The sequence below is a fragment of the Mesorhizobium sp. M0491 genome (genome assembly GCF_040321265.1).
Lineage (GTDB): Bacteria > Pseudomonadota > Alphaproteobacteria > Rhizobiales > Rhizobiaceae > Mesorhizobium.
In genome coordinates, this window is sequence record NZ_JAMYRE010000004.1 from 173,015 (window position 1) to 288,357 (window position 115,343).

Consider the following 115,343-nt stretch of genomic DNA (forward strand, 5'->3'; position numbering starts at 1 on the left):
CCCGACGGCACGTCGCACTGCAACTAGCCGATCCTCCCATGCGTCGCCGGTGAGCTTCTTTGCCCTCGCTGCCAAGAGTTGCGGACGAAGGATGTCGCGCAGTGCATCGGTCAGCGGCGGACCGGCCAGGCGGCTCCAGTCAGTCTGCATCAGGATCGACCACCTTTCTTCATCTATCTCGCCTGAGGCCTCCGGATCTATCCAATCCAATTGTCCCTCACATGGGCCATTGATACCCCAGCGGAGACCAGGTCCGCCCTTAATGATGTTGTCGATCTCTTCCATCGTAGCCTCGCCGGCCGCGATCATGTGGAACCCCTCGCGCCACATCGCGGCCTGCAGGCGATTGCCAATAAAACCCGCAATAGCACGAGACATCAGAACTGGTTGTTTTCCGATGCTGCGGTAGAATTCGACCGCAGCTTCAAGTCTTTCAGTCGGCATTTCAGGTGTGCCGACGATCTCCATGGCCGGGATCAGGTGCGGGGGGGAAAAAGGATGTGCTACGAGGAGGCGACCCGGATTGGGAATGCCTCTAGCGATATCGGCTGGCAAAAGTCCTGATGTGGAGGAGGCGATAATCGAATCGAGCGGCGCTAGACAGGCAATTTCCCGCACCAGCGCTCGTTTGAGATCTATCTGTTCCGGGGCATTTTCCTGAATGAGCTCTGCCTCGGCCACCGCCTCACTCAAACTGGCGCAAAGTCGAAGGCGTGTACGTACAGTCGGTATATTTAGCTCTCGCAATTGCGGCTCATAGCGGTCGAGGGCTGCCAATAGACGATCTTGCCAACCCGGTGCCGGATCCCATGCGGTCACCTCATGCGTGCCAGTGATGAACAACGCCACCCAGCTCGCGCCTACGGTCCCTGTGCCAATGCATGCGATGCGCATAGATTGCCTCATATCAACGAATCTTGAGAAAACCTGAACAACTTGAAGCGCCGATAAGGTTAGGCGCCAACGGACTCAAGCGTCATCCGACATATAGTTGTGATGTCGTAGATAGGGAGCCCTGTCATCCGACGGATCGCCGGCGTTATCGGCGGGAATCCAGTGCAAGTGAACAGTAGCGCAGCGATTCCCGGATGTGCTGCGCGGAGCCGGGCGACGCAAGCAGCCACATCGTTCTCGATATCGACGATATCGGTCGGTTGTGGCGGACGCATATACTCGTTTTCTAACATCTTACCGCCTTCGATGCCGCCTATGACTATCTGCGCCCGCTCCTCCGGATCACTAAGTCCAAGTAAATCATCTCGAAACACTCGAGAATCTGCCGTCACTACAGCGAGTTTCGTTGCCGGCGGCAATTGGCGGAGCAGCGCCGGCACCAAGAGCAGGCTGGACATTACTACCGGGACAGTTACCGCCGCAGCCACGGCTGCCTGATATCGGACAGCAGAGCCGCAGCTCGATGTGATTACGACTGCGCCTCGCTCTACGAGCCTCCGCGCTGCCGCAACAAAGGCAGACTCGAGCTCAGGATCGCCGTGCATCACAACATCGGCCCAAGCTCCTTCGACGGTTTCCGATATTACGGGGAAGTCGAAAGTAGCTGAACTACACAGCGCGCCGGACGGCGGCGCCGGCGGTGTCATGCCGGCCGGCAAACCAGGTTCCAAGCCCAGAATTCCAAGACAGCTTTCGGTATGCGACTCCATTGCGGCCTCCTAGGGCATGTAATTGAATTTGAAGTGCGTGGTATGTGCGCCTCCCCCTGTTCGTCAAATATCGATTGTCGCTGCCGATCATCTGGGTGCAAGATGGCTGTGTTCGGTCGCAGGTCGGAGATCTAGTGGTTGACGCCCAACAGAAGAGTCCGATTGGGGGTTCCCCTTGGGCAGTGCGCATGCGAGTCTGGCGCATGCGCACAGGAATATCCCTTACCATTTCGTCGATTGATTGCCAGCGCGTGAGTGCGCTGATCCGGGACCGCAATGCACCACAGAAGCACCTTCTGGCGCGCCCAGATCATTCTGTTGAGCAGCGACGGCGTGGGGAGCGTCCAGATCATGCGGCAAACCGGGCATCTGGCCGCTGTATAGATCTTGCGAGTGCTCGTGATAACGAAACCGTTCGAGCATGTGACACGAGCCAGTTCGTGCAGTCCGTCGGGTCGAGCATGCCCCGAGCGTGTAAGGCCACACACTGTAATGTCGTAGCGCGCACTGGGGTAATTGGATGGCGGCCCTTTGATGTCACCACCGCCTTTAAGATTGCTGCTGCGCGGTCTTTGCTGTCTGCGCGGCTGCAGGCAGATGGGTGTGAAAAGGATTTAATAGGCGCACGAGCGTCCGCGGCTGAAAGTACAACCTGTACCTCGCCGCTAGGTGGGCTATGACGATCGAATAGGTGAAGGCACTCAAGGTCCATGCTATTTGCCCCGTCATTGACGATCATGACGCATCCGAGTTCCTCGCGCTCCTCGAAGATCGGGTGGCCTACGTGGCAGCGCCAGACAAAGCCTCCAGTGAGATGGCTGGAGGTGGCCCAGCGCTCTATCCCGCAGAGACGTATGTCCATCTCTCGACTTGATCCGTACGACCGGGATCAACAAGGATTCGTCTCAGACCCGCGTCCCGCTTTAAATTCTCGGCAAATAAACCGGAGACGCTCCGCGTTACATGGTTGCCATTTCGGTCTAACTTGCCGGAAGATAAGATAATAGCGATTCGTAAATGTGGGAAGTCAGAGTGTGTTAAGCTTCAGTTTATATTTTTTGAACTTAGTTACAGTAAAATTAAATCAGATTTGACTTGAAGGTCGGAGGACATCTTAAGCGATGCTCGAATTGCCGTTGACCCTAGGCGTTTAGACGCTTACAGCGTACGCATCCGAGCAAGCCCGAGCAAGTCCGCCTTGTAGGCCTCGTGGGGTTTGGCAGCCAGCTGGGTCCATGCGAGCCGGCCCTTTTATACGATGGCCGACGTCGAGGCGAATGCGCGCCGAAGAGCGCCAGGGCAAGAAGCCGGTCGTCTTGTCGCCGATCGCGTTGGAAACGATGCAACGGATCGATGCCCTGTTCGACATCGAGCGCGAAATTAATGGTCAAAGCGCGGAGGTCCGAAAGGCGGTTCGTCAGGATCGCCACTGGTCCTGGATCTGGAAGCGTGGATGAAGGGTGAGCGCGCCAAGCTGTCGGGCAACGATGATCTCGCCAAGGCCTTCGACTACCTGCTGAAACGCTGGTCTGCCTTCACCCTCTTCCTAGAGGATGGGCGTGTCTGTCTCTCGAACAATGCCGCCGAACGCGCACTGCGTGGTTTGCCAGCTCGGGTTCATTCTGCCCATGCAATACTGGTTCTGGGCGAGGAAGGCGGCCATGCGCTTCTCGCCCAGGCGGCTGGCGCTTTCGGGCGTCGAGTAGCGTTGGATGAAGGCCAGCGCAATCGGGCTGGCGATGTCGGCGAACACGCCGGCGGCGCCAGGCCAGAAACTTTCGAGCAGGGCACGCAACTGGTTGGTGAGGACGAGTCTTGTTGCGACGAGATCGTCACGGCCACGCACCAGCGCGCGCAGTGCCTTGATAGCGTCGGACTGCGGCTTGAGTGGCGCCAGCCGGTCCATCAGTGCGCAGGATGTCGGCGAGAATGTAGGCATCCCCGGGATCGCTCTTGGCGGCAACGGCGCGATAACGAGGCCGGCACGCCTTGACGACATTGGGATGGATTGGCGTGACGACGAAGCCGGCTTCGACCAGCACGTCGACAAGAAGCCCGCTGGGCCGCTCGATGGCAACCGGCGTCTCGCCGGGTGGCCCATGCCGGCGCAAGCGGGCAACGAGATCGGCAAGGCCGTCCCGATCATGGGCGACGCTGAAGTGGTCAAGGATCTTGCCGGCAGTGTCGACGATACAAACGGCATGGCTCGATCCGCCCCAATCGAGGCCGACGAAAATGGTATGGATGCACCTCACAGAACTGGAGTATGGTGCCCGGTGCCGGGAGCCCTCACGGGATGCTCATCAATCGGCGCTCTGGACCCATCTTGGCCGAAGTGTCCGTGGCGCATCTTCCTGTAGCCCGTCTGCGGCTTCCGGCCACCGCAACGCCGCAGGTCTCATGCGGGCCCTCGAAGGGCGAGCACCACAAAATCGTTACGGTGGCGCGGGACCAACGCCCAATCAGCTCTTAAACTGATTCAACGCAATCGTGAGGTTGCCTGATTGCAGCAGGGCGAACTGGCCGCGCTTGTGGAGAAGGGCCCGGATCGTGCCGTCGATGGCGTCGTTCGCCGGCGGCGGATCGACCTGAAGAAAAGGACCGCTTCGGCGTTGATTATGACGCGCGCTATGTCGGGAAGCTGCTGCACAAGCTCGGCTTCTCCCACATGAGTGTGCGACCGCGTCATCCGGCGCAGGATGCCCATATCATCAAGGAATTCAAAAAAAGCTGGCCTCGCACGCTGAAGGCGCATCTTTGCGACTTGCCGCCGCGCACGAAGGTGGAGGCCTGGTTCCAGGACGAAGCAAGGATCGGCCAGAAGAACGGGATTGTACGGCAGTGGGCCAGACGCGGCACGCGGCCGCGACAGCCGGCCGACCAGCGCTACAAGAGCGCCTACCTGTTCGGCGCCATCTGCCCAGCACGTGGTACCGGGGCGGCTCTCGCACTGCCGTTTGCCGGTACCGAGGCCATGCAACTCCATATCAACGAGATCAGCCGCCATGTCGAGAAGGGCGCGCCCATGCCGTACTCGTCATGGATCGCGCCGGATGGCACACCACCGCAAACCTCAGCATACCGGACAACATCACCCCGATCTTCCTGCCGTCGCGCGCGAGAACGTCTGGCAGTATATGCGCCAGAACTGGCTCTCCAACCGTGTCTTCGACAGCTATGAAGATATCATCGCTGTGGCCTGCGACGCCTGGCAGAAACTCCTCGCAGCTTCCGAGACCATCACATCAATCGGGATGCGCCAATGGGCCCATGTCGGTCAAACCCCATGACTCTTGGTATTACGGCCGCGAGTTGGTCCCGCCGCTCACTCTGTTCAGCACTCGCACTCGCCGACTAAAGCCCTTCACCCCATCCGCTCGGAAGCATGTGCGCCGGGCGATGGCGGGAAAACTACGGTCCGGTCGCCGTTGAGGAAGGTGCGGTGCTGGATATGCGCATGCATGCTGCGGGCCAGTACCTGCGCTTCCACGTCACGTCCGATCGACACATAATCGGCTGAGCTCTGCGCATGGGTAATGCGGGCCACATCCTGCTCGATGATCGGACCTTCATCCAAGTCAGCCGTCACATAGTGCGCGGTGGCGCCGATCAGCTTTACCCCGCGCTTGAAGGCCTGCTTGTAGGGGTTGGCCCCTTTGAACGAAGGCAGAAACGAGTGGTGGATGTTGATGATGCGACCCGACATCTTCTGGCACATCGCATCCGATAAGACCTGCATGTAGCGCGCGAGCACGATGAGGTCGGCGCGCGTCTCCTCTACAATCTCCATGATTCGGGCTTCGGCCTGCGGCTTGTTGGCTTTAGTGACGGGCACATGGTGGAAAGGCAGGTCGTGGTTGACGACCACCTTCTGGTAGTCGAGGTGGTTGGAGATGACGGCAACGATGTCGATGGGCAGGGCGCCGATGCGCCAGCGGTAGAGCAGGTCATTCAGGCAGTGACCGAAGCGCGACACCATCAGGACGACCTTCATCTTCGCTTGGGCGTCGTGAATGTCGAAGTTCATGTCGAAGTCATTTGCCACCTCGGCAAGGCCTTCTCGCAGTTCTTCCAGGCCACGCCCCTCCTCGCTGATGAAACTCATCCGCATGAAGAAGCGATCGGTTTCGGGATCGTCGTACTGTGCGCTGTCATTGATGTTGCAGCCGTTCTTAGCGAGAAAGCCCGCCAAGGCGGCGACGATGCCGCGTCGGCTGGTGCATGTCACGGTCATAATATACTTGCTCATGGCGCCATCCAGAAAGAAATAGGTCCGGCCATCGCGGACAAGAGAGATGCGAGAGCACTCATGAAAGGACACGCCGTGTCGATCATCCTTCGGGGTCTTCCAGCCCGTGATGCGGCAGCAGGCGGTCAGGGTGTTCGCAAGAAGACAAGCGATCGTCATCGGTCCGACGCCACCCGGCACGGGCGTCAGGACGCCGGCGATCCCGCAGGCGCTGTCGCGCCGCACATCGCCCACGAGCCGCACCCGGTCTTCCCGCTCGATCTGGTTGATACCGACATCGATCACCACCGCACCCGGCTTGATGAAATCGCCGGTGATCATCTCTCCGCCCCACTGCGGCAACCAGAATGTCGGCCTGACGGCAGATCGCGGCAAGGTTTTCAGTCCGGCTATGGGCGATCGTCACGGTGCAGCTTTCGCGCGGCAGAGGCTGGGCCATCGGCTTGCCGACGATATTGGAGCGCCCGACCACCACGGCGTTACGGCCGGCCAGATTGCCGAAATGCTCACGCAGAAGCATCAGGCAGCCGAGCGGCGTGCAAGGGCTCATCGAGCGCTGGCCGGTTGCCAGGAGGCCGACATTGGTGACGTGGAAGCCGTCGATATCCTTGGCGGGATGGATCGCGTTGATGACCGCATCGGCATCGATATGCGGGGCAGCGGCAGCTGCACCAGAATGACGTGAACCGCCGGGTCGGCATTCAGCTGCGCGATCAGCGCCAGCAGCTCCACTTCGGCCGCTTCAGCGGGCAGCTTGTGCTCGAAACTCGCCATGCCGGCTGCAACGGTCTGAACGCCCTTGTTGCGGACGTAAACGGCGCTGGCCAGATCGTTTCCCACCAGCACCACCGCCAGTCCCGGCACGATGCCCTGTTCCGCCTTCAGTATGGCAACGGAAGCGGCAACCTTCTCGCGCAGGCGGGCGGCAAAGGCCTTTCCGTCGATCAGATGCGCGCTCATGATTTTCTGTCTTCGAGGCGCAGGATGTGCCTTTCAAGCGCATGCCAGATCGAGCCGGCCGCCGAACGCAAGCCCAGGATCGCGATGTGTTGGGCGGTGCGCCGGATCACGAACACGCTCATATGTTCCAGGCCGGTGCGCGTCGCCGAGCCGGACAGGAAACGGGTCGGGTCGATGTTCACGAGCTTCGCCATCAGCTGAAGGATCGGCGCCTCACCTGAGGGCGAGCGGAGCTCGAAAGCGACGAAGCCGTCGGTCTGTTCCGTAACGGAGCAATCTGGACAAAAGTTCATCACTTCCGCGGTGAAGTCCCTGTCCGCTCGGTCCAGCCCTTCGATCATCCACTGGTCGGGGCCGGTCCAGAAGGCTGCGACCCCGCCCGATGGTGTCCAGGCCCCGGGTCCGGGCAGGTCCAGGCCGAAAGGCGCGGGTTTGGGCCTACCACGGCGCAGGGCTACCGCGGCAAGCGCCAGTCCGCTATTTTCTTCGAGGTCGAGTGCGCCGTGGCGGAGACGGCCTGGCTTGTCGCCGCCAAGCGCGGTGATGGGCTTGAGGTCAGGCACGCAGACGCTCTCCTTCCGGATCGACGAAGTGGGCGGAAACGACGCGCAGGCGGACGCTCTGATTCTGAATCGGATTGGCCGCGACGATCACCTCGCCCTGGCGCGCCGCGCCCTCCTCGAGGAAGCCCAGGCCGATGCTCGAGCCGACATGCGGGGAGAAGCAGGCCGAGGTGATCCAGCCCTGATCGGTTGCTGATTCTTGCGTCGCCCCTTCCGCGAAGAGGTGCGATCCGGCCACGACGGGCTCGGACGGGTCTACCGGCTGGAGTCCTATCAATACGCGCGTGTCGGCAAGCAAGCCTTCGCGCCGCGACATCAGCGCGCCGACGGAATCCTTCTTGGCCGAGACCATGCGGCCCATGCCCAGCATCTGCGCCGTGGTCTGGCCGTTCAGCTCGTTGCCGGCGGCGTGGCCCTTTTCGATGCGAAGCACGCCGAGCGCCTCAGTGCCGTAAGGGGTCGCGCCCAGATCCTGTCCCAGTTCCACGAGACGGGCCATCAAGGCGTTTCCGTAGCGCGCGGGCACCGCGATCTCGTAAGCCAGTTCGCCGGAGAACGAGATGCGGAAAAGCCGCGCGCGCAAACCCCCGCAAACCGACAGGTTCGCGCAGGCCATGAATGGGAAGGCCTCGTTCGAGAGATCGAACCCATCCACCATGCGTTCGAGCAGCTTGCGCGCATTGGGTCCGGCCACCGAAAACTGCGCCCAGGCATCGGTGGTGGAGATCAGCTGCACGTCGAGTTCCGGCCATAGGCATTGCCGTGCGAACTCCATGTGACGGAAGACAGTGCCGGCATTGGCAGTGGTGGTCGTCACCACATAATGGGTCTCGCCTAGGCGCGCGCAGGTGCCGTCGTCCCAGGCCTGCCCGTCTTCGCGCAGCATGAGGCCATAGCGGACCATGCCGGGCCTCAGGCTCTCCATGGCGTTGCAATAGAGACGGTCGAGGAATTCGGCCGCGTCCGCGCCCTGCAAATCGACTTTGCCGAGCGTGGTCACGTCACAAATGCCGACGCCCTTGCGCGTCGCCAGCACCTCGCGGTCGACCGACTGCCGCCAGTGGGTCTCGCCAAGCCGCACGAAATATTGCGCGCGCATCCACTGACCAACTTCCACAAAGACGGCACCCTGGGACGTTGCCCATTGATGGCTGGGCGTCAGACGGCGCGGGCGGAAATGCGCTCCCGTGTCGCCGCCGCCGAGAACCGAGATCGAGACCGGCGTGTAAGGCGGGCGGAAGATGGTGGTGCCGGTTTCGGCGATCCCCTTGCCGGTCATTTCGGCCATCACGGCTAGGGCGGTGACATTGGCCGTCTTGCCTTGGTCGGTCGCCATGCCGAGCGTGGTCCAGCGCTTGAGATGCTCGACCGAGCGCATGTTCTCCTGGTGCGAAAGCTTGACGTCCTTGACCGTCACATCGTTCTGGAAGTCGATCCAGGCCCGGTGCTTGCCCGGTACATGCCAGAGCGGGCGCAGGTTTGCAGGCGCGTCTTCCGCAGCGGGCAGTTCGGGCAGCGTGGCGGCGATGGCAATTTCGTTCAGGGTACGGACAGCAGCTTCCGCGCCTGACAAAAGTGCCGCATGAGTCGTGCCCCGGCCCGCTGCCGCACCGGCAACGATCATGCCTCCGGGCAGCTCGGTAGGCGGCAGAAAGGTCTGCTGCGACTCGTTCCAGACCGGACGGCCGCGCTGATGCGAGGCGAGATGCACGTTCGGGTTCCAGCCGCCTGACACGCCCAGCGCTCCGCACGCGATCCATTCCGTGTTGCCGCCACGTGTGACTTCGATTGATTGCAGGCCCAGCCGCCCCTTAGAGCCGCTGACCACCGCGTCGCTGATCACGCGATACTGACCTTTCGCCTGCGCGTCGGCGCGCGCATCCACCACCGCCGCGATCTCGACACCGCGGGCGAGAAGGTCGAGCGCTGTCTGGTGGCCGTCATCATTGTTGGTGAAGATCGCAACGCGCCGGGCGGGGCTGACCGCCCAGCGATTGGCATAGGCGCGCAACGCGCCACCCAGCATTATGCCGGGCCGGTCATTGTCCATGAACGGGATATGCCGCTCGGTGGCGCCTGCCGCGAGCACCGTGTGCTTCGCCGTGATGCGCCAAAGCGTCTGGCGGGGCTGGATACCGGGATCGGCGCGGTGATCCGAAACGCGCTCGACCGCGCCGTAAATGCCATGATCGAACGAGCCGAACACTGTGGTGCGGCGAAGAATGCGCAGGTTGGGGAGGCACGCGAACTCGGCTTCGAGTGTCGCGATCCATTCCGTGGCGGGCCGGTCGTCCAGCGAATGGCTCTCGGCCAGCAGCCGCCCCCCGAGGTGATAGTCCTCATCGGCAAGGATGACTTGGGCCCCGGCCCGCGCGGCGGTCAGCGCTGCGGCAAGGCCTGCCGCGCCTGCGCCTACCACGAGCAGGTCGCAGTGCAGGAAGCCCTTGTCGTAAGGGTCGGGATCGGCTTCCATCGACAAGCTGCCCAAACCCGCCGCGCGGCGGATCGCCGGCTCGTAGAGCTTTTCCCAGAAGGCGCGTGGCCACATGAAGGTCTTGTAGTAGAAGCCTGCCGTGAGGAAATTGGCGAAAAGGTCGTTAACCGCCATGCCGTCGAAGCGCAGCGAAGGCCAGCGGTTCTGGCTCTGCGCTTCAAGCCCGTCGAACAGCTCGGCCATCGTGGCGCGTGTGTTGGGCTCGCGCCGCGCGCCGCTGCGCAACTCCACCAGCGCGTTGGGCTCCTCGGAGCCCGCTGCGATTAGCCCGCGCGGACGGTGATATTTGAACGAGCGGCCCATCAGCCGCACATCGTTGGCCAGCAAGGCCGAAGCGAGCGTGTCGCCGGGGTGGCCGGCATAGCTCTTGCCGTCGAAGGTGAAACGCAGCATGCGGCTGCGGTCGATCAGGCCGCCGGATAGTCTCATGCTGCGTCTCCCCCACCGCGCGGGGTCCGGTTGCGAAGCGCGACGTCACGGGCGAGTTCCGCGCCCAAGATCTCGTGCGTCACCGTATTGCGCGTCACCACGAGCCAGGACCGGTCGCCCTGTTCATGGAACCACAATTCGCGGTGCACGCCCGCCGGGTTGTCGCGCAGGTAGACGTAAGGAAAGAACGCGTCCGCTGCGTTCTCCGCCATGCCGTCAGGGCGGTCGAGCAGCGAAACATCGCCGAGATAGGAAAACTCATGCGCATCGCGCAGGTTGAGCAAAGGATGGGGGATCAGCATAAGGCTGGCCTCAATGCAAGTTCGGCTGGGCGCCCGCGCCCTTTTCGTCGATCACATAGCCCCGCGCGAACCGGTCCAGCCGGTAGGCGGCAGCGGTTTCGTGGGGGCGGTCGGTGGCAAGCAGATGGGCGAAGGCGTAGCCCGAAGCGGGTGTCGCCTTGAAGCCGCCATAGCACCAACCGGCATTGAGATAGAGCCCGTCGATCGGCGTGCGGTCGATGATCGGCGAGCCGTCCATCGACATGTCCATGATTCCGCCCCACATGCGTAGGAGCCGCGCGCGCCCGATCAGCGGCATCACTGCCATGCCGCCTTCGGCGACATCCTCGATTGTCGGCAGATTGCCGCGTTGCGCATAGGAATTGTAGCCGTCAATGTCGCCGCCGAAGACGAGGCCGCCTTTGTCGGACTGGCTAATATAGAAGTGCCCTGCGCCAAAGGTGATGACGCCCGGAATGGTCGGCTTCAGTCCCTCGGACACGAAAGCCTGCAGCACATGGCTCTCGATCGGCAACTGCCCCATCCCCGCCTGCGCCATCACGCGGCTGGTGGAACCTGCGACGGCAACGCCGACCTTCTTCGCGCCGATAGTGCCACGCGAGGTCTCGACGCCCTTTACCTGGCCGTTCTCGATGCGGAAGCCCGTGACCTCGCAGTTCTGGATCAGATCGACGCCCTCCCGGTCGGCACCTCGCGCATATCCCCAGGCGACGCCGTCATGGCGCGCGGTGCCGCCGCGGCGCTGCAGGAGGCCGCCTTTCACCGGAAAGCGCGCATTGTCGAAGTTCAGGAACGGGATCATCGCGTGCAGCGCGTCGCGCTCCAGAAGCTCGGCATCCGCACCCGCCAGAATCGCCGCATTGCCGCGCCGGCGATAGGCGTCGCGCTGGCCGTCGGTATGGAACAGGTTGACCACGCCGCGCTGGCTGACCATCGCGTTGAAGTTGAATTCCTGCTCCAGATTTTCCCAGAGCTTCATCGAGAATTCGTAGAAGGCCTCGTTGCCGGGAAGCAGGTAGTTCGAGCGGATGATGGTGGTGTTGCGCCCGATATTGCCGGAGCCGAGCCAGCCCTTTTCGAGCACGGCGATGCGCGACTGCTTGAACGTGTTCGCAAGGTAGTAGGCCGTCGCCAGACCGTGCCCGCCGCCGCCGACGATCACGTAATCATAGACGGATTGCGGCTCGGGATTGCGCCAGAGCGGACGCCAGCCCTTATGGCCGGTGAGGGTTTCGCTGATAACACGAAGCGCTGAGAAACGCATAAGAACACTTTCGGCAACATCATTGCGTTCGCCTTAATCGCATGATCGTTCAAATCGTGCCTATCTAAACTAGACACATAGTGTACTTTTCGGGACATGCGATCGTCCCACCACCCCCGTCACTTCGGCTTCTTTCTGTGCGACGGCTATGCGTTAATGTCGGCTGCCGCCGCCGTCGAACCCCTGCGCGCGGCCAACCTGCTGACCGGGCGAACGCTATACGAGTTGCTTCTGTTTTCCGATCGTGGTGGCAAGGCTCGGTCTTCGGTCGGCAGCTGGTTTGATACCGCGCCGATCGGTGAACCCGCGCCGGAGCTCGATATCATGTTTGTGGTCGCGGGAGGCGATCCGCTCAGCGTCGATGCCGAACGACTGTCAGGCTTTCTGCGGAGACTCTCCGCGCAGGGCGTGGCACTCGGCGGAATTTCGGGTGGGGCCGCCATCCTGCACAAAGCAGGCCTCTTAGAGAGGCGCCGTTTCACCATCCACTGGAAGCATTATGATGCGCTTCGCGCCCGCGCGCCCGATGCGTTGATGGAGCGGCGGCTGTTCGTGATTGACCGCGACCGTTTCACCTGCGCGGGCGGCTCGGCACCCTTAGACATGATGCACGCTTTGATTGCCGCCCATCACGGTGCAAACCTGGCGCGCGAAGTGAGCGACTGGTTCATCCATACCAGCCTGCGCCCGGCGGAAAATCCTCAGCGCCTGGATGCAACGTCCAAATATGGCGTGCACCATCCAGCACTCATCGCCATGATCGCCTTGATGGAAGATCACATCGCCGATCCCATGAGTCTGCCCCAGCTCGCCACACTATCCGGTATCGGCGAGCGGCAGCTGGAACGGCTGTGCAAGACGCAGCTCGATCAGTCGGTCATGCAATTCTACCGGAAATTGCGACTGTCCAAAGCGGTCGATCTTCTTCGCCAGACCGCGCTTCCAGTCACTGAGGTGGCGTTGGCGACCGGCTTCTCCAACAATGCGCATTTCGCCCGCGCTTACCGGCAGCATTATGGGATTTCGCCAACGCAGGAGAGGCGTCCGGCTATGAGACGTCGGGAGTACGAGCTCTGATCAAGATCGATGACGAGCTACGATGCCGTTAGCCAGTATGTCACAAATTGCTCGCCAATCTGCGAAGAGCGGAGTTCGCCGGTTTTGCATTGTCAGAAATAAGCCCGAACGCTCATGCCGCAGCGTCATAATGAACAGTTGGGAGGCCGTATCGACACGAATGAAGCCGGCATACGCCCATGCTTCACGTCTTCGATAATCCGCGCACCTGCTCGTTCGCGACGAGAGTCGTCGTACCCCCGTAAACCTGCCATCGGCGAGCTCCGCCGCACTTAGGCCACATCGCCTCATTCCGAGCCATCCTTTCACTATGCTAAGGAAATCGATGCAGCGCATCATCTGCCGACCAAGTGCAATCTAGATGCTATATTTTCCTAGCCTGTTGGCTGCTGCGGATGAAGAAATTCATAACGATTCTGCAAGAAGTCGCATTTGCACGTGCTCATAAGTAACATTCAATTCGCGATTGCCAAGACACCCGCTTGACGTTGCCTCCAAGCTGTCGTGAGCCCGTCGGCTTCATTCATCGTGTGCTTGGTGCCTACTTGACGCGGCCGCCATCCTTTTCGAAGCGCGCTGCATCGCGCTGACGTTCACCCGACGGTGAATGCCCGAAGTGTTCCCTATAGCAGGCGGAGAAGTAGGAGCTGGTACAGAAGCCCGTCGCGATCGCGATGTCTATATTGGCCAGGCTGGTATGGAGAAGCAGATCCCTCGCTTGTTCCAGACGCAGGGTCTTGTAGTACCGTGCGGGAGTCTGGCCCGTATAGCGCCGAAACATCCTTTCGAGATTCCGTACGCTCAACCCGACCTTTCGCGCGATCTCAGTGTTGCTGAGCGGGTCTTCGAAGTTCTGTATCATCAGGCCCGCGGCTTGGCCGAGCTGCGGCGGCAATGTGTCCAGGCGCACCGAGCTACCCGAGCGCTGTTCGACACTTCCGGTTCGGATCCGATCAACTTGAAACTGATTGGCAATGGAGCGGGCGAGAAGATCGCCATGGTCCTGGGCGATGATGTGAAGCATCAAATCGAGCCCCGCCGTTCCGCCTGCGCAGGTGTAACGGTTCTTGTCGATGACGTAGAGTTCGTTGCTGAGCTGAATGTAGGGAAACTCCTCGCGGAAGGCCGGCTGCCCCTCCCAATGGAGCGTGCACCGTGCATCGTTTAGCAAATTGGCTCGAGCAAGAAAGACGGCCCCCATGGACAGCGCCCCCATCCGGCATCCTTCGCGTGAGCGCCGGTTCAGAATGACGTTGAGGCGCGTCTGATCTTTTGCGACAAGCGACATGCCGGCGCAGACAAAAAGATAGGCGGGCTGCTTCGATAGGCCCAAGCGCTCATCGACATTGACAGAAATGCCATTCGATGCATTTGCCGCCGCGCCGTCTTCCGACGAGAAACTCCAGCGATAGGCCTCAAAGCCAAGCAACCGGTTCGCGGCCCGTAGCGGCTCGATGGCGCTGGTCACGGACATCATAGAGAAGCCGTCGAGCAACATGAACTCGACGCGCTGAGGATATTCTTCCATGCCGTCATCGGTGATCGGCATCGTCTCCCCGATCAACGAAGGAGAAAAGTACTCGGCTTAGACTGAGTATGGGTCAGCTCCAAGGATACGGACTGTTCGAGACAGGGTGAAGTTCCCCCACCGCGTAGCGGCCCAGACGGAACGGCTTGAGCAGCGAGGATTTGTTCCCGATCACCTCTTCCGCGACCAACGCGCCGACTCCGATCATCTTGTAGCCGTGGTTGGAGTCTGCGATCATGTAGACGTTCTCACGAAACGCTTCGAAGACCGGGAAGCTGTCAGGCGTGAAGCAACCGATGCCTCCCGAGGGCTCCTTGTGATATTGAGGCATTGTGCCTTCAAAGCGCTTGTGGCAGTGCGCCAGCGCCGACACCCACATATGCGCGAATTCAGGGCTTGAAACAAATTCTGGCGAGGCTGGGCCATAAGGATCGATCTGGACCTGATCGACTGGTGTGCCGACCTTGTAGGGCATCGCACCGCCCTGGATGCCGCCGAAATTGAAATCGGGTTTGTAATAGATGCCCCACATGCTCTCGGTGATGATACTGCAATCGACGGCGGAATATAGTGGAGCGTCAGTATCGACATGCATCACCGGCGGCATCTTGCCGTCATTGGTTTTGAATGCGTCCGGTTCGACACCAAGCACGCCTTCCTCGAGCTGCCAGAAGCGCCACATCGGAATTCCGTCATGCAGCTCGCCGTCCTTGCTCTTGATTGTAACAGTATCGGGCAATTCGGCCATCTTCCAGAAATCGCGAACCCAGGGGCCCGCGCCGACCACGAGATAGTCGCAGGCGATAGGTCCGCGATCGGTGTCGACGCCGGTCACAGCCGAACTGGCTCCATTGGCGAAGGTCATGCCCTTGACGGTGACGCCGCTGAGGATCCGCACGCCTTCGTTCTCGGCCTTCTTTGCCAGCGCATAGATGGCGGCAGCGTTGTGAGCGTAGCCACCCTTCTTCTCGTGCAGCACCGAGGTGATATTCTTCGCCTGCCAGTCGGAGAACAAGTCCTTCATATAGGCGTCGGACTCTTTGGCGCCTTCCACGAAGACGGATTCATAGCCGATTGCCTTCTGCTGCTCGTAGATAGAACGAACGTCATCGCGCATCGATTCCGAGCTGATCTGCATGTAGCCGACGGCGTTGTACTGGTAAGCCTCCGCGTCGCTTTCCCAGACACTAACAGAATGGGCCATCAGCTCGCGCATGGCGGGCTGGAAGTAGTTGTTGCGAACGACGCCGCAGGCAATACCCGATGCACCCGCGGCGATTCCGCTCTTGTCGATGACAAGGATGTCGCTTCCGCTTCCTTTCCGGCTGCGCTTGAGCGTCAGTGCAAGGTGGTAGGCCGTCGAAAGGCCGTGAATGCCAGCGCCGATAACGAGGTACGGGGCCGCCGTAGGGAACGCCATGGTTGATCATCTCCGGTTTGTCAGCCAGCTGCTCTTCGCCTGTGTATGTTTGGCATGATCATCCAGCTATGACACGCTGAATGTCGGATAAACGTCAGTCCGCGCGAGAAAACCGGCAGCGGCGGATCGGCGGCATGACGATAGTCCTGAGGATATCCGCGTCGTGGAATTCTTCCCCGCACGCTGTGTCTTGCCCCAGACAGGCCGACCATTTGTGGGTGAACAACTAGGCAAACTCCACGCATCTGTAGGTGGCAGCGTCATCGTTGGCGGCAGATTTGACGTTTCGGACGACCGCCAGCACCCGTATATGCCATGAACGCCAACCACCTCGAGCCATTCAGTCCTACGCGAAGTTGCGATCGGCTGACGTTTTTCCAACACCGCTTCGTTTCGAAATTGGCAACTGGAAGGGACGTCTTTCCGTTGCGAGGTACTCCGATGAGCAGCCCACAGGCAGCCGGCCATGAACAGAAGACCCGCGAAGCGCTAGCGCGCTGTGCTGACGGCTATTCGTTGCCGCAGGAGTTCTATAGCGATCCGGATATCCACCGGGCGGACGTCGAGGCGGTTTTCTTCAAGGAGTGGCTGTTCGTCGCGCCCGAATGCGAGCTCCCCGATCCGGGAGATTTCGTCACCGTGCAGATCGACACCACACCCGTCGTCATCCTCAGGGCTCAAGAGGGCGAGTTGCGTGCCTTCCACAATTCCTGCCGTCATCGCGGCTCACGCCTGTGCAGCGAGCATCGCGGCAACAAGGCGCGCCTGGTTTGCCCCTATCACCAGTGGACTTACGATCTGGACGGCACGCTGCTTGCGACACGCTATATGAGCGAGGACTTCGATCCGTCCAAATTTCCCCTCAAGTCGGTCCACGTCCAGACACTGGAAGGGCTAGTCTATATCTGCTTGGCCGACGAGGCGCCGGACTTCGAATCCTTCAGGAAAGTCGTCTCGCCATACATCTCGCCGCATGAGCCGCGCCGCACCAAGATCGCCCACGAGTCGGTGATCGTCGAGGAAGCGAACTGGAAGCTCGTGATCGAAAATAACCGCGAATGCTATCATTGCGGTGGTGCGCATCCCGAACTCCTGGCTTCCTTAGTCGAAATGGCATTGCCGGAAGACGCGCGCTTCGGTGAAGAGTTCGAGATCATGCAGCAGAAGGCGCGCGACTGGGATGCGCTCGGCCTGCCACATGCGCCGGTTGATGGCGGCCTCGAGTTTCGCTGCATCCGGCTGCCTTTTCGTAAGGGCGCCGTTTCTATGACGATGGACGGTCAACTTGGCTGCCGCAAGCTGCTAGGCGAACTGACAGATCCCGACCTTGGATCGGTGCGTATGTTCCATGTGCCGAACAACTGGAACCATTTCCTGTCCGATCACGTCATTGTTTTCCGCGTTCTACCGCTCGGGCCCGATCGTACCGAGGTGCGGACGCTATGGCTGGTCCACGAAGACGCGGTCGAAGGGTGGGACTACGAGCCCGAGCAGCTTTCAGAAGTATGGCGGGTCACCAACGACCAGGATCGCGTGCTCGCCGAGGAGAATCACAAGGGCATCAAGGCCGCTGGTTACGAGCCCGGTCGCTACTCCGAAGTGGCCGAGTTCATGGTGCTGAACTTCATCAAGTGGTACCGCCAACAGCTATCTAACCAGTTCGACGGACCGCGGCACTGTCTGATGGCGGCGGAGTAAACCACCTATGGCGCAACACGCGAGCCTTGCACCGCGGGCCTTTCCCAAGCCCGGCGTGCCCGTTTTCGAACCGGACGATCTGCGTCTTGGGCTTGTTGATCGGCGCGCGGAGACGGCGAACGTCACAACCTACGTCTTTGATACCATCCGCCAAGATAGGGAGATATTCCGACATCATCCGGGCCAGTCGCTGACACTTACTTTGCTTTCAGGAAGCAATCTATTCCAGCGCAGCTTCACAATCGCGTCTGGCGGCACGGGCGGCAACCGCATCGAACTGACCATCAAGACTGGTGGGCAGGCGCAAGCGACGCTCTGGATGCACAAATATCTGCGTATCGGCGATACGCTCGCCGCACGTGGCCCATTTGGACGCTTCAGTCTTGTGCATGCGCCAAAGGCTCCTCTGTTGCTGGTGGGCGCAGGTAGCGGTATGACGCCGATAATCTCGATGCTGCGCTGGCTTCGGGTGCGTGCAGACACGCTGGATATAGCATTGGTCCAGCTGGCGCGCTCACGCGCCGATGAGCTTTTCGGCGACGAGATCAATGCCATGGCAGATGCCATGCCCAACCTCTCTGTTCATCTCTGCTTGTCTCGGCCGGACGAAAAATGGACGGGTTTGTCGGGACGAATCAGCCGGCCGATGCTGCGCGGAATCGTGCCTGACATGGCGCGGCGCGTCGCGTTCTGCTGCGGCCCCGAGCCTGTGATGAAGGCGACGCGCGCGATCTATCTTGCAGAAGGCGGGGTCGAAGACGCGTTCGTAACTGAGACTTTTGGCGGCGCAGAGCACGTCTCGGGTCGACGACAGATTGCCATGCCCGCTGTTCGTCCTGTGGGAAGGCTCTCCCAAGTCAATCTGTCTGTTCCCACGCCTGTCGAAAGGGCATGGTGCCCGGCACCGCTCATGCACGAGAGTTCAGAACTTGCATCAGCGCCGGTTCCTTCCGGCAAAGATTTGATGATCGGTTTTAGGGGAAAGAATTTCCCCGCCAAGCCAGGGCAGTCGATCGTTGCCGCCGCAGCCGCGAGTGGGCTGCGTATTCCGACCGGCTGTGGTGAAGGTTCTTGCGGCGCCTGCCGAGTCCGTCTAATGAGCGGCCAAGTGGACATGCACGACCAAGGTGGCATCAGCCGGCGCGACAAGGCGGCTGGCTATATCCTCCCTTGTTGCTCCTATCCATTGAGTGACCTTGAACTCGTGAACGACCTCGCGGGTGTGGATCAGGCCGTTGTCGTGTCTCCGCCGATAGCGTCCTCAATATAGCCGGGGTCGAGAGAGAAGGGTGCTGTCGACGACCGCAGGAGACAATGCAGATCGAATAGTGCCGCGAACCCCCCTGGCCTTCCTGCCGCAGTTCACCGCGCCACTCATACCAGCGGCGGCGATCACCACCTTGTCCAGAAGGTGCGCGTCGCCTGGTCACATCGGACACTGCAAGGTCAGTGCCTGCTGTTTCCTCGGACATAGGCGGTGATCGTGATGAACAGTGGGGAGCGAGCGCCGATTTCCCACCGGGTTCGAGACGTTCGCCGGTCGGACATATGCTTCCGTCTGCTTCAATCGCCTGGTCACAGGCGGCTACAATTGGAGGCCAGGGGCGGATGGGACCCGGATCGGCGGAAACGGCGTGGATCCGCAACAGGCAAACGGCGTCACGGCGCGCCTAAGTGCAGTCCGTGCTATGACCCGCAGTTCAACCACAGCCGAGGCCTCGACAAGGACCTCAAGGCCACCATCACCGGCACTTCGCGCGAGGCCAGGGTCACCGACACCAGTGACTGGCAATTGGACGTCTTGCCATGGGCCTTCGGCTCTTCCTGCCCGACACCTGGACGAATGATCCCGAGCGGATGATGCGGGCGCGCATCCCGAAGGATCGACAGGTCGCTCTGACAAAGCCGGAGATCGCCATCGAAGAGATCGATCGTGTCATCGCCTCCGGCGTGCGTTTCGGCTGCGTGCTTGCCGACGCGGGCTAGGGGTCGAGCAGCTCTTTTCGTCAGGCTTTGAGTGAGCGCGGTCTGCGATGGGCGGTAGGACTATCGCGGCGCCAAAACGTCTATCCGGCCGATGTTGATCTGATCTTCCCGGTCGCGACCACCGGCAGGCGCCGCCAATATCACATCCCGGACCAGCCGCCCGTCTCCGCCGAGATGATGCTGTCTGGTGAGAGATGGCACAAGATAAGCTGGCGGCGCGGCACTAAAGGTCGGCTGACATGTTTGTTCGCGGCTCGCCGTGTCCGCGTTGCGGATGGTCATAAGCACCGGATGCTCGACAATCGCATGCAATGCATGCCAGGCGACGAAGTCTGGCTCGTCGGCGAACGCCGCTCGAGCGGCGAGCAAAAATACTATGTGTCGAACTTACCAGCCGATGCCAGCCTCAAGATGCTCGCCGCCACGATCAAGGCGAGGTGGATCTGTGAGCAGGCACATCAGCAATTGAAGGAGGAACTCGGCCTCGACCACTTCGAAGGCCGATCCTGGAGTGGATTACATCGACACGCCTTGATGACCATGATCGCCTACGCCTTTCTCCAAGCCCGCCGCCTCAAGGCAGCGGGACGGAAAAAAAAGAGTCGGCGGACCACCGCCACAACCGAGCATGCCAGCTGTTAGACAAGCCATTCTCGACCTCTTCACGCGCTCGCCACCCCGCAGATGTCCTCACTGTCAGAAGCTGCTCGCACACGCCCTCAAACCTAATCTGCCAAAGTAGTGTTAGCCGCTGAAATACTTTTCGGCGTTTTTAGTAATATATTCCACGAAGTCCAGACAGATGAGCGATGGAAGGCGAACCTTTGGAAGTACAAGGGCGATGTCCCAGTGGATTGCGGGATCAACTGGGATGAATTTGACACTTTCGCAGCCCTCGCCCACAGCAACACAAGGATCCACTAAGGCGATGCCAGCTCCCGCCCCGACAAGGGTAAGAATTCCGTGTTGGGTACGGGCTTCCAATCGAACGTCCACTTCAATCCCGGCATTCTTGAAGGCACGATCAACGAACACTCGGAAGGGTGTAGTGGCAACAGCGGCAATAAAACGTTCGCCGGCAAACTCTTCTATCTTGATCACGGACTTTTCGGAAAGCATGTGGTCGAGGGGCACAGCACATAACGCGCTCTGACGCCGAAGAAATCGCACTGATATCTCTGTTTGCGGAACAGGCAGTACCACTAATCCCAAGTCATACCATGTTTCCGCAATCCAACCGGGAATGTGCGATGACGGTCCGGTATCCAGCTCCATACGAACTTCTTTGTGTTTTAGATGATAAGCGGCGGCCAAATGCGGCACAAAACCTTCCGAATAGACCGTTTCTGAGGCGATCCGTATCCGCCCCCGCTTAAGCTCTCTCAGCGATGTTGCAGCTTCTCTAAGTCGCGCAAGACCCGAGAAGGCCGTGTTCGATTCCTGGAATAGAAGATGGGCTTCCGAAGTGGGTCTAAGACGTCCATGTTTTCGTTCAAAAAGACGAAGCCCCAAAGTTGCTTCAAGATCCGAGATGAGCCTGCTGACGGCTGGTTGCGAGATCCGCATGGCCTCAGCCGCTCGCGTCACAGAGCCATACGACATTACGGCACGAAAGGACTCCAGTTGGCGAAAATTCAAGGCAAGCCCCATAATGTTTGGTTATGGATTTAGAAGAAAATTCGAATATCAATCAAGCACGAAATGGATATCGTAGGCATCAGCAGTAAACGACGCGGGTTCGCGGATGTTTTTATCAGAATGACAGTCATGACAATTGGTTTTGGGTGAGTGACGCTCTCCCGTATTAGCGGAAAAGGATACGATGGTCCGGGTAGACAATTGACGGCACAGCGTCGGACAGCAGGGATCGCCAAGCTTCAGTCACCTTGGCATGCGAGAGCGCCTTTCGATCCTGTACGCTGCTTAGAACGGGATATCGCGCCGTGATCTGGCGATTCTGGCGGACCAACCCCAAATCGACGCCCCATGCGGACGTTCGCGACGAGAGGTAGCGCTGCCCCGCGCCACTAAAACGAGGAGAACCACCATGAATGTCAGTCCCAATCTGCCTCTCGAGTTAATTGAGCATCGGCCCGATATTTTAGGAGAAGCGCATGGCTTCGGGGGATTCCTATTCGACACGTCTGGCAAGCCGGTTAGTAAGGACGGACTGGGCTGGCTTTATACGACGACGGTGGCCAATGAGAAGTGGGAAAGCTGGGTGAGGCCTTTCAGCTTCCGGACGTTCCAGGCTGGCTCTCCCACTCGGGTTCTTTTGCCGAGACCCGGAGACGATCGGGCAGTCCTGCACCATGTTGTGGCCATTGCGGAGCAGTTGTTTGTGGGGCTGTATTGTGATGGATTGGGGGTAGGGGCCGCCATCGCGTCGGCGCCTGACAGGCAGTTCTCTCGCGACGACGCTTTTGTCTTTACACCGGAAGTGGGCTGGGAAACGCGCGGCGGCCCTGCGGACGGTTGGTCGTTAGAATCGAACGGCGCGTACCTGCTGTTCAGTGACACTGCCCAGGAGACAATTTTCTGGCAGGGGTATGACAGCTACAGCTATCGCAAAGATGGTAGCCTGGGCGATCTGGGATGGGCCAAAATTCGCGTCGACAAGGGGAGCGGCCGCGTTTCCTTGTTGAACCGGCACCCGCGCAACCCCTTGGCCTTCCGAAAGCCGGACTGGCGATGCGCCAGGTGCGGCGGAAATCTAGCGATCGACGTGACCATCGCTGGAAAGAAGCCCTTTTTCTACTACATCACGCCGGAAACTGGTCCCATCGTCATTGGCATGGCTCTCAGTAACGACCCTCTTTTTCTGAATGATACTGAGCATTTCGTACTGGATATCATGCTCGGAGACGAAGAGGTCGCCGAGAAATTTGAAGCGTTGCAGGTCGATAATGAATTGATCCTATTTTATGAAAGTCGGATGAGCTCGGCCGCGCGAGCAGCCGGGCCGAGCTTCAATGACAACTCGTGGCGGACCGGTCTACGACGCTATAAAATATTGTAGGCTACAGTAGTGTAACTGGCAGTCTCACGACCCGTATGGACGAGAACGGATTGATCGATTGGCCTCTGCGTGGCAAGGGCTTTCTGACATTGATGACAGGTCGGTCGGGTGCAGGCATGTATTCGGGCTTTGAGTGCGGCCTGTTCATGCCGCTGGCCCTCATGAAGTCCGCGGATCGGATCCCAGACAGGTCAACGCGCTTTTTGAGCGGCACCCACTGAGCGGGTTTGTCCGATCCCGGTTCGACCGTCCACCATCAAACCATCAGCACCACCAATCTCTGCGTATCCTCTGCGACTACGTCACGCTGCCGGCAAGTTGCGAAGCGCTTGCCCGTAGTCATCAGCGCCCAGACGATCCGCGCCATCTTGTGCTCGTCGTGTTGTTCAACACGGTCCGGCCGCACTGAGACGCTGCGTTCATCGGTATGTTATCATAGAGGTGGTTAAAGGTCTGACCGAACGCGGTGCGGGAGGTCGCCTGTTATGCTGCTGGTTTCAGCAAGACTGGAGACGGCAAGTCTGACGAACCCATGAGTTGGCGAGGAACTTCTCTTATCGGGTTGGATGCCTGCTTGAGCTTGTTGAAGAGGCGTTCGATGCGATTGCGCTCCTTGTAGAAATTGCCGCGTTACTGATCGTTGGATCGAGATGAGCGTGCTGGACGAATCTGACCACGCTTGCATGCGAAGCCAATGTAATGACCTATGATCGACTCGATCGTTATGCAGAGAGAATTGAACTGCCGATGATGCTTTCAAGGCGTTATTATGGCGGCACTGTAATCTGCCAATATCAGACGAGAATGGGCGAAAAATAGATGGATGCAGCCGGAAAATTCAAAACAATAGTGACCGACGATCTTATCGACGGATATGGGCACATGAATATGGTGCACTATCTGGCAGCGTTCAGTAGAGCTGCGGATCTACGGCTCGACGCTGCGATACGCCGAAGTCCAGATGGTTCGATAATCTCTGCTCTCGTCACCGCCGAAGCGCGAGTCGCTTATAAGAAGGAAGCCATGCACGGCGACGATTTGCTCCTCACTACTTGGATAGCCGACCTTGACGAAAAGCGAGTCCATGTCGCGCAAGCGATGGTGCGTGGCGACGGCACGGTACTGTCGACAGCTGAACAGCTTTTCCTAAATTTCGACCTGCTATCGCGCCGCGTAGAAACATTCCTGCCGGATGTGATGGCCGAGCTTGGACGCCGGGCCGCGGCGGACCGTGGTACATTCGATCCGGGCATTATTAATCGCCGAATGGGCATACCGAGAATAGCATGAATTCAATTGATCGTCGTCAGACTATGTCATCGGTACCTCAATGCGTGTTCGTGAGGAACGATCAAAACTGAGACGGCCGACGTGGGTCGTGTCACGCGAGGTGGTGTAGCTCGGCGGTAGCGAAGCCGCTCGCGAGCGCGCCCTCAACAGCGCCGTAGCGAGCGAGCGGCGCAGCGGTGGTCACCGATGTTCTTCCGTCAGGGTCGGGTTGCTGACACCAACCTGATTCGAAGACCGATGAGCGGCTGATGGAGGTGGGCGCGGCGACCGGTGCCGGCTATGGCGAAAAGAGCGCGCTGCGGGCTGCCCAGCGGGCGCAGCATTCAAGGCGTTCTAGTTGCGGTGACAGTTGTTGTCTGTGTTCTTTTCCGAACAGTGCCAAGGGCGCAATCTATTCCTCATTCCTGCCTTATAAAGAAAACTTATAAGCGATCAACGGCGCCTGGCCGCACTCCCATGCCATAAGATGAATGAGCCATGAGCTGGAACGGATCCCCCCGCGATCGATGGATTACTGGGAAGTTTCCTCAGCGATTACTCGCTCCTACGAATGCTTTCGACAAACCCCGATTGAGGTTGCGGGATTTGTTGAGGGCTCTCAGCTAAGCCAGGACCGCAGTCTCTGCGAGTGCTGGGAATGTCAAAGGTTCATGGATTCGATCATCTCGCATTCAGACGGTCTTCCGTGCGCCTACTGTCGCCCCAGTTGAAATGGCGCCATCTCGAGAACTGGCTCGAGGCGACCCGCTACCTCAACATGGATCATCTGCGCGAGCACAAGAAGGAGAACCTGAGGGCACTGGCCGCCTGACGCGGCCGCCCATGTCCGCCGCTCCGCTAAACACGGGGGCTGCGCGGCGGACACGCCAACGTCACCGCTGAATGCCACGCCATTTTTGCAGAACTTGACGCACACAACTCACAGGGAAATTTCCGACCATCAGCGACCATACACGGTAATCTCGGATCCAGATGGTCAGCGACAACAATCAATATTTGACGATCACGTGATACGCATGAAGAATTCCCGAAATAGGCTGCCGCCCCTTCGAAAGTATAAGCGCTCGGCGCCGCCACCGACTGCAGACGCCACACTAAACAATAAAGACGATACCGAAGTAGGAGTTTCTGATGTCGCGGAAAGTCGTTGTCACGTGCGCAGTCACCGGAGGGGGGGCCGCGAGTCTTGCGAAGCATCCAAATATCCCCAAGACGCCATCGCAAATCGTGAAGGCCGCACTGGAAGCTGCAAAGGCTGGGGCTGCGATCGTGCACATTCACGTCCGCGAGCCCGACACGGGGGCCCCATCAAACCGATTTGAGCTTTATGAACAGGTTGTTAAGAAGCTCAGGGACGCGGCGACCGATGTCATCATCAACCTAACCTGTGGAATGGATGGGGAACTTGAACTTGCTTCTTTGGATCCTTTAAAAATAGGGAAGGCTAGCACTCTTAAGAACGCGATTGGCCGCTGCTCCCACGCCGTCAAACTTCAGCCGGAGCTTAGCACCCTGGATTGCGGAACAATGGCTTTTGGGGATGCGATTTTTGTTGCGCGTATGTCCGATCTGCGAGAGATGGCGACACTTATGCGCGAGGCTGGTGTCAAGCCCGAGCTCGAATGCTTCGATCTAGGACACATTGAAACCGCTAAGAAACTTATCTCTGAAGGCATAATTGACGGTCCGCCCGTTTTCCAATTTTGCCTCAGTACGGGTTATGGTGCTCCCGCTGTGCCGAGCGCTGTGCAGGCGATGCGAGAGCTTCTCCCTTCCGGGGCAGTCTGGGGTGGATTTGGTTGTGGTGCAGATGAGATGCCGATAGTTGGACAGCTGGTGGCTATGGGCGGACACGTCAGGGTAGGTTTGGAAGATAACATTTACCTCCGACGTGGGGTGCTGGCATCCAATGCCGAGCTCGTTGACAATGCGGTTGGGATCATCGAGCGCATGGGCGCCAGCATCGCCACACCTGCCGAGGCACGCGCAATCCTCGGAGTAAGAAAGCGCGGATGACCGCACTCGAAAACGGGCAGCGGGCCACTCCCGCTTGATCTGCTCGCCCGGACAGCGCAACCAAATCGCTGCCGCCATCGCGGACAGGGGATATGACGCGCCGCTTTACCGAGCGGGTAGTCGCCAAGCCGCGCAGGCAGATCATGACATCCGAAATCCTGATTAAGGCCCAAGAGCCCGTCTCGAAAGTTGGAGCGTTGGCTCTGCGGGCCAGAGGGTCCGGGAGCTCCTTTGTTGAACAGACGGCGCTTGGGCCGACTTATACCAACGGTCTTGGCTGCTGACTCTTTTGTGATTTTGGCCGATTTGCGCGCCGTGATTCCCTATTGCCGAAGGAGATTCGGCGATGGGATCAGCGGTGAAGTTGCGGACGGACTTTTCGGCGGGGGAGCTTCGCCGTCTTGCCCGGAACTCAAAGGATGTGCGCCAGAGCAGCCGGCTGTTGTCGATCGCGGCGGTTCTGGACGGCATGAGCCGGGCCGATGCGGCCCGGATCTGGGGCGTCGCGCCCCCAAAGTGACCCCCTGCGCTTTGAGGCGTTCTTCCGCGCAGTCACCACCAGTCCAGACGCAGACCGTTCACCGGTCTGCAATGACACGCGGCTGCCCCACTCTGCGGGCCGCCAATCACCATCTAACTCCAAGATGGCTGTGATATCAATTTTGTATTTGCCAATTCAGAGCCTGCCCGCAAGTCTAAAATGCAGAAAATGGGCGACCCCATGGGCAATTCCGCGAAGATCACCGGGCGAAATCGATCAACATTCCTGCACGTGAATTTCTCGGAATGAGCGCCAGCGAACATATTGGCGCAGGGCGAACGGTTCTGATGGCCTACCCCTGGGAACCAAACAAGGGCGAGTGCGTCAGGTGAATCCAGACGTGGGGACGGTTGTCGAGGTCATGGGCAGGCAAGCTATGGTCTGCTTTTCGGACAATTTGGCGTGGTCTGTCCGTGCTGCACAGCCAAAGGGAAGAAATATCTCTACGTCGCGAATCCCCAGCAGCCACGGCTGGAACAGGTCTGTCCAGCACTTGCCAGCAGGCTGCTGATAACTACGCACATTTCGCTACCTTGTGTCCGAAAAACAACACCGATTGCAAAGGTACGCCTCATGACGCTCTCCTCGATCCCCAACCCCGACTTCGTCACTCTGTACGATAACAGGGCGCGTTGGGACCTGCCCGACCACCGCCGCCACGGCTTCCATAACCTTCACACCACGTTGCGCTATGGTATGTCTTTGCGCGCTCCCGGCGTCCTTCCGCTCAGGAAGGAGGTCGACTGGACCATCGGGGAGCGGCCCGAGGTCGCACGCTTCCTCGCTATGCCGCATTTCTCGGCCTTCGTCATGGTGCGCGACGCGCGCATCCTCTACGAGGCCTACGCACCAGATTTCGGCCCCGACAGGCCGCATCCCCTCATGTCTATCACCAAGACGACAATCAATCTGATGCTCGGCCGCTGCGTCGCCGACGGCCTCGTCGACCTCGACCGCAAGGTGAAGGACTACCTACCTGAGATCGGTACGGGCTACGCTGAGGCGACCGTCAAGGCGGTCGCGGACATGAACGTCGCCAACGACTTTAACGAGGACTACAGCGACCCCTACACTTCGGCCTTCGACATGGATGTCGCCACCGGCAACCGCCTGCCACTGGAGGGGCAGAAGGAAGAGACGACTCGCGCCTTCCTCTGCGGTATCACCGGAGACGACCTGCCGAATCGTACCGGCGAGGTGCTCTATAAGTCAGCTAACAGCGAGGTCATCGGCTGGATCATCGAGCGCGCCAGTGGCCGGGTGTTGCGCGATTGGCTGATCGACATCGTCGAGGCGGCGGGCCTTGAAGGGTGTTTCCATATCAGTTGCGATCGCCAAGGTGTGCCGGGGCTATACGGCGGCGCCTACCTCACCGCCCGCGACCTAGCGCGCTACGGGCTACTGTTCGCGCGCAAAGGCGAGGGTGTCGATGGACGTCGTGTCGGTGATGCGGCATTCATTGAAGAGACGCGCCGTAATCCGGGTCCTACCTTGGCGAAGCCGCGCGACTGGACAAGTTATAGTCGCCAAATGTACACCGACGGAACGTGGTTGGGCCACGGCGGCTATGGGGGCCAGTTCATGCTTGCGAACCCTGACTCCGGCACCGTTATCGTTTACTTCAGTGTTCTCGAGAACAAGAGCGCCTCCGACATCGACTTCAGCGGCCCTCTGATGAAAATGATGGCCGAACTCGCTGCGTGAGCGTCTCGGTCCACATTATCGATGCGATCCGCCTCAATCAAAATTGAAGAGCTGCTTGAGAGGTGAAGGGCACGCCGGTTAGCATCAAATCAGGCGAGGCTGGTCGAGGTTGCCCAGCCTGATCTTCAGCTTTGAGATCGGCCTTTTGAAGCGCCAGGATTCGTTTCGGGTCTCGACGATCTCGCGATGGTGGGAGAGGCGATCGAGCAGCGCGGTCGTCATCTTGGCGTCGCCCTGCGATGTCACGTTGCCTCCATATAGGCGCGTGAGACGTGCGGCCGCCGATGTCAGCTGACCACGCCACGGCTTTTCATTCCGCCATGGCCCGCAGGCGGTGAATATGTGTAGCGAGAGCGAAGCGTTTCGAGCGGGGCGGGACGAAGAGATTGCGCAGAGCGGAGAAGATCAAACTGTCGCCAGGCTGCTCCATAGGATCGAGCTGTCTGCCTCAGTTTCAAGCCTAAACCTCTCCTTCTGGTCGCCGCCTGACCCAAGGAAATTACCGGTGTCCCCGCGAGGGCGCTGCGAGGGTGATCACCACGATCGGATTATCTCAAAACCAGATGAGCTCGATATATAGGTTATATTTGACGGCGGTTTGATGCCAATGACAGTCTTACGCAATCAAAAGACCGAGAATGCGCTCGAAGAGCATCGGCCTTCGAAAATACATCTTCACCCATAAGAAAAAGGGGAAAGGGTTAAACTCATGAGCAAGAACTATCGCATTCTCGACCTCCTCCGGCGCAATCGCTCGCCGCTTGAAAATCACCTCATCGATGGTCTCGTCGACGGCCGTGTCAGCCGCCGCGATTTCGTGCGCCATGGCAGCCTGCTTGGTCTGTCGCTGCCGCTGCTCGGCCGCATCGGCACGGCCGCTGGCTTCGGTGCGGCGCCCTCGCTTGCCCGCGCCCAGGGTGCGCCAGGCGCCACCATCCGCGTTGCCTGCAGCGTACCGACAGCAGCGATAGACCCCGTCACCATTGCCGATACCGGCGGCATCATGATCATTCAGCAGGTGGGCGAGTTCCTCTGCGTCGATGGCCCTGACCTGTTGCTGCGGCCTGCGCTGGCCGAAAGCTGGAAGCCGAACGACAAAGGCACGGTGTGGACCTTCAAGCTGCGCAAGGGCGTGAAATTCCATTCAGGTGGCGAGATGAAAGCCGACGATGTGGTGGCCAGCATCGACCGGCTTGCCGACCCGGCCGGCTCGTCCAATGCGCTCTCGGTGTTCAAGGGCGTCCTGCAGAAGGGCGCGACCAGGAAGGTCGACGACTACACCGTCGAGTTCCACCTGGATGCGCCGAACGGCAACTTCCCTTACATGGTGTCGTCGGACAACTACAATGCCATCATTCTGCCTGCCAACTACAAGGGCGACTATGAGAAGAGCTTCGACGGCACCGGGTCGTTCAAGCTGGAGAAATACACGCCCAAGGTCGGCGCCTCCTTCGTGCGCAACGAGGATTACTGGGGCGACAAGGCATTGCCGGACCGCACCGAGTTCACCTTCTTCGACAACCGCCAGGCGCAGATCCTGGCGCTGCAGGGTGGTCAAGTAGACATCACCAATATAACGGCTCTGTCCGGCATTGGCCTGCTCAACGATCCGAACTTCGATATTATCAGCTTGAAGTCGTCGGCGTGCCAGCAAGTGCACATGCGCTGCGATTCGGATCCGTTCAAGGACCCGCGCGTGCGCCGCGCGATTGCGCTCTCAATCGATCGCGACAAGCTCGTCGCCGGCCTGATGAAGGGGCGCGCCTCGCTGGGCAATGACAGCCCAATTGCTCCGATCTACCCGTCAACCGATACGAGTGTGCCGCAGCGCAAGCAGGACATCGCGCAGGCCAAGCAGCTGATGGAAGCTGCCGGCGTCGGCAAGGGCTTCAAGGTGACGCTGACCGCCGTGCGCGTTGCTGAAATTCCCGAATACGCGCAGCTGATCCAGAATTGGGTTAAAGAGATCGGCATTGAGATCGAACTCAACATCCTCGACGCGGGTAGCTACTACGGAGACGCGGTGTTCGGCAAATCGAACTGGCTGGATTCGGTGATGGGAATCACTGACTATGGTCACCGCGGCGTGCCGAACGTCTTGCTTTCCGCGCCGCTGAAGAGCGACGGCACTTGGAACGCCGCGCATTTCAAGAACAAGGATTATGACATGCTCGTGTCCAGCTACATAGCGGCTGTCGATCTGGAAGGGCAGAAGGCAACGGCGGGCAACATCCAGAAGCTGCTGCTTGAGGAAACGCCTATCATCTTCGGCTATTTCCTCGATTACCTGACGGCGACGACGAAAGGCATGACGGGCGTGCAGCCGAGTGCGGCTGCACAACTTTTCCTCGAAAAGGCATCGAAGGCTCACACCTAAGCCAAGGAAAGCCAATCTTCTAAGAGTCTTCTCTGATTGGGGTCGTTGAGGTCAAGGTGCTCCTACGCTTTTTTCGCGGACCGTTCCGCGGGTCACTCGCTTCTCTTCGCGGTCGGCGCTTGGGCTGCGGCATGATGAGGGCAGGAGAGCGAGGCATCTCAATCTGTTTCACGACCTTGCCGAGTTTTGGCCGGCAGGTTCCGGGCTCTTAACGGGATCGCGTCGCCCATCGTCCCACGGAACGATCTGGGCATCGCCCGTTCGGGCGAAAGCTCCACTTTTGCTCGTTCGGTGTTCGTCGCGGCTTACGCCGCCAGCGCGGCAGGCACCTTCCAAAGCGGAACTCGGTCGCGTCAGCCCACATGCGATGCAGGTGACCGCCACACCGCCAGCTTGCGGGCCACCGCCACTCCCGCCCGCGCCATGCCGCGGCGTCTGGCAATGTTCACGCCCCAGGCGCGCAAGCTCGACCAATTGTTCGCGCCCACCAGCAGCGAAGGCGCAGCTTCGTTGAGGGCGGTGCGGGCGAGTTCGTCACCCGGCGGCTGATCTTGCCCTGCATGTCGGTCTCGCCGGACTGGTAGCGCGCCGGCGTCAGCCTCAGATGCGCCCCAACAGCCGGCCGATCCAGGGTCCCCATTTCTTCGCGGGGCGAAAGATGGCCCGGCTGGCCCAAAATCATCACGCGAAATGGCTACTTTCTGTCAAATTGTACAGAGGATCGTCGAATCCACCTCCGGCTGGTTGACATGCTGGCGCCGCCTCGTGCGCGACTACGAGAAGAGCATCGACGTCCCTTACGCCATCCTTGTCGCTATGGTCGGCAATCTCATCCGCAGAAACGTTCATCCCTGAATTCAAAATGGACTCCTAGCGCTTACTTCGACGAGCGTCGATCGCCAGAACAATTACACGCGTGTCATACAAAAAGCGGCGCTAGAGTTGATGTTTCTGGCCTTCCCGTCGGAGTGCAACGATGTGCGGGCCAACGGATCGCGAGGTGCACTAGCGGATACCAAGGTCGACACCTCATCTAGCCCATAGATGAGTCAAATCTGAAAGCTGTATTTGACTGCCGCGACATCGGGATTGATGGTACGGAACATCTGAACGGTTGCGCTTCTCCCGCTGCAGGGCCGCAATCGTTGTTTTCCATTTGTTCTTCCGCCGCTGGTGACCAGTCATGCTCGCCCACGCATGTCACTGCCTTTTTCACCGACACTGAAGAATGCCAAACATAGTAAGGGAGGAGTACTTCTATGAATCTAAGTGAGTATGCGGAGTACGATGCCACTGGTTTGGCCTCACTCGTGCATTCGGGTGACGTTACGCCTTTGGAATTGACGCGGCTAGCTCGCGAGGCGCACGACCAGGTCAATCCGCACATCAATGCCGTAGTTGAATTCTACGAAGATGCTGAGACCGTTGCCGGAGCGAATGGAGGGATCTTCCATGGCGTGCCTTTCCTTCGCAAGGATATCGGGGAAAGCGAAGCAGGCCGCCTACAGGAAAAAGGAAGCCGACTGTTCAAAGGATGCCGCTCCCATACCGACAGTTATTATTTTCGCCGCGCCCGGGAGGCCGGGCTTCGGACAATAGGAAGATCAGCGACCCCGGAGCTTGGATCGACCGTAATGACCGAATCCTTTCTTAATGGTATCACCCGCAATCCATGGGACTTGGAGCGCTCTGCGGGAGGCTCCTCTGGCGGAGCGGCAGCGGCAGTGGCAGCCGGCATCACTCCTATTGCCCACGGTAACGACGGAGGTGGATCAATTCGAATCCCGGCGTCGTGGTGCGGTCTTGTAGGGCTGAACCCGTCTCGCGGGCGCATTTCCGGCGGCCCAGACAATCAGGACGCATCGTTTGGTCTCACCCGCGCTTTTGTTCTCTGTCGAACTGTGCGCGACATGGCCGCCGCACTGGACGTTTTTTCCGGCCCCCATCCCGGCGATCCATTTATCATCATACAGCCGAACCGTTCCTACGTGGCGGAGCTATCACAGCCCACCGGTCGTCTGCGGGTCGGTGTCGCAAGAACGAGTTGGGGCGCGGTCGGCCTTGAGCCGGAAGTGCTACACGCTGTGGAGGCCACTGCAAAACTTCTGCAGGAAATGGGGCACATGGTAACTGACATAGTCTCACCATATGAGCCTGTCGAATACAGCAGAAGAGCGTTTGCCGGGGCGAACGCGTCCGCGAATCTACTTGAACGGGCGGCACGGGCCATGGGGCGCACTATCAACGCGGATACCTTGGAGCCAGGCAACCTCAAATGGTATGAATTTGGCCGTGACGTACCTCTTTCTGAAGCGGTGGACTTACAAGAGGTGCTCAGGAAAATGCGTTTCCGCGTGGGCGAGGCGATCCATGCCTTCGACATTCTGCTGACCCCCACGATGCCAATCGTGGCCGTGCCGCATGGCGGCATCTATTCTGCCACCAACCCAACGCTTTCCGCAGAAGAAAGCATCGAAATAGCTGACACGGCGATTTGCCAGTATGCTGGCGTGTTCAATGTGACTGGACAACCATCGGTGTCTTTGCCGTTGGCAGAAAGCGCCGGCGGCTTACCGATCGGTATTCAGATCGTGGGCCGCTTCGGTGATGAGTCTACGCTCGTCCGGGTAGCACGCGATTTGGAGGAGGCCAGACCGTGGAACTCCCGCTTGGCAAAGGTTCGAGTGGGCAGCAACTGATTATCATTCGAGCTCTCTGGGGTCGATCTTTGATTGATGTGCAAGCCGCTTAATGCTTGAACCGCAGTGAGCGACCCTGCGCCTGCTGATCGAGGAGAGTGAGCATCAGGCGGCGTGCAAGGGAAAGAAAAGGAGAGTATCCATGCAAGATCACTCACAACAGCAGGATACTGCGGGCCCGATCGGAATCCTCTGCCTCTGGAACGGCCACCCGGACAGTCCTCGGCCTCAAACATTCGATGGCCGTCGTGTCATCTATGAACAGGTCCAAGGTGCCTGGTGGCAGGCGCTTATGGACGACGAGCCAGGACTCTGTGCTGCCTACGCCGAAGCCGCGCGTCGCCTCGTTGATCGCGGTGCCGTTGCGATCAGTTCAGGCTGTGGCTATACCGTCCGGTACCAGGAGGCAATCGCTGCAGCGGTGAAGGTGCCCGTGGCTACGGGGAGCCTCCTCTTAGCCCCGACGGTGATCCGGCACCTGCCCCCCAAGGCTCAACTCGGCGTCGTGGTCGCTCACGAGAAGTACGTCGGGACCGATCTTTTAGGGATCGTTCGCGATCCTGAGGAACGCGCGAGAGTCGCAGTCGACGGTATTTCAGGTAGCATGCTTGTGGAGAACGAACTGAAGCGTCCGACAGGAATGGCGCCTCTCCCTGACTCTGACACCGAGCGCCATCTCACGGACGCCGTGCGGCGACTTTGCGCAGCTCACCCCCACATCGGCGCATTCATCTTTGAATGTACAGAGTTCCCCAAATTCGCACCGAAGCTGCGGCACATGACGGGCTTGCCTATTTACGACCATATTACAAGTTTTCGGATAATGTTTGAGGCTATGACCTGTAGGGCGTGATCCTTAAGGCCGCGAGCAGTCCGGATCATGCCTACGAAATCTATCTCGCGGCCGCGAAATGTGCATGATCCTGGATGCGGCTTAGAATGGCGCCAGTTCCCTGCTCAGTCGTAGTGTCCGCTCAGGAGGTGGGCCCCTCAGATACATTGGCAGTACGCGCCCGCACTTCGACATCTTGTCACCTTTCCACGGCAACAGCGGCGTAATCAACCAGGTCGAACGGGAGAGTTCCATCGACGCAAAAAAACGTGCCGCTTAATCACCGAGTTCTCAAACACAATTGGTCGCCTCCAGCCGTTCGAAATGAGTCAGAGAATGGGTCGTCCTGAAAAATAGGTCCCGAGGCCGCCGAATAGTCAGCGCCCAATGGACCAACTGAACCGGCAGCGGCTCGTTGAGTCCCAGCTGCCCGGGATGCCGACGATTATTTCTCTGGTGTCGGTGTGTCGCCGGCGATCATAACCGCCGGTGCCAGGCGTCAGCTTGGAAGCGGGGACCAAGATCCCGACCATTGCATGACGGAGATTTTCGCGACTATCCTCAGATACGCGCTTGCCTGGACGCTGCGCGGATCAGGTCGCGCCCAGGCGTGCGGTCCATTGCCTCAATCTGTTTCACGACGTTGCGAACCTTGGTTCGGCAAGTTCATCGTCCCCATGAAACGATCCGGGCATCGCCCTTTCGGGTGCAAGTTTTGTTCCTGTTCCTTGCTCCTTTGATCTGTCTCTGGTCCCGCCACCAGTGCGGCAGGCACCTTTCCAAGCGGAACTCGGTTGCATCGGCTCACATGCGGTGCAGGATGGCGGCCAGTTTGCGGGCAACCGCCACACGCGCTCGCTATGCCGCGGCGTCTGGCGATGTTCATGCCCCAAGCGCGCAAGCTCGACCATTTCTTCAGCGCACGAGCAGCGAGCGGGGGGCGGGAGAGTTCGTCGCTGCAGCGGCTAATCTTGCCCTGGACGTCGATCTCCCGGACTGGTAGCGCGCTGGCGCCAGCCTAGATACGCCCCCGCGACCGCGACGAGCTGAGCCGCTCTGGGCGGTCGATCATGGTGCGTAAGGCGAGCGGGCGCCGACAGACTGTCGCGAACCTGCTTCGTCAGGCAGGCGAACTCCGTCACTCCGTCAGCACGCGCTGAGGCTCGAAAGAAGCGGCTTAACCAGCGGCACGACGATCGGGTCTGTGCCGGCCAGTTCGCGCATGCGACAGGCAAATGCTGCGCGCGAGAGCGTCCCGAGCTTGACGCCGGCCTCGCGTGTGGCGCGTACAACATTCTCGGTCGGCCACTTAGATTAAGCTGTCAACAGGGCGCCGCGCTCGGCCTCTATATGCCTGCCTGCTCTGAGCGAGCAACAGTTCGAGCCGATCAAAGCTCGCGACGGATCTGCGCCTTCAGGTGCTCAGGAAGCGGGCGGCCCTTGCCGGTCGTTCGGAGCTGGTGGATGCCCTGGGCAAGCAGCAGGCCTTAGATACGGTTTACTCGGTAGGTCTGTCGCGGAAAGGCGACGCTCGATCGTGGCTGCCTCAAAGTTCGGTTTTCTGTCTCCTGTTACGTTTCCGGATGCACAAGGCGGGAATATAGAGGCCGGGGTCTGCGTATCGGGCCGGCCACTTCCGGACCTGACAGGCGCAAAACGTTCTAGTCGCCGGCATGGGCGCAGCGGTATTGGCCGAGTTTCCCACTTCGACGTAGTCACGGACGCGATCGGCGAGCGTTTCCAGATGTACTGGCAGGCCAAACACCGGCCCCGCACTAGTCGCCGCGCCTGGAAGAAGAATTTTGCCCCCCCTGCGTCTTGTCCGTTGCCTGTCCCAAGCCGGTACCCACATCGATGATATCGGGCTGTTCGTCGGCCGGCGCCTGCACCGCGGAATGATCGACGGCAAGCGCCCTGCTGTGGGACGGTCCGGAGGGACGCTCAAAGTGATTTCTAGGCTTCTGCTTGATGAAAAACGACCGATAGGGTGCGTCGATTTGCGGAGGCGCGGGCACAACTAGCCTCGTTTCGGACGAGTGTTCGTCTGCTTCCTTCGACGTTGCGCCGAAGGAGCCTGTGGGCGGACCAAGCGTAGGACTCCCTCGGTCACAGCATCTCGAAACGCGATAACATGAATATTAAAACTGCATTGGACTCAAGAGCCGGCTGGTCGGATCATGCGTCCGAAAATCACTGAGGGTAGAGATGAAGGCACTTTGCCTCTGGCACGCTACGGACGAAGAGCTAAAATACGTCAAAGCGGCGATTCCGAGCGGCACAGAGATCGTGGTGCCTGAAGGCGAGTACTTCTCTCGCTTCGAGTGCACGTACTCTAGCATTGCACGTCACGCCGTAGCTGCTGACGTGTTTCTGGGCTGGACGATCCCAGAAGGAATCCCGGAAATTTCAAAGAACCTCAAGATGCTTTCTTGGTTCCACTCAGGAGTCGACGATTTGGGTGAGATAGGATTTCTCACCCAAGCAAAGCAGTGCGAAATTAAGGTAGCTAATATGCGCGTCCTTGGCGTGCGACGCAACAAGGATCGGCAGGACGAAAACGTAGACACTATGTATGGGATGGACGATCTCCATTTAGTCCTCGCTCAGTGTGATTATGTGGCCTTTGCTGTCCCCGTCACTGGTAAGACTTTTCAGTTGCTGGGCGAGGCCGAACTGGCTGTCATGAAGCCTTCCGCGTTGTTGGTGAATTGTTCGCGCGGTAATTTGATTAAAGAACGATCGCTATACAAGGCTCTTACCACCGGACGCTTCCGAGGATACGCAGCAGATGCGTGGCCCTATTACGCATGGCCGCGGTTTTTTCCGGGCCAATTTGAACCGAGACTGCAGCTACACAGGCTTCCGAATGTGATCGGCTCCCATGACCAGTCTCATAACGCCGATGGTGTACTGGAGAGATACATCGAATTTGGCGTGGAGAACGTTGTAGAGTTCATCAACGGAAGGCCTCCTAGTCGCGAGGTCAGCCTGGACTTAGGTTACTGAACGAGTCGGCCGTGCGGATGGCTGGCGGCCAAGCCGGCGGATGAGTCTGATAAGATGCTCGACGGCGAGTTCAGATCTCCAAAGCTTTCCCACAAAGCGCGTGACGATCGGAACACGCGAATTCTACAGGATTTTGTCAAATAAAACGCATGTCAGTCATAAAAAGAAAAAGGGGAAAGGCTTAAACTCATGAGCAAGAACTATCGCACTCTCGACCTCCTCCGGCGCAATCGCTCGCCGCTTGAAAATCACCTCATCGATGGTCTCGTCGACGGCCGTGTCAGTCGCCGCGATTTCGTGCGCCATGGCAGCCTGCTTGGTCTGTCGCTGCCGCTGCTCGGCCGCATCGGCACGGCCGCTGGCTTCGGTGCGGCGCCCTCGCTTGCCCGCGCCCAGGGTGCGCCAGGCGCCACCATCCGCGTTGCCTGCAACGTACCGACAGCAGCGATAGACCCCGTCACCCATGCTGATGGCGGCACCAGCCTGGTCATTCAGCAGGTGGGCGAGTTCCTCTGCGTCGATGGCCCTGACCTGTTGCTGCGGCCTGCGCTGGCCGAAAGCTGGAAGCCGAACGACGAAGGCACGGTGTGGACCTTCAAGCTGCGCAAGGGCGTGAAATTCCATTCAGGTGGCGAGATGAAAGCTGACGATGTGGTGGCCAGCATCGACCGGCTTGCCGACCCGGCCGGCTCGTCCAATGCGCTCTCGGTGTTCAAGGGCGTCCTGCAGAAGGGCGCGACCAGGAAGGTCGACGACTACATCGTCGAGTTCCACCTGGATGCGCCGAACGGCAACTTCCCTTACATGGTGTCGTCGGACAACTACAATGCCATCATTCTGCCTGCCAACTACAAGGGCGACTATGAGAAGAGCTTCGACGGCACCGGGCCGTTCAAGCTGGAGAAATACACGCCCAAGGTCGGCGCCTCCTTCGTGCGCAACGAGGATTACTGGGGCGACAAGGCATTGCCGGACCGCACTGAATTCACCTTCTTCGACGACATCCAGCCTCAGATCCTGGCGCTGCAAGGTGGTCAGGTTGACATCATCAACCAGTTGCCGACGTTCGCCGGCGTAGGCCTGCTCAATGATCCGAACGTCGATATCATCAGCCTGAAGTCGTCTGCGCATCGGCAAGTGCACATGCGCTGCGATTCGGCCCCGTACAAGGACCCGCGCGTGCGCCGCGCGATTGCACTCTCAATCGATCGCAACAAGCTCGTCGCCGGCCTGATGAAGGGGCGCGCCTCGCTGGGCAATGACAGCCCGTTCGCAGCGGTCTTCCCGTCAACCGATACGAGTGTGCCGCAGCGCAAGCAGGACATCGCGCAGGCCAAGCAGCTGATGGAAGCTGCCGGCGTCGGCAAGGGCTTCAAGGTGACGCTGACCACCCAGCGCTATCTGGAAATCCCGGCATACGCCCAGCTCATCCAGAACTGGGTCAAGGAAATCGGCGTCGAACTCGACCTCAACATCATGGACCAAGGCGCTTACTACGGAGACGCGGTGTTCGGCAAATCGAACTGGCTGGATTCGGTGATGGGAATCACTGACTATGGTCACCGCGGCGTGCCAAACGTGGTCCTTGCAGCACCGCTGAAGAGCGACGGCACCTGGAATGCGGCGCACTTCAAGAACAAGGAATACGACACGCTGGCAAACAGCTACATCGCAGCGCTTGACCTCGAGGCGCACAAAGCTGACGCCGGCAAGATCCAGAAGCTGCTCCTTGAGGAAACGCCTATCATCTTCGGCTATTTCTTCGATTACCTGACGGCAACTGCGAAGGGCGTGGCCGGCCTGCAGCCGACCGCCATGGGGCAGCTGTTCCTCGAAACGGCATCGAAGGCTTAAAGCGGAAGAGGGACAGCCGATCCTCTAACAGCCAGCTCCCTCATGGGGGTTGGCTCCATAAGGAGTCTTAGCCATTCTTTCCTTCCTTGTCCGGCGTGTTTCCTTGTCGCTTGTCACGCTATTCCTGCTCAGTATCATGGTGTTCCTGGGTGGCCAGGTCCTGCCCGGAAATGTCGGGCGAGCCATTATGGGACCGTTTGCCGATCAGCGCGCGGTCGACGCCCTCAATCATACGCTCGGCGTCGATCGCCCATTGCTCACCCAATATGCGACCTGGATCTGGAATTTCATTCGGGGCGACATGGGCACGTCCTACATCTTCCGCTCGCCGGTGGCCCCGTTCGTCATCGGTGCCTTGGGTAATTCGATGAAGCTGGCCGCCGTCGCCTTCGTGCTGGTGGTGCCGATCGGCATTCTGGGCGGCGTCGTGGCTGCCCTCAACCTCAACCGTCCGCTCGACCGGATCATCAGCCTTGGCGGCCTGTCGGTGACGGTGCTGCCGGAATTCGTCACCGGCATCATCCTGATCCTGATCTTCGGCGTCTGGCTACGCTGGCTGCCGATCTCGGCCGCATGGCCAAAAGATGCCGGCTTCTTCACCCAACTCTATTATCTGATCTTGCCGTCGCTGCCCCTGTTTTTGGTGCTGTTCGGCTACATTGCGCGGATGGCCCGCTCCGGCATGATCGAGGCGCTTGATTCCGACTATACGAGAACCGCCGTGCTCAAGGGCCTGCCATGGCGCACGGTGATCTGGCGGCACGTGCTACGCAATGCGCTGCTGCCGACCATCACCGTCATCGCCACGCAAACCGGCTACCTCATCGGCGGCCTCGTCGTGATCGAGACGCTGTTCCGTTACCAGGGCATCGGCTCGCTGATCTTCACGGCCGCGCGAGGCAAGGATTTCCCGATGCTGGAGTCCGGCATTCTCACCATCGGCATCGTCTATGCCGTGGCGACATTGATCGCCGACTTCCTCTACTCCGTGCTCAATCCTCGCATCCGGCTGGGGCCAGACCAATGAGCGCCGTCCAGACCACTTCTCCGCCGCAAGACGACACTCGCGGGCGCAGTTCCCTGGCGGAAGTCCTTTTCTCGCTGCTGCGTTTGCGAACCTTCCTTGTCGGGCTCGCCATCGTGCTGTTCTGGGTCGCCTGCGCGCTGTTCGGCGAGCACTTCGCACCCTATGACCCGCTTGCCGACGACATCATCAACGCGCTGGCGCCGCCTTCGTCCGAGCACTGGTTCGGCACCGACCAGATTGGCCGCGACGTCTTCTCGCGCGTCATCGTAGGCTCGCGCGACATCCTCACCGTCGCCCCGCTGGCGACGCTGCTGGCGACGGTCGCGGGCGCGGCACTCGGCTTGCTTACCGGCTATTTCCGCGGCATCGTCGACGATGTCGTCAGCCGTATCCTCGAAGCCTTCATGGCCGTCCCGGGTGTCATCGTGGCGCTGCTCACCATCGTCGCGCTCGGAACCTCCAAGGCTACCGTCATCGTCGTCATCGCCTTGGGCTTCGCGCCGATCATTGCCCGCACTGTGCGCTCGGCAGTGCTCGCTGAGCGCGAACTCGACTATGTCGCTGCGGCCCAGCTCCGACATGAAAGTGCACTGCATACGATGTTCGTCGAGATCCTTCCCAACGTCATCCCACCGATCTTGGTCGAGATGACCGTGCGGCTAGGCTACGCCATCTTCGCGGTGGCGACACTGTCCTTCTTGGGCTTCGGCATCCAGCCGCCCTCGCCTGACTGGGGCCTGTCAATCTCCTCCAACTACAGCATGATCGGCGGCGGGTTCTGGTGGACGGTTCTGTTCGACGCGCTCGCCATCGCATCGCTGGTGATCGGCGTCAACCTGGTAGCAGATGGCGTCCATGGAGCGCTCAATGACTAACTCCGCCAAGGCGCAAAACGCCCTCGAACTACACGATTTGTCGGTCGCCTACCGCGTGGCCGGGCGCAACCGGGCCGTACTGCGCAACCTCAGCCTCAACATCAGGCAAGGCGAGGCCTACGGGCTGGTCGGCGAATCCGGCTGCGGCAAATCCACCGTGGCGCTCACCGTCGTGCGCTATTTGCCAAGAAACGGCTCGATATCAGGCGGCGCGATCTCGCTCGACGGCCAGGACGTGATGAAGCTGGACGGCGAGGCCTTGCGGCGCGCCCGCGCCGAAAGCGTCTCGATGGTCTATCAGGATCCCGGGAAGGCGCTGAACCCGTCGATCCGCATCGGCGGCCAGCTGACCGAGATTTTCGAGCTCGGCGGCGTCACGGGCAAGGCGGCCGAGGATCGCGCCATCGCCATGCTGAACCGGGTGCGCATCTCCGATCCGCCAAGCGTCATGCAGCGCTATCCGCACCAGCTCTCCGGTGGCATGCAGCAGCGCGTGGCGATCGCCATGGCGCTGGCGAATGACCCCTCGATGCTGATCCTCGACGAGCCGACGACCGGTCTCGATGCGACGGTGGAGGCCGAGGTGCTCGACCTGATCGCGCAGCTCAGGCAAGAGCTATCCTCCTCGATCCTGTTCATCAGCCACAACCTCGCCGTCGTCTCCCACATGTGCGACCGGGTTGGCGTCCTCTATGCCGGCATGCTGGTCGAGGAAGGGCCGACGGACGTCGTGTTCAACGATCCGCGTCACCCCTACACGGTGGCGCTGCTGCGCTGCCTGCCACGCCGCGGTCAACGCAAGGACCTGGGCCGCCTCGACACCATTCCAGGCTTCCTGCCGGGCATTGGGGCCGACATCAAGGGCTGCGCCTTCGCCGATCGCTGTGCGCTGGCCGACGATCGCTGCCGCGCCGAATTGCCGCCGCTTTACGACCTGAGTGACGAGCGAGGTAGGCGCCTGTCGCGCTGCTTCCATCACGACAAGGCGCAGGCCCTGCCGCGTGCCACACCAAGCGATGTGGCGCCGGCACCAAAGGAGGAGGCGGCACCCGTTCTGCGCGTCGCGGGGCTGAACAAAACCTATGGTAGCGGCAGCCATCCCTTGCGCGCCGTCAAGGATGTCTCGCTCGATCTCAGGCCCGGCGAGACGCTGGGGCTGGTCGGCGAATCCGGCAGCGGCAAGACCACCTTCGCCAGGCTGCTGCTCGGCCTTGTGCCGCCTGATGACGGCGGTACCATCGAGCTCGAGGGTAAGGCGCTGGCGCCACGGTTGGAGAACCGCGGCGACGACCAGGTCAAGGCGATGCAGATCGTCTTCCAGAATCCAGACTCGGCGCTCAACCGCTCGCATTCGATCCGCCACATCCTCGGCCGCGCATTGAAGCGGCTGGCCGGCCTCTCCGGCGAGGCGCTGGAGGCGCGCCTCGACGACCTCGTCCGCTCGGTGCGCCTTACCGACCGGCATCTCGCCGTCAAGCCGCGTCAATTGTCGGGCGGGCTGAAGCAGCGTGTTGCCATCGCGCGTGCCTTCGCGGGCGATCCTCGCATCGTCGTCTGCGACGAGCCGACCTCGGCGCTCGACGTCTCCGTCCAGGCGGCGATCCTAAACCTGCTCGCCGACCTGCAATCGAAGGAGGATGTCAGTTACATCTTCATCTCGCATGACCTTGGCGTAGTCCGTTACCTCTCCGACAAGATCGCCGTGCTCTATCTTGGTCGCATCATGGAGATCGGGCCATCGGAGCAAGTCTTTTCCGGGCCGCATCACCCCTACACCGAAGCGCTGCTATCGGCCGTGCCTAATCTCGACCAGACCGAAACCGCGCGCATTCGTCTCGACGGTGAAATACCCAGCGCCACCAACCCGCCGTCGGGCTGCGTGTTCCACACCCGTTGCCCGCGCAAGATCGGTGCGATCTGCGAGCAGCAGGAGCCGCCGCTCGCCGAGGCGCAGCCCGGACATTCCATCCGTTGCCACATCCCCTATGCGGACCTGGCAAGGTTGCAGAAGGCGGTGTTGGTCGAATCGGGCGAAACGGGTATCGCAGTTGGGTGTCGCGTCGCCTAAGTAGGTTCGACCAGGCTTGTAACGGTCGCAGTTTGTGGTTCCATACGACGGGATTCCGGTGCGATGATAGTCGCAAGTCACCGGTTATGGCGACGCAGTACCAGCCACGTACATTTGGAGTCCTCGCATCTGAGGCATTCGGAGTTCGAGTGACGCGGCTCGAATCGGGGTAGTGTGCTGAGAGTTCTGCAAATTCGCTGAGAGAGGGCGGTCATGGCAGGCTGGTGATGTTCAACGTCACCTGATTCCCGCGAAGGAACGCCACCACGACCAAGACCGAAGATAAATCCGCCATCGCTGCCGTCAAAGACATTCTGCTTTCGAACCCGGATGGGCTGCACGAAGTGATCCGCGCGGTGATGCAGGAGGTGCTCGAGGCAGAGATGGACGAGGCGCTGGGTGCTTCCAAGAGCGAGCGCACGCCTGATCGTCTGGGCTATCGCTCGGGCTACTACGGCCGCACCCTGGTCACGCGGGTCGGCAAGCTGGAGCTGCGGGTTCCGCAGGACCGGGCCGGCCGGAAGGTATTCGGCGATTCGAAGCTTTCGAAGGCCATGGGATACACCGCCTCAATCTTGAGCTTCTTCATGAAGCTCTCGGCCATGGCGTTGTCATAGGGATTGCCTCTGCGCCCCATTGAGCCGATCAGGCCACTGCGGCTCAGGGTCTCGCGGTAGAGCTCGGCCGCATATTGGGCGGAATGATGGATCAAGCTTGGCGGCGGCTTTCTTCGCTGGATAGCCACCGTTAGAGCTCTGGTCGTGAGGCGCGCGTCGACCGCCTCCACGATCGCAGTGTCGTCGGCCTGCTTGTGCGGGTGGTCTGCGGATTCCGACGATTTACCGGACGCGATTCGGATTGAATACCGGACAGTTTTGAAGCCTGGATAGTGCCTTTGGGTCAGCAGCCTGGGCATGCATTTCCTCGACGGTAGAGGAGAGACGCATGCCGAAGAGAAGAAGGCTGACTATGAGACAATTGAAACAACTGCTTCGGCTAAGCGCGGACGGCATAAGCGTTCGCGACATTGCCACCATGCTTGGGATTGCCCGCAGCACGGTGCAGGACAACATAGAGCGAGCGACTGCCGCCGGCCTATCCTGGCCGTTACCGGCGGAGCTGACTGACGATGTTCTCGAACATCGGCTCTTCTCCCGTCAGGGCGTCAAACAAGGGATACGCCGACGCACCGAGCCTGACTGGGGGGCGCTGGCCGTCGAACTGAAGAAGCCGGGCGTGACGCTGTCGATCCTGTGGGAGGAGTATCGGGCCGTTCATCCCGATGGTTACGCTTACAGCAGATTCTGTGATCTCTTTAGAGGCTTCGAGCGGCGGCTGACGCCGACGATGCGCCAAGTGCATGTCGCCGGAGACAAGGTGTTCGTCGACTATTCCGGCAAGAAGCTGCCGATCGTGGACCGCAAGACCGGCGAGATCCGCGAGGCCGAGATCTTTCTCGGGGTGCTCGGCGCGTCGAGCTACACCTTTGCCGAGGCGACCTGGAGCCAGACCCTGCCGGACTGGATCGGCTCGCATGTGCGCATGTTCCGCTTCTTTGGCGGCGTCCCGCGGCTAATTGTTCCCGACAATCTGAAGTCTGGCGTGAATCGGTCGAGCTTCTACGACCCCGAGATCAACCGCAGCTTCGGCATGATGGTTTCGCACTACGGTGTCGGCGTTCTGCCGGCGCGACCGAAGCGACCGAAGGATAAAGCCAAGGTCGAATGTGGCGTCCGTTTCGCGCAGAGCTGCATTCTCGGCCGGCTGCGTAACCAGACTTTCTTTTCCCTGGACGAAGCCAATGCCGCTATCCGGGAGGCTGTCGAGCGGATCAACACCCACGTCATGCGCCGACTGGACCAGTGCCGTCGCGACCTGTTCGAGGCGATGGAACGTCCAGCGCTCGCCGTGCTGCCGGCCGAGGAATACGAATTCGCCGAATGGCGGCTGGCGCGTGTATCGACAGACTATCATGTCGAGTTCGAGCGCTATTTCTACTCGGTGCCGCACAGCCTCATCCGAGAGCAGGTGGATGTCCGGGCGACGAGCCGAACGATCGAGATCTTCTTCAAGGGTAAACGCGTCGCGGCCCATCAGCGCCGCTATGGTGGGGCCCGTTTTGGAACCGACCCGGACCACATGCCCAGTTCGCACCGCCGCTACGCGGAATGGTCGCCGGAGCGCTTCCGGCGCTGGGCTCGTTCGATCGGTCCACAGACCGAGGGGCTCGTTATCGCCATCCTTGCCAGCCGGCCGCATCCGGAACAGGGATTCAGAACATGCCTCGGCGTTCTCAAGCTCTACCAGGCGATCGACACGGCGCAGGCCGAAGCCGTTTCGACCCGTGCTCTCGAGATCGGCTGCCTGAACTGCAAAAGCATCAGCGCCCTCATCAAATCCCACAAAGCCTCAAGGCACACCGCCGAACCTGCCGCCGTCGGCGAGCACGCCAATCTTCGCGGCCCAGGCTACTTTCATTAAGGAGATAATCAACAAATGCTGACCAATCCCACCATCGACATGCTGCGCGAACTCGGCCTTTCCGGCATGGCAAACGCGTTCTGTTCATCAGGCTGGCGACATGCGACTGGATCAGACAGCGCCATAGCCTGCTCCCGATCGGACCAGCTGGCGTCGGGAAAAGCTGGCTGGCCTGCGCGCTCGGCCATAAGGCATGTCGCGAGGATCTCTCGGTCGCGTACCACCGTGTGCCGCGCCTCTTCGCCTCGCTCGCCCTTGCCCGCGGAGACGGCCGTTACGCGAAGCTGCTCAAGAGCCTGGCCAAAACGGACTTGCTTACTTTAGACGATTGGGGCCGGAGAAGCTCAACGACGAACAACGCCGCGATCTCCTGGAAATCGTCGAGGATCGCTACGAGAAGCGTTCCACCATCCTCACAAGTCAAATTCCCGTGGATCACTGGTACGATATGATCGGTAATCCGACCATCGCCGATGCCGTTCTCGACCGCCTTGTTCATAATGCCTATCGCATCGAACTTTCCGGCGAAAGCATGCGCAAACACAAGGTCCTGCCAATCCCAGACGCAACTCCCGCTTGACCGAAAACGAGTTCGTCGACAAATATCGAAAAAGACCCAGAGGCGCTCTAAGCCGTCCGGCTTCGCCTCGGAATCGCGTCCGGTATTCTATCGGAATAGGTGTCCGGTTTCGTCTCGGAATGCAATGTCCGGAATCATTGGAATACGCAGGTGGTCATAGTCGGTCGAGCAAGTTGCGCGCGATGTCGTAACGTCTCGCCAGGCCGTGAAGTGACTCGCCGGACAAATACTCCTGAGCGATCTGGCGCTTGAACTGAATGCTGTGATTACGGTGCCTTGTCATGGGTCTTCACTCTTCGAAAACCCGACAAGCTGGTCAAGTCCTCAGCCTGATCAGTGTCCACCCTAAGGGGCGCACTCCACTCGTTGCCCTAGAACAACGGCGCACGAATACAGGAAGCGCTCGACCTGTGCCCGGAAGCAATCCGCTTCGAAAGCCCGAACTGCGTGCGCCTGATCGGCAGCTGCGCATTCGAATGATTCCGGACGGTGCGCCTCTTCGACGAGATCGAGGAAACGGCCTTGGCGTTGGGTGGAACCTTGGCCATGTCAGCTGGTCCCAGCTATGAGCTTCGGCAGCCGCACCAGATTGTTGCGGCGGCAGTGAACGCGGTCCCAGCCCGCATCGTCAACGCCACGGTGCCGGACGTGGTCCACGATACTGTCCGCGATCTGGTCCGGGCCCGCGAAGCCGCAGCCGACGACCTGCGCCGCAAACGCCAGCAGCTGCTTTCCTTCCTCCTGCGCCATGGGCGGATCTACGAGAACGGCGCTCATTGGACATTGGCGCACCGGCACTGGCTTGCCCGCCAGAGCTTCGAGCATACCGAACAGCAGATCGTGTTCCAGGAGAAGATCGACGCGATCGAGGACGCGGCTCAGCGACTACACCGCCTGGATGACCAGCTGCGCGCCGTCGTGCCAACCTGGTCCATGGCGCGGGTCGTCGAGGCCTATCAGGCCATGCGCGGCGCCTCGTTCTTGGTCGCAGTGATATTTGCGGCCGAGATTGGGGATGTGCCCTGCCAAGCAGGCGAGCCTTCTTGCCTTCAACCTTGACAGGGAACATCAGAGACTAGAGGTCAATAGTTTACCAAGATGTCACGTGGCATATTGCAGAAAGACTTCGCACCGCTTTCAGTCACTCGGACCGTCTCACTGAAGATATAGCCATCTTCCTTCTCATAAATACCCACGAGAACGTGGAAAGTCATATTAGGTTCAATGACGGTATGGTCGTCGGGCTGAAAGCTGAGGTCAGCATTCCAGTCGATGCCGATGGAGTAACCGCTCCTGGACTCTTTACGTACGCCATAGGGCTCGAATGCTCGCTTAAATGCATGCGAGACATCGGAGCATTTGGCTCCTGGCCGTATTGCGTCGAACTCGGCGAGGAAGCCGTCCACCGCCGCTTGATGCAAGTGCTTTGCGCGAGCGCTCGGTTCACCCAGGAAAACCGTCCTTGCCAATGCACAGGCGTAGCGGTGCCGGAATGCGCCAAACTCAAAATTAGTCTGGCAACCCATTTTATAGGTGGCATCGGACCATTTGAGATGGGGTGCTGTGGCCGGGGAGCCAACCGGCATGGTGGGAGCACCATAGCAAGGCCCCCCAGGAAACTCGGGAGTTCCTTTAAGGAGAGCACCTTGTACGGCGGCCGCCACGTCACATTCCCGCGCGCCCACCGCAATCTCGAGCCGGCCAGCTTGCAGGGCCCTATCTGCAATCTTCCCAGCCTGTTCTATGTAGGCGAGTTCTGCCGGCGATTTTACTCGTTGCAGGGTCGAAACCATGCCGTCCGCATCGACAGCCTTTGACAAATCCAGATTGTTGGCAAGAGCGGCATAGGACTTCATGCCAAGTATTTTCGCCCCCATTTCTACCCCGATGCGACTGGATTTGGCGCGCTCCTTGACGAGATCGCTTATCGGTTCCCAGGGCGTACGCTCGCTCGAACCAATGTATTTTTCCGCGTAACTGAGGACACGGGATTCCGACAAGTAAGAAGTCGGTGTCGCGTTAAGCGTATCAATCTCGCGCAAGATTAGCCACGGATCTTCTTCGTCTTGGCACACAAGTGCGAGCTGCGGAACGTAATCGGAATAACCTTCATAGCCAGTCAGATAATTCATATTTGACTCGTTGAGGACGAGCAGCGCGTCAATGCCACGCTCTGCCATCTGACGACGGAGTCGATTATTACGTTCACGATATTCGTTTTGGGTAAACGCGGGCATATATTGCCTCTCCGATTGATCTATATTAAGACAGAGCGCATTCTGAAGCGGGTAAGGTTCGCGACCCCAGTCGCTCGTCTCAAGTGCTGGTGACTATCACTCCCGATGAGAGTGAGCGTCAAACGCAGAGTTAATATGGTTGTCATCTAATTTTGCGATGCGCCTCTGGTGGCTCACGCAAGCAAGGCCGGGGAAAGCCAGGCCTGCGGATCGGTACTTTGATGTTTAGCCGTCTGCAAGAGGAGCCCCGTTCCTAGAGAGTCGACAAAGAGCCCGATCTTGTTTGGCCGCCCCGTCTGTCGCGTGCCATAGGCGGGGAGTTCGAGCCCGCACTCGATATATTTTCGTACTGTCTTGGGATTTGCGTCCCGTTCGCCGGGCGATCGCGGTCAGGGACAGGGCCTGACGGTGTAGATCCAATATCGTCATCTCGAGTTCTCCAAGTTGGAACCCCAGCGCCGCTCCCGTCCCGCAAAGACCGGAACGACTAGGAGCCTGTCCAGATAGTCACTGGTCAACTATTGACGAGTCTGATTCAATCTTGGGCTATGAGCAAGTATTTTCGGCCCTGGAATATCGATCAGACGCTGCTTCTTCCAGCGAGCGTGCATGACTTCGTACCGTCAGGCCATGTCTCGCGGTTCATCGTTGAACTGGTGCGTGAGAGCTTTGATCTCAAGGAGATCACGGGCAGCTATGTGAGCGGGCTTGGGCAGCCGCCGTTCGACCCGCGGATGATGGTGTGGCGCTTCTGCTGCACGGTTATGCGAGCGGGCTGTATTCGTCGCGGCGGATCGCCAGGGCCTGCCGCGAACGGAATGATTTTGTGATGATCGTGGCGCTCGATCCGCCGGATTTCCGGACGATCAGCGACTTCCGCAAGCGGCATTTGAAGGCGCTCGAGGCGCTGTCGTGCAGGTTCTGAAGCTGTGTGAGACGGCAGGATTGGTCAAACTCGGCCATGTCGCGCTGGATGGCACGAAGATCAAGGCGAACGCGTCGAAACACAAGGCGATGAGTTATGAGCGCATGAAGAAGCGCGAGCTGGAATTGAAAGCCGAAGTCGCTCGCATGCTGGCGGCGGCCGAGGCCGCGGCTGCCGAGGAGGACGTGACTTTCGGCAAGGACAAGCGCGGCGACGAGATGCTGGATTGGGCCGGCGACAAGCAGAAGCGGCTGGCCAAGATCCAGCAGGCGATGGCGTCGCTGGAAGCCGAGGCCAAGCTGGCGGCGCAAGAAGAGCGCCGGATCGAGGCCGAAAAGAAGAGCAGCGCCAGGCCGCAGGCCGCAAGAAGCCTGGCAAACCGGCGGCGGCGCCAGCAGAGGAGCCCGATCCCAAGGCGCTACGCAACTTCACTGATCCGGAAAGCCGCACCATGAAGTCGAAGGATGGCTTCGTACAGGCCTATAATGCGCAGGCTGCCGTGGATGCCCATGGCCAGATCATTGTCGCGCACGACCTGACGCAGTGCGGCAGTGACCAGGGCCAGTTGGTGCCCCTGATCGAGGCCATCGAGAATAATCTCGGGGCCAAGCCAGCGCAGGCCTCAGCGGACTCCGGCTACTGCAGCGAAGCCAATCTCGAAGCGCTCGAAGCGCACGGCATCGACGGCTACGTCGCGCCCGGACGCGCCAAGCACCCGACCGCCGCGAGCGGAAAAGTCGGCGGGCCGCTGACCCAACGAATGCGAGAGAAGATCGACGACGGCGGCTTCGAAACGCCCTATCGATTGAGAAAGCAAGTGGTGGAACCAGTGTTCGGACAGATCAAACAGGCACGTGGCTTCCGCCAATTCCTATTGCGGGGCGTTGAAAAAGTGCGTGCCGAGTGGGCAATGATCTGCACCGCCCATAACCTCCTCAAGCTGTTCACCCTCGCAAAGCCCGCCTGAGCCGGCTATCGTGCAACAAGTGCCCGTAGCAATGACCTATCTGGACGGGCTCCTAGCAATGCCGACGAGCGGCCATCTAAAAACGCGATGGCACCGTCCGGGACATTATATTGGCTAATTGAAGACAGCTCGGCACATACTTGCAGAAGGGAAACGCTACCCGGCGCCAAGTCGCCTGAATACCCGCAATAGGCTGAACATGAGCAAAGCACCACATCTTACGTTCGATTCCAATACGTCCGGCGTAAGTAGGGGGCACCTTGTCGTCCCTGCAGGTACAGACCATGGCGAGCTTTCGCTTCCGATTTTCAGTCTCAATAGAGGGGAGGGACCGCGCGTCCTCATCACTGGCGGAAATCATGGCAACGAACTGGAAGGGCCACTCGTCTCGCGTCGGCTCATCGAGTGGCTGCCAGAAGCGCAAACCTGTGGAAGGATCATCGTCTTACCCGTGCTCAATCCGCTGGCCGTGGAAGCATGGAGTCGCAATACCCCGCTCGACGGGTTGAATCTCAATCGCGTGTTTCCGGGCTGCGCCGACGGATCAGTGACACAACGAATCGCGGATGCGGTTTCGCGCGTATTGTTGCCGATGGTCGACATTGTATTTGATCTACACAGCTTCGGACCAACATGGGAGCTTCCGCCAGCGGCGACGACGCATCCCGTAGCTGATCCTGATCTCATGGCCAGGACGGTAAAAATGGCGGAAGCGTTCAAATTGCCCGTGACATTGGTCTGGCAACACAACGATACGGCTGGCATGTTCGATATCGTGGCCCAAAACCAGGGCAAGGTATTTGTCTGCGCTGAATTCGGCGGCGGCACGGTCGGCGCGGACAATCTCGCGATCTACGAGGCTGGAGTACGCAACGCGCTTATCGCGCTCGGGCTGGTCGAAGGCAAAGCCGAGTATCCAACGTTCCGTAAACTGAAGTCCGGCCAAACACTCGAAACGCATCCCTCCGATTGGTTGAAATCTCCTGCGCCCGGCATCTTCGAACCGCGGTGCTCGGTGTTGGATGAAGTGAAGCAAGGAGATCTCATAGGCGTCCTACATCCGATGGATTCGCTGTCTGCTGACTCCCTTGACATCCTCGCGCCGGGGCCATCCATCGTCTTAGCCATAGTATCGGGCGCGCATGTCAACTCCAATGAAGGAGTAGCCTTCCTTGCGCGGCCGCTGAAGATCTGAGAATCAAGTGCAGATCAGCCAGCGCGGCTCGGAACGACCCTAGTCTCCTCGGAATGAATCAAGTGACTGGATTGCACATAAAAGACATCCTCCTTGCGCCTGGCAACGGCGCATTCTTCTATGATGATCAAGCGGCCATCAGGTCTGGTGCGAGCCAAGACGGCTTTATCTATATAGGCAAACCGATAACGCCTGGGTTCACGTCGATCCGCATTCCGGCATCTTCACTTAGTATTGGGCTTGTTCTTGCCGACGACACAGTTGTTTGGGGCGACATGATGAGCGTTCAGTACTCTGGTGCTGGCGGGCGCGATGCTTTGTTTGAAAGCGATCAAATCTCGGAGTTGACCTCGCGCGCCGTGGCGCCGCGGCTTCTCGATGTGGATGCGTCTCTTTACCTTGATGCCTGCGCGAAGGTTTTTGAGCCCGTCGGCCACAAGCGCTTACCTCTCGCAATTGAGTACGGGGTCAGCCAGGCGCTTCTACGCGCAGCCGCCCACCTTCAATGTACGACAATGGCAGAGGTTGTATGCAGTGAATTTAACCTGCCACTGCCTACGCGTAGGGTCCCGATCTACTGCCAGAGCGGCGATGCTCGCGAAATCAACGTGGACAAAATGATTCTGAAGGCTGTGGATGTGCTTCCGCACGGCCTGATCAACTCACGGCAGAAATTCGGCGTCGGCGGGCAGACTTTCATGGAGTTCGTGAAGTGGGTTGCTACGCGCACGCGCGAAATCGGCCGCCCGGGATATCATCCGGTGCTGCATTTCGATGTGTATGGCTGGATCGGTCAGGAAATCGGCCTGGGGCCGCAAAGCATCGCCGATTTTATCTGCAAGGTTGCAGATACCGTCCCGGATTTCTTGCTCAACATCGAGTCCCCGGCGGATTTTGGTTCGACACAAGCTCAAGTTGAGAACTACGCCAAAATCGTATCGATTCTGGATAGTCGGGGTTCCAGCGCACGTATCGTCGTGGATGAGAGATGCAATACGCTTGAGGATATTCGGCTCTTTTCCGAAGCGAAGGCCGCGCATCTGGTTCAAATCAAAACGCCAGACGTCGGCTCGATCGGCGATACGGCGCGCGCTGTTCTCCTCTGCAAGGCGAATAAGGTTGGGGCGTATGTCGGGGGGAGCTGTACTGAGACGGATCTCTCCGCCCAGGCTTCAGTCCACATTTCGGTAGCGACCCAGGCCGACATGATGCTCGCAAAGCCCGGAATGGGTGTAGACGAAGCGTTTTCGGTCGTTGGGAACGAACAGAACCGGTTGCTCGCGATTCTGAACCGTCGAGCAGCTAAAAATGTTTGTTGAAAAGGGCGGTGTGTCAGCAATGCAGAATAGCCTTGAGGGGATCACCGTCGTCGCGGTGGAGCAGGCTGTGGCCGCGCCTTATGCGTCATCTCGCCTTGCGGATGCCGGCGCCCGAGTGATCAAGATCGAACGGCCGGAAGGGGACTTTGCCCGAAGCTACGACAAGTTGGTTCGGGGGCAGAGCGCCTACTTCGTCTGGCTCAACCGGGGCAAGGAGTCGGTGTGTCTAGACCTGAAGTTGGAGACGGACCGCCAGGTTCTCGACACGCTCATTGCCGCTGCTGACGTCTTTATTCAAAATCTCAGGCCGGGCAGTATCGAAAAACTAGGTTTCGCGTCTGCTGATCTGCGTCGACGATATCCGCGGCTGATCACCTGCGACATCTCCGGTTTCGGAGAGAAAGGGCCCTATGCCCACTTGAAGGCTTATGATCTAATTGTCCAAGCTGAAACAGGTCTATGCGCGATCACGGGCAACCAAGAAGGGCCAGCGCGTGTAGGGGTTTCGGTTTGCGACATCTCAGCCGGCATGACGGCGCATAGTGCCATTCTTCAGGCGCTCTATCACCGAGAGATCACCGGCGAAGGGACGAGCATTCAGGTGTCACTGTTTGATGCCGTCGCCGACTGGATGAATGTTCCAGTTCTGCAAAACGACTATAGTGACTATCATACGGCACGGGCCGGCGTGAAACACCCGTCGCTAGCGCCCTATGGCGCCTATCGTTGTGCCGATGGCAAAGACGTCATCTTTTCGGTTCAAAATGACCGTGAATGGGTAAACTTCTGCGAGAAATTTCTGAAGCAGCCGGAGCTTACACGCGCACCTGGTTTAGCCGATAACATGGAGCGCCTCGGTCACCGTGCACAGCTTGATGAGGTCATCGAGAAGCGATTTTGTGAACTGTCGTGCCATGAAGCGATGCGGGAGCTCGAGGCGGCCGGCTTGGCATATGGCCGACTGAACGAAGTGAGAGATGTTTCAAACCATCCGCACATTCGCAGGGTTGAGGTCGGAACACCCGAAGGAACCGTCGAGGCGATAGCGCCGGCGGCGATTTTCAACTTCGAGCAACCCTCACTGCGCCCGGTTCCGGCTCTAGGCGCTCACACCGAAATTGTCCGCGAGGAAATCCTGGGGCGTTTGCGCGCGCAAGCCGCGTCTGCGTGAGCGAGCGTTGTCGAAAAGTTTGGTGCACTGGCGATTTACACGGACCGCGCATACTTCGGCTACCTAATCGCATAGGACACCCAGCAAGCCCACTGCCGCCACCGGCGAAAATCAACCGTAGAGTTCCTATGATCAAGAACATCGCTCTGGCCGTTGAAGGCGCGATCTTTATGCCACGCTGGAGATCCATGCTCTTCGTTCCCGCTCACGTTCCGCGCTTTGTGGAGACGGCTCATGAGCGCGGTGCAGATGGCATCATTCTCGATCTGGAGGATTCCGTTCCCCAGGATCAGAAGGGTGAGGCACGGCGGCAGCTTTCCGAAGCCGTGACAAAAGTGGCGCGCAAGGGTGCATCCGTTTTGGTTCGCGTCAATCGTGGTTTGCGTGCCTTAGCGGGCGATCTCGATGCAGCCGTGATCGCGGGCGTTGACGCACTTGTTCTTCCGAAGACGGATTCGGCAGAGTGGATATTAGAGATCGCGAATGCGGTTTCGGACCTTGAACGAGAAAGAAATCTTCCTCAGGGACGCATCCGGTTCCTTGCCCAGATCGAGACCCCAGGCGCGTTGCAAAGGCTGGCGGCCATTGCGTCGGCGCATCCCAGGATGGCTGCAATGGCGCTTGGCCCTGAAGACTTCAGTGCCGCTGTCGGCGGCGCGCCGGAATTTGACCTTCTCATGGCGCCGAACCTTTCCGTTCTTTTTGCCGCCCGCGCGGCCGGGTTGCTCCCGATGGGTTTCATCGGAAGCATCGGCGAGTTTTCGGACAGCAATAAGCTTCGTGAAACCGCGGAGCATGCGCGGCAGCTTGGCTTTGCCGGAGCCTTGGCGATCCATCCGACACAGGTGGCCATATTCAATGAGGCTTTCTCGCCAAGCGCAGAGGAAGTTGAGTGGGCCCGCGCTGTTGTTGCAGCGGAAAACGATGCCACCGCCCGCGGGCTATCTGCATTCTCGTTGAATGGTAGGATGGTTGATCCGCCGGTGGTGCGGCGAGCTCACGAGATTTTGACTCTCGCCGGTAGAACAGCACCTAGACTAGGCTAGCGGCCTGTTGAGTGGCTCGCAGCGGGGCTGTGAGCGTGATTCAGTGTTTCAGGGGAGAACGAGGCATGAGCGGCGGAGACGAACGGTCTAGCGGACTGTTCAGTTATGTTGATCTCGAGGCTCGGGTGCGGCGCGGTCATTCGTTGGGCCGCATTCGGGCGAGAGTGAACGAGGCACTGGCGGCGTTCGAGCGGGAAATGGCGGCGCTGTATTCAGCCATGCACAGTTCCGGCGCGATGGCGGCCGCCACAGCGAATTTGGTAGAGCAGTCGATGACCGCTCCTTGCGGGCGGCGGTCCACCTGTAGATGGTCGCCCTGCTGCGTTCAAAGCCGCGGTGCTTGATTTCGGTCCACCCAGGGCTTTTCTAGATTCCATGAGGATGGAGCGTGAGGGCGGCCGCCGGTCGTCGGGCTCACCGCCCGCAGTAAGCCAGCGTTCAACAGTTCTCACGTTGATGCCAATCCGGGGCCCGATCTGTCGAGGCAACAGACGGCCTCCCGCAACTAAAGGATTTCAGCATAGAGCCGACTGCGCTGGCTGCGCGTCGACCGGCGCAGGCAATCAAGTTTCGGGGACGGCTTGGCGTCGTTTCCGGCATCTCGAACGTATGGCCTTTCCGGCGGTGTTGACCGCCTTGCGATCGCGACCGAGGGCCAGGCGCAACGCTTCGCCCAAATTCTGGAGAAGATGCCAGCGGTCGGCGACCTGCGTTGCATTGGGCGCACCGTGACGGCGCCCTCGGCAATCGGGCGGGATGACCTCGATGCCTGGATGACCTTCCAGCCATGATGCGACCGCGCCGGCATTTCGATCCGCAACAGATTCATCAGCACGCGGTTGCGCTCCAGATCGCAGATGATCTCCGTAGCGATGCGCCTTGCACCGGGCTAATAGTCGATGCCGACCCCGCCAGCGCGGATCATCCGCAACATCCAGGCGCGAGCCCGGCTCGTCACCCTCCGCAAAGCCAATCGCCATCTGGCTTCCGCCGAGCCGAACCGTACGCCGGGCTTTCAGTTGAGCCGTCTTAGCATTCGGTGAGGATCCGTCGCGGGCATTGTGAATTAACGTATCGAAGCCGCGGTGCGTGAGCCGGATTTCGATAACCGCCCATGCCACGGCAGATTGGTCGATCGGCGCATGTAGTGACCGTGGACGCGGCGGGTTCGGCGGCCGCAACATGGACAGCATTAGTCCATCGCCTTCGGCCGGGTCACAAGCACCACCCTGTCGGCCCGCGGGAGAAGTTGGACAATCGAAAGCTCGGGTAAAATCAGCAAACGGAAGGCATGGAGCACGGCAAATCACGGCGTCGCAGCATTCACACATGATGACCTGCCAAGCTCAGGCTAAGCCTCGCGGGTGCCATATCGGACATCGAGGAAGCCCTTGGGTGTGCCGAAGGCCTTCTCGCCATCCGCGGAGCCTTTGAAGGTCAGATGCGTTTCCTCGACGAGATCGAGAAAGTCGTTATCCCAAACATCCATGTCAACGATGCGCCAGCGGCCGGCAAAGGCGCTGGCGAGGCCGGGAACCTTGGCCATCTTAACGGGCGGCGAAGAGCGTGTAGCGTTTAGTGGATAAAGGGACCATCATTCTGTTCTCGTTGCGACCGCGGCATTCGTAGCGCTCGAAAGCATTTTCACCAAGTCGTCTCGGGTCAACCAAACGAGCCAGTCGTCGTCGTTTATTCCGCGCGATGGCAATCGCGCGACTGCCCCATACTCTTTGTGCAGATAGCCGTTACGATCTGCTACACCTTTTTCGATGTTCCAAGCAGCAACGAGGGCATAAACGAAATCCGGTGACCATTTAGTCCAAGCGAGTCCAAACGCGATCCGACTAAGAAAGGGCGGAAGACCAATTCCGCGAAAATCCTCGCGAAGCCAGAGGTCGCCGCGATATGCTACTAGCCCGGTAATGCCTCTGGCGGACGGTGCGTAGCAGGTACACGATGAGCCAGGCCCTGCCAGGAGATCAGGGGCCGCGTAGTAATCTCCGAGCGTCTCAAGGTGATCATGAAGACTTTTAGTGCGGAGATTGTAGAGACGCATTGCTTGGACATGTGCTATTCTGTCTGCCCGGTCCCTGCCGATGACCCAGAACGCGTTTGCAGGTGAAAGGTCGGAACAACCTGGACGAAAATGTGGATAGGTCGGGGATTTTCCAGGAAGACGATCTGTGATCATGATATATTCATCAAAATCATCTCCCATAGTGAGGTAGAGGCCGAATTTTAAAATAGAGTCGTGCGTTGCACATATGAACTTAGAAGTTGTTAACGTATTTACGTTGTTAAGCATGCAGAGATCCGTGTGAATGGAAGAAATTGTACGACTCATGCTGACAATTTACTGAGCCAGCCTCGCTTTGCATCGCTCCTATAGTTCTTGTGCAAATCGGGCTTCCTCCGTGTCGGGCAGTTGATAACCGGCGAGGCGCCGGTCGCTACCTGGCGCCTCGCAAGAATGGGCATCAAAAATCGCGCCAATTAGGCAGGACGTGGGGAAGAAGGCATTTTTTTGTTTTTTCAGTTGCTTGGCATGACTCAAACTAAGAAATTTGCCAACAAACCTGTCGCAGACACGACAAAGCTGAATGTAGAATGCAGTCATCTAAAACTGTTATTGACGTCGCCGGGGCCACAACGGCAGGCGTCGTCCCGGCTATGGCAGAGCTGTTCGGCAAAATTGTCTAGTGACGCATCGAAATGGTTCGGACGCTGTCGAAACCGGCGTCGGGTAATAACGCCCGGAGGAGTGTGGACGACACCTGCTTACGGTCCACGCGGCAGCCGGTGCATAGGCGGCATGAACTCTTCACAGGCTTCGGTACGGAACGAGCGAACCCGGAGTGGGGTGGCAAGGGGAATCCACAAGTGGCGCACACCGCGGGGGAGAAATACCGGTACCCATGACAGGATGGAGCAGCCCGCATAGCGGTGAAGGGACTGTAATGGCTATGGAGCGAAGGGGCTGCGTTACCCGCTCCGATCTCAGGCGCCAACCGGCTCTGCCGGGAAGGAGCGCCATGAACTCGTGCAAACCGTTGCCGATCACCAAACACAAACACATGGCGGGGGTCGATGGTCAGAGCCTGAGCAACTTCGCAAGAGACCTTAAGAACAATCTCTATAAGCTGTAGAACCGCATGGCATCGGGGGGCTACTTCCCGCCGGCGGTGAGGCACGTGGAGATCCCCAAGGCCGGCGGGGGCGTCCGACTCGGGGCATACCGACGGTCGCGGACGCGTCGCGCAGATGGTGGTCAAGCAGCATCTGGAACCGGCGCTTGGTCAAGCGTTCGATCCGGATTCCTACGGCTATCGGCCGGGGAAATCCGCCCATTAGGCGGTAGAGCAGGCGCATGCGTTGCTGGGAGTATGACTGGGTTCTGGACCTCGACATCAAAGGCTTCTTGGAACCATTGTCATTATACCCCCTGGTTCATGAGGCCTGTTCGAAGAGGGTGGGAATGGTGTCTATGGTCTTGATAGATAGGCCTTTTCTCTGTCGACGGATGACATGAACGGCTTCCAGCTCGCCGCGCTTCACTCGCTGCAACAGATTTTGGCGATCTGATCGTCTCGTTCGGCATCTCCTGAACGTTGCATCGCTCAGATTTTAGCAATCGTCCTCGCTCCGGTCGCCTAGTTTCTCCTGAGTGCCGGCTTAAATCAAGGCCGCCTCCGGATTTCGGAATAATACCGCCATAGCCCGATTTTTTTGTAGACCTGAGTGAGCCGCTCGTGGCGGACTGTTGTCCGATGGTTCGTATGGAAGGAATATTATGTCGAGTCCGAGCCTGAGAGACCCTCTCGTGATCGAATCCGCAGAACTGCGGCTGATCGAGCTTCCGCTGCTTAACCCGTTCACCATTTCCTCCGGAACCGTGGTGAAGAGGGTGGCGCCCATCGTCGTGCTGCGGGGGAGCGGCTGCGAAGGCTATGCCGAAGGCGTAGCGGATGTGCTGCCCGATTATTTGCCCGAGACTATCGTCTCTTCGATGATGATGATGCGGGATGTGCTGCTGCCTGCGGTCGTAGGCAAGAGTCTTGCCAACCCGCAGGAAATCGAGCGGTTGTTCCGGCCGTGGCGCGATCACCAGATGGCGAAGGCTGCGGTCGAGATGGCCTTCTGGGATCTCTCGGCCAAGGTGCTGGGTCTGCCGCTCTGGCAGATGCTGGGCGGCACTCGCTCTCAGGTAGAGGTTGGTGTTTCGCTGGGGATCAAGGAGATCTCCCGGACACTTCAGGAAGTGGCCCACTATGTTCAGCAAGGCTATCGCCGGATCAAGCTGAAGGTGAGGGCTGGCCATGACCTGAAGCTTCTCGATGCCGTGCGCGCCGAGTTCCCCGATATCCATTTGACCGTGGATGCAAACAGCTGCTACACGCTGGCCGATCTGCCAGTTTTGCGAAACTTGGACGATTATGGGCTTGACTATATTGAGCAGCCGCTGGCCTGGGACGACCTGCATGACCACGTGCGCCTGCAATCGATACTGCGCACGTCGATTTGTCTGGATGAAAGTATCCGTACGCTGGCAGATTGCCGCAAGGCACTGCAGTCCGATGCCGGGCGGCTAATCAACATCAAGGTCGGCCGTCTGGGCGGCCATATGGTGGCCAAGCAGGTGCATGACCTCTGCCTCGCCTTTGATGTGCCAGTCTGGTGCGGCGGCATGATGGAAACCGGCATCGGCCGTGCCCACAACATCCATCTCTGCACGCTGGAACAGTTCTCGCGTCCGGGAGACACCTCGTCCTCGTCTCGCTATTTTGAGCGCGACGTCATTGTCGAGCGGCTGGAAACCTCCAATGGCTTGATGCCGATCCCGGCGAACGGTGCAGGGATCGGCGTGACGGTGGACTGGGATTTTCTGGACTCCGTTTCCTCATCAGTCGAGACGATCAAGGCATGAAGTTTCAGCATGAAGCGCGCGCCCCGCGGATGCTCAGTTCAACGTCGAGAAGCTTGCCTTGCAGAAGCTTGCGTCCAACAAGAAGGGCTCGGCTATCCTTGCAAGTCACCGATTGGCATGAACCGGGCGGGCGCTGGGTCTCCGTTTCAACACGATCATTCTGTGGGACAGCCACCTAACCCGAAGCCCTGCTCATTAAGGCATCTAGGCAGGGGGCGCCCGGAAAGATCGTGCCCGAGTCAAAATCGCCAGCGAGCCCAAGGCACTGGTCCGCTATTTCGAGGAACTGGAATTTCGCTGTCGGCCGCATTTGGCTCGGTCGTGTGCGCGAGTTGGCCGGCACAGATCCGGTTGTAATGCCGCTGGTCGAGCCGCTGCTAGCGATCTCGCCACAATGCGGGGAGAGTTCGTCCGCCTGACGAAGCAGGTTCTTGGTATCGTTCGCAAGGAAGAGGTCTGTCGGCGGCTGATGAGGGTTTCAAGTGTCCGGCCCGATCACCGCGCTCGCCTTCCGCGTCGCGATCGACCGGCCGGACCGCTTTCGCCGCTCGCGGGATGTCGCCGCGCAACTGGGACTGACCCCGGCGCGCTACCAGTCCCGGTGAGACCGATATCCAGGGCAAGTCAGCCGCTACAGGGGGCGAACTGGCCCGCAAAGCGCTTTACGAAGCAGCTCATGCGCCACTCGCGCGCTGCAAGAAATGGTCGAGCCTGCACGCGGGGCATGAACCTCGCCAAGCGGCGCGATATGGCGCGAGCCCGTGTCGCTGTTGCCCGGAAGCTCGCCGTCATCCTTTATCGCATGTGGAGCGACGCGACCAAGTTCCGCTTCGGCAAAGAACCCAGTCCGGTATCGGCATAAAATGGACAACTGACAAATGAAGAAGGAGTTTCGCCCATAAGGGTGATCCTGGATCGTTCCCGTGGGGACGATGGGCAAGGCGATCTCGTTAGCAGGCACGATCCTGGGGTGAACTTTCCCACGGTCGTTCAACAGATTTGAGACGCCTCGCTCTCCTGACCCAATCATGCGCGGCCCTGCGCCGACCGCGAAGAGAAGCGAGTGACCCGCGAGGCGACACCGGTCCAAAAAAGGCAACAGTAGCTTGACCTCAACAACCCAGAGAGGACTCTCAGGACCGTCTCGCTTGGCGAATCCGCCGCCCGTTCTAGCGTGGTAAGGCGCGTCGAACAGATCGGCTCCGCTAGGTTCAGTGTTTCTACTCACCCAACAGTCGGAAATGGTGTGATCGACCAACTAACTAAGTCGACGGCACGCTGAAGTATCGCCTTGGCCTGAGGAAGGTTGGATGAAACGGCCATGACATATCCCAAGGAGTCTCGGTAGTCGCCATTCCTGACGATCGGCTTCTTGGGTTTAACAAGCAATTTGACCTCTGCGACACCTGGCACTGCAGCCGCCAGGCCGTCACCATCGATCCAATCGAGGACGCCATCGCGATCAGGAAGTAGGTTCCGCCAGGCCGCAATGCGCGAATGCCTTCTAAGCAAATTCCATTGCTCGCCGATGACAATCTTGATGTGCTCGGTGATAAGATCGACACCGTAAGCCAGCTGAATGTGTTGAGGACCGCCACCAAGGCGCGGATTGACTTCAATGACAACTGGGCCACCCTTCGTCCACCGGAGTTCAATGCATGTTGGCCCCCAGCCAAGGCTGAGAGCTCTCAAGCAGCTCAGCGAAACATGTGCGATACGCTCGTGCTCGTGATCATCAAGCGGTGCCGGAAAGATGCCTTCACGAAAGACAAAATGCGGTGGGGGCCCGAACTCAGCCGTCTCGATCCCAATGACCTCCTTTCCCATAATATGGGCAATATAATGGGGGCCTTGTGCGAATTCTTCAACCAGTATCCTCGGGGAGGACCGCCAAATGTGCTTCCCACCTAATAGATAGGTCGTATGTTCGGCCAACTCGTCGACGTCGCGGCACAATCGGACACCGATACTCCCGATGCCTACCGCCGGCTTAACAATCACCGGCAGGCCGATCTCCGTGGCAGCGCGTTCAACCTCCGCCGCATTTTCTGCCAAACGGTAAGTAGGGATTGAAACGCCGGCCTCAGCGAGGAGTTGACGTTGGGTAAATTTGTCGCAACATCGTTCAACCGATTCGGGATTCGGTCCTGGCAGAGCGAAATGCCGGCAGAGCTTGCCAACAGTCGCATAGACTGACTCCTTGGAGCTCGTAATGCCAGCAATGTCGTAAGTCGTAGTTAGCCGGGAACATTCGCGGATCAGCGCATCGAGATTGTCTGTATCGACGCAAATTGCCTCAATCCTTTCCGCCGGAAGATACTCGTATCGAGTCGGATCAGAGGATAGGATAACTGGGTGAAGACCAAGACGCCGAGCTGCCTTTACGTATAGAGAACCGTTAAAAATTGAGTCTTCAAGCAGGAAGAGCGCTTTTTTTTTCGCCATTGTTGTTAACTCCGCAGTTGTGTGCAGTTGGACTGATTGGCATCAGTCCTTTTTATCTGTGCTCACCTCAGGAAGATAGCATTGTTAGCGACCAGCGGTCGTGAAGATTCTGTAAAAATAATTTTTACAACAAATTGTTAGCCAGCGGTGCGGCAGCGGAGCGTCTCGATGATTTTGGCGATACGGGCGCAGATAGTGCTGCTGGCTATTGGGGGTCGAGAACATGGAGATTACCGCACACTTTGGTGCAATGCCCAAACAGTGGGCACATGCCGTCGGCGCTTTGCCGAACAAAGGCTCGATGGCCTCTACGATGAACCACGCCAGTTCCTGCGCGAGATAGTAGCCGACGTGCCGAGCGACCCGGACATCGATGTCGTCATGGATAACTAGGCCACCCGCAAAACCAGTGCCATCCGCAGACGCTGGAGTGGTTCCAAGTTTGGACCCCCGGTATCGGGCGGCGATGGTGTCATCGGAGTTTGCTTCCATGGTTGCGGGTTCTCGGCACTGTATTGGCGGATGAAGCCATTGATGGGCGGCCTAAAGATCGACAACGGCATGGAAGATGCCGTGCTTGAGCCTGGGCCGGGTGAGTTTGGCGCAGAAGCCCTCGACGGCGTTGAGCCAGGAGCCGGATGGGGTAAAATGGAATCACCAATCGCGCGATCAGGGTCGGTTCCGCGTTCATGAACCATTCGCCGCCCTAGAGTCAGCGGCGCCTGGCAGCATCAAATCAAGCCGGAGATGGCGGCAATAATAGACCGCGTCAGAAGGCCGCCTGCTTTTCCACGGCGGCCCTCCCGAAGCCTGGGCGAGAGGCCGGACGCACGGAGACTGCGGGAAATTAAAGCCAAAAAACCAGGTCGAAAATCACGGCTCCGGGACTGTCAGTAATTCTGTGCGCGCGGCCCGTTTCGGTTGGCCGACGAAGCGCTGGCCGAAGACGACGGCGAATTGTGTCCTGGCCATGAACCACTCGCGAGGGCGCGTTTCCATTCCTCGGCGGCGTGTTTGAGAACCAGTATAGCAGCTTCATTGCGGGCATTGGGAAAGTGACCGCGTTGGGGTTCGACGCCTCGTGGCGCTTGTACTCGTCGCGGCGCAACCAGGTCGTTCGGCATCGCACGACGCGAGTGAATAACGAGGTGCATGGCATCCTTCAGGCGCACCTCGTGCCAAAGTGCCCACATGCCGATCTGTTCAACCGTCGGGGTCGCACCTAGCTCGAGCGGCAGGTGCTTCCCGACGACGAGCGGGCCGTCGACCCTTCCTGGCTATGCGAGGAGCGCCGGCCCATGATGGCATCTAGACGTTATGACCGTGGTCTGAGCGGCGGCCCGCCCTTAGTTTTTTGGAGCTGTTAAGCAAACGGGGGGCTCCGGGGACCGAGCCGAGCCCCAAGCGCAGAAAGGACGGCCATTAAGCAAGATAGCGTTTTCTACGTCGGTGTCGACGTGTCGAAGGCGAAGCACGCCATTGCGGTTGCCGAGGGTGGCCGCAATGGGGAGGTCCGGTATTTCGGCGAGATCGAGGCGAGGCCGGCGGCGGTCGAGCGCTTCGTGCGCAAGCTGCAGAAAAAGCATCCTAGCCTGCATTTCTGTTACGAAGCCGGCCCGACCGGCTACGGGCTCTACCGGCAGATCGTCGAGCGCGGTCAGCGCTACGATGTCGTTGCGCCCTCGCTGATCCCCATGCGCCCGGGCGAGCGCGTCAAGACGAACCGGCGCGATGCGGTCAGTCTGGCGCGGCTGCTACGAGCCGGAGAATTGAAGGGAATCTGGGTTCCATGACGCGCTGCATGAAGCGGTGCGCGATCTAGTAGTGCGGGTGCGCTCCGCGGCGAGCGAGGATCTGCGCAAGAAGCGCCAGCAGCTTCTGTCGTTCCTGCTGCGCTATGGCCGGGTCTTTACCGGACGCAAGAACTGGACCCGGGCCCATGCCCGCTGGCTGGCGGCGCAAAAGTTCGACCATCCGGCCCAGCAGATCGTGTTCCAGGACCAGGTGGACGCGGTCACCGATGCGCACGACCCGCTGGAGCGGCTGGATGTGCAACTGGCCAAGCTGGTGCCGAGCTGGTCGATGCCGCCGGTGGCGGTGGCCTATCAGGCACTGCGCCGTGTGTCCTTGATCGTCGCCGTCACTTTCGTCAGCGAAGTCGGCGATGTCCGCCGCTTCGACACTCCGCGGCAACTGATGGCCTTTCTGGGCCTGGGTGCCCTCGGAGCGCTCGACCCGGTGACACGGTAGAGCGCGGCGGCCTGACGTTGGCCGGCAATCGCCGCGCCGGGCCGCGTCCTGATCGAAGGCGCCTGGGCCTTCCGCTATCCGCCAGGGTGACGGAGCCCATTCGCGTAGGCTTGAGGGTCTGCCGAAGGCGGTGCGCGAGATCGCCTGGAGGGGCGCAGACTCGGCCTTGCGCCCGCTACCGGCGCCTGATGCCTGCGGGCAAGAACAAACCCATCGCCGTTGCGGCGATCGCGCGCGAGATGGCGGCGTTCCTGTGGGCCATCGGCCGCCAGGTCGAACCGGTGCGTTGAGATGCAGTGCGCTTCTTCATCGAAGATCAGGATTCCGACAAGCGCACCCCCCGGCGCGGGCGCCGCCGGATTGAGGGCTCTGCCCGCGCCGGATCTACCGGCGGAAAAACCGGGCAGCACGGTGACGGGATGTGGCCACGGTGGAGAACTCCCGCCCTAACTATGTGGCTGGGCATCAGCCCAACGCCCGATACTAGACAGGGATAACCTAGTCTAGGACGGATTACGGAAGTGCGGTAACCAACCCGCGGATACGAGCTGGATCAACCGTCGTCTCAGCGCCCATCCCGTCTCCGTGCTGCCTCATCAATGGCGAGCAAAACCTGTGGCAAAAGGCATAGGGCGAAAAGGTCATCCATCATTCTTGACCACGGTGGGTCCGACCGGGAACTTTCCCTGCTGGTGTGCCAGCAAGTGTTACTTGCGGCCCATCTCGTTTCGAGATAAACGCAAAGGAGGGGCGAGTTGCCTCAGTTGGGTTAAGCTGTGGATATCAGGCAGTTAAAATACTTTGTCGGCGTGGTGGAAGCCGGCAGTTTTACCAAGGCCGCTTCGCTTCTACATGTCGCTCAGAGCGCCCTTAGCCTCCATGTGCGTCAACTGGAGGAAAGCTTCGGCACTCAGCTGCTGGTACGCGACAGGACGGGCATCAGCGTGACGGCCTCCGGAAGCAAACTGCTTGAGCGGGCGCGCACGATTCTCAGGGAAATTCGACTCACCGAGATGGAACTGACCAATACGGTGATTTCTCCTTCCGGAGAGGTGACCATCGGCATTCCGTCCGGAGCCGCGCGTGTTCTTAGCGGTCCGCTGCTTGAATCGGCAAGAGACGAGCTGCCAAGGATCTCCCTTAGGATGATCGAGGGCATGACGGGACCGCTGGAAGAGTGGATGGCTGCGGGCCGCTTCAATCTGGCAGTCCTTTACCGTACTGCCGAGAGCACGGGGCGGATGACGGTGCTGGCGCGCGAAGAATTTTACCTGGTGGTGCCGCCAGGTGAGCCGCCTTTCGAAGACGAGATACCGCTCGCCGACCTGCATGCGTTCCCGCTTGCGGTTCCCATGCGCAACAACAATGTCAGGCGTTCGGTGGCCGATGTGGTTGCGCAGCACGGTTGTGTGCTTGACGTCAGATTTGAAGTCGACTCCCTTTCTACGATCATTGATATGGTCATGGAAGGAAAAGCGTATTCTATCCTTGCCCCGTCGGCCATTCAGAGGGAAGCCTCTCAGGGACGGGTCCGAACGGTCAAAATCATTGATCCAGTGATTACCCGCTCCGTTGTGCTTGCCGTCAACCCCAAAGATGAGCAATCTCCCGCTGTCTCTGCTGTCCGCAAGCTGATCCCCAATGTCACGCGGACATTGATCGAGAACGGGCAGTGGCCGACCACGGCTCCGGTCCGGGCTTAGGCATATCCGTCAAACCGAGTCCCAGTGCTATCACGCTTCCACGGCGGGTCCGAGCCGGCCATCAATCTGGATTCGAGATGGTTTCGGGCGACATTCCATATTTGACCAGCGTGACCGTCGCGACGAGACTGCAGAGAAGTGACCCGATGGTCGGAGAGATCGGCTGGTCTCGCACTGGCAGAAATACTCAAGCGGAGCATGAGATGTCCAACGCCACGAGCTATCCGCTTTTCATCAATGGTAGATGGCGAGCCGGTGGTAGCGGAGCCACTCTGCCGGTAATCAATCCGGCGACGGAGATCGTATTTGCCTCGGTGGCCTCGGCGACGATACCGGATCTGGATGAGGCCCTCGCTTCGGCAGAGCGCAGCCGCAAAGCCTGGTCCTCGCGGCCTGCAAAAGATCGTGGCGAGATTCTCGTAGCAGCCGCCAAAATTCTGGGAGCGAAGGTTGAAGCGGCGGCTAGGGACCTGTCAACCGAACAGGGAAAGACGATTGCCGAAGCGACAGGTGAGTACGCGCGAGCTGTCGAAACGCTGGAGTGGAACGGAACGCACGCCGAAGAGTTGTTGGCCCCTATTCCGATGGGCTCGAACCGGATGATCGTCCCCGAGCCACTTGGCGTCGTTGCTGCCTTTACGCCTTGGAACTATCCCGCCGTTCTCATCGCCCGCAAGCTCGCCCCTGCTTTGGCGGCAGGCTGCCCCGTGATCCTCAAAGGCGCTGAAGAGACACCAAGCGCGGCTGTCCATTTGGTCGAAGCCTTGCAACAAGCGGGTATTCCGGACGGCGTGGTCAATCTCGTCTTTGGCGTTCCGGTGCAAATATCCCGGCATCTCCTCAGCTCGCCGATCGTCAAGGTCCTAACGTTCACCGGCTCTACCGAGGTTGGAAAACAGCTCGCCAAGCTCGCCGCGAATAACTTGCAGCGGTGCATCCTCGAACTCGGTGGGCACTCCCCGGTCGTTGTATGCGAGGATGCCGACCTGGCAAAAGCTATACCGGCAATTTCGGACTACAAGTTCGAGTGCGCCGGCCAAAGTTGCAATGCGCCGAGCAGGATCCTCGTCGCGCGGCCTCTCTATGAGGAATTCCTGTCCCGGATGACCGAAGTTGCCCGCAAGATCAAGATCGGTCCACCGGACGACCCGGCGACGGAGATGGGTCCAATGGCAAATGCGCGGCGAATCGAGGCCATGCGGCGTCTAGTCAAGGATGCAGTCGATCGCGGCGCCACCGCCGAAACCGGTGGCACCCGCCTCAACCAACCGGGTTTTTACTGGCCGCCAACGATCCTGACAGGCGTGCCAAAGGATGCCAGAGTGCTTCATGACGAGCCGTTCGGACCGATCCTCACCGTGGCGCCGTTCGAGACGATCGAGGAAGCAATCGAAGAAGCCAACGCTTCTGACTATGGCTTGGCCGCCTACATCTTCACCTGTGCTGACGATACCAAACGGGCGCTGATCGGCGGTCTTTTGGCTGGCGCTCTTAGCGTAAATTATCTCAAAGGGGTTTCAGCAGATGCGCCGTATGGAGGCGTTAAACAGAGCGGGTATGGATATGAAGGAGGCGAGCAGGGGGTGCGGAGCTTCCAGAGCCTGAAACTGGTCAACGGGTTCGGTTCATTTGGATGAGATTTCGTGAATAGGACAAGACGGACCATTGCCGGAGAGGATGTCACAAAGAGCGTCGCAGACGCCCTTCAGTTCATCTCCTATTACCATCCTGCCGACTATATCGGATACCTTTCGCAGGCATACACTCGCGAACAGAGCCCGGCGGCGAAGAACGCCATCGGGCAGATCCTGCTGAACTCCCGCATGGCGGCCTTCGGACTGCGTCCGATCTGCCAGGATACCGGTCTTGTAGTTGTCTTTGCCAAGGTCGGCATGGACGCCCGCATCAAATCGACGGCCAGTTTCGCTGACCTCGTGAATGAGGGCGTCCGTCGGGCATATCTTGACCCCGACAATCCGCTTAGGCCATCGATCGTCGCCGATCCGCTCGCCGGACGGATCAATACCCGCGACAACACGCCGGCGGTCATCCACGTCGACCTCGTGCCCGGGAATGGAATCGAGATTACCATCGCAGCAAAAGGGGGCGGATCCGAAAACAAGGCGCGTTTCACCACGCTTAACCCCAGTGCGTCCGTTGCCGACTGGGTAGTCGACACCGTCTCGACGCTGGGCAGCGGATGGTGTCCGCCCGGCCTGATCTCGGTCGGCATCGGTGGCAGCGCTGAAAAGGCGATGCTGCTTGCCAAGGAGGCCATGAACGAACCGATCGACATGTCGGAACTGATCGCCAAAGGGTCGTCCAACGCGGAGGAGGCGCTGCGGATCGAGCTTTATGAAAGAATTAATGCGCTAGGCATCGGCGCTCAGGGCCTAGGCGGCCTGACCACGGTCGTTGACGTGAAGGTGGCTACCTATCCTACACATGCCGCGTCGAAACCTGTGGCGCTCATTCCGCAATGCGCGGCCAACCGGCACCTGAAGTTCACCTTGGACGGCTCGGGACCCATCAAGCTCGAGCCACCTGACTTTTCCGAATGGCCCCAGATTGGTCAAGAGGACTTGCACACAGCCGGCGTCCGGCGGATAAATCTCGATGCGCTCACGAAGGAAGACACGGCATCGTGGCGCTGCGGGGAAACCCTTCTTTTGTCCGGTAAGATGCTGACGGGCCGTGACGCCGCCCATCAGCGAATGGTCGAGCTGATCAATGCCGGCAAGCCGCTCCCGGTAGATCTGCGGGGACGCGTGATCTACTACGTCGGACCCGTCCGTGCAGTGAGGGACGAGGTCGTCGGGCCGGCTGGACCGACAACCGCCAGCCGCATGGACGGTTTTACTGAAGAGATGCTCGCGCAGACTGGCCTATATGCGATGGTCGGCAAAGCGGAGAGGGGGCCGCTGGCCATCGAGTCAATCGTCAAACACAAAACGCCCTATCTCATCGCAGTGGGTGGTGCCGCCTATCTGATTTCAAAATCGATCAAGGCGGCGCGGATCGTTGCCTTTGAAGACCTGGGCATGGAAGCGATCTATGAATTTGAGGTCCAGGACATGCCGGTCATCATGGCTGTCGATGTTGAGGGAAACTCCATTCATAAGTCCGGGCCGCTTGAGTGGCGTAAGCGCATGGCGGCCGACAGCATCGCCCGCAGCATCGGCGTTTGAGTCCGCCGGCTGCGCGAATCCGGCCAGACTCCCGCTCGGATTTTGGGCCGTATCGGTAACACAGGCGGCCATTTGTGGTTCAGCTCCTCAGCGAGCCAAAAAAGAAAGGCTTTCAAGTCGCTCTCGATGCCAAACGCTCAGTGTAAAGACTGCTTCGACCTGCCGTTCTTATGATCGACGCTCAGGGTGCTGTCTAGGGGTGCCAATCGGGTCAACGGATGACGCTTACATTCGCCCGCTTCAATTAATGATGAAATTGGTTGGTACTAATTGCACTGTCGACCACCGTTTGAGAGCAAAAGGTCATGAAGTTGAAACCCGATCCGGTGCGACTGGACGCTTGGGATGTCCGGATTCTCTTAGAGATCCAGTCAGATGGTCGGATTTCAAAAAGCGAGCTCGCAAAGCGTGTTCACCTTTCAGCGTCGGCCTGTTCAGAACGGCTCCGCGTGCTGCAAGCCGCGGGCATCATTGAGGGGTTCTACGCGCGACTCAGTCCAGCCCTCATCGGGGGCATCATCTCTATAATGGTGGAGGTGGTTCTGGATCGCCACCGTCTCGAGGATCAAAGACACTTCGAGAATGCGATCCAACAGATTCCGGAAATCCTGGACTGCTGGGCCATCGGGGGGCGGATCGACTATTTAATGCGGGTTTCATCTCCTTCCATGGCCGCGTATCAGGATTTCATGGAGGAATTGCTGCAGGCAGGCTTGGGTATCGAGCAATACTACAGCCTTGTCGTGACGAAACCAGTGAAATCCAACTCACCGATCCCTCTGTCCGCCTTGAGGCAACGGTAAACTCCCGAAGCCTTGGTTTTCACGCCGATTGGTGCCGATTCCGTGAATTTGTCGGCTAAAGGTGTGCATTCCCGCGAAACCCGAGGCATGTTTGTCACCATGCTGGTTTCCAACGGGCAGCTGGCCGAGTGTTCCCAGCCGAGATTCGCGAGGAGAGGGACAACGCGTTTGAGCAACCTGGGAACCGAGCAACTGAGGAAGAAGAACTGGTCCCGGTCGCGGTCAGCCGGTCGAGCATTGCGACCAACATCTCGTGATCGCGTTGCGCCTTCCGCTCTGTGGCCACTAGCCGAATATGAGGCACTGGTGGAGGCAGCTGGTGATGACGGCGATATCCGCCGATTGTACCGGCGCAGCAGCGCCGATCACGCCGGCAAGATGCGCGCGCTCGACAATCCGTTGGCGACGTCCCCGGCACAAGGCATGATCCGCCACCACCTCGCCCGCATGACGCAAGATAACACGGCCGCCCAACACCACGACTTGGACGCTCTCCCCGATCAGCCGCCAGGGAACCGAGTAACTGTTCGTGTCCAGCTCCTGATTGCGCAGTCCGCCTGGACCTTGCGCACGAGATCCCCCAGCTGCCCGAACGGCGCCCGTCCGCCCAGAGGGCCAAGCGCCCCAGCCTCTTCGGTGCCAGCTGCACGAATGTCCTGCGGCCCGACGTCTGCAATTCCCTCTGCCGACCGGCTTTCCAGTCCCGAGCGAATGCCGCAACACGATTATAGGAGCCGTCATAGCCCAGGCTCATCAGGTCGGCGTGCGCAACTGCTTGAGGGAGCGCTTCTGCTTGCGGGGCTTGTTCGCTTCCGTCTTCAGCCAGGAGGCGGTCATCCCTGGCATAGGCAGTCTTTGTCCGATCTCATGTTCACCCGCACCACGGACCTCATCTGAGCAGCGAGCGGAGCGTCGCGTTGCCATGTAGGTCCAGATGAAGGCGAGATACTGGCCCTGCTGTTGGTCGGGCTACGACAACGTCGTGATCGAAGTCTTGGCATTTTGTGCCCAGTGTCCTCTATCGCGCGAGCGATGCCGGTCCCATCGAGATAGGTTCGCCCGATCCGCTTATCGTCGCCAATCGATCCGGCGATCGGGCCATGCTCGTTCCCCTATCGGCAAGGCCGTCGTGCGCGTCGGCGTCACAAAGCATCCAGATGAGTTCGGTGTCACATGCCTCGGAGCTGAAACCCCGACCTGGTGTAATGCGGAAGAAGGCAGGGAGAAGCCGGGAAAACCCGGCAACGGAATTGCACCACGTCTGCTGCGCGCCATTTCGCCGCAGTCCGATTATTCGCGAGGCCGTTGACCTGAATGCCGTAATCCACGCGGCCGTAGCGGCGATCACTGATGCAGCCGGCGGACCGCTTCGGCGCAGCACATATCCGTGCCTCGTCGGCAGCGGAAAGAATGAACCAGTGCTTGGCCGAGCTCTGCACCGCCTTAGGGAGGCAATTCTCGCCACAGGAGACGAGGCCGACCGTCAATTGTAATGTCCTGACAGAGCATCAGCAAACGCTGGCCAGCAGTGACGACACGATCACAAAGAGCGTCGAAAGCGCCGCTACGACCGAGACCGCGCTGGTCGCGGAGCAGAAGCGGCTTTCGGAGAAATTGAACGAGCCGCAGCAGAAGTATCAAACGTACAAACAAGCCTTGAAGGAATGGCAAACCGCACTGGAGGCGATTGAAGGTTCGGAAACGGAGCCTGAAAGCCTCAAAGGACTGCAGCTAAGGGTCGCTCAGATAAACGAACTGCCGACGAAGCTTGCGCATCATACACGCAACATTCGACAGGAAGACCGGCGCGCGAATTTCCTATCAGTCAGGCTCGATCGAAGACGGGAATATCGGCCGGATGCGAAGAGTGCCTAGCCGATACATTGCTTCGTCACGCCCGCACCCTCGTCTCCTCAAGGCGAAGGCAAATTCCCGAAGCCTTGGTTTTCACGCCGATTGGCGTCGATTCCGTGAATTCGTCGCTTAAAGGTATGGATTCCCGCGAAACCCCAGACATGTTTGGCACTATGCTGGTTTCCAACGGGCGGCTGGCCGAATGCTCCTAGCCAAGGAATCGCGAGGAGAAGAACAATGCGTTTGAGCAACCTGGGAACCGAGCAGCTGCGGGAGAAGGACCGAAGCTTCGTCTTTCATCCCTCCACGCACTTGGTCAAGCACAGCCGCGGCGAAACGCCAAACCGGATCATGGCCGGTGCAGAAGGCGTGTACATCTGGGATACCGACGGGCGAAAGAGCCTTGACGGTTTCGGTGGGCTTTACTGCGTCAATATGGGATACGGCTGCACGGAGATTGCCGAGGCCATCGCACGGCAAGCCCACGAGTTGCCGTTCGCCCATATCTATGCGAGCCAAGGAACTGAGCCAGTCGCTCTCTTGGCAGAGGCCGTGGTCGAATATTTCGGTCACAATATGCGAAGGGTCTTTTTCGGCCTCTCCGGCTCCGACGCCAATGAAACCAACATCAAGCTGGTCTGGTATTACAACAACATTCTCGGCCGCCCTGAAAAGAAGAAGATCATCTCGCGTAATCGCGGATATCACGGGTCAGGGCTGGTCACCGGTAGTCTTACAGGCCTTTCGTTCTTTCACGATTTCTTCGACCTTCCGCTGGACGTGGTGCGCCATACGACGACGCCACATTACTATCGCCAAGCGCACGACGGCGAAAATGAGGAAGCGTTCTCCAGGCGTTGCGCCAACGAACTTGAAGCCCTTATCCTCGCTGAAGGCCCGGAGACCGTTGCGGCCTTCATTGGAGAGCCGGTACTTGGGACCGGTGGAATCGTTCCGCCTCCGAAGGGATACTGGGCTGCGATTCAGGGGGTGCTTGACAAGTACGACATCCTTCTTATTGCCGATGAGGTGGTCTGCGGCTTCGCGCGAACCGGTGAGAAATTCGGTTCCCACCTCTATGGCATGCGCCCGGATTTCGTAACCATCGCCAAGGGTTTGAGTTCCGCCTATCTGCCTATCTCCGGTTCGATTATCGGTGACCGGGTCTGGTCGGTCTTGGAACAAGGGACGGAAAAGCACGGGCCACTCGGCCATGGCTGGACATATTCGGGTCACACGCTTTGCGCGGCGGCCGCGCTTGCCAACATTAAATTGCTAAAGGAAAGAAACATCCTGGAACATGTTCGGGACGTCGGACCCTATTGGCAAGCCCGCATGAAAGCCGAACTGGAGCGACATCCCATTGTCGGCGAGGTTCGCGGCGTCGGCATTCTATCCGCCGTGGAGCTGATGCGGGATCCGAAGGGCCGGGTGCCATTTGAACCCGGACTTCAAGTCGGCGTGCGCGCCGCCGCTGCTCTGTTTGAAAATGGCGTCATAGGCCGCGCTATGCCGCATGGCGATATCCTCGGCTTTGCCCCACCTCTGATCATTACCCGAAAAGAGATCGACATCATCGTCGACGCAACTGCGAAATCAGTCGATACGACCTATCGCGCGCTGAAGTCGGAGGGCGCGATATGATCTGACGTGACGGATGACGCCTCCCACTCGGATCGACCAGGACATCACCTCCGGGAGTCCCTGTGGCGTCATGAGCTGGCGCGCGCAAAAAATCCGCTTCGCTTTCAACGCAACTTGCATGGAGGGTGTGCGAGCCGATGCCGAAATGCGACGCCAATCTCGAAAAACACAGTGCCGCCTTCGCGTCCGAAGACGGCTCACGTGAGCTGCTGCAAGAATGTAGAGGTGACGCTCTCACAGACCACAGATGAGGCTGAGCTCCTCCATGGAGCAGTCTCAACCGCACGCAAAAAGACACCCCGACCGCAATGAAGTGCAAAACCAAGAGGACAACTGTCACCTGCTAACAGATGACGCTGGAATGAGGTCTCGGTGTCGATAAGAGCGCTGCACATATCGCCCTCCCAAGGCGCACCGGCCCGGCACGGAGCTCAGTCTCCTGCCGGGCCTTCTTCCCTGAATGGCTGCGCTTTGGTCGACCCGTCTGGGCTCCGATATGTGGGGCCAGAAGCCGTGGGCGAACTCACTGCAGTTTAGCTATGCAAGACGTTTTTCATAGATTTGTAGAGCAGATAGCAGACAGCGCTGACGCGACGGACCTGCGCAACGCGCTCTGGACGAGATTGCCGCTTCGCTCGATTTGCCGTCTTTTGCCTATCTTTTCCCTTCGCCTGGCAAGGGCCGCAAGGTGCGCCTGATGTTCCACCTACCCTCCATCCTGGATTCTTTCCGACCGAGCCCCGTTGCTCACGGTTGCGCCGCGTCTTGCGTGCGCTCGACGGCTCCATCGCTGGCGCACCACACCGCGAAATCGGCCTTGCCCTCTTTGGCAGAGCCCGCGTCGAGCAGGACTGGGCCGACCCCGGTGACCATCTTCGCGACAGCGTCCGCCGTGCAGTCAGGCGCGGGCGCTGGCTCATGAACGGCGGGTATAAGCGTTTTCTTCTGTAACGGCTGTCACCATCAGGCCCGAGAACAGCTCTTTGTACCCCGCCACCACCAGCCAGTGGGCGCGCGCGAGATGGCTGCGAACCGCCCTTTGGGCGCGCGCTGGCTCCTGCACTGGATCGATGCCCAATATCGCCTGCGCCATCTCTTCTTCGCTCGCATTGTCGGCGCATGCGTCTATGAGCTTCAAATATGTCGTGAAGTTCATCGTCGTAAGCGGTCAGGCTCTCCGCCCATGGGACCTCGTCGGCAACAGCAGGTTGGAACAATCTGTCTACCATTTCATGTCTCGCGTAAGACCTAACCGCGCCCGCCACAATATCCTAAAATGGGATAATACGAAACTGGGATTAGTCGGTGAGCCGGTTCCTTCTTGGCCGGTTCGTCTGATGCCGAAATCCCTTCGATCAGCTCGCCAGCGCCGGCTGCTACAACGGCTGATTGCGGCGCGCAAAACCAAAGGGGTCACCCAGACCCAGGTTGCTGATATGCTGAGCCGCCCACAATCCTTCGTGGCCAAGTACGAGGGTGGTGAACGCCGGCTGGACGTAATTGAGTTTCTCGACGTTACCGAGGCTCTCGATATCGATCCTTGCGAGCTTCTGGCACAAATGCGTCGCTCTCGTGACCTATAGCTGGCGTCGCGCCTGGTTTGTCCAACAAAGGCCCTTAACGCGGCCTCGTCCGCGATCTGCGCATTCGGTTCAGAGTGTAACACCGCTGTCCTCTCTCCGAAAATTGGCTCCGCGAAGCCTTCTGCGGGCGGATTGAGACGTACCGTGTGGAATACATATTATAGTTGATAAACTCAAGATGCCTAATCCGCTGACTTGGGCGGATGGACATGCGCCAGTTGGTCGGACGGAATGTGCAGAGGTTCAGGCAGAAGAACCATCTGACGCAAGAGCAGCTTGCCGAGATCTCCGGCTTCAGTCAGCAGTACATAAGCGGGTTGGAGAAAGGCCGCAGAAATCCGACGATCGTCACGATCTACGAGTTGGCACAAGCGCTCGGGGTGAGCCACATGGAACTCGTGCGGCCCGACAAACAGGCCTGAGACTTTCGCAGAGACCGGTTTTTTTCCATCAAGATGACGGCGCACCCCGATCGCGCATGCGAGGGCGTAGAATTCCGACCATGCGCCGCTTCCTACCGGTCAGGATAGACGACAACCAGCCGGCATTGCTGCTGGGTGACCTGCGCGAGAGGCTGATCCGCAATCGCACGCCACTCGCCAATGCGATCCGCAACTATCCGTTAGAATACGGGCTGATCGCCGCCAAAGAATGTGCAGATCGAACCGCTGCTCGAGCGTATCTTAGCAGATCGGACGCTGCCGGATTGGGGGCGGGAGCTGTTCGCGCTTATGCTCAAGAAATATGCGCAGTTGCAAACACATCTGAAAGATGTCGACGCCAGATTGATAGCTTAACATCGGGCCAAGGAGTGCAGACAGCGCCTGGCGCCATTCCCGGTGTCGGCCCCAGTAGGGCAGGACCGACTTGCCGTACCCGCCGTAGGCGGTGAGGTGAACCGGGGCATCCCCATTCCCGTTCGCCGGACCGACCTGCGTATAGGGGATCATCTCACCATCGGTCGAGACTGCCTCCTGGCGCCTCACCACCAGCCCGGATGCGTCGAAATTCTCCGGGTTGCCCTTCAGGATTACTGGAGCGCCGAGAGGCGCCGCGGCATTGAGCTCTAGGAGAAGCTTCCGCGGCGTGATCGGGTCCTGAGCCGAAATGAGGACCTCTCCGTTGGTCTCGTGACGTTCAGCATCGAGCGACCAAAGGTGAACAGTCCCTTCGGCAGGCACGGTGTCCAGCGCTCGGCGCGTCCATTCCTGGCGGTCGGGGGTGAACATCTCGAAACGCGGATCGAGGTTGTCGAGGTAGGAGATAATGAGCTTCCCGTTATTCCAGAAGAATGACTGCGGGGAGCGCCTGTCGCCTGGTTCAAAGAGAATGGCAAACTGCGCTCGCCGGCCATGAAGGAGGAAAGCGAGATGCCGATCAGCGCATCTGCGGCGTGGTGCACCGACCGGGAAATCGTTTCAGAACAACCGATCAAAGCGCTGGGTCTCATGTCCGACATCGTCGATGGTCTGACAATGAGAGCAACTGTAGGGCCGCCAAGGCGCCAGATTCGCACAACCACCGGATTATATGGCGCCGATTTCCCCGGACCAGTCGAGCTGCCAACTCGAGGAAAGACTCGAGTTCAAGTTGTGGGGGCCGGCCGTTGATGCGCGACGAAGACTTTGAACCGAAGCCCCGCAAAAATACGCGTCACCCGCGGCCGGAAATACCTCGATCGCTGCCGTCAGCCAATCTTGCTCGTGGTTGGGAAAGTCGCGGCAAGGGAACCTTCCATGGCACCGGGATCGGGCGCGGTGCCGGCGTCTGCAGCGAGCTTGCGTCGCGTGACCGCTTCGCCGCCTCACAGCCGCGCCTCGTCATCAAGTCCCGTGTCGTCAAGCTGGATGGAAAGGGACTTCAGTCGGCGCGCGCTCATCTGCGCTATATCCAGCGCGCTGGCATTCGATAGCAAGCCCGGGGAACTCTATGATCCGGAGGATGGCACAACCAGCGACCGTCATAAGTTCAGCTTCATCTTTTCGGCCGAGGGACGGTGACCGATACCAGGATCTGGGCGTTTCGAGCCGAGGCCGGTCGCGACAGCCGCGTCCGTGGCAGGGGAATGTTCGAGCAAGTGGAGTGTATGTCTGAGCAGCGCAAGGCGCTGACGACGCGCATAGTTTGCAAAAGCTGACGCCTTCACGAGCGCGGGACGATCGTGTCCCGCTGCGTGGTGTAGCTGACGGCTTGGTCGCCGCGCTCTCCGGCATGGGGCCGGGCTGATCAGCGTGCCACGGCTGGCAGGCTGATCAGAGGATCATCGCTCATTTGGCTGATGGTTTCCAGCGTCATGTATCTGGCGCTGCACGGCCCATTCGTCGTTCTGTTCGAGCAGGATAGCGCCAACCAGGCGGACGATGGCGCCATCATTTGGGAAGATGCCGACGACCTCGGTGCGCCGCTTGATCTCGCCGTTGAGGCGCTCGATCGGGTTGGTCGAGTGCAGCTTGGCGCGGTGCTCCTTGGGGAAAGTCATGTAGGCAAGCACGTCGGGCTCGGCGTCGTCCATGATTGTCGCCAGCTTCGGCACCTTCGGCCGGATCTGGTCGGCGACGGCGCGCCATTGCGTGCTTGCGGCCCCGGGCGTTTCCTGGGCGAAGGCGGTGGCGATGAAAGCGGAGACGACGCGGCGCCCGCTCTTGCCGGCATGGGCCAGCACGTTCCTCATGAAGTGGACGCGGCACCTCTGCCATGTCGCGCACAGCACCTTGGTGACGGCCGCCTTGATGCCTTCATGGGCATCGGAGACGACGAGCTTGACGCCGCGCAGGCCACGGCGGGTCAGCTTGCGCAGGAACTCTGTCCAGATCGGCTCGGCCTCAGACGTGCCGACCTCCATGCCCAGCACCTCGCGTCGGCCGTCCGCATTGACGCCGACAGCGATGATGACGGCGACCGAGACGATGCGGCCGCCGCGGCGCACCTTCAGGTAGGTGGCATCGATCCACAGATATGGCCAGCCGCCCTCGATGGGTCTCTCAAGGAACGCTTTGACCTTGCCGTCGATCTCTTCGCACAGCCGGCTGACCTGGCTTTTGGAGATGCCGCTCATGCCCATGGCCTTGACCAGATCGTCGACCGAGCGGGTCGAGATACCCTGGACGTAGGCCTCCTGGATGACGGCGGTCAGCGCCTTCTCGGCCATGCGGCGCGGTTCGAGAAAACCGGGGAAGTAGGAGCCCTTCCTGAGCTTGGGGATGCGCAGTTCGACGGTGCCGGCCCGCGTCTCCCAGTCGCGCTCGCGATAGCCGTTGCGCTGGGCCGTGCGCAACGGGTTCTTCTCGCCATAGGCGGCGCCGGTGGCGGCCCCAACCTCCAACTCCATCAGCCGCTCGGCGGCAAAGCCGATCATCTCGCGCAAGAGATCGGAATCCGGAGTCTTCTCCACGAGCGTGCGCAGGTTCATCATGTCGTCGGTCATCGGTGGTCTTCCGAAATGGGTTGGCGTCAACAACCAAACCCTACGGAAAGCGCCGATGACCACCGCAAAGCCGCACGCTCGCTACAGCGCTACCAACGGCGCGCTCGCGAGCAGCTTCGCTACCGCCGAGCTACACCACCTCATGGGACACGACCCGCGGGACGAGGATCCGCCGGACGGAACCGGCTGTGAAAGGGCAGACCGCTATATTTACATTGCGGCTCGGGGAATCAGGCTTGCCTCCGTAACCGATGCACGGCTAGCCAAGTCAATACGCAGTCGGCGGTGGTATTAAAGCGGATGTCATAGGATTCGCCCGCAGGTAATTCCCTGCAAAGGGTTTGTGTTAGGTGCAGCCGCAAGCATCCGTTCGCAGGCGGCGTCCGTAGTTCAGCACAGTCGAACCCAAAAAAGCGCCGCACCACTGGGTAGAGTGCTTTGAAAAGTGTCTCCTTTGCCGAAAAGAGCAGCGTCGCCAGCCGATCTGGAGGGAGCGCCGTCTGTCGTGCAATCAAGGCACGTTCACGCTGGTTAGCCGTCATGCTCAGGATCGATTCCAGCGCGTGGCCGCCGGCTATTGCCTCGATGTCGACACCGACTTGCCAGCCTGGATCGCCTTTGGCGAAACAGGCGCAATGCCCCCGCGCATGGGTGATTGAACCAACTGAACCTTTTGGCCAGACTGGGGCGCGGTCGGGACCGATAGGAATCTCAGTAGTAAGTTGGCCTAGCGCCTGCAACGCCGCGTCCGCCATCGCGCGACCGGCCAGAAATTCGGCACGGCGTAACGGTAGTGCCGTGCACAAGCTGGGAGGGAAGGCCAAGGCGAGCTTATGAAACAGATCTTCCGTGTAGCACTCGAAATCGAACCGGCCACGCACAAGAACCGCATCGACGTATCCCGTGTCGTGCAAGGTCACGTCTTTAAGAAATCCAAGCGAACGGGCAGAAAGAGCAATAAGGTGCCTGACGGCTGAGGCGCGCATGCTGGAGGCCGCGCTCACCGCCACAGAGCCCAGCCTAGACCCCATCGCCGTAGACAAACGCAAGGTTCTCCTTCGGCTCGGGAAAGCTCAGTTTTCGCGGTGGCGACCGCATGTTCGGCGAGCGTGATCATGGATGGTTTCTCCTCAGTCTGTGCCGCAGCGCGTTTGGGGATACCCGAGCATGGGTCGTGCCAACTAGGAAAATCCATTCAGAACAGTGCGATCATTCCGATAGCACTGTATCATCCGACATCGTCGAAGATCCGACACCGACTCTAACCGTGACCGCCTGTCGGTTCCCAGTGCGAACTCGGTGTGCGCCGCGGAAAACTCAACTCACCGCGACTGGTCGAGTTGCATCCGAGGAATGACTCGATTTCAAGGTGTGGGTCGACCGTTGATGTGCGACGACGACTTTGAACCGAAGCCCCTGAAACACGCGCGCCACCCGCAGCCGCAGATACTTGGATCGGGCGCTTCCGTCAGTCAATCTTGCTCGTAAGAGGGCGGTGAGAAAGTCGCTGCACCTGGATTTGGCCCCCAACGCCAAAACTATGGCGTTTAAAACCCTGTTCATAGGCACGCATGAGTTGAACCTGACCGATGGCGGCGGCCCTTTGTTTCTCCTCAACTCGCAGAGATCTGTCCAGATGGTTGAAGTGACTTGAGCCGACCGCGACAGCACCAGACGTGACGATGATCACCTGCTGCCCGGCTGCGAAAAATCGGGCGACATCCTCCAAGAACCGCGTACTTATCCGGTTTCTGGTTCGCCGATCAGTGCTGAGCCAATCTTCACTATCAGCCGGCGAGCCGAAACCAATCGGATCGAGCTTGCTTGTGCTGCCGCTGAGTGTTGCTGCACTGGAAGTGAAGACACGTCTCTCCAATCTCACCTGTCCTGAGCGTCACGGCCTTCGAGGGTATAAGGGCGCACGAGGCGCCCTTAATTTCAGATCGGCTGTCAGCAAGCCGCGTTGCCTTTGGTATCAGAAACGGTAGGTGACGCCTGCGCCTATCAACCACGGATCGAGCTCCGCCTTTCCCGTCAGCTTCGCGCCGTCGACCGTGACGTCGAAGTCTGGCTTGAGGAAAAGCTTCTTCACGTCGAAGTTGACGCCCCAGTGCTGATCCACCATGTAGTCGAACCCGACCTGCAGTGCGGTACCGAACGTGTTCTTAACCTTGAGAGCGTCGGCGCTGCCGACATCCTGGTTATAGAATATCGTGTAGTTCACGCCGGCGCCTACATAGGGCTTGAACGCGCCGAAATCGGTAAAATGATACTGCAATGTGAGCGTGGGGGGCAGCAGCCAAAGCTTACCGATATTGCCCAGTCCGCTGATCGTTCCTTGGCCATCGATCTTGGCATAGGTGGTGCCGAGTATAAGCTCCGCGGCGATGTTGTCCGTGAAGAAATAGGAGATATCGAGTTCCGGCGTAACCGTGTTTGAATAAGAAAGACCAGAGCCGGGCACTGCATTGACGTAGCCCGAATCCTCAGTGACGACCCCCAACGCTCGCAGCCGGATCTGCCAAGGGCTTGGCGCTTCCGTGACCGAGGCTCCAGCCTGCGGGACGCTCGCGGCTTGCGCAAGCTCGGCCGCCACGGCCTGCTGTCCCATCAGCATCAGGACGATGGCCGCTGTTACGCCCCGCCCCACGCCCATTCGCTTTCTCGCCATGATATTCTCTCCTTGCTCTTCAGAAATGATGCGGTGCACTATGAAAAAACCTGCTGGAATCGACGAAGCGCTCATGCGCAGTTTGCGTGGGACAGCGCGCACATTTTATTTGCCCTTTGCTCGCAATCATCGACCTGTACTCACTTGTGAAACGTTGCCCTTTGTCTCCGTGCACCTATCGAACGCCATCGACTTGCCAGCCGATCGCACTGCGAAGGAAATTGGTGCCCAGGGCAATGAATGCGGCCCGCTCACGATTGTTCTTGCCGGAGACGTGCCCGCCTGCGTCGGACTCGTAGAAGTAGGCGGGATAGCCAAGAGCCTGCAGCTTTGCACCCATCTTGCGCGCGTGGCCCGGATGGACGCGGGCGTCTCGCTTCCTGGTGGCAAGCAGGATCGGCGGATAGGGCTGTCCTGGTGTCGCGGCGTGATAGGCGGAGATTTCCTTTAGGAAAATCCATTCCTCCGGCTTGTCGGGATCGCCATATTCGTCAATCCAGCTCGCGCCCGCCAAAAGCTTGGTGTAGCGGCGCATGTCGACAAACGGCATTGTGCAGAACAGCGCGCCGAAACGCTCAGGATAGCGGGTAAGCATATTGGCGATCAGGAGGCCGCCATTTGAAGCGCCCTCTGCGGCAATCCGCCTCGGCAGCGTAATGCCCCTTTGCACGAGGTCGGCGGCAACGGCGGCGAAATCGTCATGGGCGAGACGCTTGCCCTCCCTACGCCCGGCCTCGTGCCAACGGGTGCCGAACTCTCCGCCACCCCGGATGTTCGCCACCACACAGGTGCCGCGGCGTTCGAGCCACAGCTTGCCGAGCGAGGAGCTGTAGTGGGGCAGGCGCGATAGGCCGAACCCGCCGTAGGCGGTGAGGTGAACCGGGGCATCACCGTTCCCGTTCGCCGGACCGACCTGCGTATAGGGGATCATCTCACCATCAGTCGAGACTGCCTCGTGGCGCGTGATCACCAGCCCGGATGCGTCGAAATTCTCCGGGTTGCGCTTCAGGATTACTGGAGCGCCGAAAGGCGCCGCGGCGTTGAGGTCTAATAGGAGAAGCTTCGGCGGCGTGATCGGGTCCTGAGCCGAAATGAGGACCTCTCCATTGGTCTCGTGAAGTTCCGCATCGAGCGACCGAAGGTGAACAGTCCCTTCGGTGGGCACGGTGTCCAGCGCTCGGCGCGTCCATTCCTGGCGGTCGGGAGTGAACATCTCCAAACGCGGATCGAGGTTGACGAGGTAGGAGATAATGAGCTTCCCGATATTCCAGAAGAATGACTGCAGGGAGCGCCTGTCGCCTGTTTCAAAGAGGATGGCAAAACTGCGCTCGCCGGCGATGAAGGAGGAAAGCGAGATGCCGATGAGCGCGTCCGCGGGATGTGTCATCCCTCCCACTGTCCATGGCTTGCGCGGCTTTGCCGCCAGCCAGTCGCTGAACCCGCTCCACGAGGCGTCTCGAGGAAGGTCGATCCGCGTCTTCGGCCCGCTCCTGTCACCGATTCGGCCGATCTTCTCAAAGAAGGTCGACTGCTCGATGAACCAGAGGCGCTCGCTCTCGGCGGTGCGGTCCAGATGGCCGGACACCCCGAGAGATTCGGAACCGGTCTCGAAGAGTACCGGCGCGGTGAGCAGATCCGCGCCACGCTTCCACAACCGAACGGTGCGCGCGTAGCCGCAACGGGTCGCCATGCCATCACCAAACGCACTAGAAAGCAGAAGCGTGTCAGGGTCGAGCCATTCAATGCCGCCCTTGGCCTCCGCGAGGTTGAAACCGTCGGCGACGAAGCTAAGAGACTCCAGATCGAATGCGCGATGCACCACCGCCTCGCTGCCGCCGCGCGACAGGCGTAGAACGGCTCTTTCCCGTCTCTCCGGCTCAACGGACGCGCCGCGCCAGATCCAGTCCTCTCCGTCGCTAGCGGCGAGGGCGTCCAGATCGAGCAGTAGCTCCCACTGGGGCTCAACTTTCATGTAGGAGGCAAGGGTGGTCCGGCGCCACAGTCCGCGCGGATTTCCGGCATCTTGCCAGAAATTGTAGAGGTACGGGCCGCGGCGGGTGATCAAGGGAATCTTTTCAGGACGGTCGAAGATCGCTGTTAGGGCCTCACGGTCGCGATCGAACTGCGTTCCACCGAACTGCCCCAGTGTCCTGGCCGACTGGCTGGCGGTCCAGTCAAGTGCCCGTTCGCCTTTTATATCTTCAAGCCAAAGATAGGGATCATCGTCGGGAGCATTCAGAGTTGGACGGAAATCGAACGCGGTCATGTCCGTACAACCTGAAGAATGAAAGCGCAAAGGCTTCCTTCCGCTCGGGCAAGCTCAGTGTTTGCGGCGGAGACCGCATGCTCGGCGAGCGTGATCATGGATGAGGTCTTCTCAGTTGGTGCGGCGCGGCAGTGCGTTTGCGCATAGGACTTGCATCTGTCGTGCCAACCAGGAAAATCTTTTCAGAACAATACGATCACTTTGATAGCGCTGTGTCTTATGTCCGACATCGTCGTAGTTCCGACAATGACTGCAACGGTAGGCGCCTGATCGATCTAAGTGTAAGCGCGGAGCCCATCCATCTGGCGCGGCATCAGATGATGGGCGAGAGATGATGACACTGAAGGAGCGTGGAGCTTGCGGTGTCAATTTCTATATCTGCGCCTATGTCTGATGATAGAAGTTTCCATGTTCTTGAGGCGGTTCCGAACCGGAGGCAAGCCCGCAGCGTCTGCGGCGCTGGTCGGCGCAAGCGAAGGCACGCTGATCGAGGCGACGCTGAAGCCTGGCGCGAATGTGTCGGCGATCGCGCGAGAGGCTGGAGTGGCGACCTCGCAGTTCGGACCGCCGACGTAGGAATGGGACGCACCGCCCCGGAGCTTCGCCACCGATGCGCATGCTGCATCATGGTCAAATCCACTGCGATCTACCGCATACAAGTCTGCCGCGCGACCTTCGCGCCTGCCTCGGCGAGCTCGCCTCGGAAATCTGTCGTCGGCATTTGGCCCCACCGGAAAGAGCTCCACCTGACCCGGCAAAGCCGGCGCCCGTGCTCGTGACCGTCAAGGACAAGTCGCTTCGCGATGGCCTGCAGCTACCCTTGACCGTCACTGCGGGCGGCGGCCAGTTCGAAGCCAGGTCGTCTCGAGCAGATGGTCGCCAATCAGCCGAACGAGGAGATGAGGAAACGAATGAAGCTTGACAATCATCGCCCCGTACAGGTGTAGCTGACGGCTTGGTCGCCGCGCTCTCCCGTATGGGGCCGGGCTGATCAGCGTGCCACGGCTGGCAGGCTGATGAGCGGATCATCGCTCATTTGGCTGATGGTTTCCAGCGTCATGTATCTGGCGCGCTGCACGGCCCATTCGTCGTTCTGTTCGAGCAGGATCGCGCCGACCAGGCGGACGATGGCATCATCCTTGGGAAGACGCCGATGACCTCGGTGCGACGCTTGATCTCGCCGTTGAGGCGTTCGATCGGGTTGTCGAGTGCAGCTTGGCGCGGTGCTCCCTAGGGGAAAGTCATGTAGGCAAGCACGTCTGGCTCGGCGTCGTCCATGATTGTCGCCAGCTTCGGTACCTTCGGCCGGATCTGGTCGGCGACGGCGCGCCCTTGCGTGCTTGTGGCCTCGGGCGTCCTCGCCTTCGGCGGGCTGATCGCCGCTAAGGCCTTCGACAGCAACACCATCATTGCCGATCTGAACGAACGCGGCGAGCCAAGATCGTCATCTCGCAGCATCCGAGGCGCGCCTTGCCGCTCCCTCTCAATCTCGAACTCTACAAATGGCGTCATCTCATCGATAACTCTTCTGCAAACTCAAGGAGTTCGAGCGTATGGCCATGCGAGCTGACAAAACCGACCAGAGCTTCAACGCAATCATCCAACTCGCTGCCGCCGTCATAAACTCACGATGAATCTCAACAGGCCCTAGAGTGCCATTCAGCTTTTTTTATTTCATTGTAGACACTCCAGCTGAAATGACGCTCTTGACCCTGCCGCTCTGAGCGCAGCACCCGTGGCAGGCGGCGCTTCCATCGTTCACTTCGCGGCAAAGGCCGACGGCGCCTGAGGAAGTGATGAGGGCCGCGCAACCAAAAACGTTTACCTCGCGGCTTCGGTCCTCGGCCCTTGACTCGTTGGCGGCGATGTACAGGGATTTCCCGAGAGCCTACGTCGACCGTGCAAAGGCCTGCAACTGCTGAGTGAGAGGAGGGACGCTTGGACGAACACGATCCGAAGGAAGAGCTGATCGAGACGATTTTTCGCAACGGCACAATCACCGTCGTCGGCATTCTGCTTGCCTTTTCGCTCGGCTTCGTCACGCATTGGGCGGCGAACCCCATGCCATGGCGGCTCTACGACCTGTTCGCCGTTGTGCCGATCCTGGTCGGCATCACGTTGCAGTTGCGGGCGCTGTCCCTGCTACTCGACATGAGTTCGTTGCGCCGACCCATCTACGAACGCGCCAACCGCATCTTCATGGCCGGCCTCATCCTGACCGCGTGCGGCGTCGGGCTGGCCATCCTGCTCGATGTCTTCGCAATGTCGATGAAGGGCACGCTGCCCGGCGCTTGACGGCCTGTTCCTGCGCTTTGGAGCTGCCGCAATCGGCCGACGCGACGCGTCAGATCCGAGGGTTCCTAGTGCTTTCCCCCAAGCAGCGTCAGCCTTCTTCCCGAAGAACGCTTTCTCTAGATTGCATTAGCGGATGTTTAGAGCGTGGGCTTGCCGGAAATTACGTCTCGGTGGCACAACCCGCATAGCTTCTAGGGTGTTGCCAGGAAGACCGATTCGCGGGCGTGGATGGCTAAATGCATTGCGTCAGGAAGAGGCTCGGCAGGTTGCGTGCGCGCATTGCCGAACTGGAGCGCGATCTCGTGACGATTACACCTTAGGGGCGCCATCGGCGTTTCGAAGCCGGACACGAACTTCGCAATGCGAAGTGCCGCTTGAAGCGTCAGGAATGCATCGCTGAAATACCGGAGAAATGTGGCCGTTAGCGCAAGCTTCGCCGCTCTCAATCTTTGCCACGCGGTCGGCTGGTCGGCGGGGAACAGATGCCGATCGTGCGGGTACTCTGTCCGGCAGAGACGCAAGGTTCTGCACTGTCCGTTCATGAAGACTTCGTGCTGGTCTCCACAAGAGAAGTATTCTGGTGCAGAAGGTGCCCGATTAGCTATCGGAAAAAGGCGACATCGACGTGCAAATCGGGCGCCGCAGTGAGGCGTCCCCCCCCCCAATGTCGGATTTCCGACAGGATCGTAAATCCGCCAACCCATTGTTTAATAAAATTTCCTTCTCTGGCACGGCCCATGCATGGGACTCTGCGAACGCATCAGCGAGACGTCGTCCATGATCATGCGCACCGAAAATGCCGTCGCCGCAGTGAAAACCGGGCTCTCGCCTGCCATCAAGCCGCCGAAAGGCCGGCGCGTCATGGTCGAGACAGGCGATTGCGCCGGCTTCAAACACCTTAGTGGGCCTGGAAAGCTCCTGGCGTGACGGCGAGGGGGCATCCAGACGGGCGGAAAGGACAAACGTCGTTGCCCCACGTCGCCGGCATGACCCGTCGATTGTCACCGCGCTGGAATGCGCGGGTCTACATGCGAAGACCCGAGCGCGCAGGACAAATTCTCGCAAGCCCCGTCGGGACTGGGGCTCGAAGTCCGTGAGCGGAGGCTAATGGCTATGGCCGATATTCGCCGCGAACAAGCCGCCTAGTGGGAAGACGCTATAGGAGGAAGCAGGTGGAGTCATCTTGCGTTGGGATCGGTGCTGGCCCGTCCAATTTGAGCCTTGCGTGTCAGATACACGAGCAAGTTGGGAAAGGGGCAGTGTTCCTGGATCGGCAGGTCGACTTCCGCTGGCATCCAGGCATCGCATTCGATTCCTCGGAGCTCCAGGTCAGCCACTTCAAGGACCTGGTCACTCTAGTGAATCCGCGATCAGCCTACACTTTCGTAAACTTCCTGCACGAGAACGGGCGTCTGTATCACTTCCTGAACGCACAGTTCGAAGCCGTGCTCAGAGTGGAGTTCGAACAATACCTGAACTGGGTCTTCCACAGGAACCCACTTGTGCGCGGCGGCGAGACAGTGCGCGAAATCCGCTTTGACGGCGAGTTTCAGGTGCGGACCGATAAGGCGGTTCGCGGCGCCAGAAACGTTGTGGTCGGCATTGGCAAGCAGGCGCAAATTCCGCCTCAATTTCAGGGCTGGATTGGACGCAACCTGTTCCACTCATCGGTTTTACTGCACATCCACCCTGAGGTGCGGAGAAAGCATGTCTGCGTGGTCGGCGGAGGCCAGTCGGGAGCCGAGGTGATGTTGCACCTTGTCGGCCTGCCGAACGAACGGCGGCCTGCCTCGATCACTTGGGTCTCGCAGCGCGAAAACTATCTGCCTCTGGACAACAGCCCGTTCACAAACGAGTTGTTCATGCCCTGCTTTTCGGATCGCTTCGCGGCGATGAGCGAGTCGCAGCGTAAGCTGCTCCTGCGGCGTTTCGTGCTTGCTTCGGACGGCATTTCGGAAAGCACGTTGCGCGCGATCTATCAGGCGCTGTACCGCCATGCATTTTTCGAGCCATACCGATGCGACATCACACTGCGGCCGGGCTGCACCGTCTCGCACTGCATCAACGCCGGACCGGGTCACAGGCTGACCCTGCAGCATGGCATGGACGAGGTCGAAGAAATCACGGCTGACATCGTCATCCTGGCCACCGGTTACGAGAACGCGGTCCCAAGCTTGTTGGAACCGATCATGGGCCGCTTGGAGCAGATCGACAATGAATTAGCTATTCGCGAGGATTTTTCGGTGAGCTGGGACGGACCGTGTGACAGACGCATCTTCGTACAAAATGCGAGCCTCGGGCAGCGCGGCCTGGCCGATCCGAACCTAAGCTTGCTGGCCTGGCGCGCGCGTCGCATCCTCGATAGCCTACTTGGGCGCGCGCCATGCGCGAACCCCGAGCATCCTGGCTTCATCACTCATACCTCGATCGAGAGCTGGCCCGACCACGCAGCCGAAGAAATGGGCAGTGGAATATGACTCGTATGCGTTTGATCATCGGCGGTGGCATCCTAGGAATGATGCCCGCCTGCGCTGCGGCGAACCCCGGAGGCTTCTCCGATATCATCGTGACAGACCAAGCCCTTCGACCAAGCGGCGCATCGCATCACTCTGGGGGCGTGCATTTCCCCTACGGTTGCCAAGGCCGTACCAAGTCGCTCACTCGAAAGACCGCCGTGGTCTTGGCGGCCATGGCTGGGTCGGCAGGTAGCGGATGGTGCCGGTTGGCGATGCGTGTCGTGGTTGAACCGGGTGAAGCGATTGATCCGGCCCAGTTTGCGGAACCCCTAGACCCGGCTGAGCCGCACTTAGCATCGCCTCCCTCATCACGTGAGTCCGTCTCCGTGGACCCGCAACTTGATCAGCGCCCGACCGCCCTAATTGGCATGTCCAACCAAACCTTTCCAACAGGAGGCTTTTCGCATGTTGACTGATGCACAAAGAGAAAAGTGGCAGAAGGACGGGTATGTCAGGCTCGAAAGGTTCTTCGATCCAGCGGCTCAGGAAGATATCTCTACCTTTGTCGAAGATATGTCACGCTGGGCCGTCAGCGATGATAAATGGCTCATGTGGTTCGAGAAGACGACGGACAATCGAAAGATCACCTCCAAGATGGAGAATTTTCTCGACTTCCATGGTCCATTGCGTCGTTTGCTCTTAGAAGATCAGCGCATAAAGTCAGCGGTCGAGGAGTTGCTTGGCGAAGATTCGCGCAGGCTCAAGGAGTTGCTGATTTTCCACTACCCCGACAGCGGCGGCTATCTCCCGCATCAGGACATTTATCACATTCCACACAAACTCCCGGATCGGATGGTCCATGCGGTGGTTGCCATAGGCATCGACGACTCCGACGAGGAAAACGGCGGGCTTTTCTTCAGCCCCGGCAACCACAAGAAGGGGGTGTTTCCCATGGATGCCGGTGGGGTGATCGACCCTCAAGTTGACGAAAAGTTCTCCTGGGAACCCGTAGTATGGAAGTCTGGCGACATCTTCATCTTCGACGATTACGCACCGCACTACTCACGACCGAACAAAAGCAATCGTTCTCGGCGGACACTCTACTTGGTGTTCCAGCGTGCTTCAACCGGCGGGCCGACCCGCGCTGAATATAACGTGCTTAAGCGCGCCCTTAACCCGCCCGAGGGCAAAGTGGCCGATCTCGACAATCTCAAGCCCCCAAATGGCATCTTCTATCGCGATTGAGCTCACGCAGCCAGGCGGAGGCATGCACACGAAACTGATCGACCGCTCAAAAATGCGCGGACGGTATGGACGTCTGATTTGCGGGCTCGCGGAGCATCGACCGCAGCCCGTTACGACGCTTTGGCACGTGGATTGCGGAGGTGGTCGCAGGCGGTCTTCTGTGCGCCTACAGCCCGACTAGTGCCCCCCTTTGGTTGCCTCGCTTCCCGGTCCAGAGCTGCACTATCCTGGCCGGGCCGCCAACGGGTCGGGCTGCCGTTTCTCTCCACGAATTGCACGGGAGGCTGTTGCGTTGGCAGCCGAAGGTCCCACTGCTTCAACAGCTTAAGTTGGTTGTCATGCGCAAATACACGTTTTCTCGAACGGAACTGTCGCGGGCGTTTGGTATCGACACGGCCACGCTTGGAACGGGCAGCGCTCGCACGGGGTTTTCATTCGGAAAGGTTGGGCCCGGCGTCACATCCGAGCCCCATCGGCATGACGAAATCGAGGCCTTCGTGGTCCTGTCTGGTGCGGGCAAGGTCACCACCGACCGGGGGGAAATCTCGGTCGAGGCGGGCGATGTCGTTCTGTTCCACCCTTTTGAAGCGCATGTGCTGCGCAATGACGGAAACAAAGACCTAGATTTCGTCGATGTCTACTGGCGAGACGGCGAGGCCGCCCTTGATGCCGCTGCGAAGACCACGGCTCCACGCGGGCCAATCTTCGTCTTCTCCACGCCGCCAACGCCAAATGGCGATCTGCATCTGGGGCATCTTTCTGGCCCCTATTTCGGCGCTGACGTCTATACTCGTTTCCTGCGCATGAAAGGAGTCGAGGCCTATCACCTGACTGGAAGCGACGATTACCAGAGCTACGTCGCGACACGCGCCGATGCCGATCAATCGACGCCTGCAAATGTGGCGCGCTACTACGCCGACGAGATTCGCGCCACGCTTGCACTTCTCGATTGTGAGGTCCACAGCTTCCAAGCCACAATGGGCGATGACGGTTATGGCGAGTTTCAAGCCGCCTGTTTCCGCAGTCTTCTGAGCAGCACGGCGATAGATCTACGCCAGAGCCCTGCGCTTTTCGATGCCGTGACAGGCCGTTATCTTTACGAGCCGGATGTTAGCGGCCTCTGCCCCGATTGCGGCGGGTCCGCGGGTGGCAACATCTGCGAGGAATGCGGCGCCCCAAACCTTTGCCACGACCTGCGTGCAGCCCAATCACGGCAGTCTGCCGAGGCGCCGCTGGTCGGCTCCGTCCGCCGCGCTGAACTTGCGATGGACCAATGCTACGACAATATCGACCGGCATCTAAGGGCGTCGGGCGTCCCGCTACGGATCTTGGATCTCTTCGCACGCGTACGCCGACGCGGGAAATTTTCAGTGCCCATTACCCACCCCTCGGACTGGGGCCTGCCGGCGGAAGGGTTCCCGGGGCAAGTGATCTGGGTCTGGCCGGAGATGGCCTTCGGTTTTCTTTACAACATCCAGGCGCTTGGCCGCTCGATGGGTTGCAACTGGAAGGCGGAGATGCCCGGCAACGACTGGCAGATTGTCCATTTCTTCGGCTTCGACAATTCGTTCTACCACGCGCTACTCTACCCCGCTCTTTACGCCGAGGTCTTCACCCACTGGAAGCCACGCATCCGCTATCACGTCAACGAGTTCTACCTGCTCGACGGCAAGAAGTTTTCAACCAGCTGCCGCCATGCGGTCTGGGGCAAGGAGGTTCTGAGCCCAAAGACAGTCGACGTCGTGCGCCTTCATTTGGGCCTGACACGCCCGGAAGGTGAGCGGACGGATTTCACGCTGGACGCGCTGCGCCGCACCGAGAACGAGGTGTTCCAAGGGATTTGGCTGAACTGGCTTGATGGGTTGAACCAAGAAATCAAGCAGGATTTTGCCGGCCGTGTACCCGATGCAGGCGACTGGAGCCCGGTCGACCGCGCCTTCTTTGCTCGCATAGAGATCTATCGCGCTGCGATGGAGCGCGCCTATTCGGACGAAGGCTTCTCGGTTCGGCGCGCGGCCACTCAGGTCTGCGAATTCGTGCGCGATTGCGTGATCTACCGCGGGGCGCGAGACTTTGCGGCGGCGCGACGTTTCTATCCCGCCCGCAATCGGACTTCGCTAGCCCTTCAGACGACGGCCGCTGCGATCCTGGCACCGACACTCGCTCCGCTGATGCCCCGCTTCGCCAGAACGCTGGCGCGAGGCATCGATGGCGCCTCAACCGAAACATGGCCCCGGTCCGTCCAGCGCCTTGCGCCCGGGACGCGCTTTGATCTCGGACCCGTGTTGGTGTTCTACGCCAAATCCGGCAATCCTCATCTCGATGACGAGGAAACACTATGAGCCCAAAGGTGCACCAGTGAGCTGTCCCCATCTCGACCAGATCTGCGCGGCAATCAAAGCCGACGATGCCAAATATCTTGACTCGCTGTCAGGCGAGGGAAGCCGCTCTGAATGGCAGAGACTAGATTAGACTGAACCAACGCGTCGTCAAACAACCCTGGCCCGCCCCTTCAAGGACCGCTCGGCCGATCGCTTCCCAGCCCTTGCTGTTCGTGCCGAACCAACCTCTTCGGCATCGGGATTTCCGTCCTCCAGCCGGTCAAGGCTGTCATTCGGTTCGACCCGCTTGGTCAACCTGGCGCGCCCTGGACCGTGCGCCGATCACCAATGTGGATGCGAATGTGATGGTCCTTCGATTCTGTCCGAGCGTGTACCGGCGCGGCAGTCAGCCGAAGAACAGCTGAGCTACTGATATCGGAATGTAGCAGGTCCAAATTCTGCCCCTGAAGCCGGATATTGCTCAATCAGCGTTGACGATGGCTTGGGTGCACAAGCTTCCAACCAGACTGCGCAACGACAGCCCGTCGCCTGAGGATAGTCGGCGAGGGCCGCCAAATCGCAAGCGTATCCTCCGTCGCATGCGCGCCGTCTTCGCCGAAAATGCAGACGCTTGTCTCGTCGAGAGATACATCCAGCTATTTTAGGGGGCTCATCAGGGTTGCGTGTTTGCTCGGGTGCGGACCGCCCCTCAGTTCCAATCGAGGAGCGATTCTACAATTCACATGTTTGGAGATCGCTCGCTAGGTAACCCGTCTGTGAACCCTGCAAGCCGATGCTTCAGATGCCGCCCATGCAGAGGTATTTCATTTCGAGGTAGTCCTCGAGGCCATGGCGGGATCCCTCACGACCGATGCCGGACTGTTTTATCCCACCGAACGGCGCCGCTTCCGAAGACATCCGGCCGGTATTTACCCCGACCATTCCATATTCCAAGGCCTCGGCGACACGCCAGACACGCTTCAGGTTCGAGGCATAAAAATAGGCCGCGAGGCCGTAGATCGTTTCATTGGCATCACGCACGACCTGATCCGCATCTTTGAAGCGAATAATCGGTGCGAGCGGCCCGAATGTCTCTTCTCGCGCGACGGTCATCTCGCTGGTGACACCGGTCACGACCGTTGGTTGGAAAAACGTGCCATTCGTGCCGAGGCGTTTGCCCCCGCATCGAATTGCGCCGCCTTTAGTTACGGCATCGGCAATATGGGATTCAATCTTGGCCAAAGCCTGCTTGTCGATGAGGGGTCCGATGTCCACTCCGGGCGCGAAACCGTCACCAACTTGAAGTTGGCGAGCCCGTTCCACGAATTTCTCGACGAACTCGTCGTGAACGCCCGACTGGACGTAAAGGCGGTTCGCTGAAACGCAGGTCTGGCCGGCATTGCGGTACTTCGCCTGGATCGCACCGTCAACTGCGGCATCGACATCCGCATCATCGAACACGATGAAAGGTGCATTGCCGCCGAGCTCTAGGCTGACTTTTTTGATCTGGTCCGAGCACTGGCGCATGAGTAGGCGCCCGATCTCCGTAGACCCGGTGAAGCTGATCTTGCGGACCTTGGGATTTGTGCAAAGTTCGCGGCCGACCGCGTCACCTTCGGACGCATAGATCAGGTTGACGACGCCTTCGGGGAAGCCTGCCTGATGGGCGAGGGCGAACATTGCTCCAGCCACGAGCGGCGTCTGTTCAGCGGGCTTGAGGACGATCGTGCAGCCCGCTGCCAAGGCTGGCGAGATTTTGCGCGCCACCATCGAGGCTGGGAAATTCCATGGCGTTATCGTGCCGACGACCCCGATGGGCTGCTTGATCACCAACATTCGGCGGTCCATCGATGGTGCGGAGATCGTCTCGCCATAGACGCGATTTGCCTCCTCGGCGTACCATTGCAGATACGCCGCAGCATGCGATAGCTCCGATTTGGCCTCTGCAAGCGGCTTGCCCATCTCCGCGGTGAGAATTGCAGCGAGATCGTCGGCGTGGTCGATGATCAACTGATACCATCGCCATAGAACGTCGCTGCGCTCACGGGCGGCAAACCCTGCCCATCCAGGCTGCGCGACATAGGCCTTGTCGATCGCAGCGCATGTCTCTTCGACACCCATGTCGGGTAGTTCTGCCAGCACTTCGCCGGTCGACGGGTTGAGAACCTCGAATGTCCGCTCGCTAATCCGCGTGCCAAGTGTCGGCAGGCGATCAATGGATCGAAACAGGTCAGGGGATCTCAGGTGACGGGTCATCGGCAGGCACAGGGGCAATACCGGATTCCTCCTCAAACGCAGCAGGGGTATATGGCAAGTGCGGTGTCTATTCCGGATGCCAAGTTCCTTATAGGGCCTCGGCCAGACAGCTAGCAGACCACGGTACCCAAGTGGAAAGGAGAATACCCTGAAATCGCTAGAAGATGCCTCGCGGTTCTACTAGTCGGGCTCGGCCGGTCAGGTGCGCGGGGCAGGACCGGCCCGCGCGCAACCTTGCCATAGGTCTTCGCGGCCAGCGCCTTCACCGTCTCAGGCTCTGCGTCGCCGGCCACCACCAGCACGGCGTTGTTCGGGTCGGCAGCATTTGTTGTGGATCGTGAATGCGTCGGTGCCGTTCAGCTTGTCCATCTCCTGCATCCAGCCGTTGACCGGAATGCGGTAGGGCTGATCGGCCGCAACGTCGCGTTGACCTCCTCGTCCAGCAGACCTGCGGGTTCGTCTCTCTGCGCCAACGACGCTCCTCCAGAATCACGTTTCGCTCGGTCTTGATATCGTCGTTGAGGATGAGGTTGAACATGCGATCGGCCTTGAAGCCAATCATGTCGCCCAAAGCTAGTCATAGCGTTGGGGGCGTTATTGTAGCCGCCGCTGACTGAGACGGCTCGGTCGAACTCGCTGCCGGCGCGGTTGGTGGTCGCCTTGAAGATCAGACGCTCAAGGAAATGGGCAAGTCCGGATTTGCCGGGTGGCTCGTCGGCGCTGCTGACCTTGTACCATGTGAGTGACGACTGGCGCGCGGTGATCGCGGATGTCGATCCTTCCATGCCATAGTCGAGCAGGAAATCCGCGATCTTGCCGCCGTCGGTGGCGGCCAGAGCCGGAGCGGTCGTCACCAGGGCCAGGGCGGTGGCAGTGAACGCCGTGCGCAGCCAGGGGGAGCGATCGATGGCTCCGGTTGGAAAGGCAAGGTTCGAGGCAAAGTGATTTGTTCCTCATTTTGATGAACGCGTTGCGTCTTCGCCTCCCCGTGGGGAGGATCGGCGGGCAGCGCCGAGCCAGATGAATCATGGGGCCAGGGCTCACTCGAGCCTCATCTTGGGATGGGCCCAGGAGACCGGCGGCGGTGTTCTTGGGGAGGTGGTCATTGGAGGGATTTTCCTTGATCCGCGACGCCTTGCGGACGACCACGCATGCACCGTGCCAGATCAGAAAACATTCGAGGCATGTGGACAAGTCAGTCTGACATGTTGTGCATCCGACATTGTGGGCCATCGAACAGGGCTGAAGGCTACGCGAGCACGGCTGAGATATCTTCTTCATTGGAAGACGATTCGGCGCGCTGCTGGGGAAGGGGTACACGATGCGCTCCGAAGGCCGCTGCACTGACGGTCAGAATTGAGATGTTGGTAGCTCCAGCGGATCGCTCTCCTCAAAGTAAGACCGGGGCGGTGCTGAAGGGGAGAGGCGTGAGCAGCGTATCTAAGTCGGCCGCGGAGCCTGCTCGCGCGCGAAGACGGACCTGATCAAAAAACGGCGAGTGGCGACATTCGCGAGGCGCTGGAAACGAGATCGTACTCGGGCGGGAAAAACGATGCCGTTGGTCTCGTCTGGCGTGATGGCCTGACGCGAGACGGTCGAACAGTGATGAGTTGCTGCGGAAAGGGGAGTGTTTTCGCGGCACCTTGGTCAACGCAAGAAACAAACGTCGAGCTCGCCTCGGATGGGGGCATGCAGCACATTTGCCGCTGCAGGACAGCAGCACGGAAGCTGTCCGCGCCTGCCGTCGTCCCTGGCACCAAACAGGAGAATTTAGCGATCGCGATTGATTTCATGTGCGCATAAAATACCGCCTGGTGCGCTCGGTTTGCCGGCCAAACAGCTTTCGCCTTCCTCACAGCTGCAAACGCATTCCTCCTGGAGTGGTCGCTTAGGTCAAGGGCATCGGGTGAGTAACAGCCTGACCTTGCTCAATCTGATGCGCGCTAACCGCCTCGCCGGATTGTGGAACTGCTCGCGGGTGGCTTCTACCACAAACAGCAAGGTCATGAAATCAAGCAGGAAGTCGTCAATCGCCTGGGAGATTGTTTCTGACTTGCCGTTGAATTGGTCCAGCAAAACGCGCGCGCTATCGATCGCTTGCACGCTGGTGGCATCAATCAACCGCTCGACCCTCTTGAAACAATCCAAATCGAAACTCCTTCATGCGCTTGCCAAGCCGTTATGCTCGAAGGCAGTTCCGTGAACTACCCGGCCTTTGACCTGCGGCACGAGCAGCGGTCGGCCTTACGTCCCGTGCCTCCAAACACGAGCCATCGACGTGGCGCTGAGGAGCGTTGGAAGAAATTGGGCGCTTCCGGCCACGCTCGAGCGGTAGTGTAGGACAGTGCTTGCTGGCGGCTACGCCCACAAAGGAGTGCGCCAGCTGATCGGGGCTTAACAATTTTTCGCTTTTTGCTGCGCCCAACTCTCGGCTATGACTCGGACAGGCCTAATGGCCTGCCCACGTTGCATTGTAAAAGAAGGAACAAGTATATGCCGACTGGAACGGTAAAGTGGTTCAACAGCACCAAGGGGTTTGGATTTATCCAGCCCGACAATGGCGGTCCGGATGTTTTCGTCCACATTTCCGCTGTCGAACGCGCGGGCCTCTCGACCCTCGCTGACGGCCAGAAGATCAACTATGAGATCGAGCAGGATCGCCGCACTGGCAAGTCCTCCGCTGGCAGCCTCAGCAAAGCTGGTTGAAATTTTCTCCTGCGTCATGGCAAGAGTAGGCACGTAGGTCCTCACGGCCGCTCGATGGGACCGAGCAAAAACTGAGGGCAGCAGATTGCTGCAGGCGTCGCGAATTCCTCATGAAACAAAGTTGTTTGAAAGGAAGGCGGGGTTGGCCCCGCCTTTTTATATGACGCGCAGATTAAGCCGATGGCTGCAACGCTCCAGAACGAATCTCGATTGCCGAAATCAAGCCGCGACCTTCTTGCGGGTTCGCTTCGTTGGCGCAGGCTCCGGCGCTTCCGGCGCCTTCGGTTTGCGGCCGAGCCCCATCGTCTTGGCCAATGTCGAGCGCGCCGCGGCGTAGTTCGGCGCGACCATGGGATAATCTGCCGGCAGGCCCCATTTGGCCCGATATCCATCCGGCGTCAGCCCATAGTGGGTCGACAGATGGCGCTTTAGCGATTTGAATTTCTTCCCGTCCTCAAGGGAGATGATGTAGTCCGGTGTCACCGATTTCCTGATCGGGACTGCAGGCGTAAGGGCAACCGGCTCTTGCGCAGAGACACCTCCGGCCGTGGCTCTCAGAGCCGCATGCACTTGGCCGATGAGGGCAGGGAGATCCCCCACCGGGATCGGATTGTTGGAGACATAGGCCGACACGACATCGGCGGCAAGCTCAATGAGGGTGTCGACGTTTTTTCCGGCTTCTTCTGTCATGAAACTCTCCAGGCGGTGAAACATAGTCAGCGAAGCGTCGCTTCATAGGGCCGGTTGCCGCTGAAAGCAACAATGCTCGACAGCGTTATTGCCAATGCTCGTCCAGAAGCGACATCGATGCGCCATATTTCCCGTCGTGACGCTGAGCCACTCGTTGTTAGCGACCCTGCCGAGGTGCGTGGCGCGTCCCGGCTGTAACTTTGCGTCGAACTTGCTAGTAGTCTTGAGCCTAAGCGCCGTTTTTTTGTCTCGGTATTACTTCTTTTGACTGTGAAATCGAGGGATCGTGATCGCTTGCTGGTGGCATCAGGGACGATGGACGTTCATTGGCCATGGCCAAATGTAAGTTCATCGCCCGGTGAGCCGCTCTTCCAAGGGGCTGGGAACCGCCGCTGGTAACCAAGGACATCATTGTATTTCGAGGCGTTTCTTAGCCGGTCCTCGAGAGACGGCAATCGCTGCGGACGACACCTGTTCCACGATATCGAACAGCGCTGCGACACAGGCAGCTTCTCGAATCTGGAGCGGCTTCTCGCAAGCTGGCGCCGCGCCGAGAGGCCGGGCAAGGACAGTGCGTCGCCTGCTTCAATCATACGCGTCAACCAGCCAGCGACGCTGTCCCATACGGAATCCCGCGACCGGCCGTGTGATCTCGCCGGTAGTCGCCCCGGCCCTCTGCACGAAGCCTCGGGATGTGCTGACGATCACCTAGGCCACAAAGGTCGACGTCCTGAAGCAGGGATCACATGAGTTTGCCACTATGCGCAGGCTTGCCATGCGTTTCCGCGGCATTTTGCGGGCCTGTGAATTGGGCGAGCTCGACACTTCGATCGACGTGGCGTCAACTCCGGGTTCGTCGCCATCACGCGTTCCGGTCTGGTCCTACGCCGTGACGCTGACGCCGTTCGCGATGCCATTGAACTACCGTGGAGCAACGGCCAGGCGGAAGGGCTGATCAACCGCCTGAAGACGATCAAAGGTACCATGTAGGCAGAGCGGGCTGCGAACTCCTTAGGGCACGCATGCTGCCACTCAGCCGGCCTGATAACCGCACAAAGCGAGGAATAACCTAGTCAAGTGCAAAGCGACAATTGCCTCGACAGCGGGTCCCGGAAGGTTTATGTTGGCCAATGTTACCGCAATCCGGAATGGCGATTGAGTACCTTCACGAGTGAAGGGAGTGAAATTTCTTTGTCGGCCAAATTGTTGACGGAACGCCCGGCGCCCATTGTTGCTACATGTCTAGATTCTTGGGGCGTTTTGGATGATGCGATCCACCATCTCACTCCAAAGGGCAGTGGAATCTGGAACAATGTCGCTTTTGTTCGCACGACATCCTTCGTGCCCGATTGGCATATCGTCTTTAACTCTGCTTCTCTTTTTGGGCTCCCTGTTGATATCGAGGCGAGCCCAAACAGGACAATTTTTGCAATCGGCGAACCGCCGACGAAAGCTCATCGCGCGTTTCATGAAGGGCAGGGGAAAAATACTATCGTCCTGACGTGTGACGCAGAGCTGGCTGCTCGGCAGAATGCAGCGCGCCGATTCGTTTTGTCTCCACCTATCACTCGGTCTTGGTCTGTAAACAAGACATATGACCAACTTCTGGTCAGCGAAGTCGTGGATAAGCCGCTTCGGCTCTCATGGATTACCAGTGACATCGCCCTGCTTAAAGGACATCGATATCGGCTGGCGTTTCTGGAACGGCTGAGAAAGGAGCTCGATTTTGACCTGTTCGGCCGAGGTTTTCGGCTGATTGGAGATAAATGGAACGCACTCGCACCTTACCGTTACAGTATAGCGTTCGAGAATACTCGTGCTGATTACTATTTTACAGAGAAGCTTATGGACTGCTTCGTTGCTGAAACAATGCCGATCTATTACGGCAGTCCGGCAATCACGAGGTTCTTCCCTTCGGACTCTATGGTTCTGATTGACCCAGAGGACAAGAACGTAATCCCAAAAATTCAAGAAATCATCGACTCAGACCTCTGGAAGGAACGTCGCGGCGCAATAAGAGAGGCGAAGCGGTTGGTCCTCGAGAAATATAATACGTTTGCTTATCTCGCGCGCTTCATCGAAAGCGTTCAGGATAAACCCTTACCGCCGGAAATTATACACATCGATTCGCCTGAGGTCGATTTTGGAACAGACGAATGAAGTACTCCAACGCTCGCTTGGCGTGCCCGGCGGTCGGTGGTCTGGCGAGATCGGTACGGAACGCTCGGCGGAGAATGCCTGCTGCGCAGACGGGCCGGCACGGGCGCACGAGGTCATGCGCCCCCGGCTGCCGCTGATCAGACGAACTGGGGAAGGCCGGGAACGGAATTGAGGACCTCGTCCACGAGTTCGTCGCCGGCATGTTCCTTGGCGCAGGCGATCGTCTCGTTGGCGAGGCCGGCGATCTTTGCCATGCTGAGACCCTCACTCATTAATTGCTGGCCGAGCCCCATAAGGCCGCCACCCTCTGGGTCGTCGCCATGATACTTCGCTACTAATTCCGAAGCTCCCGGAATGGCCTCGATCATGCGCGCAACGGGACCGTCGGCCGCGTGACTTTGCAGGAAACCCAGCATTAACCCAACGCCCTTCTCTGCGAGAGCCGGGCCGATGCCGACACCAGTGGCGATGCGCGGTAAGAATTCTTCCATGCAGGGTCTCTCTCTCTCTCTTTGATGAGGTTTACACGGGGCCGGTCCGGCGCCCAGCTCCCTTGGCCGAACCACAATTGAACTCCACAAAAATAGGCCGGCGGAAGTGCTATTGCGCGTAAAACCGCCTCTGTCAACGCAAGCTGCGTCGGACGTGCGTGTTTCGCAAACCGAAGATCATTCCAATTCACATCATTACGCATTGGCAACCGCACAGTTTGCGGTGGCTCGCTTATGGGCCAATGCCCCGCGTCCGTCAAATGATGACGACAAGGTGGTCATCGCCTAGGATCTGTGGATCGAGGTGTGAGGCAGTTACAGCCGGTGGACCTGCTCAAGCGCCGCGCCGGCACAAGGGCTAGATTGGCGATACTGCGCGTATTGGCCATGTCTTTCCTCGCGTGATGGGATGTTCGTAGAAGCGGAGCTATATGCCGGTGTGACGATCGACAAGGCGGACCGGCTATTCCGATAGGACATCCATACTGTCGCATAGACCGTCGCTGCTTAGGTATTGAAACCGCCATCGCTGGTGACATCACAATGTGCAGTCGGCGGGTGTCGACAACGTCGATTCACGCAATCAGCCGGTCAGGAGGAACGAATGAACCCTGAGGTTTCAGAAGCTCACTTTTCGCAAGGCGTGCAGCGCACATCGTGCAAGAGATTGCCATTCTTGCGGATGCTATCGACTTTCTCAACGATGGCGGGAAGATCGCAGTGACCGAATCTACGAAGCCGCCCTCAGGGCGTGCTTTGATGCATACAAACGGTTGCCGAGCAGGGATACTCCTCCTCCCTGAAGTCCAATCGAGAAGAGCGATCACTTCCAAGAGGGTCCCAGCTCAGCCGCGAAAACAGGTGCCAGACCCCGATCCTCTCCCTCAACTGATCTAGCTCAGGGCGTTCATGAGCCGCAGATCGCATAGTGGCTGCGTGCACGACGCAGGAAGACCATTTATGAAAATCCTATTCAGAACGATGGCTGTCACCTTGCTGGCACCCACCGCCTTTGCTGCGGATTCGATCCCCACCGACCTCAGAGATACGGCATTGGCCACCTTCAGGGCTTTGCCATCCACCACGCCGACAGTCGCCAACAACCCGATCACCCCGGAAAAGATCGCTCTCGGCAAGGCACTGTTCTTCGATCCACGCGTCTCGGCGTCAGGCGTCTTGTCGTGCAACTCGTGCCACAACCTGGCCACCGGCGGCGACGACAATCACGAAACCTCGATCGGCCATGGTTGGCAGAAGGGACAGCGCAACGCGCCGACTGTACTGAACGCTGTCTTCAACATCGCTCAGTTCTGGGATGGTCGTGTCGCAGACCTGAAGGCTCAGGCGAAGGGACCGGTCCAAGCCGGCATCGAAATGGCCAATACACCGGACCAACTCATCGCCACGCTCAAGTCCATGCCGCAATATGTCGAGTGGTTCGATGCAGCTTTTCCGGCTGAAGCCGATCGGGTCACCTTCGACAACTTCGCCAAGGCGATCGAAGCCTTCGAGGCGACACTGGTCACACCGGCCCCGTTCGACAGCTTCCTGAATGGTGATGAGCTTGCCATGACTTCCGAACAGAAACAGGGCCTGGCGCTTTTCATGGATAAAGGCTGCTCGTCCTGCCATGCCGGCATCAACGTTGGTGGGCAAGCCTATTTCCCATTCGGCCTCGTGGAACAGCCCAGCGCCGAGGTCCTGCCGGACAAAGACAAGGGCCGATTTGCGGTCACCAATGCAGCCGATGACTACTATGTTTTCCGCGTGGCGCCGCTGCGCAACGTTGCACTCACCGCGCCATACTTTCATTCGGGCAAGGTTTGGGATCTGAAACAGGCCGTCGCCATCATGGGGACCACCCAGCTTGGCGTAGTACTGGCGGACGAAGAAGTTGACCTGCTTGTTGCCTTCCTCAACTCGCTGACCGGAGAGGCACCCGAGGTCGCCTATCCCATCTTACCCTCCGAAACGGCGACAACGCCCCGGCCTGTAACGCAGATCTCAGGAAAATAAAGGGCCAACTGGCTGCGGACGTCGTAATCGAAAATGATTGCGGCTTTTACTTGTGCCACACGAATTGCCACATCCATCTCCGAATTGGCGGGAGGCTAGCAATACCCGAAACCTGCCACTTCGCCCGTAGTCTGCGCGAATCAGCTGGGGAAGCGGACAGACGCGCAGCACCATATATTGTCGCCGCCTGAGCGAACGTGCCAAGCAGTCTACTTTGAGAAACGACGTGTGTACGATTTGTTCGAGGCGCGGGGCCTGTATGTTCCCAAGGACCAATACTATAGCGTAGTGTCACATTTATATTTCTGCGCGATGAGGACACGTGCCGAAGGAAAATTGCACATTTTCGCCGAGTGGCTTATTCCAAGAGTGTGATCGGGTTGGCATATTCCCGGCCGACGTCCGCCAGCCGGCAACTCCCCACACGGTGAGGAAGAGAAGCCTCACGCCTGCACTTTCTGCCGGAGCGCGCGCGCCGCAGCGACCATGTTCATGAGGGCAGGGCGGACCTCCTCCCATTTGCGTGTTTTGAGGCCACAGTCCGGGTTTATCCACAGTTGGCCGTCGGACAGTCGCTCGCGGGCAAGCATGACTAAGTCCGAAATCTCGCCGACTTCCGGGACGCGTGGTGAGTGAATATCATAGACGCCGGGACCGATTTCGTTCGGAAATTTGGAGCTCGTGAAGGCGTCCAACAGTTCCATCTTCGAGCGCGACGTCTCAATCGAAATGACATCCGCATCCATTCCAGCAATCGCGTGAATGATCTCGTTGAACTCCGAATAGCACATGTGGGTATGAATTTGAGTCGCGTCCTTTACACCCGTTGAAGCGATCCGGAAACATTCGACAGCCCAGTCGAGATAGACTTTCCAGTCAGATTGGCGCAGTGGCAATCCTTCGCGAAACGCGGCCTCATCGATCTGGACCATCCTTGCGCCGGATCTTTCGAGATCCGTCACTTCGTCGCGGATGGCGAGCGCGATCTGGCGGCAGGCTTCGGAGCGGGGTACGTCGTCGCGAACAAAAGACCAGTTGAGAATGGTGACTGGGCCTGTGAGCATTCCCTTCACGGGCTTTTCCGTAAGCGACTGGGCGAATTGCCACCAGCGCACTGTCATCGGATTGCGCCTCGATACGTCGCCGAAAATGATGGGGGGACGCACGTAGCGCGACCCATAGCTTTGTACCCAGGCATGCTGGGTGAGCGCGAAGCCGGACAACTGCTCGCCGAAATGCTGTACCATGTCGTTTCGCTCGAACTCACCGTGCACCAGCACGTCCAGCCCGATCTCTTCCTGCCAGCGAATTGCAGCCTCGATCTCCTTCTTCAGGAACGTCTCATAGTCGACATAGCTCAGCTGACCCTTCGCATGAGCGGCCCGCGCCTTGCGTACCTGCGGCGTCTGCGGGAAGGACCCGATGGTCGTCGTCGGGAACGGCGGCAGCCCGAGTGAGCCGGCTTGGACTCTGGAGCGCTCGCCAAAAGCGCTCTCTCGTCGCTTCGCGCTGTCCTCAATGCTAGCGATCCGCCCCTGAACAAGCGGGTCATGGATCCTCGTGGATGTCACGCGCGTGGCGGCAGCCTCGGCAGACGCTTTCAACGCGCCTGCCACCGCATCCCTGCCTTGGGACAGGGCCCGGGCCAGCAAGACCAGCTCGTCGGTCTTCTGGGCCGCGAAGGCGAGCCACGACCTGATGTCGGCGTCGAGTTCCGTCTCCATGCGCAGATCAATCGGCACATGCAGCATCGAGCAAGAAGGCGCGATCTCGACGCGGTCCAAGGGCCAGCCGGCGACGATCGGTTTGATGCGGTCGAGAATGGCGGGCAGGTTCGCACGCCAGACGTTGCGGCCATCGATCAAGCCAAGCGAGAGCACCAGATCCTTCGGAGCGAGCCGACCCACCGTTTCCAGCTGCTCGGGAGCGCGCACGAGATCAATATGCAGCCCGGCCAGGGGCAGAGAAACCGCGGTTTCGAGATTGTCTCCCAGCGACCCGAAATACGTAGCCAGCATGATCTTCAGCTCGGGCGCGGCTTTCGACAGCTGGCCATAGGCGAATTCGAACGCAGCTCGTTCGTTCGGGTTCAGATCGAGGACAAGCGCTGGCTCATCGATCTGCACCCAGTCGGCTCCCGACAGCTTCAGCTTCTGCAGGACTTGCTCGTAAACGGGCAGCAGCCGCGGTAGGAGCGCGATGGGACCGAACCCCTCGGCAGGCGATTTCGCCAGCTTGAGGAAGGTGATGGGTCCAAGGATGACTGGGCGTGTGTGAATGCCGAGAGCTTTAGCCTCGAGGAAGTAATCGACCGGCTTCGATGACGAGAGGGCGAACGTCTGATCATCATCGAGTTCCGGCACAATGTAGTGGTAGTTGGTGTCAAACCACTTGGTCATTTCCATCGCGGTTACACCAGGTCCATGAGCCTCCTCCTGGTGACCAGCGTGTCCACAATCCTCCGTCTGACCCTGGTTGCCGCGCGCCATTGCGAAGTAGATGTCAAGTGGGACCTCGCCGCTATTCCAGCCGTAACGGGATGGAACGGCCCCGACCATGGCTGCGGTGTCGAGCACATGGTCGTAAAGCGAGAAGTCGTTCGACGGGATTTTCGACACGCCGCGATCGCGCTGCTCTTCCCAGCTAGCGGCACGGAGCGCCTTCGACGTCGTGAGAAGGTCGCCAGCGGACGATGTTCCGGACCAGTAGCTTTCAAGCGCGAATTTCAGTTCTCGCCGACGACCGAAGCGCGGCACGCCGAGCGTTGCTACAGGAATTTCCTGAGAGTCAGTCATGTCATACCCCGATGGTTGGGGCGCCGATGACAAGGAAGGCGCTAGCAGGCCGGCACGAACGCCGGCTTGCAGCGGCCACCGAGACACCCCGCCCGTGGACGTAATTCGCCGTGGCAGGTCTCCTGGCTCGCGGGGTCATAGCCTCTACCCGTCTTCCTGAGGGTATTCGCCTCAGTGACATGAGTGGGGTTGGCTCGCCGCTAACAGTTGCGGGGGCAGCGCCGGCATTGCACCGGCTTCCCTCTTAGCTCCGCTGCGGCAGCGCCGCACGCGAGAACCACGACACGCAGACAATCACAGCAGTCCGCTCTTTTGTCAATGACGCATAACGAAATGTTTATGTCGTTATGTGATTTCGCTTTTACGCTTGTCTAACATTGTGAAATATTCAGTCGCCCATTGGCGGCGCTGCTCCGCTGCCACCATTGTCCAACTAATGGATCCCTGTCGGGCTGCGACATACCTCGCAGGTCGCCGATGAAGGATTTCGGACAAGACTTCAAGCGCGTGACAACGTCATTAGAATGCAGAAGATCGCATTGGTGGCGATGTTTAACGATGCGGCCGCAAGCCGTGCGTGCGTGGTAGAAGCGGTTTTCTCGGAGTGAGCGCCAAACCGTGGTCCGAGGGGAATTGGCACGCCAGTCGTCATCACGGGTGACTAGGCAATCGTGATGACTCCGCTCGGCGGCAAGAGACCACACTGACTGGAGCCTGGCTCAAGGGTCTGATGCAAAGCCCGACTGTGGTCCCGATAAGCCGCTTAAGCCGCATTCAGGCGGTCAGGATAAGTATCTCTCTCTCCAAGCGCTCGGCATTGAGGGATGCGCAAATGCAGGCAAAGCTCGCGTGCTTCATATTCTGCATCATACGATCGGCAGGACCCAGTTTTTATCCAGTGCACGCGTCAGCGCGGTGTGCAATTCTGGCTCGGTCCGATACGAAGGCATTTGGGCCTCGCTGATCCAGCCCAAGCCAACATAGTGGAAGTGATCCGCAGGGACCGTAACCCGGCTGCTGTCCAGTTGCCGAACGAAGTCCGCTGACCAATGGTGGATCGTATACGCTTCAAGTCTGTCCATCATCCTCCGCCGCGTTGGATGCGTTCTCGCGCGGCATGCTGGCCGCTCTTGAGATCGCGGTAGCTATCTCGTCGGAGAGCCTCGGATTTACCAGCAGGGCGTCCTCGCCGAAGTCTTCGGCCGCGCCGGCAAACTTCGATAACACCAGAACGCCAGGGTCGCTCGGATCTTGTGCAGCAATGTATTCTTTCGCCACAAGATTCATGCCATCGCGCAACGGCGTCACAACGCAAACACGCGCGGCTCTGTAAAGACCCGCTATCTCAGCTTGGGTGAACGACCTGTTCTCATAGATAATCGGCATCCACTCGTCCGTGCCATGCCGGTTGTTGACTTGATTGACGAGTCTTTCGACGTCGCGCCGATATTCGCTGTACGCTTGGATGTCGCCACGTGAGGGAGTTGCGATTTGCAAGAGCGAGACACGTTGCGGCTCGACTTCGAAGATGAAGCCCTGCTGCCAATTCCGCTGGTCCCATACCAATGGCGAACCAGTCTGCCCGCATTCGGCATCGTGGGACGTGATCGCAAGTCAAGTGCTCCGACAGACGCCGCGAGTTCTCCGTTACCTCAGGAACCTTACTGGCCTTCCCCAAGCTGAGCTTCTGGAAAATGCCGGTGGCGATCTCGATGACGGTGAATGCCGTCAAGGCAAGCCCGCCTTGCACCGCTCTTCCAGCGAGCTTCACGGCAGCAGAATCGGTCAGTTCTCCGAAGCGAATGGCTGTCGCTATCAGCGAGCTTTGACACAGTTCCGCCACTGCGATGATCGCGTCAGTAGGGCGGCTGGTTAGTTGCCCGCGCATCTACAGCAACCCAGCCCGTTCCGCCTCGCGGCGCAAATTCTGCCTTGGCCTTGGGCCGATCTGCTGGATCACCAGTCCGGCCGCCAGCGAGCCAAGGTCGCCGCAGGTCTTGAGGTCGCGGCCCTGCGTGTAGCCATGCAGGAAACCGGCGGCGTAGAGATCGCCGGCGCCCGTCGTGTCGACCAGCTCCTTGATGGCGGTCGCATGGATGACCACGGTCTCGTCGCCGCGCACGATAACCGAGCCTTTTTCCGAGCGTGTGACGGCGGCGATCTTGCAGTCCTTGCGGATCTGCGCCACCGCTTCGTCGAAGGACGAGGTCTGGTAGAGCGACTTGATCTCGTCGCTGTTGGCAAAGACGATGTCGACCGTGCCCGAGCGCATCAGATCGAGGAACTCGTCGCGGTAGCGGTCAACGCAAAACGAATCCGACAGTGTCATGGAGACTTCGCGCCCGGCCTCGTGCGCGAGCTTCGCCGTCTGCCGGATCGCCTCCTTGGCGCGCGGCGGGTCCCACAGATAGCCCTCGAAATAGGTGACCTTGGCGCCAGACGCCTTGTCTGCTTCGACATCCTGAGGCCCAAGCTCGACGCAGGCGCCGAGATAGGTGTTCATCGAGCGCTCGCCGTCCGGGGTGACGAAGATCATCGAGCGCGCCGTCGGCGGCTCGCCCTCGAGCGGCCTGGTGTCGAAGGCAACGCCCTGCGCATGGATGTCGTGCGCATAGATTTCGCCCAGCGCATCGTTGGACACCTTGCCGAAGAAGGCGGCGCGGCCGCCGAAGCTGGCGACGCCGGCCGCCGTGTTGCCGGCGCTGCCACCGGAGGCCTCGATCGCCGGCCCCATGTGGCTGTAGAGCAGCTCGGCGCGCTTGGTATCGATGAGGTTCATGGCACCCTTGATGATGCCGTTGGTCACCAGAAAAGCGTCGTCGCACTGGGCGATGATGTCGACAATGGCATTGCCGATGCAAAGCACGTCATAATCCGGCATCAATGTCTCCGCTTGGGCTTTCCGCTTGCCAATTCGCTCGCCGGCGGCTTCACGGGGCGGCTAGTCCTGCCTCGCGACGCAATTCGTCCGCCCTGTCTGTCTTCTCCCAGGTGAAATCAGGCTCTTCACGGCCGAAATGGCCATAGGTGGCTGTATTGCGGTATATAGGGCGCAAGAGATCAAGCATCTTGATAATGCCTTTCGGTCTGAGATCGAACAACTCAAGAATGAGGCGCTCGATCCTGCTTTCCTCAACCCTGGCTGTCCCGAACGTGTTGACCATGACGGAAACCGGACTGGCCACGCCGATTGCGTAAGCAAGCTGCACCTCGCACACGTCCGCAAGTCCGCTGGCGACGATGTTCTTTGCGACATAGCGGGCCGCATAGGCAGCCGAGCGGTCAACCTTGGACGGGTCCTTGCCCGAGAAGGCGCCGCCGCCATGACGACCCATCCCGCCATAGGAATCGACGATGATCTTGCGTCCAGTGAGACCGCAGTCGCCGCGCGGCCCGCCGACTACGAACCGCCCCGTCGGGTTGACCAGAATTCTGATGCCTTCCGTCTCCAGGTGGGTCGGCAGGACAGGCTTTATGATTTCCTCAATGACGCCCTCGCGGACAGTCTCTTGCGAGACCTGCTCGTCATGTTGCGTCGACACGACGATGGTATCCAGGGCGACCGGGCGCAACCCCTCATAGCGCACTGAGACTTGGGATTTCATGTCAGGACGCAACCAGCCAAGCTGTGCCTTCCGGACATACGCCTGCCGTTTCGTCAAGCGATGAGCGAGCTGGATCGGCAAAGGCATCAGGGTATCGGTTTCGCGGCATGCGTAGCCGAACATGAGGCCCTGATCTCCCGCTCCCTGCTGGAGGTCTTGCCCTCTTCCCTCGTCAACGCCTTGGCTGATGTCGGGCGACTGCTCGGTGAGGGCATGGACGACGGAGCAACGCCGGCCGTCGAAGCCGACGGCCTCGTCGTCGTACCCAATGTCGAGAATCGTATCGCGCGCAACTTGGCTGTAATCCACCTGGGCATCGCTGGTAATCTCGCCAGCCAGAACGACTATCCCTGATTTTACCAACGCTTCACAGGCGACGCGCGCCTTGGGATCTGTGCGGAGGATGGCGTCGAGGATGGCATCCGAGATGTTGTCGGCCAACTTATCCGGGTGCCCCGCGCCAACCGATTCGGAAGAGAACACGAACTGCCTAGCCATGAATACCTCGCTTCGGGTGTTGGATGTGGTATGGGCATTTTGCTTGGCCCACCTTACTTGTCGGAGATGCCCGGGACCTCGAACGCAGCGCACAAGTCGGCAACGTCTCTTCGCACGCAGGCATGGAGATCTTCGTCGTCTGGCCGCTGGAGGACGGAGTCAATGAAGCCAGCAATTTGCTCCATTTCCACATCGCGCATGCCCATTGACGTCACTGCTGGTGCCCCCAGGCGAATTCCGCTTGTGACCGCCGGATCCCGCGGGTCGCCAGGCACCATATTAAAGTTTGTGATGATTCCTGCCTTTGCTAGTCGCTCGGCATAGGCCTTGCCCGATAGTGGCCGATTGCGAAGATCAAGGATCAGCATGTGATTGTCCGTCCCCCCGGTCACCAGGTCATGACCTCGCTCAAGCAGTGCATGTGCCAGAGCCTTGGCGTTCTTGACCGTCTGTTGGCCGTAGCTTCGGAAGGACGGGTTCGCGGCTTCGTGCAAGGCAACCGCTAGCGCAGCGATGGCATTCATGTGAGGCCCGCCTTGCAGGTGAGGGAAGACCGCCCGGTCTATTCGTCTGGCGAGATTGTATTTGCTCTTTGTATGATACAGGGCCTGATAGCGATCTTCGTTCCTTGACAAAATGAAGCCACCGCGGGGACCGCGGATCGACTTGTGGGACGTGCTGCTGACCACGTCGCAATGGCCCACGGGATTCGGGTGCGCTCCCGCGGCAATCAGGCCGCTGATGTGCGCAATGTCGGCTACGAGATAGGAGTTCGCTTCCAGGGCAATTTCTGCCATTGCCGCGTAGTCAAAGACACGCGGGTAAGCAGTTCCGCCGACCCAAATGAGCCGCGGCCGTTCCCGCTTGGCTGTCTCGCGCAAGCGGTCATAGTCAATCTGCTGTGTCGTTTCATCCAACCCATAGGGCACGCGTTGATAGTCAGTACCGGAAAAGTTGATGGCCCAACCATGAGTCAGATGGCCCCCTTCCGGAAGGGGCAAGCCCATGACTTTGTCACCGGGACTCAAAAGCGCACGATAGACAGCCTGGTTGGCCGGCGAGCCGGAATAAGGCTGGACGTTGGCATGCTCGCTGCCAAATAGTGATTTCAGGCGCTCAATGGCTAGATTCTCAAGCTCATCAACGATCTCGTTTCCAGCGTAGTAGCGCGCACCGGGGTACCCCTCGGCGTACTTGTTCGTGAAAATCGAGCCGTTCGCTTCCAGCACGGCCGAGGACGCAAAGTTCTCTGAGGCGATGAGCTTGAGGGTCGTCCGCTCCTGCCGCTCCTGTCTCAGAAGCAGCTCGTGAACGCGGCAATCAACCGCGGCCAAGGAAGACCGCCCGTGGGTGTCGGGCTGTGCGATCGCACCGTCTGCGGAGTTGTCCATGGTAGCTTCGCGCTCCAATTGGATTGACCTATTTCACGATCAAGCACGCGGTCCCCTTCGGCCACGTGTCTCGTACCGCTTCGAGCCGCTGCAGGTCCTGTTTATGATAGCCGTCGCGATGGGGCAGGAGATCGACCAATAATTGAACCAGCCCGCCGTCGTTGGATCCTGCGTTGAGATGGTACGAGCGCCACGGAGGCTGTTCGTTGCAGCAAAGAAAGTCGGCTCTGGCGAGCAGCCGGACGTGTCGCGCAACCCGCTCTCGACACACGCCCAGAATCTCCGCTAGCTCGCAGACAGTTAGGTCCGCATGCGCACAAAGGCCCAGGATTCGAAGGCGGTCTGGATGCGCTGCCATGCGTAGGCGACTAACCAGTGTCATCATGGCTCAGGACCAAGTCCTACCGAATTTCTCATTTCGCGTTCTCCACAGAAGCTGCAGATTTCGAAGGTTGTCCAACGACCGGACAAATCTCGGTGGCCGTGACGACCGTCGATATCCTGTGTCGAACAAACAAATGGGCGCTCTTCTTGCCTTTAGCCGAAATTGCAGGCAGTTCGGCGAGTCGAAGACAAGCGGGGCCACGGTTTGGAACCACTGACCTCAGACGTTGCAATAAGCCTACCATTCACAGCAAGCCGGAGTTGCTAAGAGTCTATGAATTTCCTTGAAGGATCTGTAACGTTTGCCCAGCCTGGCCTGCTCCCGGTTTGCAGCGGTCATCGTCAGGCGATCCATCGCCTCTGCGAGCACGATCAGGAATTTGCCCTCCATCGCATCGCTGATCAGCTCCTGAAGGCCGGGACGCAACAGCGACGCGCCGCAGATCGCGCGGTGGGTATTGCTGTCGACGACTGTCCAGCCTTGCTTTTCAGCACGCAAGCAGCAGAGCCGCAACTGATCCTCGATCGAGGCGTCTCGGTGTTTGCCAGTTGACTAACGAGCGCCAAGCGCGACCTTCATGAGGCGGCCCCTTACTCCGGGACGCGGTCTCGCGTTTGGCTATCCGTTTCGGCTTGAACGAAATCCCGTGCGGCCTGTCGCGCCAGCAGCCGGACCAGATTGACGAAGCGTCGATCGGGCTTCGGCGACGCAGGCACAGCCGATTCGTGGGCCGCGCCGGCGACCACACGAGCTTTTCGGCTGTTGCACGTTTCGGTCGCGCTATGATCGCGTTCCTGTCCTGACGCGAAATACTCCGTTTCGCGACAATGATGCCAAGTCACAGTGCTTCGACAAGATGGAAATTCTTGTGATCAATAACGCGCGTCGCGCAGGAGCCAGTGCTGGCCGATGACGGGGCACCTTGTGCTCCGAAGAAGCCATGGCTATGTATCCGGATAGAGAACGGAGGCACGCGATGGGCAACACTGCACAGAAGAGAGCGATCGAGAATTATCGCTCTCGCCTGGCTGAGCGCGGCATCGCGCGGTTCGAGATCCAGGCGTTCGACGCAGACCGCGATCTACTGCGAACTCTTGCCCGAAAATTAACGGAGAGCGGGCCGGATGCCCGACAGCTTCGTCGGACCATACAGCAAGCGGTGGCGGGTGAGCCACCGAAAGCGGGCAGCATTCTCGCCGCGTTGCGTCGCTCGCCTCTGGTTGGCTCCAGTCTCGACCTCAGCCGGCCGCGCCAAGAGGGGCGCAAGATCGACCTGTGACGCGCTACCTTCTTCATACCAATATCATCAGCAACGTCATAAAGCCGGAGCCTTCGGGCTCGTTGCTGGCCTGGATGGGCGCGCAGAAGGACGAAGACCTCTTCATTGCTTCGCTTACTGTCGCCGAAATTCGCCGAGTCATCCTAGAGAAGCCGAAGGGGAAAAAGCGCAGCAGCCTTGAAACTTGGTTCGAGGGCTCCGAAGGCCCGCAAGCGCTGTTCGCCGGCCGCGTGCTATCGTTCGACGAGACAGCCGGCCTCGTGTGGGCGCGGCTGATGGCCAACGGCAAAGCCAGAGGCCGTTCGCGGAGCGCCCTAGACACAATCATTGCCGCTGTAGCCGAAGCCAACGAGTGTGTCGTAGTGACCGACAATGGAAAGGACCTTCGAGGACGTTCAGATAATCAACCCGCTCCGTAGCTCTGGAAGCCAAGCGGGTGATGATAGCTCCAACGGTCCGGCCGATTCAATTTGAGGATTTCAGCGGCACGGAGTCCGAATGTCTCGTGTTCGCCTACCTTTAGCGACGGCTGGATTGATCTTGCTTAGTTCGGCCAGGGACGTCTCTTCCAGTTCCGCTTTAATGCCATCCCGGTTCATCTAGTCAGCTCGATCTACCAACAGCTCGCACGCACGAGCGCCGCGGACAAGGCGCGATCGCAGGGACTGCGCGATACGCGTGTCGAGCTCGTCCATCTTACACTCGCTCTCGTCTTCGAAGGCCTCTCGCCAAACGCCGCTGTAGTCGATCCCGCGTGCGGCTCGGGGGCCTTCTCATCGAGGCTTTCTCGCGACTGGTATGGCGCGCTACCAATGGCAAGTTCGCCCGCCGGGTACTCGTCGGTCTGTACTCTCTGGGCGTCCACATCAACTGCGGAGCTCTTGGTATCGCCGTGTTCTGCCTTTGGCTGGCAGCTCTCGAGCTCGACGAGCAGCCGATCAGCGACACCCGCGACCTCAAGTTCGACCCGGTTGACTCGATAACCCTATTGGCAGATTCAGTCGGGGAGGATCTGCCCACTCCGATCACAAGCCGATCTGTCGACCCCGTGGTCGGGAATTCTCCATGGACCTTCGTGAAGAAGGAATGCAGCGCCGAAAGCCGAAGCGCTTCCGATACATCGACGCCCCTTCCGAATTAGGCATTCCTGCCACTCTATCTAGCCGACCCCCGTGGCCGCGTTGCCGATCGGTGCGCACTGGTCGCCTACATCGCCCCGGCACGTGAAGATCGTCTCTGCTGACGCTCGTTGAGCAATTCAGGCCGCCTCCGGCTGGCGTTTGATCAGCGTCAGCGTCAACCAGCGCGCGGTCAGCGCCGGCTTTTTCGAGCCCTCGATCTCAATCGTCACGCCCAGCGTCGTCTGCACCCAGCCCGACGGCCTGACCTTGATGTCGGCCAGTACGAAACGGGTGCGGATGCGCGATCCGGTTTTCACCGGCGCCAGGAAGCGCAGCGATTCGAAGCCATAGTTGACACCCATCTTGCAGTTTTCGAGCGGCCGCATGGTCTCGAAAGTCATCGCCGACAAAAGCGAAAGCGACAGGAAGCCATGTGCGATGGTGCCGCCGAACGGCGTCTCGCGCTTGGCGCGCTCCGGATCGCAGTGGATGAACTGGTGGTCATCGGTGGACTCGGCGAACTGGTCGATCATCCGCTGCGAGACCACCCGCCACGGCGACACGCCGACTTCCTTGCCGACGCTGGCCAGAAGCTCGTCGAGACTGATCGGTTCCAAGCTAATGTCCTCCATTTCAACCGTCCGAAGCGCGAGCGGCTTCATTCCGTGAACAGTGTCAGCCCCTGCTGCACCGACTGCCGGCCATCCATCGGCAGGATGGCCCCGGTGAGATGACTGCCGTCACAGCTGCACGAATAGAGCGTTCCGCCGGCAATCTCATTCGGCGCACCGATGCGGCCGATCCGAACATGGCTGCAGACGAGCGGGCTTGTACTCGGTCGCGGTGCGCGTCCTGCAGGCCGCCGAAAGCAGCTCGTCTTGCTACGGATGATCATTCCGCCGGCGCCGCTATGCGGTATTGTCGCAGATTGATAAAATCAATTGTCTGGATAGGAACCATCCGTGTCTCGAATGGTGGAGGAGTAGTCCAGCAGACGGGGTGGCTTGTGGTCCTTCTTGAAGCGCGCCGACCTCATTGGCCGCTAGCTGTGAGCCGGCAAGCAGCGCCAGTTCAACGACATTGGGTGTCGAGACGGCAAGCGGCATCAGATGCTACTTCATGATGCGGGATGGCGCTTGCTTCAAGAACCGCTCGCCTGACGTGGAAGCCAGCACCGGATCTGGACTGTCGATATGCGCCCGATATTCGCGCAGCACAGCGGCAACCGGAGCGACGATGATCTCAGCTGTTGCGAGCATGCCAACCTTGGTGCCGGCCACTCTGTTAGCCTGAACCGCAGCGCGCATCTGATCCGCCACCAGACCGGGTTGCGTAACTTGGATTTCCAAGGCGTCTTCCTGGGTTTGCACCGTCAGCGCGCTGACAGCAAGGCAGGTGCGCACGTCAAGGCAAGCGATCGTCTCGATCTCGCGGGCAATTCCAGCCCCACCGCGGGAATCAACCCTACAACAACGAGCACATGCGGTTCTCGCCCCAGCGCCGCTATTGTTCTGTCTTTCGATCCATTCTCGCGTGCGCGCTTCTGGGGCGTCGTTCAGCGCAAGGTCGGTGACCACGGCTGCGCTTTCGGCGCCAGCCTCGAAAAACGCCTTCGAGCCGGTCAGGTTGAGGCCGCCGATGGAGACCAATGGGATCGGCGCGACCTGGTGCTTCCACTCGCTGATCCGCTCGCGCCCTTGCGACGCCCATTCATCTTCTTGAGGCTAGTTGGATAGACTGGGCCGAGCGCCACATACTCCGGCTCGGCCACTGGCGCAGTTCGGTGTGATCGTGGATCGAAAGGCCGAGCTTCAATCCGGCGTATTTCATCATCAGCATCGGCGGCAGCCAAATCCTTTTGACCAATATGGACGAGTCGCAGCCTTCCTCATTGCCGTGCGCCAATAGTCGTTGACGCTCACTTGGCAACCATGGACCGCGCAAGCGTCGTTCGCGCGGCGGATTTCCGTCTGCAGTCCTTTCTCGTCCATATCCTTTATCCGGAGCTGCACCAG

At 59.5% G+C, this 115,343-nt stretch carries 84 protein-coding genes, 30 pseudogenes and 1 riboswitch (2 of these 115 running past the window's edge); of the genes and pseudogenes, 60 read left to right on the forward strand and 54 right to left on the reverse strand.

Translation table 11 applies throughout. The annotated features are described in order from the left end of the window. Both NKI69_RS06470 and NKI69_RS06475 read right to left on the reverse strand, forming a co-directional pair. Positions 1–906, reverse strand: partial view of a 3-hydroxyacyl-CoA dehydrogenase NAD-binding domain-containing protein gene (locus tag NKI69_RS06470; RefSeq protein ID WP_352720532.1) — the 5' portion only. It extends 9 nt beyond the left edge of the window; only the first 906 of its 915 coding nucleotides appear in the window; it begins with the start codon at positions 904–906; its stop codon lies beyond the left edge, outside the window. Between the two features lie 47 nt (positions 907–953). Beyond that, complete coding sequence (locus tag NKI69_RS06475; protein WP_352720534.1) at positions 954–1,664, reverse strand: aspartate/glutamate racemase family protein; 711 nt, start codon at positions 1,662–1,664, stop codon at positions 954–956. A gap of 203 nt (positions 1,665–1,867) precedes the next feature. Between NKI69_RS06475 and NKI69_RS06480 the strand changes: the two are divergent. Together NKI69_RS06480 and NKI69_RS06485 are read left to right on the forward strand one after the other, a co-directional pair. After that, positions 1,868–2,030 (forward strand): annotated as a pseudogene (locus NKI69_RS06480) (IS630 family transposase); the annotation flags it as partial. Between the two features lie 853 nt (positions 2,031–2,883). Further along, a pseudogene (locus tag NKI69_RS06485) lies at positions 2,884–3,270 on the forward strand (IS66 family transposase); the annotation flags it as partial. On the opposite strand, the gene NKI69_RS06490 reads toward NKI69_RS06485, so the two are convergent. Then, positions 3,211–3,603 carry an IS110 family transposase gene (locus tag NKI69_RS06490; protein ID WP_352720536.1) on the reverse strand — a complete coding sequence of 131 codons (393 nt, stop codon included), beginning with the start codon at positions 3,601–3,603 and terminating at the stop codon, positions 3,211–3,213. The pseudogene NKI69_RS06485 and the gene NKI69_RS06490 overlap by 60 nt on opposite strands. Then, positions 3,497–3,919, reverse strand: a complete 423-nt coding sequence (locus tag NKI69_RS06495) for an IS110 family transposase (RefSeq protein WP_352720538.1) — start codon at positions 3,917–3,919, stop codon at positions 3,497–3,499. Before NKI69_RS06495 ends, NKI69_RS06490 begins: the two co-directional genes overlap by 107 nt. Before the next feature lie 252 nt (positions 3,920–4,171). On the opposite strand from NKI69_RS06495, the pseudogene NKI69_RS06500 reads away from it, so the two are divergent. After that, positions 4,172–4,954, forward strand: a pseudogene (locus tag NKI69_RS06500) (IS630 family transposase); the annotation flags it as partial. Between the two features lie 74 nt (positions 4,955–5,028). Here NKI69_RS06500 and purU read toward each other — a convergent pair. From purU to NKI69_RS06535, 7 genes and pseudogenes are all read right to left on the reverse strand, one after another. After that, entirely contained in the window at positions 5,029–5,913 is an 885-nt protein-coding gene (gene purU / locus NKI69_RS06505; RefSeq protein ID WP_352720738.1) for a formyltetrahydrofolate deformylase, read from the reverse strand. Between the two features lie 174 nt (positions 5,914–6,087). Beyond that, positions 6,088–6,463, reverse strand: a pseudogene (locus tag NKI69_RS06510) (bifunctional methylenetetrahydrofolate dehydrogenase/methenyltetrahydrofolate cyclohydrolase); the annotation flags it as partial. Beyond that, positions 6,460–6,873: a tetrahydrofolate dehydrogenase/cyclohydrolase catalytic domain-containing protein gene (locus NKI69_RS06515; protein WP_352720540.1), complete on the reverse strand. Its 414-nt coding sequence runs from the start codon at positions 6,871–6,873 to the stop codon at positions 6,460–6,462. The pseudogene NKI69_RS06510 and the gene NKI69_RS06515, both read right to left, overlap by 4 nt. After that, on the reverse strand, positions 6,870–7,436 hold the full coding sequence (locus tag NKI69_RS06520; protein WP_352720542.1) for a sarcosine oxidase subunit gamma: 567 nt from the start codon (positions 7,434–7,436) through the stop codon (positions 6,870–6,872). Before NKI69_RS06520 ends, NKI69_RS06515 begins: the two co-directional genes overlap by 4 nt. Next, positions 7,429–10,359, reverse strand: a complete 2,931-nt coding sequence (locus tag NKI69_RS06525) for a sarcosine oxidase subunit alpha family protein (RefSeq protein ID WP_352720544.1) — start codon at positions 10,357–10,359, stop codon at positions 7,429–7,431. Before NKI69_RS06525 ends, NKI69_RS06520 begins: the two co-directional genes overlap by 8 nt. Beyond that, positions 10,356–10,661: a sarcosine oxidase subunit delta gene (locus NKI69_RS06530; protein WP_352720546.1), complete on the reverse strand. Its 306-nt coding sequence runs from the start codon at positions 10,659–10,661 to the stop codon at positions 10,356–10,358. Before NKI69_RS06530 ends, NKI69_RS06525 begins: the two co-directional genes overlap by 4 nt. 10 nt (positions 10,662–10,671) lie before the next feature. Next, entirely contained in the window at positions 10,672–11,925 is a 1,254-nt protein-coding gene (locus NKI69_RS06535) for a sarcosine oxidase subunit beta family protein (RefSeq protein WP_352720548.1), read from the reverse strand. A 156-nt stretch (positions 11,926–12,081) separates the two neighbouring features. Between NKI69_RS06535 and NKI69_RS06540 the strand changes: the two genes are divergently transcribed. Beyond that, positions 12,082–13,002: a GlxA family transcriptional regulator gene (locus NKI69_RS06540; RefSeq protein WP_352720550.1), complete on the forward strand. Its 921-nt coding sequence runs from the start codon at positions 12,082–12,084 to the stop codon at positions 13,000–13,002. Positions 13,003–13,543: 541 nt separating this feature from the next. On the opposite strand, the gene NKI69_RS06545 is transcribed toward NKI69_RS06540, so the two are convergent. After that, positions 13,544–14,551 (reverse strand): GlxA family transcriptional regulator, encoded by a 1,008-nt coding sequence (locus tag NKI69_RS06545; protein ID WP_352720552.1) that lies wholly within the window; start codon positions 14,549–14,551, stop codon positions 13,544–13,546. A 52-nt stretch (positions 14,552–14,603) separates the two neighbouring features. After that, a complete protein-coding gene (locus NKI69_RS06550) occupies positions 14,604–15,950 on the reverse strand; it encodes an NAD(P)/FAD-dependent oxidoreductase (RefSeq protein ID WP_352720554.1) in 1,347 nt (448 codons plus the stop codon). A gap of 441 nt (positions 15,951–16,391) precedes the next feature. On the opposite strand from NKI69_RS06550, the gene NKI69_RS06555 reads away from it, so the two are divergent. The 3 genes and pseudogenes from NKI69_RS06555 to NKI69_RS06565 all read left to right on the forward strand — a co-directional run. Continuing rightward, complete coding sequence (locus tag NKI69_RS06555) at positions 16,392–17,648, forward strand: aromatic ring-hydroxylating oxygenase subunit alpha (protein ID WP_352720556.1); 1,257 nt, start codon at positions 16,392–16,394, stop codon at positions 17,646–17,648. Positions 17,649–17,655: 7 nt separating this feature from the next. Continuing rightward, the gene (locus NKI69_RS06560) at positions 17,656–18,918 is read left to right on the forward strand and encodes a flavin reductase family protein (protein ID WP_352720558.1); all 1,263 of its coding nucleotides are present in this window, start codon (positions 17,656–17,658) and stop codon (positions 18,916–18,918) included. Positions 18,919–19,454: 536 nt separating this feature from the next. Beyond that, positions 19,455–20,276, forward strand: a pseudogene (locus NKI69_RS06565) (IS701 family transposase); the annotation flags it as partial. Positions 20,277–20,378: 102 nt separating this feature from the next. Here the strand turns inward: NKI69_RS06565 and NKI69_RS06570 are convergent. Further along, positions 20,379–21,272 (reverse strand): LysR substrate-binding domain-containing protein, encoded by an 894-nt coding sequence (locus tag NKI69_RS06570; RefSeq protein WP_352720560.1) that lies wholly within the window; start codon positions 21,270–21,272, stop codon positions 20,379–20,381. Positions 21,273–21,681: 409 nt separating this feature from the next. Between NKI69_RS06570 and NKI69_RS06575 the strand changes: the two genes are divergently transcribed. The 6 genes from NKI69_RS06575 to NKI69_RS06600 all read left to right on the forward strand — a co-directional run bounded on the left by NKI69_RS06575 (position 21,682) and on the right by NKI69_RS06600 (position 28,204). Further along, positions 21,682–22,653: a hypothetical protein gene (locus tag NKI69_RS06575; RefSeq protein ID WP_352720562.1), complete on the forward strand. Its 972-nt coding sequence runs from the start codon at positions 21,682–21,684 to the stop codon at positions 22,651–22,653. A gap of 819 nt (positions 22,654–23,472) precedes the next feature. Beyond that, complete coding sequence (locus NKI69_RS06580) at positions 23,473–23,943, forward strand: thioesterase family protein (protein ID WP_352720564.1); 471 nt, start codon at positions 23,473–23,475, stop codon at positions 23,941–23,943. A gap of 685 nt (positions 23,944–24,628) precedes the next feature. Next, on the forward strand, positions 24,629–24,754 hold the full coding sequence (locus NKI69_RS06585) for a hypothetical protein (protein WP_352720762.1): 126 nt from the start codon (positions 24,629–24,631) through the stop codon (positions 24,752–24,754). Positions 24,755–25,074: 320 nt separating this feature from the next. Continuing rightward, positions 25,075–25,959, forward strand: coding sequence for a beta-keto acid cleavage family enzyme (locus NKI69_RS06590; RefSeq protein WP_352720566.1), 885 nt, complete (start codon positions 25,075–25,077; stop codon positions 25,957–25,959). Between the two features lie 346 nt (positions 25,960–26,305). Then, positions 26,306–26,479, forward strand: a complete 174-nt coding sequence (locus NKI69_RS06595) for a hypothetical protein (RefSeq protein WP_352720568.1) — start codon at positions 26,306–26,308, stop codon at positions 26,477–26,479. Between the two features lie 594 nt (positions 26,480–27,073). After that, a complete protein-coding gene (locus tag NKI69_RS06600; protein ID WP_352720570.1) occupies positions 27,074–28,204 on the forward strand; it encodes a serine hydrolase domain-containing protein in 1,131 nt (376 codons plus the stop codon). 84 nt (positions 28,205–28,288) lie between these two features. On the opposite strand, the pseudogene NKI69_RS06605 reads toward NKI69_RS06600, so the two are convergent. Further along, positions 28,289–28,438, reverse strand: a pseudogene (locus tag NKI69_RS06605) (ATP-binding protein); the annotation flags it as partial. A gap of 76 nt (positions 28,439–28,514) precedes the next feature. Then, a pseudogene (locus tag NKI69_RS06610) lies at positions 28,515–28,610 on the reverse strand (IS6 family transposase); the annotation flags it as partial. A gap of 303 nt (positions 28,611–28,913) precedes the next feature. Between NKI69_RS06610 and NKI69_RS06615 the strand changes: the two are divergent. Continuing rightward, on the forward strand, positions 28,914–30,581 hold the full coding sequence (locus NKI69_RS06615; protein WP_352720572.1) for an ABC transporter substrate-binding protein: 1,668 nt from the start codon (positions 28,914–28,916) through the stop codon (positions 30,579–30,581). Between the two features lie 328 nt (positions 30,582–30,909). Here NKI69_RS06615 and NKI69_RS06620 read toward each other — a convergent pair. Next, a pseudogene (locus NKI69_RS06620) lies at positions 30,910–31,269 on the reverse strand (transposase); the annotation flags it as partial. Positions 31,270–31,301: 32 nt separating this feature from the next. On the opposite strand from NKI69_RS06620, the pseudogene NKI69_RS06625 reads away from it, so the two are divergent. The 3 genes and pseudogenes from NKI69_RS06625 to NKI69_RS06635 all read left to right on the forward strand — a co-directional run. Further along, positions 31,302–31,436 (forward strand): annotated as a pseudogene (locus NKI69_RS06625) (IS5/IS1182 family transposase); the annotation flags it as partial. Positions 31,437–31,840: 404 nt separating this feature from the next. After that, positions 31,841–33,280: an amidase gene (locus NKI69_RS06630; RefSeq protein WP_352720574.1), complete on the forward strand. Its 1,440-nt coding sequence runs from the start codon at positions 31,841–31,843 to the stop codon at positions 33,278–33,280. Between the two features lie 142 nt (positions 33,281–33,422). Then, complete coding sequence (locus NKI69_RS06635) at positions 33,423–34,133, forward strand: aspartate/glutamate racemase family protein (RefSeq protein ID WP_352720576.1); 711 nt, start codon at positions 33,423–33,425, stop codon at positions 34,131–34,133. Between the two features lie 783 nt (positions 34,134–34,916). Here NKI69_RS06635 and NKI69_RS06640 read toward each other — a convergent pair. Then, positions 34,917–35,411, reverse strand: a pseudogene (locus NKI69_RS06640) (IS110 family transposase); the annotation flags it as partial. A 906-nt stretch (positions 35,412–36,317) separates the two neighbouring features. On the opposite strand from NKI69_RS06640, the gene NKI69_RS06645 reads away from it, so the two are divergent. From NKI69_RS06645 to NKI69_RS06685, 9 genes and pseudogenes are all read left to right on the forward strand, one after another. After that, entirely contained in the window at positions 36,318–37,118 is an 801-nt protein-coding gene (locus tag NKI69_RS06645; RefSeq protein ID WP_352720578.1) for an NAD(P)-dependent oxidoreductase, read from the forward strand. 189 nt (positions 37,119–37,307) lie between these two features. Continuing rightward, positions 37,308–38,972, forward strand: a complete 1,665-nt coding sequence (locus NKI69_RS06650) for an ABC transporter substrate-binding protein (protein ID WP_352720580.1) — start codon at positions 37,308–37,310, stop codon at positions 38,970–38,972. Between the two features lie 73 nt (positions 38,973–39,045). Beyond that, positions 39,046–39,999, forward strand: coding sequence for an ABC transporter permease (locus NKI69_RS06655; protein ID WP_352720740.1), 954 nt, complete (start codon positions 39,046–39,048; stop codon positions 39,997–39,999). Continuing rightward, positions 39,996–40,874: an ABC transporter permease gene (locus NKI69_RS06660; RefSeq protein ID WP_352720582.1), complete on the forward strand. Its 879-nt coding sequence runs from the start codon at positions 39,996–39,998 to the stop codon at positions 40,872–40,874. The genes NKI69_RS06655 and NKI69_RS06660 overlap by 4 nt, the downstream gene beginning before the upstream one ends. Next, positions 40,867–42,942, forward strand: coding sequence for an ABC transporter ATP-binding protein (locus NKI69_RS06665; protein ID WP_352720584.1), 2,076 nt, complete (start codon positions 40,867–40,869; stop codon positions 42,940–42,942). The genes NKI69_RS06660 and NKI69_RS06665 overlap by 8 nt, the downstream gene beginning before the upstream one ends. Before the next feature lie 269 nt (positions 42,943–43,211). Further along, positions 43,212–43,460, forward strand: a pseudogene (locus tag NKI69_RS06670) (transposase); the annotation flags it as partial. A gap of 427 nt (positions 43,461–43,887) precedes the next feature. Beyond that, entirely contained in the window at positions 43,888–45,423 is a 1,536-nt protein-coding gene (gene istA / locus NKI69_RS06675; protein WP_352720586.1) for an IS21 family transposase, read from the forward strand. A gap of 134 nt (positions 45,424–45,557) precedes the next feature. Next, positions 45,558–46,003 (forward strand): annotated as a pseudogene (locus NKI69_RS06680) (ATP-binding protein); the annotation flags it as partial. A 489-nt stretch (positions 46,004–46,492) separates the two neighbouring features. Further along, entirely contained in the window at positions 46,493–47,062 is a 570-nt protein-coding gene (locus NKI69_RS06685; RefSeq protein ID WP_352720588.1) for a hypothetical protein, read from the forward strand. A gap of 23 nt (positions 47,063–47,085) precedes the next feature. On the opposite strand, the gene NKI69_RS06690 is transcribed toward NKI69_RS06685, so the two are convergent. After that, complete coding sequence (locus tag NKI69_RS06690) at positions 47,086–48,240, reverse strand: M24 family metallopeptidase (RefSeq protein ID WP_352720590.1); 1,155 nt, start codon at positions 48,238–48,240, stop codon at positions 47,086–47,088. 299 nt (positions 48,241–48,539) lie between these two features. Further along, a pseudogene (locus NKI69_RS06695) lies at positions 48,540–48,669 on the reverse strand (IS21 family transposase); the annotation flags it as partial. Positions 48,670–48,788: 119 nt separating this feature from the next. Between NKI69_RS06695 and NKI69_RS06700 the strand changes: the two are divergent. From NKI69_RS06700 to NKI69_RS06725, 6 genes and pseudogenes are all read left to right on the forward strand, one after another. After that, positions 48,789–50,132 (forward strand): annotated as a pseudogene (locus NKI69_RS06700) (IS1182 family transposase). Positions 50,133–50,331: 199 nt separating this feature from the next. After that, positions 50,332–51,327, forward strand: coding sequence for a succinylglutamate desuccinylase/aspartoacylase family protein (locus tag NKI69_RS06705; protein WP_352720592.1), 996 nt, complete (start codon positions 50,332–50,334; stop codon positions 51,325–51,327). 71 nt (positions 51,328–51,398) lie between these two features. Continuing rightward, positions 51,399–52,646 carry a methylaspartate ammonia-lyase gene (locus NKI69_RS06710; protein ID WP_352720743.1) on the forward strand — a complete coding sequence of 416 codons (1,248 nt, stop codon included), beginning with the start codon at positions 51,399–51,401 and terminating at the stop codon, positions 52,644–52,646. A 19-nt stretch (positions 52,647–52,665) separates the two neighbouring features. Then, positions 52,666–53,817, forward strand: a complete 1,152-nt coding sequence (locus tag NKI69_RS06715; protein ID WP_352720745.1) for a CaiB/BaiF CoA transferase family protein — start codon at positions 52,666–52,668, stop codon at positions 53,815–53,817. A 128-nt stretch (positions 53,818–53,945) separates the two neighbouring features. Then, a complete protein-coding gene (locus NKI69_RS06720; RefSeq protein ID WP_352720594.1) occupies positions 53,946–54,863 on the forward strand; it encodes an HpcH/HpaI aldolase/citrate lyase family protein in 918 nt (305 codons plus the stop codon). Positions 54,864–54,928: 65 nt separating this feature from the next. After that, positions 54,929–55,078, forward strand: a pseudogene (locus NKI69_RS06725) (IS5/IS1182 family transposase); the annotation flags it as partial. 348 nt (positions 55,079–55,426) lie between these two features. Here the strand turns inward: NKI69_RS06725 and NKI69_RS06730 are convergent. The 4 genes and pseudogenes from NKI69_RS06730 to NKI69_RS06745 all read right to left on the reverse strand — a co-directional run bounded on the left by NKI69_RS06730 (position 55,427) and on the right by NKI69_RS06745 (position 57,480). Further along, entirely contained in the window at positions 55,427–56,056 is a 630-nt protein-coding gene (locus NKI69_RS06730; RefSeq protein ID WP_352720596.1) for a hypothetical protein, read from the reverse strand. A gap of 164 nt (positions 56,057–56,220) precedes the next feature. Further along, positions 56,221–56,409: pseudogene (locus tag NKI69_RS06735) on the reverse strand (hypothetical protein); the annotation flags it as partial. 48 nt (positions 56,410–56,457) lie between these two features. After that, positions 56,458–57,168 carry a hypothetical protein gene (locus NKI69_RS06740; protein WP_352720598.1) on the reverse strand — a complete coding sequence of 237 codons (711 nt, stop codon included), beginning with the start codon at positions 57,166–57,168 and terminating at the stop codon, positions 56,458–56,460. 78 nt (positions 57,169–57,246) lie between these two features. Continuing rightward, positions 57,247–57,480, reverse strand: coding sequence for a hypothetical protein (locus tag NKI69_RS06745; protein ID WP_352720600.1), 234 nt, complete (start codon positions 57,478–57,480; stop codon positions 57,247–57,249). 1,203 nt (positions 57,481–58,683) lie between these two features. Here NKI69_RS06745 and menC point away from each other — a divergent pair. Both menC and NKI69_RS06755 read left to right on the forward strand, forming a co-directional pair. Further along, positions 58,684–59,787, forward strand: a complete 1,104-nt coding sequence (gene menC / locus NKI69_RS06750) for an o-succinylbenzoate synthase (protein ID WP_352720602.1) — start codon at positions 58,684–58,686, stop codon at positions 59,785–59,787. Between the two features lie 317 nt (positions 59,788–60,104). Then, a pseudogene (locus NKI69_RS06755) lies at positions 60,105–60,649 on the forward strand (transposase); the annotation flags it as partial. Between the two features lie 362 nt (positions 60,650–61,011). On the opposite strand, the gene NKI69_RS06760 reads toward NKI69_RS06755, so the two are convergent. Then, positions 61,012–62,232 (reverse strand): ATP-grasp domain-containing protein, encoded by a 1,221-nt coding sequence (locus NKI69_RS06760; RefSeq protein WP_352720604.1) that lies wholly within the window; start codon positions 62,230–62,232, stop codon positions 61,012–61,014. Between the two features lie 168 nt (positions 62,233–62,400). Here NKI69_RS06760 and NKI69_RS06765 point away from each other — a divergent pair, with 168 nt between their 5' ends. Then, positions 62,401–62,625: a hypothetical protein gene (locus NKI69_RS06765; RefSeq protein ID WP_352720606.1), complete on the forward strand. Its 225-nt coding sequence runs from the start codon at positions 62,401–62,403 to the stop codon at positions 62,623–62,625. Here the strand turns inward: NKI69_RS06765 and NKI69_RS33540 are convergent. Next, a pseudogene (locus NKI69_RS33540) lies at positions 62,622–62,886 on the reverse strand (hypothetical protein); the annotation flags it as partial. The gene NKI69_RS06765 and the pseudogene NKI69_RS33540 sit on opposite strands and share 4 nt — an antisense overlap. 219 nt (positions 62,887–63,105) lie before the next feature. Then, a pseudogene (locus NKI69_RS06775) lies at positions 63,106–63,296 on the reverse strand (hypothetical protein); the annotation flags it as partial. A 33-nt stretch (positions 63,297–63,329) separates the two neighbouring features. On the opposite strand from NKI69_RS06775, the pseudogene NKI69_RS06780 reads away from it, so the two are divergent. The 6 genes and pseudogenes from NKI69_RS06780 to NKI69_RS06805 form a co-directional block, all read left to right on the forward strand. After that, positions 63,330–63,455, forward strand: a pseudogene (locus tag NKI69_RS06780) (IS110 family RNA-guided transposase); the annotation flags it as partial. A 198-nt stretch (positions 63,456–63,653) separates the two neighbouring features. After that, positions 63,654–64,772 (forward strand): annotated as a pseudogene (locus tag NKI69_RS06785) (IS110 family RNA-guided transposase). Between the two features lie 486 nt (positions 64,773–65,258). Next, entirely contained in the window at positions 65,259–66,185 is a 927-nt protein-coding gene (locus NKI69_RS06790; RefSeq protein ID WP_352720608.1) for a LysR family transcriptional regulator, read from the forward strand. Between the two features lie 203 nt (positions 66,186–66,388). Beyond that, positions 66,389–67,822 carry an aldehyde dehydrogenase family protein gene (locus tag NKI69_RS06795; protein WP_352720610.1) on the forward strand — a complete coding sequence of 478 codons (1,434 nt, stop codon included), beginning with the start codon at positions 66,389–66,391 and terminating at the stop codon, positions 67,820–67,822. 6 nt (positions 67,823–67,828) lie between these two features. Beyond that, the gene (locus NKI69_RS06800; protein ID WP_352720612.1) at positions 67,829–69,373 is read left to right on the forward strand and encodes a fumarate hydratase; all 1,545 of its coding nucleotides are present in this window, start codon (positions 67,829–67,831) and stop codon (positions 69,371–69,373) included. 305 nt (positions 69,374–69,678) lie between these two features. Further along, a complete protein-coding gene (locus NKI69_RS06805; protein WP_352720614.1) occupies positions 69,679–70,176 on the forward strand; it encodes an Lrp/AsnC family transcriptional regulator in 498 nt (165 codons plus the stop codon). 336 nt (positions 70,177–70,512) lie between these two features. On the opposite strand, the pseudogene NKI69_RS33545 reads toward NKI69_RS06805, so the two are convergent. Next, positions 70,513–70,811: pseudogene (locus NKI69_RS33545) on the reverse strand (Mu transposase domain-containing protein); the annotation flags it as partial. Between the two features lie 5 nt (positions 70,812–70,816). Beyond that, positions 70,817–71,007: pseudogene (locus NKI69_RS06810) on the reverse strand (IS21 family transposase); the annotation flags it as partial. Between the two features lie 519 nt (positions 71,008–71,526). Here NKI69_RS06810 and NKI69_RS06815 point away from each other — a divergent pair. The 3 genes from NKI69_RS06815 to NKI69_RS06825 all read left to right on the forward strand — a co-directional run bounded on the left by NKI69_RS06815 (position 71,527) and on the right by NKI69_RS06825 (position 74,625). Further along, on the forward strand, positions 71,527–72,051 hold the full coding sequence (locus NKI69_RS06815; RefSeq protein ID WP_352720616.1) for a hypothetical protein: 525 nt from the start codon (positions 71,527–71,529) through the stop codon (positions 72,049–72,051). A 216-nt stretch (positions 72,052–72,267) separates the two neighbouring features. After that, positions 72,268–73,674, forward strand: a complete 1,407-nt coding sequence (locus tag NKI69_RS06820; protein WP_352720618.1) for an aminotransferase — start codon at positions 72,268–72,270, stop codon at positions 73,672–73,674. Between the two features lie 765 nt (positions 73,675–74,439). Then, positions 74,440–74,625: a DNA -binding domain-containing protein gene (locus tag NKI69_RS06825; protein ID WP_352720620.1), complete on the forward strand. Its 186-nt coding sequence runs from the start codon at positions 74,440–74,442 to the stop codon at positions 74,623–74,625. Here NKI69_RS06825 and NKI69_RS06830 read toward each other — a convergent pair. Then, the gene (locus tag NKI69_RS06830; protein ID WP_502900160.1) at positions 74,591–74,830 is read right to left on the reverse strand and encodes a hypothetical protein; all 240 of its coding nucleotides are present in this window, start codon (positions 74,828–74,830) and stop codon (positions 74,591–74,593) included. The two genes, NKI69_RS06825 and NKI69_RS06830, sit on opposite strands and share 35 nt — an antisense overlap. On the opposite strand from NKI69_RS06830, the gene NKI69_RS33550 reads away from it, so the two are divergent. The 3 genes and pseudogenes from NKI69_RS33550 to NKI69_RS06845 form a co-directional block, all read left to right on the forward strand. Beyond that, complete coding sequence (locus NKI69_RS33550) at positions 74,820–75,257, forward strand: helix-turn-helix domain-containing protein (protein ID WP_502900157.1); 438 nt, start codon at positions 74,820–74,822, stop codon at positions 75,255–75,257. The two genes, NKI69_RS06830 and NKI69_RS33550, sit on opposite strands and share 11 nt — an antisense overlap. Before the next feature lie 203 nt (positions 75,258–75,460). After that, on the forward strand, positions 75,461–75,679 hold the full coding sequence (locus NKI69_RS06840; RefSeq protein ID WP_111548122.1) for a helix-turn-helix domain-containing protein: 219 nt from the start codon (positions 75,461–75,463) through the stop codon (positions 75,677–75,679). A 74-nt stretch (positions 75,680–75,753) separates the two neighbouring features. After that, positions 75,754–76,051: pseudogene (locus NKI69_RS06845) on the forward strand (IS110 family transposase); the annotation flags it as partial. Here the strand turns inward: NKI69_RS06845 and NKI69_RS06850 are convergent. Continuing rightward, entirely contained in the window at positions 75,941–76,486 is a 546-nt protein-coding gene (locus NKI69_RS06850) for a hypothetical protein (protein ID WP_352720764.1), read from the reverse strand. The pseudogene NKI69_RS06845 and the gene NKI69_RS06850 sit on opposite strands and share 111 nt — an antisense overlap. Before the next feature lie 380 nt (positions 76,487–76,866). On the opposite strand from NKI69_RS06850, the gene NKI69_RS06855 reads away from it, so the two are divergent. Then, positions 76,867–77,169 carry a hypothetical protein gene (locus NKI69_RS06855; protein WP_352720624.1) on the forward strand — a complete coding sequence of 101 codons (303 nt, stop codon included), beginning with the start codon at positions 76,867–76,869 and terminating at the stop codon, positions 77,167–77,169. 314 nt (positions 77,170–77,483) lie between these two features. Here NKI69_RS06855 and NKI69_RS06860 read toward each other — a convergent pair. From NKI69_RS06860 to NKI69_RS06880, 5 genes and pseudogenes are all read right to left on the reverse strand, one after another. After that, positions 77,484–78,681 (reverse strand): annotated as a pseudogene (locus NKI69_RS06860) (IS256 family transposase). Positions 78,682–78,911: 230 nt separating this feature from the next. After that, entirely contained in the window at positions 78,912–79,667 is a 756-nt protein-coding gene (locus NKI69_RS06865) for a 4'-phosphopantetheinyl transferase family protein (protein ID WP_352720626.1), read from the reverse strand. 482 nt (positions 79,668–80,149) lie between these two features. Beyond that, on the reverse strand, positions 80,150–80,557 hold the full coding sequence (locus tag NKI69_RS06870; protein ID WP_352720628.1) for an amino acid kinase family protein: 408 nt from the start codon (positions 80,555–80,557) through the stop codon (positions 80,150–80,152). Positions 80,558–80,656: 99 nt separating this feature from the next. Then, entirely contained in the window at positions 80,657–81,352 is a 696-nt protein-coding gene (locus NKI69_RS06875; protein WP_502900158.1) for an OmpW/AlkL family protein, read from the reverse strand. A gap of 175 nt (positions 81,353–81,527) precedes the next feature. Then, positions 81,528–83,618: a prolyl oligopeptidase family serine peptidase gene (locus NKI69_RS06880; protein WP_352720630.1), complete on the reverse strand. Its 2,091-nt coding sequence runs from the start codon at positions 83,616–83,618 to the stop codon at positions 81,528–81,530. 408 nt (positions 83,619–84,026) lie between these two features. Between NKI69_RS06880 and NKI69_RS06885 the strand changes: the two genes are divergently transcribed. Next, positions 84,027–84,194, forward strand: a complete 168-nt coding sequence (locus NKI69_RS06885) for a hypothetical protein (RefSeq protein ID WP_352676322.1) — start codon at positions 84,027–84,029, stop codon at positions 84,192–84,194. 415 nt (positions 84,195–84,609) lie between these two features. On the opposite strand, the pseudogene NKI69_RS06890 reads toward NKI69_RS06885, so the two are convergent. Beyond that, a pseudogene (locus tag NKI69_RS06890) lies at positions 84,610–84,968 on the reverse strand (transposase); the annotation flags it as partial. A 588-nt stretch (positions 84,969–85,556) separates the two neighbouring features. Between NKI69_RS06890 and NKI69_RS06895 the strand changes: the two are divergent. Then, on the forward strand, positions 85,557–85,913 hold the full coding sequence (locus tag NKI69_RS06895) for a hypothetical protein (protein WP_023736366.1): 357 nt from the start codon (positions 85,557–85,559) through the stop codon (positions 85,911–85,913). Between the two features lie 191 nt (positions 85,914–86,104). On the opposite strand, the gene NKI69_RS06900 is transcribed toward NKI69_RS06895, so the two are convergent. Then, a complete protein-coding gene (locus NKI69_RS06900) occupies positions 86,105–86,455 on the reverse strand; it encodes a hypothetical protein (RefSeq protein WP_352720632.1) in 351 nt (116 codons plus the stop codon). A 235-nt stretch (positions 86,456–86,690) separates the two neighbouring features. Here NKI69_RS06900 and NKI69_RS06905 point away from each other — a divergent pair, with 235 nt between their 5' ends. The 4 genes from NKI69_RS06905 to NKI69_RS06920 all read left to right on the forward strand — a co-directional run bounded on the left by NKI69_RS06905 (position 86,691) and on the right by NKI69_RS06920 (position 91,956). Beyond that, positions 86,691–86,840 (forward strand): iron-sulfur cluster assembly accessory protein, encoded by a 150-nt coding sequence (locus NKI69_RS06905; protein WP_352720634.1) that lies wholly within the window; start codon positions 86,691–86,693, stop codon positions 86,838–86,840. Between the two features lie 245 nt (positions 86,841–87,085). Continuing rightward, on the forward strand, positions 87,086–88,390 hold the full coding sequence (locus tag NKI69_RS06910) for a lysine N(6)-hydroxylase/L-ornithine N(5)-oxygenase family protein (protein ID WP_352720636.1): 1,305 nt from the start codon (positions 87,086–87,088) through the stop codon (positions 88,388–88,390). A 444-nt stretch (positions 88,391–88,834) separates the two neighbouring features. Further along, complete coding sequence (locus NKI69_RS06915) at positions 88,835–89,614, forward strand: phytanoyl-CoA dioxygenase family protein (protein WP_352720638.1); 780 nt, start codon at positions 88,835–88,837, stop codon at positions 89,612–89,614. Between the two features lie 338 nt (positions 89,615–89,952). After that, the gene (locus NKI69_RS06920; RefSeq protein ID WP_352720640.1) at positions 89,953–91,956 is read left to right on the forward strand and encodes a class I tRNA ligase family protein; all 2,004 of its coding nucleotides are present in this window, start codon (positions 89,953–89,955) and stop codon (positions 91,954–91,956) included. A gap of 777 nt (positions 91,957–92,733) precedes the next feature. On the opposite strand, the gene NKI69_RS06925 is transcribed toward NKI69_RS06920, so the two are convergent. The 4 genes from NKI69_RS06925 to NKI69_RS06935 form a co-directional block, all read right to left on the reverse strand. Further along, a complete protein-coding gene (locus NKI69_RS06925) occupies positions 92,734–94,191 on the reverse strand; it encodes an NAD-dependent succinate-semialdehyde dehydrogenase (protein WP_352720750.1) in 1,458 nt (485 codons plus the stop codon). Between the two features lie 110 nt (positions 94,192–94,301). Next, entirely contained in the window at positions 94,302–94,493 is a 192-nt protein-coding gene (locus NKI69_RS33555; protein WP_502900152.1) for a hypothetical protein, read from the reverse strand. Between the two features lie 54 nt (positions 94,494–94,547). Beyond that, positions 94,548–95,045 (reverse strand): insulinase family protein, encoded by a 498-nt coding sequence (locus NKI69_RS06930; protein WP_502900153.1) that lies wholly within the window; start codon positions 95,043–95,045, stop codon positions 94,548–94,550. Positions 95,046–96,084: 1,039 nt separating this feature from the next. Next, positions 96,085–96,339, reverse strand: a complete 255-nt coding sequence (locus NKI69_RS06935; protein WP_352720642.1) for a hypothetical protein — start codon at positions 96,337–96,339, stop codon at positions 96,085–96,087. 345 nt (positions 96,340–96,684) lie between these two features. Here NKI69_RS06935 and NKI69_RS06940 point away from each other — a divergent pair, with 345 nt between their 5' ends. Next, on the forward strand, positions 96,685–96,897 hold the full coding sequence (locus tag NKI69_RS06940) for a cold-shock protein (RefSeq protein ID WP_023679670.1): 213 nt from the start codon (positions 96,685–96,687) through the stop codon (positions 96,895–96,897). Between the two features lie 219 nt (positions 96,898–97,116). On the opposite strand, the gene NKI69_RS06945 is transcribed toward NKI69_RS06940, so the two are convergent. Further along, the gene (locus NKI69_RS06945; protein ID WP_023783325.1) at positions 97,117–97,587 is read right to left on the reverse strand and encodes a Ros/MucR family transcriptional regulator; all 471 of its coding nucleotides are present in this window, start codon (positions 97,585–97,587) and stop codon (positions 97,117–97,119) included. 399 nt (positions 97,588–97,986) lie between these two features. Between NKI69_RS06945 and NKI69_RS33560 the strand changes: the two are divergent. Continuing rightward, positions 97,987–98,660: pseudogene (locus NKI69_RS33560) on the forward strand (ISL3 family transposase); the annotation flags it as partial. A gap of 82 nt (positions 98,661–98,742) precedes the next feature. Next, positions 98,743–99,747: a glycosyltransferase family 10 domain-containing protein gene (locus tag NKI69_RS06955; RefSeq protein WP_352720644.1), complete on the forward strand. Its 1,005-nt coding sequence runs from the start codon at positions 98,743–98,745 to the stop codon at positions 99,745–99,747. 137 nt (positions 99,748–99,884) lie between these two features. Here NKI69_RS06955 and NKI69_RS06960 read toward each other — a convergent pair whose 3' ends face one another. After that, on the reverse strand, positions 99,885–100,238 hold the full coding sequence (locus NKI69_RS06960) for a hypothetical protein (protein WP_352720646.1): 354 nt from the start codon (positions 100,236–100,238) through the stop codon (positions 99,885–99,887). Positions 100,239–101,198: 960 nt separating this feature from the next. On the opposite strand from NKI69_RS06960, the gene NKI69_RS06965 reads away from it, so the two are divergent. Then, positions 101,199–102,254, forward strand: coding sequence for a cytochrome-c peroxidase (locus NKI69_RS06965; RefSeq protein WP_352720647.1), 1,056 nt, complete (start codon positions 101,199–101,201; stop codon positions 102,252–102,254). A gap of 443 nt (positions 102,255–102,697) precedes the next feature. Here NKI69_RS06965 and metE read toward each other — a convergent pair whose 3' ends face one another. The 7 genes and pseudogenes from metE to NKI69_RS07000 all read right to left on the reverse strand — a co-directional run. Beyond that, the gene (metE, locus tag NKI69_RS06970) at positions 102,698–105,049 is read right to left on the reverse strand and encodes a 5-methyltetrahydropteroyltriglutamate--homocysteine S-methyltransferase (RefSeq protein ID WP_352720649.1); all 2,352 of its coding nucleotides are present in this window, start codon (positions 105,047–105,049) and stop codon (positions 102,698–102,700) included. 95 nt (positions 105,050–105,144) lie between these two features. Continuing rightward, positions 105,145–105,346: riboswitch (cobalamin riboswitch) on the reverse strand. 771 nt (positions 105,347–106,117) lie between these two features. After that, positions 106,118–106,615, reverse strand: a complete 498-nt coding sequence (locus tag NKI69_RS06975; RefSeq protein WP_352720652.1) for a trehalose-6-phosphate synthase — start codon at positions 106,613–106,615, stop codon at positions 106,118–106,120. 322 nt (positions 106,616–106,937) lie between these two features. Then, a complete protein-coding gene (locus tag NKI69_RS06980) occupies positions 106,938–107,930 on the reverse strand; it encodes an adenosine kinase (protein WP_352720654.1) in 993 nt (330 codons plus the stop codon). A gap of 49 nt (positions 107,931–107,979) precedes the next feature. Further along, entirely contained in the window at positions 107,980–109,152 is a 1,173-nt protein-coding gene (gene metK, locus NKI69_RS06985; protein WP_023812683.1) for a methionine adenosyltransferase, read from the reverse strand. Between the two features lie 53 nt (positions 109,153–109,205). After that, a complete protein-coding gene (glyA, locus tag NKI69_RS06990) occupies positions 109,206–110,543 on the reverse strand; it encodes a serine hydroxymethyltransferase (RefSeq protein WP_352583645.1) in 1,338 nt (445 codons plus the stop codon). A gap of 28 nt (positions 110,544–110,571) precedes the next feature. Beyond that, positions 110,572–110,928 (reverse strand): ArsR/SmtB family transcription factor, encoded by a 357-nt coding sequence (locus NKI69_RS06995; RefSeq protein ID WP_352720656.1) that lies wholly within the window; start codon positions 110,926–110,928, stop codon positions 110,572–110,574. A 237-nt stretch (positions 110,929–111,165) separates the two neighbouring features. Further along, positions 111,166–111,468, reverse strand: a pseudogene (locus NKI69_RS07000) (recombinase family protein); the annotation flags it as partial. Positions 111,469–111,904: 436 nt separating this feature from the next. On the opposite strand from NKI69_RS07000, the gene NKI69_RS07005 reads away from it, so the two are divergent. Continuing rightward, the gene (locus tag NKI69_RS07005) at positions 111,905–112,207 is read left to right on the forward strand and encodes a hypothetical protein (protein WP_352720658.1); all 303 of its coding nucleotides are present in this window, start codon (positions 111,905–111,907) and stop codon (positions 112,205–112,207) included. Continuing rightward, positions 112,204–112,681 (forward strand): annotated as a pseudogene (locus NKI69_RS07010) (PIN domain-containing protein). The gene NKI69_RS07005 and the pseudogene NKI69_RS07010 overlap by 4 nt, the downstream one beginning before the upstream one ends. Positions 112,682–113,465: 784 nt before the next feature. Here the strand turns inward: NKI69_RS07010 and NKI69_RS07015 are convergent. The 3 genes and pseudogenes from NKI69_RS07015 to NKI69_RS07025 form a co-directional block, all read right to left on the reverse strand. Continuing rightward, complete coding sequence (locus NKI69_RS07015) at positions 113,466–113,960, reverse strand: MaoC family dehydratase (RefSeq protein WP_352720660.1); 495 nt, start codon at positions 113,958–113,960, stop codon at positions 113,466–113,468. A 480-nt stretch (positions 113,961–114,440) separates the two neighbouring features. After that, a complete protein-coding gene (locus NKI69_RS07020; RefSeq protein WP_502900159.1) occupies positions 114,441–114,851 on the reverse strand; it encodes a bifunctional hydroxymethylpyrimidine kinase/phosphomethylpyrimidine kinase in 411 nt (136 codons plus the stop codon). Continuing rightward, a pseudogene (locus NKI69_RS07025) lies at positions 114,843–115,343 on the reverse strand (thiamine phosphate synthase); its annotated part runs 74 nt beyond the window's last position; the annotation flags it as partial. The gene NKI69_RS07020 and the pseudogene NKI69_RS07025, both read right to left, overlap by 9 nt.

What these genes read in the sequence shown, in the direction of transcription:
- NKI69_RS06475 (WP_352720534.1), bottom strand. Translation starts at nt 1,664, where the DNA reads ATGGAGTCGCATACCGAAAGCTGTCTTGGAATTCTGGGCTTGGAACCT.
- NKI69_RS06490 (WP_352720536.1), bottom strand. Translation starts at nt 3,603, where the DNA reads ATGCCTACATTCTCGCCGACATCCTGCGCACTGATGGACCGGCTGGCG.
- purU (WP_352720738.1), bottom strand. Translation starts at nt 5,913, where the DNA reads ATGAGCAAGTATATTATGACCGTGACATGCACCAGCCGACGCGGCATC.
- NKI69_RS06515 (WP_352720540.1), bottom strand. Translation starts at nt 6,873, where the DNA reads ATGAGCGCGCATCTGATCGACGGAAAGGCCTTTGCCGCCCGCCTGCGC.
- NKI69_RS06525 (WP_352720544.1), bottom strand. Translation starts at nt 10,359, where the DNA reads ATGAGACTATCCGGCGGCCTGATCGACCGCAGCCGCATGCTGCGTTTC.
- NKI69_RS06530 (WP_352720546.1), bottom strand. Translation starts at nt 10,661, where the DNA reads ATGCTGATCCCCCATCCTTTGCTCAACCTGCGCGATGCGCATGAGTTT.
- NKI69_RS06535 (WP_352720548.1), bottom strand. Translation starts at nt 11,925, where the DNA reads ATGCGTTTCTCAGCGCTTCGTGTTATCAGCGAAACCCTCACCGGCCAT.
- NKI69_RS06540 (WP_352720550.1), top strand. Translation starts at nt 12,082, where the DNA reads ATGTCGGCTGCCGCCGCCGTCGAACCCCTGCGCGCGGCCAACCTGCTG.
- NKI69_RS06545 (WP_352720552.1), bottom strand. Translation starts at nt 14,551, where the DNA reads ATGCCGATCACCGATGACGGCATGGAAGAATATCCTCAGCGCGTCGAG.
- NKI69_RS06550 (WP_352720554.1), bottom strand. Translation starts at nt 15,950, where the DNA reads ATGGCGTTCCCTACGGCGGCCCCGTACCTCGTTATCGGCGCTGGCATT.
- NKI69_RS06555 (WP_352720556.1), top strand. Translation starts at nt 16,392, where the DNA reads ATGAGCAGCCCACAGGCAGCCGGCCATGAACAGAAGACCCGCGAAGCG.
- NKI69_RS06560 (WP_352720558.1), top strand. Translation starts at nt 17,656, where the DNA reads ATGGCGCAACACGCGAGCCTTGCACCGCGGGCCTTTCCCAAGCCCGGC.
- NKI69_RS06575 (WP_352720562.1), top strand. Translation starts at nt 21,682, where the DNA reads ATGAATGTCAGTCCCAATCTGCCTCTCGAGTTAATTGAGCATCGGCCC.
- NKI69_RS06580 (WP_352720564.1), top strand. Translation starts at nt 23,473, where the DNA reads ATGGATGCAGCCGGAAAATTCAAAACAATAGTGACCGACGATCTTATC.
- NKI69_RS06590 (WP_352720566.1), top strand. Translation starts at nt 25,075, where the DNA reads ATGTCGCGGAAAGTCGTTGTCACGTGCGCAGTCACCGGAGGGGGGGCC.
- NKI69_RS06595 (WP_352720568.1), top strand. Translation starts at nt 26,306, where the DNA reads ATGGGATCAGCGGTGAAGTTGCGGACGGACTTTTCGGCGGGGGAGCTT.
- NKI69_RS06600 (WP_352720570.1), top strand. Translation starts at nt 27,074, where the DNA reads ATGACGCTCTCCTCGATCCCCAACCCCGACTTCGTCACTCTGTACGAT.
- NKI69_RS06615 (WP_352720572.1), top strand. Translation starts at nt 28,914, where the DNA reads ATGAGCAAGAACTATCGCATTCTCGACCTCCTCCGGCGCAATCGCTCG.
- NKI69_RS06630 (WP_352720574.1), top strand. Translation starts at nt 31,841, where the DNA reads ATGAATCTAAGTGAGTATGCGGAGTACGATGCCACTGGTTTGGCCTCA.
- NKI69_RS06635 (WP_352720576.1), top strand. Translation starts at nt 33,423, where the DNA reads ATGCAAGATCACTCACAACAGCAGGATACTGCGGGCCCGATCGGAATC.
- NKI69_RS06645 (WP_352720578.1), top strand. Translation starts at nt 36,318, where the DNA reads ATGAAGGCACTTTGCCTCTGGCACGCTACGGACGAAGAGCTAAAATAC.
- NKI69_RS06650 (WP_352720580.1), top strand. Translation starts at nt 37,308, where the DNA reads ATGAGCAAGAACTATCGCACTCTCGACCTCCTCCGGCGCAATCGCTCG.
- NKI69_RS06660 (WP_352720582.1), top strand. Translation starts at nt 39,996, where the DNA reads ATGAGCGCCGTCCAGACCACTTCTCCGCCGCAAGACGACACTCGCGGG.
- NKI69_RS06665 (WP_352720584.1), top strand. Translation starts at nt 40,867, where the DNA reads ATGACTAACTCCGCCAAGGCGCAAAACGCCCTCGAACTACACGATTTG.
- istA (WP_352720586.1), top strand. Translation starts at nt 43,888, where the DNA reads ATGCCGAAGAGAAGAAGGCTGACTATGAGACAATTGAAACAACTGCTT.
- NKI69_RS06690 (WP_352720590.1), bottom strand. Translation starts at nt 48,240, where the DNA reads ATGCCCGCGTTTACCCAAAACGAATATCGTGAACGTAATAATCGACTC.
- NKI69_RS06705 (WP_352720592.1), top strand. Translation starts at nt 50,332, where the DNA reads ATGAGCAAAGCACCACATCTTACGTTCGATTCCAATACGTCCGGCGTA.
- NKI69_RS06715 (WP_352720745.1), top strand. Translation starts at nt 52,666, where the DNA reads ATGCAGAATAGCCTTGAGGGGATCACCGTCGTCGCGGTGGAGCAGGCT.
- NKI69_RS06720 (WP_352720594.1), top strand. Translation starts at nt 53,946, where the DNA reads ATGATCAAGAACATCGCTCTGGCCGTTGAAGGCGCGATCTTTATGCCA.
- NKI69_RS06730 (WP_352720596.1), bottom strand. Translation starts at nt 56,056, where the DNA reads ATGCTGTCCATGTTGCGGCCGCCGAACCCGCCGCGTCCACGGTCACTA.
- NKI69_RS06740 (WP_352720598.1), bottom strand. Translation starts at nt 57,168, where the DNA reads ATGCTTAACAACGTAAATACGTTAACAACTTCTAAGTTCATATGTGCA.
- NKI69_RS06745 (WP_352720600.1), bottom strand. Translation starts at nt 57,480, where the DNA reads ATGACTGCATTCTACATTCAGCTTTGTCGTGTCTGCGACAGGTTTGTT.
- NKI69_RS06760 (WP_352720604.1), bottom strand. Translation starts at nt 62,232, where the DNA reads ATGGCGAAAAAAAAAGCGCTCTTCCTGCTTGAAGACTCAATTTTTAAC.
- NKI69_RS06765 (WP_352720606.1), top strand. Translation starts at nt 62,401, where the DNA reads ATGATTTTGGCGATACGGGCGCAGATAGTGCTGCTGGCTATTGGGGGT.
- NKI69_RS06795 (WP_352720610.1), top strand. Translation starts at nt 66,389, where the DNA reads ATGTCCAACGCCACGAGCTATCCGCTTTTCATCAATGGTAGATGGCGA.
- NKI69_RS06805 (WP_352720614.1), top strand. Translation starts at nt 69,679, where the DNA reads ATGAAGTTGAAACCCGATCCGGTGCGACTGGACGCTTGGGATGTCCGG.
- NKI69_RS06815 (WP_352720616.1), top strand. Translation starts at nt 71,527, where the DNA reads ATGCAGCCGGCGGACCGCTTCGGCGCAGCACATATCCGTGCCTCGTCG.
- NKI69_RS06820 (WP_352720618.1), top strand. Translation starts at nt 72,268, where the DNA reads ATGCGTTTGAGCAACCTGGGAACCGAGCAGCTGCGGGAGAAGGACCGA.
- NKI69_RS06830 (WP_502900160.1), bottom strand. Translation starts at nt 74,830, where the DNA reads ATGAACTTCACGACATATTTGAAGCTCATAGACGCATGCGCCGACAAT.
- NKI69_RS06840 (WP_111548122.1), top strand. Translation starts at nt 75,461, where the DNA reads ATGGACATGCGCCAGTTGGTCGGACGGAATGTGCAGAGGTTCAGGCAG.
- NKI69_RS06850 (WP_352720764.1), bottom strand. Translation starts at nt 76,486, where the DNA reads ATGTTCACCCCCGACCGCCAGGAATGGACGCGCCGAGCGCTGGACACC.
- NKI69_RS06855 (WP_352720624.1), top strand. Translation starts at nt 76,867, where the DNA reads ATGCGCGACGAAGACTTTGAACCGAAGCCCCGCAAAAATACGCGTCAC.
- NKI69_RS06865 (WP_352720626.1), bottom strand. Translation starts at nt 79,667, where the DNA reads ATGCGCGCCTCAGCCGTCAGGCACCTTATTGCTCTTTCTGCCCGTTCG.
- NKI69_RS06875 (WP_502900158.1), bottom strand. Translation starts at nt 81,352, where the DNA reads ATGGCGAGAAAGCGAATGGGCGTGGGGCGGGGCGTAACAGCGGCCATC.
- NKI69_RS06880 (WP_352720630.1), bottom strand. Translation starts at nt 83,618, where the DNA reads ATGACCGCGTTCGATTTCCGTCCAACTCTGAATGCTCCCGACGATGAT.
- NKI69_RS06885 (WP_352676322.1), top strand. Translation starts at nt 84,027, where the DNA reads ATGTTCTTGAGGCGGTTCCGAACCGGAGGCAAGCCCGCAGCGTCTGCG.
- NKI69_RS06900 (WP_352720632.1), bottom strand. Translation starts at nt 86,455, where the DNA reads ATGAACGGACAGTGCAGAACCTTGCGTCTCTGCCGGACAGAGTACCCG.
- NKI69_RS06905 (WP_352720634.1), top strand. Translation starts at nt 86,691, where the DNA reads ATGATCATGCGCACCGAAAATGCCGTCGCCGCAGTGAAAACCGGGCTC.
- NKI69_RS06915 (WP_352720638.1), top strand. Translation starts at nt 88,835, where the DNA reads ATGTTGACTGATGCACAAAGAGAAAAGTGGCAGAAGGACGGGTATGTC.
- NKI69_RS06920 (WP_352720640.1), top strand. Translation starts at nt 89,953, where the DNA reads ATGCGCAAATACACGTTTTCTCGAACGGAACTGTCGCGGGCGTTTGGT.
- NKI69_RS06925 (WP_352720750.1), bottom strand. Translation starts at nt 94,191, where the DNA reads ATGACCCGTCACCTGAGATCCCCTGACCTGTTTCGATCCATTGATCGC.
- NKI69_RS06940 (WP_023679670.1), top strand. Translation starts at nt 96,685, where the DNA reads ATGCCGACTGGAACGGTAAAGTGGTTCAACAGCACCAAGGGGTTTGGA.
- NKI69_RS06945 (WP_023783325.1), bottom strand. Translation starts at nt 97,587, where the DNA reads ATGACAGAAGAAGCCGGAAAAAACGTCGACACCCTCATTGAGCTTGCC.
- NKI69_RS06960 (WP_352720646.1), bottom strand. Translation starts at nt 100,238, where the DNA reads ATGGAAGAATTCTTACCGCGCATCGCCACTGGTGTCGGCATCGGCCCG.
- NKI69_RS06965 (WP_352720647.1), top strand. Translation starts at nt 101,199, where the DNA reads ATGAAAATCCTATTCAGAACGATGGCTGTCACCTTGCTGGCACCCACC.
- metE (WP_352720649.1), bottom strand. Translation starts at nt 105,049, where the DNA reads ATGACTGACTCTCAGGAAATTCCTGTAGCAACGCTCGGCGTGCCGCGC.
- NKI69_RS06980 (WP_352720654.1), bottom strand. Translation starts at nt 107,930, where the DNA reads ATGCCGGATTATGACGTGCTTTGCATCGGCAATGCCATTGTCGACATC.
- metK (WP_023812683.1), bottom strand. Translation starts at nt 109,152, where the DNA reads ATGGCTAGGCAGTTCGTGTTCTCTTCCGAATCGGTTGGCGCGGGGCAC.
- glyA (WP_352583645.1), bottom strand. Translation starts at nt 110,543, where the DNA reads ATGGACAACTCCGCAGACGGTGCGATCGCACAGCCCGACACCCACGGG.
- NKI69_RS06995 (WP_352720656.1), bottom strand. Translation starts at nt 110,928, where the DNA reads ATGATGACACTGGTTAGTCGCCTACGCATGGCAGCGCATCCAGACCGC.
- NKI69_RS07005 (WP_352720658.1), top strand. Translation starts at nt 111,905, where the DNA reads ATGGGCAACACTGCACAGAAGAGAGCGATCGAGAATTATCGCTCTCGC.
- NKI69_RS07015 (WP_352720660.1), bottom strand. Translation starts at nt 113,960, where the DNA reads ATGGAGGACATTAGCTTGGAACCGATCAGTCTCGACGAGCTTCTGGCC.